This window comes from Desulfosporomusa polytropa, from assembly GCF_055380075.1.
In genome coordinates this window covers 5,380,172-5,495,514 of the sequence record NZ_AP042400.1, presented here as the reverse complement: position 1 = coordinate 5,495,514, position 115,343 = coordinate 5,380,172, and the positions used below count along the sequence as shown (strand labels likewise).

At 43.4% G+C, this 115,343-nt stretch carries 115 protein-coding genes and 2 pseudogenes (1 of these 117 cut by a window edge); 48 read left to right on the top strand and 69 right to left on the bottom strand.

Annotated elements, in window-relative coordinates; all coding sequences use genetic code 11:
• Positions 1-204, bottom strand: the 5' end (the start) of a protein-coding gene (nifH, locus tag ACZ449_RS27620; RefSeq protein ID WP_464259209.1) for a nitrogenase iron protein. The gene continues 672 nt to the left of window position 1, outside the view; the window shows 204 of its 876 coding nt (coding positions 1-204); it begins with the start codon at positions 202-204; the stop codon falls past the left edge of the window.
• Between the two features lie 382 nt (positions 205-586).
• Between nifH and ACZ449_RS27615 the strand changes: the two genes are divergently transcribed.
• Positions 587-1,771 carry a MalY/PatB family protein gene (locus ACZ449_RS27615; protein ID WP_464259208.1) on the top strand — a complete coding sequence of 395 codons (1,185 nt, stop codon included), beginning with the start codon at positions 587-589 and terminating at the stop codon, positions 1,769-1,771.
• Between the two features lie 174 nt (positions 1,772-1,945).
• Positions 1,946-2,746 carry an alpha/beta hydrolase gene (locus ACZ449_RS27610; protein ID WP_464259207.1) on the top strand — a complete coding sequence of 267 codons (801 nt, stop codon included), beginning with the start codon at positions 1,946-1,948 and terminating at the stop codon, positions 2,744-2,746.
• A gap of 67 nt (positions 2,747-2,813) precedes the next feature.
• Here ACZ449_RS27610 and ACZ449_RS27605 read toward each other — a convergent pair whose 3' ends face one another.
• The 4 genes from ACZ449_RS27605 to ACZ449_RS27590 all read right to left on the bottom strand — a co-directional run bounded on the left by ACZ449_RS27605 (position 2,814) and on the right by ACZ449_RS27590 (position 5,466).
• Entirely contained in the window at positions 2,814-3,482 is a 669-nt protein-coding gene (locus ACZ449_RS27605; RefSeq protein WP_464259206.1) for an ABC transporter ATP-binding protein, read from the bottom strand.
• A gap of 15 nt (positions 3,483-3,497) precedes the next feature.
• Complete coding sequence (locus ACZ449_RS27600) at positions 3,498-4,697, bottom strand: ABC transporter permease (protein ID WP_464259205.1); 1,200 nt, start codon at positions 4,695-4,697, stop codon at positions 3,498-3,500.
• A gap of 141 nt (positions 4,698-4,838) precedes the next feature.
• The gene (locus ACZ449_RS27595) at positions 4,839-5,234 is read right to left on the bottom strand and encodes a DUF4418 family protein (RefSeq protein WP_464259204.1); all 396 of its coding nucleotides are present in this window, start codon (positions 5,232-5,234) and stop codon (positions 4,839-4,841) included.
• Positions 5,235-5,265: 31 nt separating this feature from the next.
• On the bottom strand, positions 5,266-5,466 hold the full coding sequence (locus ACZ449_RS27590; protein WP_464259203.1) for a hypothetical protein: 201 nt from the start codon (positions 5,464-5,466) through the stop codon (positions 5,266-5,268).
• Between the two features lie 398 nt (positions 5,467-5,864).
• Between ACZ449_RS27590 and ACZ449_RS27585 the strand changes: the two genes are divergently transcribed.
• Positions 5,865-7,169 carry an aspartate aminotransferase type Ic gene (locus tag ACZ449_RS27585; protein WP_464259202.1) on the top strand — a complete coding sequence of 435 codons (1,305 nt, stop codon included), beginning with the start codon at positions 5,865-5,867 and terminating at the stop codon, positions 7,167-7,169.
• A gap of 154 nt (positions 7,170-7,323) precedes the next feature.
• Here ACZ449_RS27585 and ACZ449_RS27580 read toward each other — a convergent pair whose 3' ends face one another.
• The 31 genes from ACZ449_RS27580 to ACZ449_RS27430 form a co-directional block, all read right to left on the bottom strand.
• Positions 7,324-8,520 (bottom strand): NADH:flavin oxidoreductase, encoded by a 1,197-nt coding sequence (locus ACZ449_RS27580; protein WP_464259201.1) that lies wholly within the window; start codon positions 8,518-8,520, stop codon positions 7,324-7,326.
• A 359-nt stretch (positions 8,521-8,879) separates the two neighbouring features.
• Complete coding sequence (locus ACZ449_RS27575) at positions 8,880-9,422, bottom strand: pyruvate kinase alpha/beta domain-containing protein (protein WP_464259200.1); 543 nt, start codon at positions 9,420-9,422, stop codon at positions 8,880-8,882.
• Between the two features lie 176 nt (positions 9,423-9,598).
• A complete protein-coding gene (locus tag ACZ449_RS27570; protein WP_464259199.1) occupies positions 9,599-10,165 on the bottom strand; it encodes a nitroreductase family protein in 567 nt (188 codons plus the stop codon).
• Positions 10,166-10,182: 17 nt separating this feature from the next.
• A complete protein-coding gene (locus ACZ449_RS27565; protein ID WP_464259198.1) occupies positions 10,183-11,178 on the bottom strand; it encodes an NADH:flavin oxidoreductase in 996 nt (331 codons plus the stop codon).
• Positions 11,179-11,307: 129 nt separating this feature from the next.
• A complete protein-coding gene (locus ACZ449_RS27560; protein ID WP_464259197.1) occupies positions 11,308-12,501 on the bottom strand; it encodes a MalY/PatB family protein in 1,194 nt (397 codons plus the stop codon).
• 72 nt (positions 12,502-12,573) lie between these two features.
• On the bottom strand, positions 12,574-13,326 hold the full coding sequence (locus tag ACZ449_RS27555) for an amino acid ABC transporter ATP-binding protein (RefSeq protein ID WP_464259196.1): 753 nt from the start codon (positions 13,324-13,326) through the stop codon (positions 12,574-12,576).
• Positions 13,323-14,039, bottom strand: coding sequence for an amino acid ABC transporter permease (locus tag ACZ449_RS27550; RefSeq protein WP_464259195.1), 717 nt, complete (start codon positions 14,037-14,039; stop codon positions 13,323-13,325). The genes ACZ449_RS27555 and ACZ449_RS27550 overlap by 4 nt, the downstream gene beginning before the upstream one ends.
• A 4-nt stretch (positions 14,040-14,043) precedes the next feature.
• Positions 14,044-14,781, bottom strand: coding sequence for an amino acid ABC transporter permease (locus tag ACZ449_RS27545; RefSeq protein WP_464259194.1), 738 nt, complete (start codon positions 14,779-14,781; stop codon positions 14,044-14,046).
• Positions 14,782-14,798: 17 nt separating this feature from the next.
• Positions 14,799-15,623: a transporter substrate-binding domain-containing protein gene (locus ACZ449_RS27540; protein WP_464259193.1), complete on the bottom strand. Its 825-nt coding sequence runs from the start codon at positions 15,621-15,623 to the stop codon at positions 14,799-14,801.
• Positions 15,624-15,914: 291 nt separating this feature from the next.
• Complete coding sequence (cysK, locus tag ACZ449_RS27535) at positions 15,915-16,877, bottom strand: cysteine synthase A (RefSeq protein ID WP_464259192.1); 963 nt, start codon at positions 16,875-16,877, stop codon at positions 15,915-15,917.
• 33 nt (positions 16,878-16,910) lie between these two features.
• On the bottom strand, positions 16,911-18,455 hold the full coding sequence (locus ACZ449_RS27530; RefSeq protein ID WP_464259191.1) for a nitrogenase component 1: 1,545 nt from the start codon (positions 18,453-18,455) through the stop codon (positions 16,911-16,913).
• Positions 18,456-18,466: 11 nt separating this feature from the next.
• The gene (locus ACZ449_RS27525) at positions 18,467-19,807 is read right to left on the bottom strand and encodes a nitrogenase component 1 (RefSeq protein ID WP_464259190.1); all 1,341 of its coding nucleotides are present in this window, start codon (positions 19,805-19,807) and stop codon (positions 18,467-18,469) included.
• Positions 19,808-19,847: 40 nt separating this feature from the next.
• Complete coding sequence (locus tag ACZ449_RS27520; RefSeq protein WP_464259189.1) at positions 19,848-21,116, bottom strand: MFS transporter; 1,269 nt, start codon at positions 21,114-21,116, stop codon at positions 19,848-19,850.
• 173 nt (positions 21,117-21,289) lie between these two features.
• Positions 21,290-22,297 carry an ABC transporter substrate-binding protein gene (locus tag ACZ449_RS27515; protein ID WP_464259188.1) on the bottom strand — a complete coding sequence of 336 codons (1,008 nt, stop codon included), beginning with the start codon at positions 22,295-22,297 and terminating at the stop codon, positions 21,290-21,292.
• Positions 22,298-22,310: 13 nt separating this feature from the next.
• Entirely contained in the window at positions 22,311-23,090 is a 780-nt protein-coding gene (locus tag ACZ449_RS27510; protein WP_464259187.1) for an ABC transporter ATP-binding protein, read from the bottom strand.
• Positions 23,084-24,031 (bottom strand): ABC transporter permease, encoded by a 948-nt coding sequence (locus ACZ449_RS27505; RefSeq protein ID WP_464259186.1) that lies wholly within the window; start codon positions 24,029-24,031, stop codon positions 23,084-23,086. Before ACZ449_RS27505 ends, ACZ449_RS27510 begins: the two co-directional genes overlap by 7 nt.
• A gap of 312 nt (positions 24,032-24,343) precedes the next feature.
• Positions 24,344-25,021, bottom strand: coding sequence for a DUF1847 domain-containing protein (locus ACZ449_RS27500; protein WP_464259185.1), 678 nt, complete (start codon positions 25,019-25,021; stop codon positions 24,344-24,346).
• 477 nt (positions 25,022-25,498) lie between these two features.
• Positions 25,499-26,512 carry an ABC transporter substrate-binding protein gene (locus ACZ449_RS27495; RefSeq protein ID WP_464259184.1) on the bottom strand — a complete coding sequence of 338 codons (1,014 nt, stop codon included), beginning with the start codon at positions 26,510-26,512 and terminating at the stop codon, positions 25,499-25,501.
• Between the two features lie 23 nt (positions 26,513-26,535).
• Positions 26,536-27,747, bottom strand: coding sequence for a 2-hydroxyacyl-CoA dehydratase subunit D (locus ACZ449_RS27490; RefSeq protein ID WP_464259183.1), 1,212 nt, complete (start codon positions 27,745-27,747; stop codon positions 26,536-26,538).
• A 317-nt stretch (positions 27,748-28,064) separates the two neighbouring features.
• Entirely contained in the window at positions 28,065-28,934 is an 870-nt protein-coding gene (locus ACZ449_RS27485) for an acyl-CoA dehydratase activase (protein ID WP_464259182.1), read from the bottom strand.
• Between the two features lie 26 nt (positions 28,935-28,960).
• Positions 28,961-30,172 carry a 2-hydroxyacyl-CoA dehydratase subunit D gene (locus ACZ449_RS27480; protein WP_464259181.1) on the bottom strand — a complete coding sequence of 404 codons (1,212 nt, stop codon included), beginning with the start codon at positions 30,170-30,172 and terminating at the stop codon, positions 28,961-28,963.
• On the bottom strand, positions 30,141-32,186 hold the full coding sequence (locus ACZ449_RS27475; protein WP_464259180.1) for a 2-hydroxyacyl-CoA dehydratase: 2,046 nt from the start codon (positions 32,184-32,186) through the stop codon (positions 30,141-30,143). Before ACZ449_RS27475 ends, ACZ449_RS27480 begins: the two co-directional genes overlap by 32 nt.
• Before the next feature lie 60 nt (positions 32,187-32,246).
• The gene (locus ACZ449_RS27470; RefSeq protein ID WP_464259179.1) at positions 32,247-33,029 is read right to left on the bottom strand and encodes an ABC transporter permease; all 783 of its coding nucleotides are present in this window, start codon (positions 33,027-33,029) and stop codon (positions 32,247-32,249) included.
• Positions 33,030-33,063: 34 nt separating this feature from the next.
• The gene (locus ACZ449_RS27465; RefSeq protein ID WP_464259178.1) at positions 33,064-34,404 is read right to left on the bottom strand and encodes a nitrogenase component 1; all 1,341 of its coding nucleotides are present in this window, start codon (positions 34,402-34,404) and stop codon (positions 33,064-33,066) included.
• Entirely contained in the window at positions 34,401-35,960 is a 1,560-nt protein-coding gene (locus tag ACZ449_RS27460; RefSeq protein ID WP_464259177.1) for a nitrogenase component 1, read from the bottom strand. The genes ACZ449_RS27465 and ACZ449_RS27460 overlap by 4 nt, the downstream gene beginning before the upstream one ends.
• Before the next feature lie 18 nt (positions 35,961-35,978).
• Positions 35,979-36,836: an ABC transporter permease gene (locus ACZ449_RS27455; protein ID WP_464259176.1), complete on the bottom strand. Its 858-nt coding sequence runs from the start codon at positions 36,834-36,836 to the stop codon at positions 35,979-35,981.
• Positions 36,837-36,990: 154 nt separating this feature from the next.
• Entirely contained in the window at positions 36,991-37,656 is a 666-nt protein-coding gene (locus ACZ449_RS27450) for a methionine ABC transporter permease (protein WP_464259175.1), read from the bottom strand.
• Positions 37,649-38,656: a methionine ABC transporter ATP-binding protein gene (locus ACZ449_RS27445; protein WP_464259174.1), complete on the bottom strand. Its 1,008-nt coding sequence runs from the start codon at positions 38,654-38,656 to the stop codon at positions 37,649-37,651. Before ACZ449_RS27445 ends, ACZ449_RS27450 begins: the two co-directional genes overlap by 8 nt.
• A gap of 24 nt (positions 38,657-38,680) precedes the next feature.
• The gene (locus ACZ449_RS27440) at positions 38,681-39,547 is read right to left on the bottom strand and encodes a MetQ/NlpA family ABC transporter substrate-binding protein (protein ID WP_464259173.1); all 867 of its coding nucleotides are present in this window, start codon (positions 39,545-39,547) and stop codon (positions 38,681-38,683) included.
• Between the two features lie 22 nt (positions 39,548-39,569).
• Positions 39,570-39,971, bottom strand: coding sequence for a NifB/NifX family molybdenum-iron cluster-binding protein (locus tag ACZ449_RS27435; protein ID WP_464259172.1), 402 nt, complete (start codon positions 39,969-39,971; stop codon positions 39,570-39,572).
• 190 nt (positions 39,972-40,161) lie between these two features.
• Positions 40,162-40,731 (bottom strand): flavodoxin family protein, encoded by a 570-nt coding sequence (locus tag ACZ449_RS27430; RefSeq protein WP_464259171.1) that lies wholly within the window; start codon positions 40,729-40,731, stop codon positions 40,162-40,164.
• A gap of 311 nt (positions 40,732-41,042) precedes the next feature.
• Here ACZ449_RS27430 and ACZ449_RS27425 point away from each other — a divergent pair, with 311 nt between their 5' ends.
• The 6 genes from ACZ449_RS27425 (at position 41,043) to nudC (ending at position 45,736) form a co-directional block, all read left to right on the top strand.
• Positions 41,043-41,486 (top strand): universal stress protein, encoded by a 444-nt coding sequence (locus ACZ449_RS27425; RefSeq protein ID WP_464259170.1) that lies wholly within the window; start codon positions 41,043-41,045, stop codon positions 41,484-41,486.
• A 273-nt stretch (positions 41,487-41,759) separates the two neighbouring features.
• On the top strand, positions 41,760-42,425 hold the full coding sequence (locus tag ACZ449_RS27420) for an amino acid ABC transporter permease (RefSeq protein ID WP_464259169.1): 666 nt from the start codon (positions 41,760-41,762) through the stop codon (positions 42,423-42,425).
• Positions 42,406-43,083 carry an amino acid ABC transporter permease gene (locus tag ACZ449_RS27415; RefSeq protein ID WP_464259168.1) on the top strand — a complete coding sequence of 226 codons (678 nt, stop codon included), beginning with the start codon at positions 42,406-42,408 and terminating at the stop codon, positions 43,081-43,083. The genes ACZ449_RS27420 and ACZ449_RS27415 overlap by 20 nt, the downstream gene beginning before the upstream one ends.
• 37 nt (positions 43,084-43,120) lie before the next feature.
• Positions 43,121-43,846, top strand: coding sequence for an amino acid ABC transporter ATP-binding protein (locus tag ACZ449_RS27410; RefSeq protein WP_464261953.1), 726 nt, complete (start codon positions 43,121-43,123; stop codon positions 43,844-43,846).
• A 25-nt stretch (positions 43,847-43,871) separates the two neighbouring features.
• Positions 43,872-44,747: a cysteine ABC transporter substrate-binding protein gene (locus ACZ449_RS27405; RefSeq protein ID WP_464259167.1), complete on the top strand. Its 876-nt coding sequence runs from the start codon at positions 43,872-43,874 to the stop codon at positions 44,745-44,747.
• Between the two features lie 170 nt (positions 44,748-44,917).
• The gene (nudC, locus tag ACZ449_RS27400; RefSeq protein ID WP_464259166.1) at positions 44,918-45,736 is read left to right on the top strand and encodes an NAD(+) diphosphatase; all 819 of its coding nucleotides are present in this window, start codon (positions 44,918-44,920) and stop codon (positions 45,734-45,736) included.
• A gap of 144 nt (positions 45,737-45,880) precedes the next feature.
• On the opposite strand, the gene ACZ449_RS27395 is transcribed toward nudC, so the two are convergent.
• The 8 genes from ACZ449_RS27395 to ACZ449_RS27360 all read right to left on the bottom strand — a co-directional run bounded on the left by ACZ449_RS27395 (position 45,881) and on the right by ACZ449_RS27360 (position 55,636).
• Positions 45,881-47,854, bottom strand: coding sequence for a methyl-accepting chemotaxis protein (locus ACZ449_RS27395; protein ID WP_464259165.1), 1,974 nt, complete (start codon positions 47,852-47,854; stop codon positions 45,881-45,883).
• 202 nt (positions 47,855-48,056) lie between these two features.
• Positions 48,057-49,247 (bottom strand): chromate efflux transporter, encoded by a 1,191-nt coding sequence (chrA, locus tag ACZ449_RS27390; protein WP_464259164.1) that lies wholly within the window; start codon positions 49,245-49,247, stop codon positions 48,057-48,059.
• 176 nt (positions 49,248-49,423) lie between these two features.
• Positions 49,424-50,500 (bottom strand): uroporphyrinogen decarboxylase family protein, encoded by a 1,077-nt coding sequence (locus tag ACZ449_RS27385; RefSeq protein WP_464259163.1) that lies wholly within the window; start codon positions 50,498-50,500, stop codon positions 49,424-49,426.
• 33 nt (positions 50,501-50,533) lie between these two features.
• Entirely contained in the window at positions 50,534-51,190 is a 657-nt protein-coding gene (locus ACZ449_RS27380) for a corrinoid protein (RefSeq protein ID WP_464259162.1), read from the bottom strand.
• A gap of 37 nt (positions 51,191-51,227) precedes the next feature.
• On the bottom strand, positions 51,228-52,265 hold the full coding sequence (locus tag ACZ449_RS27375) for a uroporphyrinogen decarboxylase family protein (protein ID WP_464259161.1): 1,038 nt from the start codon (positions 52,263-52,265) through the stop codon (positions 51,228-51,230).
• 27 nt (positions 52,266-52,292) lie between these two features.
• Positions 52,293-53,645, bottom strand: a complete 1,353-nt coding sequence (locus ACZ449_RS27370; RefSeq protein ID WP_464259160.1) for a nitrogenase component 1 — start codon at positions 53,643-53,645, stop codon at positions 52,293-52,295.
• The gene (locus ACZ449_RS27365) at positions 53,642-55,132 is read right to left on the bottom strand and encodes a nitrogenase component 1 (protein WP_464259159.1); all 1,491 of its coding nucleotides are present in this window, start codon (positions 55,130-55,132) and stop codon (positions 53,642-53,644) included. Before ACZ449_RS27365 ends, ACZ449_RS27370 begins: the two co-directional genes overlap by 4 nt.
• 216 nt (positions 55,133-55,348) lie before the next feature.
• Entirely contained in the window at positions 55,349-55,636 is a 288-nt protein-coding gene (locus tag ACZ449_RS27360; protein WP_464259158.1) for a DUF2325 domain-containing protein, read from the bottom strand.
• Positions 55,637-56,101: 465 nt separating this feature from the next.
• Between ACZ449_RS27360 and ACZ449_RS27355 the strand changes: the two genes are divergently transcribed.
• The 7 genes from ACZ449_RS27355 to ACZ449_RS27325 are packed head-to-tail and all read left to right on the top strand — an operon-like array spanning position 56,102 to position 63,290.
• On the top strand, positions 56,102-57,184 hold the full coding sequence (locus tag ACZ449_RS27355) for a uroporphyrinogen decarboxylase family protein (RefSeq protein WP_464259157.1): 1,083 nt from the start codon (positions 56,102-56,104) through the stop codon (positions 57,182-57,184).
• Entirely contained in the window at positions 57,181-58,221 is a 1,041-nt protein-coding gene (locus ACZ449_RS27350; protein ID WP_464259156.1) for a uroporphyrinogen decarboxylase family protein, read from the top strand. Before ACZ449_RS27355 ends, ACZ449_RS27350 begins: the two co-directional genes overlap by 4 nt.
• A gap of 5 nt (positions 58,222-58,226) precedes the next feature.
• On the top strand, positions 58,227-59,942 hold the full coding sequence (locus ACZ449_RS27345; protein WP_464259155.1) for an ASKHA domain-containing protein: 1,716 nt from the start codon (positions 58,227-58,229) through the stop codon (positions 59,940-59,942).
• 12 nt (positions 59,943-59,954) lie between these two features.
• Complete coding sequence (locus tag ACZ449_RS27340) at positions 59,955-60,632, top strand: DUF1847 domain-containing protein (protein ID WP_464259154.1); 678 nt, start codon at positions 59,955-59,957, stop codon at positions 60,630-60,632.
• Positions 60,633-60,638: 6 nt separating this feature from the next.
• A complete protein-coding gene (locus tag ACZ449_RS27335; protein ID WP_464259153.1) occupies positions 60,639-61,727 on the top strand; it encodes an ABC transporter substrate-binding protein in 1,089 nt (362 codons plus the stop codon).
• A gap of 19 nt (positions 61,728-61,746) precedes the next feature.
• Positions 61,747-62,550 (top strand): ABC transporter ATP-binding protein, encoded by an 804-nt coding sequence (locus ACZ449_RS27330; protein WP_464259152.1) that lies wholly within the window; start codon positions 61,747-61,749, stop codon positions 62,548-62,550.
• Positions 62,547-63,290 carry an ABC transporter permease gene (locus ACZ449_RS27325; protein WP_464259151.1) on the top strand — a complete coding sequence of 248 codons (744 nt, stop codon included), beginning with the start codon at positions 62,547-62,549 and terminating at the stop codon, positions 63,288-63,290. The genes ACZ449_RS27330 and ACZ449_RS27325 overlap by 4 nt, the downstream gene beginning before the upstream one ends.
• A gap of 23 nt (positions 63,291-63,313) precedes the next feature.
• Here the strand turns inward: ACZ449_RS27325 and ACZ449_RS27320 are convergent, their stop codons facing one another.
• The 4 genes from ACZ449_RS27320 to ACZ449_RS27305 form a co-directional block, all read right to left on the bottom strand.
• The gene (locus tag ACZ449_RS27320; RefSeq protein WP_464259150.1) at positions 63,314-63,577 is read right to left on the bottom strand and encodes a hypothetical protein; all 264 of its coding nucleotides are present in this window, start codon (positions 63,575-63,577) and stop codon (positions 63,314-63,316) included.
• A 220-nt stretch (positions 63,578-63,797) separates the two neighbouring features.
• Positions 63,798-64,871: a hypothetical protein gene (locus ACZ449_RS27315; RefSeq protein ID WP_464259149.1), complete on the bottom strand. Its 1,074-nt coding sequence runs from the start codon at positions 64,869-64,871 to the stop codon at positions 63,798-63,800.
• Complete coding sequence (locus ACZ449_RS27310; RefSeq protein WP_464259148.1) at positions 64,837-65,781, bottom strand: acyl-CoA dehydratase activase-related protein; 945 nt, start codon at positions 65,779-65,781, stop codon at positions 64,837-64,839. Before ACZ449_RS27310 ends, ACZ449_RS27315 begins: the two co-directional genes overlap by 35 nt.
• Before the next feature lie 65 nt (positions 65,782-65,846).
• On the bottom strand, positions 65,847-66,053 hold the full coding sequence (locus ACZ449_RS27305; protein WP_464259147.1) for a DUF1657 domain-containing protein: 207 nt from the start codon (positions 66,051-66,053) through the stop codon (positions 65,847-65,849).
• A gap of 192 nt (positions 66,054-66,245) precedes the next feature.
• On the opposite strand from ACZ449_RS27305, the gene ACZ449_RS27300 reads away from it, so the two are divergent.
• Positions 66,246-66,665 (top strand): EamA family transporter, encoded by a 420-nt coding sequence (locus ACZ449_RS27300; RefSeq protein WP_464259146.1) that lies wholly within the window; start codon positions 66,246-66,248, stop codon positions 66,663-66,665.
• 10 nt (positions 66,666-66,675) lie between these two features.
• Here ACZ449_RS27300 and ACZ449_RS27295 read toward each other — a convergent pair whose 3' ends face one another.
• On the bottom strand, positions 66,676-67,395 hold the full coding sequence (locus ACZ449_RS27295) for a DUF421 domain-containing protein (protein WP_464259145.1): 720 nt from the start codon (positions 67,393-67,395) through the stop codon (positions 66,676-66,678).
• A 175-nt stretch (positions 67,396-67,570) separates the two neighbouring features.
• On the opposite strand from ACZ449_RS27295, the gene ACZ449_RS27290 reads away from it, so the two are divergent.
• The 6 genes from ACZ449_RS27290 to ACZ449_RS27265 are packed head-to-tail and all read left to right on the top strand — an operon-like array spanning position 67,571 to position 70,733.
• Positions 67,571-67,777 carry a DUF1657 domain-containing protein gene (locus tag ACZ449_RS27290; protein WP_464259144.1) on the top strand — a complete coding sequence of 69 codons (207 nt, stop codon included), beginning with the start codon at positions 67,571-67,573 and terminating at the stop codon, positions 67,775-67,777.
• A gap of 15 nt (positions 67,778-67,792) precedes the next feature.
• A complete protein-coding gene (locus ACZ449_RS27285) occupies positions 67,793-68,653 on the top strand; it encodes a DUF421 domain-containing protein (RefSeq protein WP_464259143.1) in 861 nt (286 codons plus the stop codon).
• A gap of 13 nt (positions 68,654-68,666) precedes the next feature.
• Positions 68,667-69,146, top strand: coding sequence for a stage V sporulation protein AC (gene spoVAC / locus ACZ449_RS27280; protein ID WP_464259142.1), 480 nt, complete (start codon positions 68,667-68,669; stop codon positions 69,144-69,146).
• Positions 69,147-70,148, top strand: coding sequence for a stage V sporulation protein AD (spoVAD, locus tag ACZ449_RS27275; protein ID WP_464259141.1), 1,002 nt, complete (start codon positions 69,147-69,149; stop codon positions 70,146-70,148).
• A gap of 16 nt (positions 70,149-70,164) precedes the next feature.
• Positions 70,165-70,518: a stage V sporulation protein AE gene (gene spoVAE / locus ACZ449_RS27270; protein WP_464259140.1), complete on the top strand. Its 354-nt coding sequence runs from the start codon at positions 70,165-70,167 to the stop codon at positions 70,516-70,518.
• 14 nt (positions 70,519-70,532) lie between these two features.
• A complete protein-coding gene (locus ACZ449_RS27265; protein WP_464259139.1) occupies positions 70,533-70,733 on the top strand; it encodes a DUF1657 domain-containing protein in 201 nt (66 codons plus the stop codon).
• 131 nt (positions 70,734-70,864) lie between these two features.
• On the opposite strand, the gene ACZ449_RS27260 is transcribed toward ACZ449_RS27265, so the two are convergent.
• Positions 70,865-71,788: a LysR family transcriptional regulator gene (locus tag ACZ449_RS27260; protein ID WP_464259138.1), complete on the bottom strand. Its 924-nt coding sequence runs from the start codon at positions 71,786-71,788 to the stop codon at positions 70,865-70,867.
• A 144-nt stretch (positions 71,789-71,932) separates the two neighbouring features.
• On the opposite strand from ACZ449_RS27260, the gene ACZ449_RS27255 reads away from it, so the two are divergent.
• Positions 71,933-72,856 (top strand): 4Fe-4S dicluster domain-containing protein, encoded by a 924-nt coding sequence (locus tag ACZ449_RS27255; RefSeq protein WP_464259137.1) that lies wholly within the window; start codon positions 71,933-71,935, stop codon positions 72,854-72,856.
• Positions 72,857-72,938: 82 nt separating this feature from the next.
• Here ACZ449_RS27255 and ACZ449_RS27250 read toward each other — a convergent pair whose 3' ends face one another.
• The 4 genes from ACZ449_RS27250 to ACZ449_RS27235 form a co-directional block, all read right to left on the bottom strand.
• On the bottom strand, positions 72,939-73,430 hold the full coding sequence (locus ACZ449_RS27250) for a DUF6803 family protein (RefSeq protein WP_464259136.1): 492 nt from the start codon (positions 73,428-73,430) through the stop codon (positions 72,939-72,941).
• Positions 73,431-73,585: 155 nt separating this feature from the next.
• Positions 73,586-73,831: a hypothetical protein gene (locus tag ACZ449_RS27245; protein ID WP_464259135.1), complete on the bottom strand. Its 246-nt coding sequence runs from the start codon at positions 73,829-73,831 to the stop codon at positions 73,586-73,588.
• 616 nt (positions 73,832-74,447) lie between these two features.
• Positions 74,448-74,726 carry a hypothetical protein gene (locus ACZ449_RS27240; RefSeq protein WP_464259134.1) on the bottom strand — a complete coding sequence of 93 codons (279 nt, stop codon included), beginning with the start codon at positions 74,724-74,726 and terminating at the stop codon, positions 74,448-74,450.
• Positions 74,727-74,875: 149 nt separating this feature from the next.
• Positions 74,876-75,037, bottom strand: coding sequence for an FmdB family zinc ribbon protein (locus ACZ449_RS27235; RefSeq protein WP_464261952.1), 162 nt, complete (start codon positions 75,035-75,037; stop codon positions 74,876-74,878).
• Positions 75,038-75,341: 304 nt separating this feature from the next.
• Between ACZ449_RS27235 and tnpA the strand changes: the two genes are divergently transcribed.
• From tnpA to tnpC, 3 genes are all read left to right on the top strand, one after another.
• On the top strand, positions 75,342-75,710 hold the full coding sequence (tnpA, locus tag ACZ449_RS27230; protein WP_464256740.1) for an IS66 family insertion sequence element accessory protein TnpA: 369 nt from the start codon (positions 75,342-75,344) through the stop codon (positions 75,708-75,710).
• Positions 75,704-76,060 carry an IS66 family insertion sequence element accessory protein TnpB gene (tnpB, locus tag ACZ449_RS27225; protein ID WP_464256741.1) on the top strand — a complete coding sequence of 119 codons (357 nt, stop codon included), beginning with the start codon at positions 75,704-75,706 and terminating at the stop codon, positions 76,058-76,060. Before tnpA ends, tnpB (ACZ449_RS27225) begins: the two co-directional genes overlap by 7 nt.
• Positions 76,061-76,149: 89 nt before the next feature.
• Positions 76,150-77,733 carry an IS66 family transposase gene (gene tnpC / locus ACZ449_RS27220; RefSeq protein WP_464257899.1) on the top strand — a complete coding sequence of 528 codons (1,584 nt, stop codon included), beginning with the start codon at positions 76,150-76,152 and terminating at the stop codon, positions 77,731-77,733.
• A gap of 78 nt (positions 77,734-77,811) precedes the next feature.
• On the opposite strand, the gene ACZ449_RS27215 is transcribed toward tnpC, so the two are convergent.
• Both ACZ449_RS27215 and ACZ449_RS27210 read right to left on the bottom strand, forming a co-directional pair.
• Positions 77,812-77,973 (bottom strand): hypothetical protein, encoded by a 162-nt coding sequence (locus ACZ449_RS27215; RefSeq protein WP_464259133.1) that lies wholly within the window; start codon positions 77,971-77,973, stop codon positions 77,812-77,814.
• Positions 77,974-78,271: 298 nt separating this feature from the next.
• Entirely contained in the window at positions 78,272-78,478 is a 207-nt protein-coding gene (locus tag ACZ449_RS27210; RefSeq protein ID WP_464259132.1) for a hypothetical protein, read from the bottom strand.
• A gap of 176 nt (positions 78,479-78,654) precedes the next feature.
• Here ACZ449_RS27210 and ACZ449_RS27205 point away from each other — a divergent pair, with 176 nt between their 5' ends.
• Positions 78,655-78,972, top strand: coding sequence for a hypothetical protein (locus tag ACZ449_RS27205; protein WP_464259131.1), 318 nt, complete (start codon positions 78,655-78,657; stop codon positions 78,970-78,972).
• Between the two features lie 292 nt (positions 78,973-79,264).
• Positions 79,265-79,408 carry a hypothetical protein gene (locus ACZ449_RS27200; protein WP_464259130.1) on the top strand — a complete coding sequence of 48 codons (144 nt, stop codon included), beginning with the start codon at positions 79,265-79,267 and terminating at the stop codon, positions 79,406-79,408.
• Between the two features lie 631 nt (positions 79,409-80,039).
• On the opposite strand, the gene ACZ449_RS27195 is transcribed toward ACZ449_RS27200, so the two are convergent.
• Both ACZ449_RS27195 and ACZ449_RS27190 read right to left on the bottom strand, forming a co-directional pair.
• Positions 80,040-80,378 (bottom strand): hypothetical protein, encoded by a 339-nt coding sequence (locus ACZ449_RS27195; protein WP_464259129.1) that lies wholly within the window; start codon positions 80,376-80,378, stop codon positions 80,040-80,042.
• Between the two features lie 97 nt (positions 80,379-80,475).
• Positions 80,476-80,685 carry a hypothetical protein gene (locus tag ACZ449_RS27190; RefSeq protein WP_464259128.1) on the bottom strand — a complete coding sequence of 70 codons (210 nt, stop codon included), beginning with the start codon at positions 80,683-80,685 and terminating at the stop codon, positions 80,476-80,478.
• A 297-nt stretch (positions 80,686-80,982) separates the two neighbouring features.
• On the opposite strand from ACZ449_RS27190, the gene ACZ449_RS27185 reads away from it, so the two are divergent.
• The 4 genes from ACZ449_RS27185 to ACZ449_RS27170 all read left to right on the top strand — a co-directional run bounded on the left by ACZ449_RS27185 (position 80,983) and on the right by ACZ449_RS27170 (position 82,543).
• Positions 80,983-81,303, top strand: a complete 321-nt coding sequence (locus tag ACZ449_RS27185) for a hypothetical protein (protein ID WP_464259127.1) — start codon at positions 80,983-80,985, stop codon at positions 81,301-81,303.
• Between the two features lie 494 nt (positions 81,304-81,797).
• A complete protein-coding gene (locus ACZ449_RS27180) occupies positions 81,798-81,974 on the top strand; it encodes a hypothetical protein (protein ID WP_464259126.1) in 177 nt (58 codons plus the stop codon).
• A 54-nt stretch (positions 81,975-82,028) separates the two neighbouring features.
• Positions 82,029-82,274, top strand: a complete 246-nt coding sequence (locus ACZ449_RS27175) for a hypothetical protein (protein WP_464259125.1) — start codon at positions 82,029-82,031, stop codon at positions 82,272-82,274.
• Between the two features lie 23 nt (positions 82,275-82,297).
• Positions 82,298-82,543 carry a hypothetical protein gene (locus tag ACZ449_RS27170; RefSeq protein WP_464259124.1) on the top strand — a complete coding sequence of 82 codons (246 nt, stop codon included), beginning with the start codon at positions 82,298-82,300 and terminating at the stop codon, positions 82,541-82,543.
• A gap of 53 nt (positions 82,544-82,596) precedes the next feature.
• Here ACZ449_RS27170 and ACZ449_RS27165 read toward each other — a convergent pair whose 3' ends face one another.
• Positions 82,597-83,586 carry an amidohydrolase family protein gene (locus tag ACZ449_RS27165; RefSeq protein WP_464259123.1) on the bottom strand — a complete coding sequence of 330 codons (990 nt, stop codon included), beginning with the start codon at positions 83,584-83,586 and terminating at the stop codon, positions 82,597-82,599.
• Positions 83,587-84,004: 418 nt separating this feature from the next.
• On the opposite strand from ACZ449_RS27165, the gene ACZ449_RS27160 reads away from it, so the two are divergent.
• The 5 genes and pseudogenes from ACZ449_RS27160 (at position 84,005) to ACZ449_RS27140 (ending at position 88,247) form a co-directional block, all read left to right on the top strand.
• Positions 84,005-84,568, top strand: a complete 564-nt coding sequence (locus ACZ449_RS27160; RefSeq protein ID WP_464259122.1) for a TetR/AcrR family transcriptional regulator — start codon at positions 84,005-84,007, stop codon at positions 84,566-84,568.
• Between the two features lie 125 nt (positions 84,569-84,693).
• Entirely contained in the window at positions 84,694-84,921 is a 228-nt protein-coding gene (locus ACZ449_RS27155) for a hypothetical protein (protein WP_464259121.1), read from the top strand.
• A 69-nt stretch (positions 84,922-84,990) separates the two neighbouring features.
• Positions 84,991-85,482 (top strand): efflux RND transporter periplasmic adaptor subunit, encoded by a 492-nt coding sequence (locus ACZ449_RS27150; protein WP_464261951.1) that lies wholly within the window; start codon positions 84,991-84,993, stop codon positions 85,480-85,482.
• Positions 85,434-87,187: pseudogene (locus ACZ449_RS27145) on the top strand (efflux RND transporter permease subunit); the annotation flags it as partial. The gene ACZ449_RS27150 and the pseudogene ACZ449_RS27145, both read left to right, overlap by 49 nt.
• Positions 87,188-87,326: 139 nt before the next feature.
• Positions 87,327-88,247: an alpha/beta hydrolase gene (locus tag ACZ449_RS27140; RefSeq protein WP_464259120.1), complete on the top strand. Its 921-nt coding sequence runs from the start codon at positions 87,327-87,329 to the stop codon at positions 88,245-88,247.
• Between the two features lie 449 nt (positions 88,248-88,696).
• On the opposite strand, the gene ACZ449_RS27135 is transcribed toward ACZ449_RS27140, so the two are convergent.
• A complete protein-coding gene (locus tag ACZ449_RS27135) occupies positions 88,697-88,858 on the bottom strand; it encodes a Spo0E family sporulation regulatory protein-aspartic acid phosphatase (RefSeq protein ID WP_464259119.1) in 162 nt (53 codons plus the stop codon).
• 224 nt (positions 88,859-89,082) lie between these two features.
• Here ACZ449_RS27135 and ACZ449_RS27130 point away from each other — a divergent pair, with 224 nt between their 5' ends.
• Positions 89,083-89,625, top strand: coding sequence for a CBO0543 family protein (locus ACZ449_RS27130; RefSeq protein WP_464259118.1), 543 nt, complete (start codon positions 89,083-89,085; stop codon positions 89,623-89,625).
• A gap of 126 nt (positions 89,626-89,751) precedes the next feature.
• Here the strand turns inward: ACZ449_RS27130 and ACZ449_RS27125 are convergent, their stop codons facing one another.
• The 3 genes from ACZ449_RS27125 to ACZ449_RS27115 form a co-directional block, all read right to left on the bottom strand.
• Positions 89,752-90,513, bottom strand: a complete 762-nt coding sequence (locus ACZ449_RS27125) for a DUF169 domain-containing protein (protein WP_464259117.1) — start codon at positions 90,511-90,513, stop codon at positions 89,752-89,754.
• A 509-nt stretch (positions 90,514-91,022) separates the two neighbouring features.
• Positions 91,023-91,319, bottom strand: coding sequence for a hypothetical protein (locus ACZ449_RS27120; RefSeq protein WP_464259116.1), 297 nt, complete (start codon positions 91,317-91,319; stop codon positions 91,023-91,025).
• Between the two features lie 1,266 nt (positions 91,320-92,585).
• Positions 92,586-94,190, bottom strand: a complete 1,605-nt coding sequence (locus ACZ449_RS27115; RefSeq protein ID WP_464259115.1) for a sigma-54 interaction domain-containing protein — start codon at positions 94,188-94,190, stop codon at positions 92,586-92,588.
• A 939-nt stretch (positions 94,191-95,129) separates the two neighbouring features.
• On the opposite strand from ACZ449_RS27115, the gene ACZ449_RS27110 reads away from it, so the two are divergent.
• The 7 genes from ACZ449_RS27110 (at position 95,130) to ACZ449_RS27080 (ending at position 103,500) form a co-directional block, all read left to right on the top strand.
• Positions 95,130-97,367 (top strand): molybdopterin-containing oxidoreductase family protein, encoded by a 2,238-nt coding sequence (locus ACZ449_RS27110; RefSeq protein WP_464259114.1) that lies wholly within the window; start codon positions 95,130-95,132, stop codon positions 97,365-97,367.
• Between the two features lie 14 nt (positions 97,368-97,381).
• Complete coding sequence (locus ACZ449_RS27105) at positions 97,382-97,711, top strand: 4Fe-4S dicluster domain-containing protein (protein WP_464259113.1); 330 nt, start codon at positions 97,382-97,384, stop codon at positions 97,709-97,711.
• Between the two features lie 129 nt (positions 97,712-97,840).
• Entirely contained in the window at positions 97,841-99,070 is a 1,230-nt protein-coding gene (locus tag ACZ449_RS27100; protein ID WP_464259112.1) for an MFS transporter, read from the top strand.
• Positions 99,071-99,338: 268 nt separating this feature from the next.
• Positions 99,339-100,670: a hypothetical protein gene (locus ACZ449_RS27095; protein WP_464259111.1), complete on the top strand. Its 1,332-nt coding sequence runs from the start codon at positions 99,339-99,341 to the stop codon at positions 100,668-100,670.
• Positions 100,671-100,744: 74 nt separating this feature from the next.
• Positions 100,745-101,197: a hypothetical protein gene (locus ACZ449_RS27090; protein ID WP_464259110.1), complete on the top strand. Its 453-nt coding sequence runs from the start codon at positions 100,745-100,747 to the stop codon at positions 101,195-101,197.
• 507 nt (positions 101,198-101,704) lie between these two features.
• A complete protein-coding gene (locus tag ACZ449_RS27085; RefSeq protein ID WP_464259109.1) occupies positions 101,705-102,823 on the top strand; it encodes a hypothetical protein in 1,119 nt (372 codons plus the stop codon).
• A gap of 173 nt (positions 102,824-102,996) precedes the next feature.
• On the top strand, positions 102,997-103,500 hold the full coding sequence (locus ACZ449_RS27080) for a transposase (protein WP_464259108.1): 504 nt from the start codon (positions 102,997-102,999) through the stop codon (positions 103,498-103,500).
• A 333-nt stretch (positions 103,501-103,833) separates the two neighbouring features.
• Here the strand turns inward: ACZ449_RS27080 and ACZ449_RS27075 are convergent, their stop codons facing one another.
• The gene (locus ACZ449_RS27075; RefSeq protein WP_464259107.1) at positions 103,834-105,210 is read right to left on the bottom strand and encodes a hypothetical protein; all 1,377 of its coding nucleotides are present in this window, start codon (positions 105,208-105,210) and stop codon (positions 103,834-103,836) included.
• Positions 105,211-105,281: 71 nt separating this feature from the next.
• Positions 105,282-107,249 carry an FAD-dependent oxidoreductase gene (locus tag ACZ449_RS27070; RefSeq protein WP_464259106.1) on the bottom strand — a complete coding sequence of 656 codons (1,968 nt, stop codon included), beginning with the start codon at positions 107,247-107,249 and terminating at the stop codon, positions 105,282-105,284.
• A gap of 181 nt (positions 107,250-107,430) precedes the next feature.
• Between ACZ449_RS27070 and ACZ449_RS27065 the strand changes: the two genes are divergently transcribed.
• Positions 107,431-108,963, top strand: a complete 1,533-nt coding sequence (locus ACZ449_RS27065; protein WP_464259105.1) for a PucR family transcriptional regulator — start codon at positions 107,431-107,433, stop codon at positions 108,961-108,963.
• The gene (gene tnpB / locus ACZ449_RS27060) at positions 108,964-109,230 is read left to right on the top strand and encodes an IS66 family insertion sequence element accessory protein TnpB (protein WP_464261950.1); all 267 of its coding nucleotides are present in this window, start codon (positions 108,964-108,966) and stop codon (positions 109,228-109,230) included.
• Positions 109,231-109,247: 17 nt separating this feature from the next.
• Here the strand turns inward: tnpB (ACZ449_RS27060) and ACZ449_RS27055 are convergent.
• The 4 genes and pseudogenes from ACZ449_RS27055 to ACZ449_RS27040 form a co-directional block, all read right to left on the bottom strand.
• Positions 109,248-109,442 (bottom strand): annotated as a pseudogene (locus ACZ449_RS27055) (uroporphyrinogen decarboxylase family protein); the annotation flags it as partial.
• A gap of 310 nt (positions 109,443-109,752) precedes the next feature.
• A complete protein-coding gene (locus ACZ449_RS27050) occupies positions 109,753-109,959 on the bottom strand; it encodes a hypothetical protein (RefSeq protein WP_464259104.1) in 207 nt (68 codons plus the stop codon).
• Between the two features lie 989 nt (positions 109,960-110,948).
• On the bottom strand, positions 110,949-112,853 hold the full coding sequence (locus ACZ449_RS27045) for a UvrD-helicase domain-containing protein (protein ID WP_464259103.1): 1,905 nt from the start codon (positions 112,851-112,853) through the stop codon (positions 110,949-110,951).
• A gap of 6 nt (positions 112,854-112,859) precedes the next feature.
• A complete protein-coding gene (locus ACZ449_RS27040) occupies positions 112,860-114,887 on the bottom strand; it encodes an ATP-dependent nuclease (RefSeq protein ID WP_464259102.1) in 2,028 nt (675 codons plus the stop codon).
• Between the last annotated feature and the right edge of the window lie 456 nt (positions 114,888-115,343).

The window sequence follows — 115,343 nt, the reverse complement described above, 5'->3', positions numbered from 1 at the left end:
GTTTTTTTCTCGCAGTGTATCCAGCACAGTCGGAATATAGGTGCCGCCCCGCAGCGTATTGGTAGAATCAGCTTTCGGGTCACAACCAAACTGCATTACCTTATATCCTAAATTTGATAATGATGCGCTGATGTTAGACGTTGTGGTTGATTTACCAATACCGCCTTTACCGTAAATTGCAATTTGTTTAATTTTTTTACTCATGAGATACCCCTCCCAGATTGTTTAGAAAAACAAGAAAGGTCAGAACGACAGCTCTCTAGAACTGTTATTCTGACCTTCGGTTTATCTACCAATCAGTCTTATTATATTTTTTAAAAATTGACTTGTAATCTATTATACTGATCACTCACAAAAAATACAAGATGCTTGCAAAATGTTTTTCAACAAAGATTTTTTATAGTTTCTTGACAACGTTCTTTATGAATGTTAACCTGTAACTATATATTATTAGCTTTTCTTTTAGCTGATCAGAGTACCTGAAGGCTAAAGTACCGTCTACGTCAGACGTACTTTAGCCTTTTTCTGCATCTTACATACCGACATTTTTTTGATTAATTTACTTTTTATGAATAAGGGTGATATTATGACTAACTCTAACCTTGACAAATTTGATGCCGTGATTGCGCGCCACAACAGCGGCAGTACCAAATGGGATGACGCCGCTGCCCTCTTTGGTTCTGAGGATGTTCTGCCATTCTGGGTAGCTGACATGGATTTCCCTTCTCCTCCAGCGGTAAACGAAGCGCTTACCGCCCGGCTTCAGCATGGCATTTTTGGTTACCCTTCTCCCCATTCCTATGCCTATGATGCCGTAACCGACTGGCTGGATAAACGTCATAACTGGAAAACCAGTCCTGACTGGATGGTAAGCACGCCTGGGGTGGTAACCGCTATAACTTTGGCAGTACAAACCTTTACTAAACCAGGAGATAAGGTGATTATCCAACCCCCGGTTTATCCGCCTTTCTTTTCCAGTGTAAAAAATCAGGATCGCATTGTGCTGGAAAATCCGTTAGTTTATGAAAACGGCAACTATCACATGGATTTTGATGATTTAGCGGAAAAAGCACGCGAAGCCAAAATGCTGATTTTATGCAGCCCACACAATCCTGTTGGCCGCGTTTGGTCACGTGCAGAGCTAACTAGACTGGTAACCATCTGCCTGGAAAATGACGTATTACTTCTGGCAGACGAAATTCATGGTGATCTTGTATATCCCGGACATCAGCATATACCGCTGGCTTCGTTAGAAGCCGGCAGCGAAGATAAAATAATCACGCTTACCGCTCCCAGCAAAACCTTTAACACTGCTGGCCTGTATACCTCGATTGCTATTATTCCAAATGCCAACTTACGTAATCAATTTTCTCAAACTGTCCAGCTATTGGGCATCAACAAAAGTAACGTATTTGGTATCACCGCGTTGGAAGCTGCTTACCGCCATGGTGCACCGTGGCTTGATGAACTCTTAGTCTACCTCGAGGGCAACGCCCAGTATCTGACAGAGTTTATTGCCACCAATATCCCAGCCATTACAGTTGACAAACCACAAGGCACCTATTTAGCCTGGCTTGATTGCCGCAATTTAAAACTTTCTCAACAGGAGCTTGTCCAGTTCTTTGCCAAAAAAGCAAAGGTCGGGCTAAATGACGGCATAACTTTCGGTCATCAGGGTACTGGTTTTATGCGCCTTAATTTTGGCTGCCCGCGCCCACTGTTAGCGGAAGGACTTAAGCGAATTGCCCTGGCAATCAATCTATTAGCTTAAAGGAAAGAAGATATAGAAGAAATGCTGCTGCAATGATGAAGACGAATAAGTTGTTCAAGAATAACTTCCTTGAATTACAATTTTATATTTTTAAGCTGATTAGATAAACTAAAGGCCAAAAAATAACGTATAGTTATTTTTTAGCCTTATCTTATTTTAAAGGAGAGATATGTCATGAAACAACATGAATGGATACTCAGCCAAGGTCGCAAGCTTTCCGCCATGATTCAGGCTCACAGCTTTACCGTAACGCAAACTCCAGTTGTCATCTGCTGCCATGGCTTTACCAGCGAAAAAGTCGGTTCCAATCAGTTAATGCTCCATGTAGCTAATGCCATTGAAGCAGCTGGTCTCATAGCAGTACGTTTTGACTTTACCGGTTCAGGTGAAAGCGAAGGAGAGTTTGCCGATGACACAACCGTAAAAAACTGGCAAGAAGATTTACACAATGTCATCCAATGGGTGAAAAGCCTCCCAGAATTTGAAGGTTTGCCTGTGTACCTGCTAGGCCATAGTCTTGGCGGCCTAATTGTGCTTAGCCATGACGATGACGATATTGCTGGACGGGTAGCATTAGCCCCGGTAACCCAACCTGTTGAAAATTTTCAAAATATCATTTTAGGACCTGAGTTATGGGAGCGATCGATTGCAGGCCAAACCATCGCCAACTTTTTAGGCAAAGGGTTTAGCCTTAGTCCCAACTTTGTTAATGATTTGTTAGAAAACCGTTATGAGCCATTAACACAAATCCAGTCACACCGTTCACCGCTATTCATTGTCCATGGCAAACAAGACATCGTTGTACCACCGTCAGGCTCAGAAACTTTATATGACCGCTATCAAGGCGAAAAAGAAATTGCCCGTATCCAGGCCGACCACGTCTTTACCGGCCAACATGATGAGCTTGCAGCGCTGGTGACTGAATGGCTGATACACCAAAAAAGTCAGTGGATTGCGGTATGCCACGCACATTAACTCTAACGGAAATTATAAGGAGAGCTTTCCTAAACCAATCTAGGAAAGCTCTCCTTTATAATACTATTCATTGACACGCAACCAGACGCAGCATCCCGTCTTCCAGGCGAAAAGTCTGGTCTGCTTGTGCTGCGAGTCCTACATCATGGGTAACAATAACCACACCGGTTCCACTCTGGCGTGCTTGCAGTAGGCATCCGGCAACTTCTTCCGCTAAAGCCGGGTCCAAATCATTGGTTGGTTCATCAGCCAGCAAAATAGCAGGTTTAAGTAAAAGAGCCCGGGCAAGAGAAATCCGCCGCAATTGACCAAGACTAAGCTCCTGTGGCTTATGGTATAGACGATGAGACAAACCAAACTGCTCCAGTAAAGCTTTTGCCTGCGGCTCAACCTTTGCCCTATTTCTAACAAACCAGGCAGGTGCCATCACGTTTTCCAAGGCAGTCAGGGAATTGATTAGTCTGGCTCTTTGGAATACAAAACCCAGACACTGTCCTCGCAGCTTAGCCAGGCGCTCAGTATCCAGCTCGTCAATATCCTGGCCGTCTACCAGCACTTGACCAGAAGTTGGTTTCTGCAATAATCCCATAATAGACAACAGGGTGGTTTTGCCGCCGCCAGAATGTCCGATAATTGCTATTGCCTTTCCTTTAGGCAAAGTGAATGAAATATCTTCTAAAATAACATCCTCATCATATGTTTTATTAATATTTTTCAATTCCAGCAGGTTACTCATAGTTTTCCTTCTCCTTCAGTCAAATTCGCCTCTGGTCATGACAATACTTGGATCAATACGGCTTCCCCGGTAAGCCGGTAACCAAGCAGCCAAAGCACCTAACCCGGTGAATAGTGCCGTAATACCGAGGGCCATAACAGCAATAAAACTCCATGACGGCTGAACAAAAGGAAATGATTGATAAGATTCCAGTAGTTGCAGGCTCCCTTTATACAAAACGCCGCCAAGCAGCAGACCGACAATTGATCCTGTCAAGGATACTGCCGCTGCTTCGCCAACAATAACTGCACTAATGTCCCGCCCGGTAGCACCAAAAGCCAGATAAAGTCCCCATTCGGCCTGCCGTTCCCACGTCAACGTATAAAACCGGGAAAAAAGATGCAACAAGGATGTCAATATTGTCAATAAGCCAACACCACCGATTAGGAATACAAACATGGTAAACTGGTCAGCAATACGTTTTTTAACCTCTGCCGCTACAATTGGCTTCATAAATCCAACATTTTGAATAGCAGTTACCACATTATTAATATCTGCCCCCTCGTCAACCTGCACCAAAATGGTTGAAATGAGTTCAGACGGGGATCCCTGTTTGGCCCAAACTTGTTTGAGCGAAGTATCCTTGGCCACTACCCGTCTAGCCTCATTCATACTGACTAACAAAGAATAATCCAGTGTTGTCCCTGTTTCTTCGGCAACTGTAACAATGTTGTACCACTTGCCTAAAACCGATATTTTATTCTGGGTCCAAGTAGGTACTTTCGCCCCTAAGATAACCTCGTCATCAGTGAGCTCTGTTTTGTGTACTTTCTTTAGCCAGGGCGCGATAATCCAGTCGTTAGTCGAATCATAACCAATCATTCGGTTTTGAGTCCCAATATCATGGCAGTCTGCGGTCAAGGAGTGCGTATAGAACTGTGGTGTAACCGTACGAACTCCCGGAACATTCCGTACACCCTCTACATACGTTTTCGGCATATATGAATTGGCCGTTGCCCCGCCAAATAAGAGCAAACTGGGCTCCAGCGTCACCCCGTAGGGTACAATAACAATATCTGCTCCCATACGCTGTTTAGAAAGCTCCATACCTGACGAAACTCCGTTATACATAGCCCCAACACTAAAGACTATCGCGACTCCAACAGCAATAGAAACAATAATAACAATGCTTTGCAGCCTGCGATGCAGCAGGCTCTTCCAGATAAGAAATGTCATAATACAGTCTCTCCTAACAATACGCAACCTTCATCTTAATCGCTGAGTCAAGACTCCCGCCTCTACAGGCGGCGTCAGTTCAGGTGGAGTAGACTCTCTACCTGAACCCCCGATGTTTCAGTTCTGCTGAAACGAGTTCACTTACTCTGCTTTTCTTCCAGTCAACCACACAATTCCCGCTCCAGACAGAGCTAGCCAACTTCCGCCGATATTGCTAAAAAAAGCAGTCTTCACGCATCCTCCTGCTTGGCAAATGCCACTCGCCCATGGCTGTGGCAAGACAATCACAATAATTCCTAATAATAAGAGTATAAATCCAGTCAATAAACGGGCTTCCTTGGTGCGCAATACAAACAAAGCACTGGCAAGAATTACAGCAAGTAATGCAAAAATAAACTCTGCCTGATAGGTAAAATGGCAACTCATCGGACTGCCATTTTTCATAAGTCCATTGCAGATAGGAATAATTCTGGGCAAAATCAGCAGCACAACACTGACAAGAAGTGCGCTCCAGGATAATAACTTATATTTTGTCATAAAACCAACTCCATTCTGTTTAGTTGCGAACTTAGGCTTTACCACTTAATACCATAGTTAATGGAGACACGTTGCCGCTGTAGGCAGTGATAATAACTGATGACAGCGATGACTTGTGCATTTCGTGAGCTCCCTCCTGCCGAAACGGCACTCGATTGACTCCGGCATATACAGCGCCAATACCCAATACGAATACCAAAAATGCTGCCACTAAAAACCTTTGCAATGTCATGGTTTCCCCCCCTTACTCTTTTTGTAAAATAACCAAAGGCCAGGATTGCCTATAAAGCAATCCTGGCCTTTGGTTATTCCAATCAGCCTGACACTAATAATATATACACTGAGAACCAGTATATAAGATAAGACTTGGCTTGTGCCAAGTCCTTTAGGACGCCGGCAGAAGCCTTAGTCGTTCAATCCAGGAAAGTTATACTTTCCATCTGGATAATAAAAAGGCTATATCCCATATATCGGAATATAGCCTCTGATTCTTACCAGTCAGCAACCTATTTTTATATTTTATATTTTATATTTTATTAATTATATATCCAGAAAAAGCGATTGTCAAATGTATTCCCATCCTTTAGTAAATTTTGTATAATGATAGAGAAAACAAAGGAGCGATGCACAATGACTACATTGAAAGACATGAATGACCAAGTACTACAAGAACACTATTCTGCCTTGATCCACAAATATGAAAAGTTCCAGGCCAAAAAGCTTACCCTAAATATGTCCCGAGGCGTACCCTGTCCTGAACAATTAGACCTTTCTGCCGGACTTTTGGATTGTCTCAAGGAAAACGATTATAAAGCAGCCAATGGTACTGACTGCCGCAATTATGGCGGAGTAGATGGTATCCCGGAAGCCAAAGAGCTTTTTGCTCAGGCCCTGGATGTAAGCCCTAGCGAAATCATAATTGGCGGTAATTCCAGTTTGACACTGATGCATGATCTGATTGCCCGGGCTATGTTGCGCGGGTTACCGGACAGTACCACTTCTTGGGGGAAACTGCCGCAAGTAAAATTTCTCTGTCCCAGCCCCGGCTATGACCGGCATTTCGCTATCTGCGAATATTTAGGAATTGAGATGATTCCTGTTAACTATCTGCCAGACGGCCCGGATATGAATCAGGTAGAACAATTGGTAGCCGCCGATTCATCAATTAAAGGTATCTGGTGTGTGCCCAAATACAGCAATCCCTCCGGCATTACATATTCCAACACAGTTGTGGAACGTCTGGCTGCCCTGCCTGCCAAAGCACCCGATTTCCGGATTTTTTGGGATAACGCTTACGTGATCCACCATCTAACTGACACGCCAGATCACCTGCTCAATATACTTACTGCATGTAAAAAAGCCGGTCACCCTGACAGAGTCTTTATATTCAGTTCCACTTCCAAAGTCAGCTTCCCTGGCGCCGGTATTGGCGTATTAGCCAGTAGTGAAAATAATATCAACTGGTTAAAAAAACAAATTAACATCCAGACCATCGGACCTGATAAAATAAACCAACTGCGCCACATCCGCTTTTTTAAAGATTTGTCTGGAATTGAAGCTCATATGTGCCGCCATGCAGCCATTATCAAGCCTAAATTTGATTTGGTACTGAAAACTTTGGAAGCCGAGCTGGGAAATAAAGAACTGGCTACCTGGAGTAGACCGCAGGGTGGTTACTTCATAAGTCTTGACACTCTGCCCGGGTGTGCCCAAAAGGTAGTAGCTAAAACCGCTGCCGCAGGGGTCATCCTTACCCCTGCTGGCGCCACTTATCCATACGGCAAAGACCCTGAAGATAAAAACATCCGGCTTGCCCCAACATTCCCGCCATTAGCAGATTTAAAACAAGCTATGGAGTTATTGGCACTTTGCATTCAGGTGGTTAGCACCGAAAAAGAATTAGAAAAAAGAGGACTTAATTTAAGCGCCAACTGAATGTGTTAAAATTTTGGTGCTTAGTATGGTTACGTATCGCGGAACCCTGGAAAAGAAATTTCCAGGGTTTCATTTTTTTAGTTTGATTTTTGCCCCACCTCTTTTAAGTTCCGCTTTTCCATACTGATCCCCTTACTGGCAAGTCCTGCTTTACTTATTTAAATGAATTTCGCCAGGCTTTTTCCAGCCTTTCTCCAAAAACTTCTCTTTGCATTCCTAATCTTCGCAGTGCACAACCGTACTCTTCTTTAAAGACCACACAGGCATTACACGAGACACAAGCTGTTGTCTCTTTGCCCACTCCGTCACGCCACCGGTTGGGCAAGCCGGGCTCAGCGATAAGCGGACGACTTAACGCAAAAAAGTCAACCTTTCCTGAGTGCAACAACCTTTCCATTAACTCGATATTCCTGTTACCACCGACCAGAATGAGTGGCAAATCAGTCTTTATTTGTGCAATATAATCATAATAGTAAGATTGCTTATCCGCGGCATCAATTCTAGTTCGGGATTCCGGCAACGGCACAGGTCTAAAGCCCAATTCGTGTTCAGTCCGGGTAAGACAGTCCCACATACCGCCACTCACTTCGATAGCGTCAACGCCAGCCAAAGCAAGCTCCTTTACCAGTCCCGAAAAATTGTCTTTCGTAATTCCTCCCTCGACATGATCATCACAATTTACTTTAATGAGTATGGGAAAACTCCCTACCTCTTTTCTTGCAAGGGATACAATATCTTTGATGATCCGGCTGCAATTTTGTATAGAACCGCCATAGGCATCGGTACGTTTATTGGTATAGGAGGAAAGAAAAGAGCTCAACAAATAACCATGCGCTGCGTGTAACTGCGCTCCGTCAAATCCCGCGCGTTTCACCCGGATAATTGCTTCGACAAAATTATGAATAATTTTCTCAATCTCATGGTTAGTCAGTTCCCGCGCAGTCTTCACCAGTAAAGTCGAAGGGACTGCCGAGGGTCCTACACACTCAGCAACCTGGTTGTCATGAGTCACCTGTCTGCCCGCATGACATAACTGCGCGATAATGGCACAACCAGCATCTGTTTGGTGTACAATAGCAGCAATTTTTGCTATATCATCAATATATTCATCACTATAAATACAAATCTGATCTTTGACGCCTTTGCCGTTGGCTGCAACTGCCATAAGACTGCTGATAATCAGGCCTACGCCACCAGCTGCTAAATTTTTATAGACCGAAAGCACGGTGTCGGTGATTCTTCCCGTTTCTTCCATTTTATATTCACAGGTTGCCGACCGTACCAGCCTGTTTTTCAAAACCAGGTTGGCTATTCTGGCCTCAGAAAATATTTTGTAGTTACTTCTAGTCATTACATCACCCGTTTCTTTTAACTAAAGCCCCGATCCTTCATCCACCTTTACATTCTCTAAGAATAATTTTCAATATTACCCCCTCCCACTTGTACTGTTGAAAAAATTTCCTAGTTCTTCCCGAAATAGGCCAGGCATTAAAAGATTGAAGGCTAAGGTATATTATATAAATGAGTTTTGTAAGCAAGAATCCGCCGTTGTTTACGAGACTTATTTTCTTATTTAGTCCTTAACTGGATATCCTGATGCTAAAATGTTCTTATTGAATTTTACAAAGAAAACAACAGTTTTTAGTTACCTATAGTAATGCTCTAAAATAGTTCTCGTATTGAAAAAATATAAGTAAGTTCTTTTTCATCTTACGGTTTACAAATGATTTCAGCAATATAAGTTTCTAAAATATTAGTTGCATGAGCTGGCCGTATCACTACCGCGGTATCAGCTCCCTTACCCGTGCCTCCAACGGCAATGATATCTTCTCCATAGGGAATTAGCCCTGCGTCCAGAGCCATAACGGCAATCTCTACAGTAACCTTGACCCCCTGTCCAAAAATCCTAAGTGAATTTGCTATAATTTCCACAGGATAAATCCCGCCGAATTTGCGGCTAATGCCCCGCTCAGCCCCGGACAGCACATGAGTAGTTGTCAGTATGTTTACCTTTTTTTCAGTCAATATTTTGCGCTGCTCAAGAGTCAGTTCATTTACTCCCGGTTCCTTAAAGCCATTGGCATGAGTAACACATACCACGTTTTCAACTTTTCCTGCAAACAATTCGGCTGTTTTGCCGCTGTTGGATGCCACTACAATTGACTTAATGCCATACTCTTCAGCTTTGCGCAATGCTAATTCCACCGTTTTCTCAGTATGAACAGCGCCTGCAGATTTCCAATACAACCCCATCATCTCCATATTACAAATTTTTTCAATAATTTTAACTTGTGACAGCAGCGCACAAATATAAATAAGGCCGGAGCAGACTTACCACTACCCGGCCTTCAGTTTGCTTACAGATCAACCAACTACTGTTTCAGCGCACACAATATAGCATTCTCTGTTCCAATATTTCAAGAAACTCACTATTTCACATAATTAATCACGTTTTCATTTCTAGTGGGGGCGTTTACCGCTTCGATTTTCTTATAGCCTAACGCCACTGAGGAAAATGGCTTATACCCTGCCGGTACACCTAGCTGCTGTTTGTATTGCTCAACCTGTTCGCCACCAAACGCAAATAAGGTAAGGTCGACCCAGCAGGAGCCAAGACTGATGGATTCAGCGGCTAATACTATATTTTGTGTGGCAGCCGCGCAATCGGACTCGATCATCAGGCCGTCCTCCTTGCCGGAGACAAGCACAACTGTTGGTGCACCATAAAAGATATTAAACTTTTCATTTTTAGCCATTTGTTGAATATGTTCGTTGTCAATTTGGGCTGCGCCTGCTTTGGCACTAGTATTTAACTGATCCAGTACCTGTTTGTCCTGTATGACCGTAAAATGCCATAGCTGCTGATTCCCGGCGCTTGGGGCATAAATCCCGGCCTCCAAAACAGTCTGCAACTCTTCATCTGTTATTTGGTCAGATTTAAAACTGCGCACACTTCTGCGCCTTTTAATTGTTGCCAAAACCTCGTTTGTTGCCATCTCAGTACCTCCCATTATCATATTATTATACTATTAACAGCTTTTTGCGCCCATAAGGAATCCTTGAAAACGGCCCTGCCGACACCGATAAGATCTGCTTTGCCTGCTGCCAGCAATTGCTCTGCCGCCTGTGCTTCAGTAATACCGCCTGTAAGGATTACCGGGATCGAGACAACTTCCTTAACCGCCGCACTAAGTGGCGCAAAATATCCCTGTTCATTATTTCCCGGGACAATGTAGCCCGAGAAGCCACCGGAAATATCAATGACATTAACGCCGGCTTCGGCAAAAGCCCTGGCGGCAATTTGACTGTCGGCCGCGGTGGTTCCTCCGTCTACATAGTCAGAAGCCCCCAGCCTGAGGAGAATAGGGAAATCCTGCCCTACAGCCTCCCGAACGGCATCAATCACTTGCAGGTGAATCCTGATACGCCCCAACACATCGCCGCCATATTCATCAGTGCGCCGGTTAGTAAGCGGTGAAAAAAACTGATTGAGAAAATAGCCATGCGCTGAATGGATTTCTACCCCGTCAAAGCCTGCTTCCTTTACCCGCCCAGCTGCAGCACCAAAGTCTGCAACAATCTCACCAATCTCCTCCCGGGTAAGCTCGTGGGGTACCCCACCCTTACGGGGATTCTTCACTGCCGATGGCCCAACCGGAGTAACACCAGTTACCGCTTTGGCTGCCGCACTCCCGGCATGATTGATTTGCATTACAGCTTTGGCCCCATTACGGTGGATAACGGCTGCCAGTTCTTTTAAGCCTTCAACTACACTGTCGTCAGCGACAGACAGCTGATTCTCACTGGCTTTCCCTGCCTGCTGTACAAAACTGTGCTCAATGATGACCAGCGAGAGATAACCGCCTGCGGTTTTTTCATTATAATACTCAAGGATGGCAGGGCTGATCTTACCATCCGGTTCAGCCTTGGAAGTAGCCATTGGCGGCATAACCAGACGGTTGGTCAAGGTTAAAGTCCCGATCTGTAATGGTTCCAGTAAATAGGGCATCCAGAAACCTCCTTCGATGTGCTTACTTATGGGAAATAAATCCCTATTATCATCTTATCCTTTCGGATTTCAAGGCACAAGTACGCACTAATTTGTGCCTTAGTATCGGTTTGTATACCACCTGATTGGCTATTTAATTGCCTGAAGCGCTTTTTCTATCCTGGTTAATCCCTCCAGCAGCACACTGCGCTGAGTAGCAAAGTTCAGCCTGGCAAAGCCTTCCCCCTGGTTGCCAAAGTTTTTGCCTGGATTGAGTCCCACCCTTGCTTTATACACAAGAAACTCTTCCAGCTCTTTGGCATTGGTAAAATAGTCGCGAAAATCCAGCCATGCCAGAAAAGTCCCCTCAGGTTTGACTAGTTTGACACCAGGCAGCCGGTTCCGGACAAACTCGACTACAGTGTCAGCGTTGCCCTCAAGATACTGCAGCAGAGAATCCAGCCATGCCTCACCTTCTTTGTAGGCGGTTTCGGTAGCAACTGCCCCAAATAGATTATTGCGATTAATATGCAATTTGGTAAACCAGGAACTGATTAAAGCCCGCCGGCGTTTGCAAGGGATAACGATAAACGAGAAATTAAGCCCGGCAATATTAAACGTTTTGCTGGCTGCCATAAAGGTAACACTCTGTTTAGCGGCCTGCGTGCTGAGCGAGGCAAAAACGGTATGCTTAGGTTCCCCATAAACCAGATCATTGTGGATTTCATCTGACAAAATATCCACCTGATACTTTTGGCAGAGTTCATATATTTTTTCCAGTTCTGCCTTGCTCCATACCCGTCCAACCGGATTATGCGGGCTGCAGAACAGCAATAACTTGTTGTGGGGATCGGCCAGCTTCTGTTCCAGATCATCAAAATCAATCTCATAGTGGCCATTCTTAACAACCAGCGGGTTTTCCACGATCTTCCGGTCATTATCCTTGATGGAAGCAAAAAACGGCGGATATACGGGGGGCTGAATAATAACGCCATCTCCAGCCTCTGACAGGGCTAAAACTGACAGGATAATTGACGGAACAACACCTGGAGCCAGTAGAATCCAGTCTTTTTCTATTTCCCAATTATGCCGGTGTTTAACCCAGTCAATAAATGACTGATAGAGTGGTGCCTCCTGTGTATTATAAGCATAGATAGGATGCTGCGCCCGCTCCAGCAACTTGGTTGTTACAGCAGCGGGTGCAGCAAAATCCATATCGGCGACCCACAGTGGCAGCACATCCCGACTGCCAAATACTTTTTCCACCGCATCCCATTTACTGCTGCCAGTTCCCTGGCGGGGAATGATTGTATCAAAATTAAATATCGTTTTATTATTTACCATACTTGAATTCCTCACTTGATCTATAGTTATATACTTTAATTATACATAATTTATGTCCAATAGGCTCAAAATCTATATCGTATAATCATCAACAGGTAAAATCCTTTTTAGAAACTGTTTGGTTCTTTCTTCGCGGGGATGAAAAAGAATTTCTGCTGGTGGTCCCTGCTCAACAATAACGCCGCCATCAATAAAGATTACCCGGTCGGCAATATCCCTGGCAAAAGATATTTCATGGGTAACGACAATCATTGTCAGTCCTTCCCGGGCCACTTTCTTCATAACCCCCAGAACTTCACCAACAAGCTCAGGGTCTAAGGCCGAAGTTGGTTCATCAAAAAGAATGGCTTCCGGATTCAGGGCAAGCGCCCTGGCGATCCCCACCCGTTGTTGCTGTCCGCCTGACAGTTGACTGGGGTAGGCATCCCATTTCTCTGACAGACCGACTTTTGCCAGGATTTGACGACTGGTTTTTCCTGCTTCCTCCTGGGGAATCTTTCGCGCAACCACCAGCCCTTCCATGATATTTTCCAGCGCTGTTTTGTTTTTAAACAGATTATACAGCTGAAAAACCATGGCTGTATTTCTTCTGATTTCCAGTATCTCTTTCTTGGAGACATGGTTGCATTTAACCCGGGTATTCCCGACGGTAATCTCGCCGTCATCAGGCTGCTCCAAAAAATTCAGGCACCGTAGCAACGTTGTCTTGCCTGAACCGCTAGGGCCAAGAATAACAACAACCTCCCCCTTTTCCACTTTCAAGTCGATGCCTTTCAATACTTCATGGTTACCAAACGATTTATGTAATCCTTTAATCTCTATCATACTACCCCACCCTTGCCGTAAACTCCGACTTTGTATTCCAGAAAGGCCACCAGACGCTCTACCAGGATACACAATAACCAGTAAATAATTGCGGCAGCTACATACGCCTCCAGAAACTTATAATTGCCACTGGCCTCATATAGCGTTGCATTAATAATCTCGACCACTGAAATCAACGATGCGATCGCTGAACCCTTAATGAGGCCGATGAAGTTATTGCCGATTAACGGGATCGCCACAGGCAAGGCTTGCGGAATAATGATCCGCCACAGCATCTGACTGGAGGTCATGCCCACAGAATAGGCGGCTTCGTACTGGCCGACAGGTACTGACTGGAGAGCGGTTCGCATGACCTCGGAAAGATACACGGTGGCATTAATCGACAGCCCGACTACAGCAATCAAGGTATAGGAAAGATCCTTTGATGACATTTGCAGGCCAAAGGTTTTTGCTAGCGAATCAAAGCTCAAACTCACTGCCAGATAAAGAATTGTCAGTTGAAGAACAAGCGGCACTCCCCTTAGGAATATTACAAATACAGTAAAGAATTTATCAAACGGACGTATTTTAAATAACCTGATAATAGCAATTCCTATACCCAGTAATAAGCCGATGATTAGCGGTACGATTGACAATAACAGAACCACAGGAATATATTTTATTGCTACACCGATTTCAAAAATTAAAAAAGATAAATCAAACTGAAACCCCATGCTCTCACCTGCCAACAACTGCAATTTTATTATTTGGTGCCACTTTTGCACCGGGAATCGAATTGTTGATGCCGATTTTTTTCTCCAGCCATTTAAAAAACCGCTCCAGGATAAAACTCAAAACAAAGAAAATGCAGGCAGCAGCGGTGTATGCTTCAAGCGAGCGATGCGTATTGCTGCTGATGGCCTGGATTATGCCGATAACATCAATTATACCCAGCGTATAAGCCAACGAGGTATCCTTAAGCAGTGACACCACTGTATTGCCCAGAGCTGGAATAGCAATCTGTATGGCCTGCGGGGCAATGATGCGGCTAAAAGCCTGCCAACGGGTCATCCCTACCGAGAGCGCGGCTTCCATTTGTCCTTTCTCCACCCCCGCAACAGCAGACCTGACAATCTCTGATAAGAAAGCGGCTGAATTCACAATATAGGTAATCATCACAAATATCAGGGTGTCCCAGCGGTTGATATTGGCGCCAAAAGCCCCTGCAGCCAAGGGTACTCCTATATAAATGATAAACAACAACACCAGTATTGGTATCCCTCTGATAAAAGAAACATACGCGGCAGCCAGTTGTGATAATACTGGTACTTTATACAACCGGGCGACCGCTATGCCAGTTCCCAATAGTAAGCCAAATAACAGGGCAACCACCACAATATAGAGCGTGATGTGCAGCCGGGACAATAATTGTGGAAAACTATCAATAAATAAACTAAAGAGAAATATATTTTCCATCCTGATTTATCCCTTCCTTACTTTTTAGGAATATAGTCTCCCCCAAGCCATTGTTGTGAAAGTTGCACAAGCGTGCCATCTTCTTTCATGGTTTTTAGAACAGCATCTATATCTTTCTTCAACTGCGCCCCAGTGGGATCATCCTTGCGATACAGATAATAAGAGTTAGAAAAACTGATCGGTTCGCCTACAGTTTTAATTGGGGCTTTATAAGTAGTACGATAATCATCGACATTTCTTTGGATATTTACAAAAGCATCCGTCTTACCTGACTCAAGATTTTGCAGAGTAATGGTCGTATCTGATGCTGCAAATACTAAATTCAGCTTATTGCCATGTTCCTTATTCCATTTATCAACAACATATGTTTTGTTTGTCGAGGCCTTGCCTACTTCAATTGTCCCGTTAATCGCCGCCAGATCGTCCAGCGATTTTATGTCATTTCTTTCTTCTTTGACCACCAGTTTCAGGTCGTATATAGTCACACCTTCATCACCAAACAGAAACTTGGTTTTCCTGTCAGGATTAACTTCAAACTGATGGGCGGCCAGATCTATTTTGCCTGTTTCCAGACTGACCAGGATGGCATTAAAGTCAAATGTTTTGAATTCGAATTCATACTGCGGCAGCTTTTCATTTACTTTTTTAAGAACCTCAATCTCAAAACCGGTTAGATTGCCCTTTTCGTCTAAAAAGCAGTATGGCTTATACGCATTTCCTGTACCGATGACGATTTTCTTTTTTGCGGCAGTCGTCGGTGCTGATGATTGGCATCCAACCAGTACCAACGACATCGAAACCATCAAAGCCAGGGCAAGCGCAATAATTTTTGTTTTTTTCACAGTAGAATCCCCCCGTTTTTTATTATATTAAGAAAGTTTTATACTTTCAGTTAGGGTAAGAAAAACAAAAAGATCCGAAGATGCTTACTACATCCCCGGCCTTCAGTTTTCTGATCGACCAAGTCAAGTTTTTCTGCAGTTTTATCGTATTTAAGCAGATTTAGAACTTTTTATATACACCGTGTTACATACTTTTGCAGGCGGGTGGTGTGTTTGCAATATGCCACCCGCCTGCGCCTGCAAACTTCTTTACTGCGGACTATATAGAACTAATAAATCGTTGTTATCTGATTAACGCCAGTATTTGCTGCCCTCATCTGTCAATTCTTTAAAGAGCACTGTTGACAAATACCGTTCACCTGTATCAGGAAGCAGTGCAACCACTGTTTTACCTGCATTTTCAGGCCGTTTGGCAATCTTAGCAGCGGCAAAGGCGGCGGCGCCGGAAGAAATGCCTATAAGCAATCCCTCTGTTCGTGCCAGTACCCTGGAAGTATCAATGGCCTCCTCGTTTTTCACCTTAAAGATTTCATCCACAATCTCATAGTTAAATACCTTGGGGACAAAGCCAGCGCCAATGCCTTGAATCTGATGTGGTCCAGCATTGCCGCCTGATAAAACAGGAGAATCATTAGGCTCAACTGCCACAATTTTAACAGCTGGATTTTTGGCCTTTAGCGCTTCCCCCACACCCGTAACCGTACCGCCGGTCCCCACCCCGGCGACAAATATGTCAACCTTGCCTTCGGTGTCGCGCCAAATTTCTTCAGCTGTTGTCTCCCGGTGAATGGCCGGGTTGGCAGGATTATTAAACTGCTGCAATATTACCGCATCCGGAATTCGTACTGAGAGTTCTTCGGCTTTGCGGATCGCGCCCTTCATTCCATCTGCGCCAGGTGTCAGCACCAATTCGGCACCAAGGGCTTTTAATAAGGTTCGCCGTTCCACACTCATCGTGTCCGGCATAGTAAGAATAATTCGATACCCTCTGGCCGCCGCCACGAAGGCCAGGCCGACACCAGTATTGCCGCTTGTGGGTTCAATAATCACTGAGCCTGGCTTAAGTACGCCTTGTTGCTCTGCATCCACCACCATGGAATTGGCGATTCTGTCTTTCACACTACCTAATGGATTAAAATATTCGAGCTTAAGCAGCAGCTGGGCATTTAGCTTCGCCAGCTTAGCAAACGTATTGGCCCTAAGCAGCGGCGTGTTGCCGATAAGTTCTGTCAGATTATCTACAATAACAGACATTCTTATTCCCCCTCGTATTGTCAGTTTCCTATACTAGCCTTGTTGCGCTTCTTTGATATTGTCAAACGGATTGCTTTCATACCATTCCGGTCGAAACGGCAATGCTACATTTGCTCCTATCTTTTTGGAAAAAGCGGTATTCTGAAGCCTTCTTGCCGCCCTTCTTGCCAGTTCAAACGCCCCCGAATATCCCATATAGTTAAAGGACTGTCCAAAAAGCGGTATTGTGGGCAGACCTAACTTAGTTACCCAGGCGTTAGCTCCCGTATGGCCAACATAAAGGTCAGGTTTGAGGCGCTTAAGTACAACCAGCTCTTCAGCCGGCTGGCCTGGCGCAACGTCAATGACAGCATTTGGATCATCAATATCATCAATCATCGGTACCGCAAAGCGATCAAAATTATGTGGCTTTAGCCCTAAAACCTTCATGCCCAGTGACTGATAAAATTCAGCGGTTGTAAATATCCGAGTTTCGCCGCCGCCCACAAATACACTTTTGCCTGTAAGCGCTTTTTTGAATGGTGCTAACGCTTCTTCAATCTGCGCATTTTCAATGGAAATTAATTTTTCCACTTCATCCTCAAGCTTAAATACTTTAGCAATCGCCCGCAGCCATTGATTGGTATTCTTTATTCCGATCGGCAGAGTATCAATAACATAGTCTGTACCAAAACGTTCTTTCAAGTGACCGATAAGATAATCGTCATGGGTTGCGCAAATGCTGACATTGAGCGCCGCTTCGCCAATACGCGAAATTTCATCAATACTGGCATACAGCGGCAATACCCTTACATTTAGACCAAGTGCCTTGAGCAGCCTTGACAACTCAACTTCATCGCCATAGCTTGTGGAGCCAACATTTAACAGATTGACAGTCTTACTATTAATATACCTTTCCGCTGCATCGGCAGTTGCCTCGCCAACATCATCCGGATTCGTCCTGCCAATCTTTTCGATGGGGTCAACCAATTTTTTTAAGACTCCATGATACGCTGAGTCGTAACCGGTGGCAACAAATTTACTTTTAAACCCTTCGCAGTGAACAGGTACGACTCTGGCAGAAAGCTGCCCGTCAAGCTCGTCAATTACCGAATCAATGTCATCGCCGATAATACCTGGAACACAACTGTTACCAACAATAATGGCGTCTGGACGATATTCGTTTTCTGCATATACTATTGCTTCCCGTAATTTGTCAATACCGCCGGAAATAACATCATTTTCATCCAGGTTGGTATGTAACCAAACATTGTCGGTAACTGGTTTATGCTTCAGCACCCTAAACGTTTTACTGTACCCCGCCACACACAGATTATTAGAAGCGCAGCCAAGTGGTCCATGAATAACAACTACCACATTCTGAAAGGTTCTGATAATGCCTAAAGCCAGGCTTAATTGGCAGCCACCGCCCTGGGCAAACTTGCGGCAATTATACTTGGTGCACCCTTTTCCCATACCATGTTTCAAGCTTGTGCAAGAACCGCCAAAGGCATATGTAGCCTCAATCCGCTCTTCTCTGGTAGGTGCAGCCTCAGCTGCTAAATAGTCATAAGTAAGACCTTCGGTTAAATTAGACATGATTATACCTCCTATCGATTGCTAACAAGCGCCGAGAAAAGATCTTCGGCCAATGATAACCCACCTCTATAGCCGGTGTACCCTTTATTCAAAACAGCCCGGTTTGTGACTGGGAAGGATACAGGCAGGAATGATGCCCCAATCTTCTGCGCCGTAGAGCCCTCCAGGCTGCTGCCGACAAGAAAAGCAGGACTAAGAGCATCATAATATTTGTCATTCGAGTTGTATTTCCAACTTTGACGGATATGCTTGATAAGCTGTCCGGCATGCTGTTCAAAGACTATTTTGGGTTTAGCTTCAGAGGTTAATTGGTCAAATTTGGATTCAAAATTTGCTTTGCTGCTATCATCCAAATCTTCATTGATGACAACAAGATGTGGTACCCAGCCCAAATCGTCAGCCAGATAGCTCGTGAGCGGGAATGCATAATTAATATCGGTGGAGACAATGGCATATCGCTGCAAATCTATATCGCCGTAAATATCCAAAAGTCTTTCAATATAGCTATAATAATAGCGTTTTTCTGCCGCGATAAGTGCTTCAACCGCAGCTGTCTCAATTCCTAACTGCTCCCCAATTTTGCGCAAAAAGGCATCAGTTCTTGTCTCACCAATGGGAAGATCAGCAGTAATATAAGGAATAGCATGTTTTTCTTCAAAAACTTTGGCAGTATCAATACCGTATTTATCGGAAAAAACAACAGTCAGCGCAGCATCCCCATAATTTCTTATTTTTTCAATGGTTTCTCCATCGCCAAAAAAGGTATTGGCCTTAATGCCTAACTTTTTTAACAACCTTTGAATTTCCGCGATATTACCCCGGTAAAAAACATCCTGACCTGGCATAATCCCCAAAATGTTAACAGTCTTTTCAGCCTTTACTGCCTGGGGTTCAATAAACTCGGCTGCCAGAGTGCTTAGCACCACGTCATAGCCTTTAAACCCATTACCCAGGAAACCCGGTGTATTAGCTGCCAATACCGGGAGCTTACCACCTTTAAATTTACGAGCTACACCGACAGCATCATCGCCGATAATCTCAACCTGACATCCAGTCACTACAAAGTACAGGTCACCGTCAATTATTTTGAGGGTGTGGGTAATTTGCTCCTCTAACCGCTCCTCGCCACCAAAAACGATGTCTTTTTCAACAATATTGGAAGTAGGTGTCATATGGCCGCTGCAATAGCCGGAGCCCTTGTAGCCACTGCCTGAGTTATATGTGCCAGACAACATAGTAGCGCAGCCGCCTGATGCATGAACGATGGGAATTGCTCTTGGCAGTGAAGCTATAGTAACAATTGCACCACCCAGAGCGCATGTAGATTTTGCGCGTTCGATAAAAGTACCCATGTAATTACCTCCTAAATATTTACTTCTATATTAATTAAAATTAATTGTAAATTTCGCCCATATGCTCTTTCATTTTGGGCAGGCAATTATAAAATGCGATTGCACCAACTACACAAGCTATACCAAAAACACATTCAGTCGCCGGTGCACCAATACTTTCTGCTAAAAACCCTGCCAACAGACTGCCGAGTGGTGTCAAACCCTGGTGCGCCATTGAGTACATACTCATAATTCGTCCGCGTTTGTCATCATCCACCACCGTTTGCAACAATGTATTTGTTGATATGCTATGCATAATCATCCCAATACCAGCAAAAAACATGATGCCTAACGCCAGCCATACTGAGGTATTTTGCGAAAAGATAGCCAGAGCCAAGCCAAATAACCCTGCGGCTATTGGCGTGATATTTTCCAACCCTGCAACCTGGGCACGTGCTGCCAGAAAAAAGGCTCCGCAAATGGCACCCAGTCCTACGGCCGAAAACAGAAAACCCAATATATAAGAGCCACCACCTAAAATTTGATCAGCAAAAACTGGCATAAGCACAATGTAAGGCATTCCTAAAAAACTGATAATCCACAGCAAAAAGAATAAATACCTGATAGGCGGGAAGTAATAGGCGTAGGTAAATCCCTCGCGCAACTCACGCACAATTGATTTTTGTCCTAGATCAATTGGTTTTTTGCCAATTCGCATAGCTAGTAAGGCCGCGATTACCGCGATAAAACTAACTGCATTTAGTAAAAAACAGATCCCCTCACCAACAATCGCGATTAAAATACCAGCAATAGAGGGACCTATAAGCCGCGACGCATTGATAATAATGGAGTTTAGTGCAATAGCATTGTTCATATCCTCGCGATTATCCACCATATCAAAAATAAAAGCGTGTCGAGCTGGCATATCAAATGCCTGAATACAGCCCAATAACGTACCCAGCGCCATCACATGCCAAACCTCGATCCGGTCAGTCAATACCAGTATCGCTAAAATGAATGCTTGCACCATTGACATCATTTGAGTGAAAATTATTATTTTATGTCTGCTAAACCGATCTACCATTAATCCGGCCAGCGGCCCCAGTATAAAGCCTGGAATTTTGCTGCAAAAATTAACTATTCCCAACATAAAAGGCGACCCGGTAAGCTGGTAGATCAACCAGTTTATTGCAATATCCTGCATCCATGTCCCCATCATCGAAATCGTCTGGCCGGTAAAAAATAGCCGGTAATTGCGGTGTCTTAAAGCACGTACTACTAACTTACTGTTAGTGGTTATCTTTAATTGCATATCCCCCTTAATACCCATAAGATTAAACTATCTCCTCTTGCTGTTACTTTCCATCAGGGATATCCATGACTGTCTGTTAGAGTAAAAAAATACTGAAAGCTAAAGCGTTGTCAACCATTGCTTTAGCCTTCAGTATTTTACTGATCAGCCATTTTTCATTGATTATTTTAACTTGCGGGTAATAAATTCAACTATTGAACCGTATCTTGTACATCGTTAAAAAAGACAAAACTATTTTTATGCAAAGCTTCAACATCCACACCATTATCCAACATACCAACTTGTTGTAATTGCTTTGCCGTTATGCCAAAGGCCTCGTATGCCCCTTTAACTGAGGGGATATAATTATAGGTCTTTAACACTGTTGCATTAAAGGCAGCGTCCCCAGCAACCCACTTTTTCTCAACCTGGATTTTTGCGGTTTCATCTTGGTTTTTCTGTATCCAGGCACTTGCTTTCTGCATAGCCCGAGTATATTTTGCAGCAACCTCAGGATAATCCTGGGCTATATTGTCACGAACATAGGCAGAGCAGCAATATTGATGACTATATGGCTCAGTCACGGCCGAATCCACTAACGTGTTTAGCGAAAATTCTCTTTGCGCTATAGCCGCAGTCGGGTCATTCATCGCCAGCGCATCCACGGCACCATTTTTTAATGCAATCGGCAAATCGCTGAGAGAAAATACAATAAATTCCACTTCCATGTTTTTTTCAGTTACACTAACACCGGCATCAGCAAGCGCACGTTTCGCAAAAATTATGGGACTGCTGGTCATACTGGGAACCCCAATACGTTTACCTCTTAGATCTGCAAGGGTCTTAATTCCAGCATCTTTAGGGACAAGTACCTTATCGCAGCCAGTATGCAAGCCTGTTGTAACCTTAATCGGTAATCCATTGGAAAGTGGCTGCATTAAGCTGGCAAGCAAACCAAAGCCTGCGTCAACCGTGCCTGCGGTAACGGCTTCAAAAGCTGTCCCCGGTGCCAGCTTAATCAAATCAACCTGTAAACCTTCTTCCGCAAAAAAGCCTTTCTCAACAGCCATATGCAGCGGAGCTTCACATAAACTGCCCATATAACCGATTTTCAAAACAAAATCCTCAGCTTTAGTGACTGGCTTCTGCCCGCAGGCTGATAGTAATAATGTGGCTATTACAGTCACTGCAACAATACTCATTTTCTTTTTCAGATTCATACTGTCTCACCCCTTATAAATAATAAGTTGGCTCTTTTTCATTACCCGCAAAGTTCAATATCTTCAAAATTTTGGACCGCATAGCAAGAAATTCAGGATTACTGCGCGCTCGTGGTCGGGAAAGCTTTACCTCAATACAACTTTCAATCTTTGCTGGTCTTGGCGTCATAACAATGACACGATCTGACAAGTAAATCGCTTCATCAACATCATGTGTCACCATAATCATGGTTGTTTGCCGCTCCTGCCAAATGCGAATTAATTCATCCTGCATGTTCATGCGTGTAAAAGCATCAAGCGCCCCAAGCGGCTCATCCAATAATAGTACCTTAGGATGGTTTACCAATGCCCGTGCCAGAGATGCCCGCTGCGCCATCCCGCCAGATAGTTGATGAGGATACGACTTGTGGAAAGTAGCTAATCCCACCAGTTCAATAAATTTATCAACCTCGGTCTTCTTTTGCTTATATATGCTGCGCGCTTTCAGCCCAAAAGCTACATTGTCATGGATATTCAGCCAGGGAAAAAGCATGGGATTTTGAAACACCAAGCCGCGCTCATAGGATGGCTCTCTGATTTCTTCATCATCAACATACAACTTGCCTTCATCAGCGCCGTTTAACCCGGCAATCAGCCGCAGCAGCGTAGATTTACCGCAGCCGGAAGGCCCAATAAGTGATACAAATTCACCCGCCTTAATGGTAAGATTGATCCCGCTAAGGGCAATAACATCTGGGGCATCCTGCTGGGGAAAGCGTTTGACGACTCCTGCTATTTTTATTTCCCCTACCATTTTATGACTCCCTTCTGCCATACTAGCACATGATCGCGTACCTTAAACAACAGCGTAATGAGAATAGAAAACGTAACTGCGATTAGGATAAGTCCTGCATATACATTTGCATAAGCCATCATCTCTTTCTGCCAGTTAATGTACCATCCGATACCATTTTTAACCCCTAGCATTTCTGCTGTCATCAAAGTGATAAATGAGGCACATGTTCCGTTGAAAAGACCAATAAACATGTGTGGCATAGAAGCAGGGACACCGACCTTAAATATTTGATAATACTTTTTCGCTCCCAGGGTGCTGGATACTTCGAAATAGGCATTCTGTACATTTAAAATACCACTGCTTGTCATAACTGTAGTGGGAAACCAAACAGCAAGCGCAATCAGAAAAGCACTGGCTGAAAATGAGGTTGGAAAGCTAATTAGCACTATCGGAATCCACGCGGTAGCAGGAATAGGGCCTAAGACGCGAATTAACGGGTTTATCCAATAACTTGCCGCATTACTGAATCCCACAGCAATACCTGTGGCAAACCCAGCAATGGCGCCAAAGAAATAGCCTGTAAACAGAAGCTTTCCGGAAGAAGCAAGGCAAATAGCAAGAAATGTTCTGTCTTCCACAATGACGCTTATTATTTTATCAAGTGATGGAAAGTATATGACTGGCAATAAGCCGATTTTTTTGGTTACAATGTTCAGTACATTTAAAAATAAAAACGTTGCCGCAAGAAATGAATCTCTTTCTTTCAGCCACCATTTCGCCTTAGCGTTAAAGTAGGACGTTATCGTAATGGTTGTAAAAATTATAAAAAGTCCTGCCAAAAAATATAAAAAATAGGGTTGTTTGGTCGTTGTATGTTTGCCCGCATTCCCCATCATAAGTTCCACCGCAATTGCCAAAATTACTGACAATACCGGCAGCCAAATGATTAGTTTCTTCATAATGATTAACCTTCTTTCCTTGTTATACATAACATGTCTTTTAAAAATACGATAAGACTTGGCTTGTGCCAAGTCCTTTAGGACGCCGGCGGAAGCCTTAGTCGTTCAATCCTGGGAAAGTTAACCTTTCCATCTTGATAATGCAAAAAGGCCGAGAAATTGTTTTTTCTCAAAAACAATTTCCCGGCCTCTAGTATACTAACCAGTCAGCCGCCAACCACTTATTGGTTGACATGAATTATTCCATACCATTCTATTACAGATTATGATTGTATTATAAAGTATATGTCTCTTGTTGTAAAGTATCTCTCCTTATATTTCTTTTTTCTGTAACAGCCGTTTATGATAAGAGTGAGCCGTGTACAACGCTGCTACCGGATTATGACCAGTCACTCTGTCTTTTACAACCAGCGCAGTAACCAGTGCATCCGAGTATTTTATAAACAGCGAATCATGCCCTACACACAAACCGATAATGACATTCAAGTCTGTTTTCTGGTAATTCAATATTCTGGCCTGCAATATCGGATTACACATAGCTTCAAAATTACCAGGCCTTAGTTTGTGCTCCTCCTGTACACCAATTTCTGCTTTATCTACAGCACCGACTTTGCAAATTGCGCTATAGTATTCCAAGCCTTTCGCTTCTAAAATGCTAGCAAAAATTTTAGCTTCCTCAACCAAACCGGCACAAGTGGCAATACCAATTTTTTTGGCGCCAATACGATTGGCAAATTCAATAGTTTCCTCAACCCGAGTCAGTTTACCATAAAAAATTCCTTCGACCTGCGCCGAGGCTCTGGCTACAATTGCATCCTGATCGTCACCTTGTAAATGCTGCTTGATTTCTTCAATATCATCAGCAATCGAATGTCCTTCATTATCCTTTGTGGTTAAACAAAATCCGGGAAACTCCTTACTCTTGCTCCGACAATTGTAAATACTGCAATCAGTGCAGCTTAAATTCTTTACGTCCTTTTTCTTAGCCATAACGACTCCTCCTCATTGTGTTTTCTAATATAGCAAATAAAAAAACCGAAGATGCGTAAACATCCCCGGTCTTCAGTATATCTGATCAACCAAGATAACTTATTTTATTAGATTAATCATACCAGAAGTTTAATAACTAAACATCCAACAGAGATATTTCTATTACAATATCATGCCAACTGGTTGATGTCAAGATTATTTTTAATTAGCTATATGCACGTGTTAAAGATTTTTGCAGGTAGGTGGTGCGTTGGCAATGCATCACCTACCTGCGCCTGCCAAACTTCTTTACGCTACATTCAAACTAGGTTTGCTTCCCGTGCATAACGTTTGGCTTCATCAAGTTCCTGCTGGGTAAGCATTGAATCCCTCAGTCTGTTAACTCTTTTGTTTCCTCCGAACCACCCGAAACCACCAGTGCCGCCTCCATAGCACTATTTGGCAAACCGGGACGCACAGTTCTTGCAGATAATCTTATTACTTTGCATATGGATTAAATTCGTTCGTATAAACTTGTTCCGGCTTAATACCAGCTTTAATTTCATTAAAATCGGTAAGCAGATCAATCCAAACAGTAACTGTTTCATCTAAAATTATAGCATCTTTAGCATAATAACCAGGTTTGACTGTCTTGGGGTCAACCTTGGCTCGTTTAGCAGTAATTTCAACGGCCTTTTCCGAGTTCTCATTACACCAGTTGTTGATTTTAGCCACTGCAGCCACAAAGCGTTTGACTACATCGGGTTTTTCCTTAATAAATTTCTCGGAAAAATAAGCAGGTGTGGCGCCACCAATGGTTCCCCATACATCATAGTCACTGAACAAAACATTAAATTCACCCCGTTGCTTGATGAAATCAGAAGTTTTATGCATCATGGCCAGATCAATATCGCCTTGCCGCAAAGCCTGATCCAGTTGCGTCTCGGGGATAACAATGATCTGCACCTTACTTTTGGGGTCATCTATGCCATTTTTTTTCATGTACGCGTAGGGTGTGTATTCATTGCAGCCGCCGATAAGAGGTATTCCGATTTTTTTCCCAACCATATCCTGCCCACTCTTTATCGGACTGTTTTTGGTAATCACGCCTACCATATGAGGTATGGCTTGACTAGTCTCAGTATTTCCCGCTACCGCCTTAACTTTCGCCCCGGCAGAAATACCGGCAATGGTTCTGTTGACATGGGCGCCGCCTACATCAAGTTTCCCCCCTACAACCGAAGCAACCAACTGGGTAGAAGGAACAACGCCTGCATATTCAATTTTTATCCCTTGTTCTGCAAAAAATCCCAGTTCATCGCCAACATAGTAAATGGATGGGCTTGTAGGAGCGGTAGGAGTAGCTACTCGAATACTATCAAGCTTGTTTGCTCCATTTTCCCCAGCAGCAGTATTTGCCTGCTGCTGCTTTGAGCACCCAGCTATCAATAGCATTAGAACAGCTAGTGTTGAAACGGTTATTATCAAATAACTATTGCGTTTTTTCTCCAAATTCATCACTTCCTTCAACATACTTAAGCAAGCATTTCTACAAAAGCTTTTACTCTGGTCAGTACCTGACCGCTGGGAGCTCCGGTCTGAAATGAGCCTTCCAAATTAATGCTCGGTACACCCTTTTCATGGAAGTATTTTCGCCACATCTCCCGGTCAACACTGGCAAAAGAACAACCAATATACCCATAGAGAATCAGGCCGCGGGCATTTAGCTTGTCAACTTCGTGTTCTAATACATTACGTGCATACACACCAGCACCCGCGCCCGCATTGTCATATACCCATCTGGCTAATGATTCTACCGGTGGAACATCTTCCCGGTACAGCTTAAACGGAACGCTGCGCAATCCGAGTAAAGCACCACCTGCCTGGTCGATGGCTTCATAGATTCCGAATTCTTGACCGGTTCCCCCTGCCCATACTAGCGGAATAACATTCTTTAAATCGGCGACATTAACCGGCTCATTCTTTAGTTCTTCAATCAATAAATCGATCGCTGCCTCATACTCTTCCGGTTTACCAAAATAATTGTTTAAGCCGACATTCAACATTAAAATGGTCGCCAAACTGCGTACATAAAATGGACGCTTCCGCCTTAATTCGAGAACTGTCCTGAGTTTATTCAGCAATCGGTTCTTGCGCTGAATTTCAACTTTAAGCTTATCTTCATCAATTTTCCGGCTGCCAGTAAGCCATTCAGCAATATCATAAATCTGTTCAATAAAAAATTTAACTAAATCCTCCAACCGCTGACCATCCACAGTAGGGCCACGGTAAACAACATCATTGTTGTATACTTCATAGCCTTCCCGCTTCATGATCTCCCAGGCCAAATTGTACGGCTCGCACGCCGAACTATTGCCAATAATGCGTTTTATGGTGTTAGTATCGCGGCGCCGATGCCACTGTCCCACCGTGCATTTCACCATTGAGCAGGTTTCCACCGGAAACTGGTAATAGTCTTCAGCGATCTGCATGGCTTCCTTATCGCTTAAGCGTCCCATCTCACTATATGATACAGGAACAATACCAAAGGAATAAATCAAGGGCACCTGCCAACCAGCTGCATTACTCCAAACGGCATCCCGCTTTCCTTCTTTATAAGCTTTTTCGATATCAGGTATGTACGATTCAGAAAGATCTAATATCCTATTGATTGCCTTGGAATAGTTGTGAACCTGTTTGCAATGTTCAATATAGTCATGCTGACTATATACTTCTTCAATTTCCATTAACACGTCCTCCTCTTTTACGTAGTACTGCAATAATTCTTCTCGCCGAACTTCTTCGTAAAAATATAAGAAAAGAGTTGGCTTGTGCCAAGTCCCTCAGGACGGCCGAATTGCTATGCCATCCATGGCGCAATCGGCACTAGCACCATCCGGGTGCGTCGCCGGCAGAAGCCTTAGTCGTTCTTATGTCAACAGAATTGCGTTATAAATTCTGGTAGACTAAAAGCTAAAGACACCATGGCGTCTCTAGCTTTTACCAGTCAACTCTATGTTTATAATTTAATACTATTAAGTTAGTTAAAGCGCAAAGGGATACATTACGCAGATGCCTCTTCTTTTTCCACCCGCTCAGCAGCAACACTCTTTTGTGCTATTACCGCAGCGCCTAACGCACCGGCATAAATTGCATCCAATTTAACTTCACTGAATTTGTATCCCAATACTTCCTCTAATGCTTTTTTCATACCAACATTGTTAGAAACCCCGCCAGAGAATACCAAATCAGCTTCTAAGCCAATCCGGTTAAACAGATTTTTTACGCGGCGGGCAGTCGCAATATGAATACCTGCCGCTATATCAGCCCGTTTTTCGCCTTTGGCTTTCAGCGAAATAACCTCCGACTCGGCAAAGACCACGCATTGACTACTAATATCTGATGGCTTTGTTGCTTTTAATGCTTCCTGTCCCAGTTCTTCGGTTGTCAGATCTAGTAAGCCGGCTACTTTCTCTAAGAACCGGCCGGTACCAGCGGCGCATTTATCATTCATGATGAACTCTACTACCTTGCCAGTTTTCGGGTCCACCCGGATGGCTTTGGAATCCTGCCCTCCGATATCTACGATAGAACGCACCTTGGCATTCAGGGCATGGGCTCCCATGGCATGGCAGGATATTTCGGTTACAATCTTATGCGTAATTTCGCCAAAATTTAAGGCAATGCGACCATACCCTGTACCAACAATATAAGCAATATCTGACTGCTGCAATCCTGATTTTTTTAGCAATTGCCCAAATAATTTATCAGCTGTCTGCTGGGTAAATACTGCCGAAGGTGTAATTGCCGTAACCAATTTCCCATCGACGAAAAGCACAGCCTTGCCTGTCCGTGAACCGATATCAATGCCAATTACCTTGTCACTGGTTATGGTGGAACCTACTTTTCTATCAAGAACTTCCGTTATTTTCATATTGATTCACTCCTCATTGTCTCACTTTATGCAAGCATCTCTACAAAGGCTTTTATCCTGGTAAGTACCTGACCACTGGGTGCTCCGGTCTGAAACGATCCCTCCAGATTAATACTTGGTACACCCTTTTCATGGAAATATTTGCGCCACATTTCCCTGTCAACACTGGCAAAGGAGCAGCCGATATAACCATAAAGAATCAAACCACGGGCATTTAGCTTATCAACTTCATGCTCTAGTACATTACGCGCATACACACCTGCACCTGCACCCGCATTGTCATATGCCCATCTGGCTAACGCTTCTACTGGCGGAATGTCTTCCCGATACTGTTTAAACGGGACGCTGCGGAGTCCTAAAAGTGCACCACCTGCCTGGTCGATAGCCTCATAGATGCCGAATTCCTGACCTGTTCCCCCTGCCCATACTAACGGAATAACATTCTTTAGATCGGCTTCGTTGACTGGCGTATTTTGCAGTTCCTCGATTAATAAATCAATGGCTGCTTCATATTCTTCTGGTTTACCAAAATAATTGTTTAAGCCGACATTTAGCATCAAGATGGTTGCCAGGCTACGTACATAAAATGGATGCTGCCGCCTTAATTCAAGAACTGTCCTAAGTTTGTTCAGCAGACGGTTCTTTCTCTGAATTTCAACCCTAAGCTTATCTTCATCAATTTTGCGGCTGCCAGTAAGCCACTCAACCACATCATACATCTCATCAATAAAGAACTTAACTAACTCCTCCAGCCGCTTTCCTTCCACGGTAGGCCCACGATAAACAACATCATTGCTGTACACATCATAACCTTCCCGCTCCATGATTTCCCAGGCCAGATTGAACGGTTCGCAGGATGAACTATTGCCAAGAATGCGTTTTATGGTACTAGTATTGCGGCGCAAATGCCATTGACCCACCGTACATTTCACCATCGAGCAGGTCTCCACCGGGAACTGGTAATAGTCTTCGGCAATCAGCATAACCTCTTTGTCACTTAACCGCCCCATCTCGCCATAAGCCACCGGGATGGTATCGCAGGCATAAATCAGCGGTACTTCCCAGCCATACGCATTACTCCAAATTGCTTTCTTCCGGCCCTCCTGGTAAGCCTTCTCGGCATCTGAAACATATGACGCCGATAGATCTAATAGCTTGTTGACAGCTGGTGAATAGCTGTGAACTGTTTTACAATAGTCTACATAATCACGCTGGCTTTGAACTTCCTCGATCTGCATTTGTAATCCCCCCTCTTTCACCCAACACCTCAATAAAGGCTTCCAGTCTGGTTTTCAACTGCCCCTGGTCACTGGCTGAATAGTCTACCGGTACTTCCAAGACTGGTATCCCGAGTTTTTGATAATGCCGGAAAAATTCGTGCTTAATCTGTCCGTAGCACGGGCAGAATTTGAGGTACACATATAAGATTCCGTCTACTTTGTATTCCTGTGCTAAATCACCGGAAATAGTGACACGCTCTTGCAGCGGTTTCATCCGGGTGCAAGGCGATTGATCCAGGTAGCCTTCTGCTAAGGCTTGATAAGGATCTCCCTCTTCGTTAATCTGGAAGCTTACATTCCGTGAACCGGTGCAATGGTCTTCAATTACTACCCGCGCTCCCACAGTATCTTCAATCAGTTCCAGGAGTCGCCGATCACCATCAGCCACTACCCCGCCGGCCATCATTAACCGGATGGGTTTGCGTCCTTGGTCTGGTACTGCCGCCAGGGTGTCATAGATTTCTTGGTACAAAATCAGCAGTTCTTCTGGTGGCAGATAGTAATAACCTTTGATAAGGTCTAAGAAGTCCTTGCCTTTGATTGGCGGGTTTTCCCGTTTCCGTAAGTCAGATATCTGTTTTAATACCGCCCGCACTTTGTTGTAAATTTTGATTTGTTCCCGTACCGCTTCTTCGGTTACGGTATTTCCGGACAAGTTTTCCAGGTCTTCTTTAAAGTTCAGGATTTCTGTCCGGTAGTAATCTCTTGAAGATTCTTTTTGCCGCAAACGAGGCAGGATGTAGATATCGGTGGGGGCAAAGAAGTCGCCAATGGCTTCTCCCACTTTCTTTATGCAGTCGCAAGTATAGAAGGTATAGACTTTATCCAGCGATTTATATAGTGGGTCGCCTTCCTTGAAGGCTCCCAGTATGCTCTTAGTAAAGTCGCAGAAAACGCTTTGGGTGATTTGCTCACCACTGGCAACGACTTCGGTGTTGCCTTTTTTGAACAGTCTCAGTTGGTTCACACCAGCCGCGTTGATAAGTTCCAGTGGCGTATAGGTGCACAGATAACCTACTTTCTTTTTCCCGTCAGCGCCGGTGATGATGGTTTCTTGTTGTTTAGCAATCCGGTTTTCCAGGTCGGTTAAGTCTAGGTTGAACCCACTGTTATCAGCTTGGTCGCTGCGGTATCCTGTTGCCTGGTAGTTCTGCGCATGGACTGCTGCTCCCAATGCGCCGGCATAGATGGCGTCCAGCTTGAATTCACTGATAGGATGCTCCAGCAGGTCTTCGATAGCTTTTTTCATGCCGACGTTGTTGGAAACACCGCCGGAGAACGCCAGACCTGGTTCAAGACCGATACGGCTTATCAGGTTGCGCACCCGCCGGGCAGTAGCCATGTGAATCCCAGCGGCAATGTCTTCCTGGGTAGCTCCTTTCGCTCGCAAGGAGATGACTTCTGATTCGGCAAATACTACGCACTGGCTGCTGATTTCTGAGGGTTTGGTTGCTTTAATCGCCGCTTCTCCCAGCTCGCTTAAATCCAAGTCTAAGAGTTGGGCTACTTTTTCCAAAAACCGTCCAGTACCGGCTGCGCATTTATCATTCATGACAAATTCGACCACTCGGCCTGTTTCCGGATCTACTTTTATGCCCTTGGAATCCTGACCGCCAATATCAATAATGGTTTTAATCCCGGCATTCAGGTAGTGCGCGCCCATCGCGTGGCACGAAATTTCAGTTACTATCTGGTGGGGTATATCGGGAAAGCTCATCGCTACCCGCCCATAACCAGTGCCTACGATATAGCTGATATCTGATCGTTTCAGACCGGATTCTTCTAATAGCTCTGCCAGCAGTTCATCCGATGTTTCCTGCATCTCAATTCCAGTTGGGGTTTGTACGGCATATAGCTCATCGCCGGTAAATAACACTGCTTTTCCTGTTCTTGAACCAATATCTATTCCTACTACCGTTGCTCCGGTAATGTTGGGAATGAGTGTTTGATCGATTACTTCTGCTATTTTCATGCTCTTTCGCTCCTTTGCTTTGTTCGCCTCATACCTAGGCCAGCATTTCTACAAAAGCCTTTAGACACTTTCCGCCGTTCCTTTCCAGCGGGTAAGGTAGTGTTCCAATTTAACAATCAGATAGTTAAGCGACATCCCTAACATAATTAATACCAAAATGCCTGCATACATTTTTTCAGGCTCATATTTGTGTTGGGCATCAAAGATTAAGAAGCCTAACCCGGCACTGGCACCCAACATTTCTGCAGCCACCAAAATAATAAGCGAGCGAGTGGCGCTAATCCTAAGTCCAGTAAGAATGGACGGTGCGGCTGCCGGTAATATGACATTAGTAAACAATTTTAGTCTGGATATGGCCATTGAGCGAGCCGCCTTTACTAGCAGCGGATCAACTGTTTTAACACCCTCGATGGTATTAATCAAAATCGGCCAGATCGAGCCCCAGAATATAATTCCAATTTTAGATACCTCGCCTAATCCAAAAATCAGGATAAATACCGGGTACAGCGCCAGTGTCGCCGTATTCCGGCAGATTTGCATCAACGGATCGACAATTCTTTCTACCCGTTTAAACCATCCCATGAAAATTCCCAAAGGAATGGCAATCAGTACTGCCACTAGAAAACCCACCAAGGAGCGTTGAAAGCTTGCCAGTGCATGTGTAAGCAATTCACCTGACAATATAAGCCCCAGCAGGCCTTTGATAACATCACTGAAGGCAGGTAAGCTGCGAGGGTCAATAAAACCTGCTGACGGCAAAACCTGCCATATCACAATAATGCATCCAATGGCAACTACCTTTTTCAGGACTTTCCAGCTTTTTTCCCAATATGCATTCAACATTCTTTCACCACCTTTATATAACTACCTATATTTTCTATCTATTGCTGATTAATGTACTTAAAATATCAGTAGCTAACCTAAGGCCGCCACGATAGCCCGCATACGCCTGGTCAGTTACTACCCTGTTCGTAATTGGATAGGTTGCACTAAGAAATCCGGCTTTAAATTCCTGCGCCAATGGCCGATCCCAGGTGCTGCCAAGCACAAAGGCCGGACTGATGGGTGAACTATATTCATCTGTTTCGTCAGCCACTTCGGCGCGCAAGGCAGCGGCAATCCGGCTGGTATCTGTTTCAAAAATCAGCTTAGGACGCATTTCTGGCGGCAATATAGAAAACCGCTCAGCTACCTTGGCCTTATTGGCATCGTCGAGGATATCTGTCACAGCGACAAAGTAGGGAATCCAGCCAAAATCATCGGTAATAAACCGTGTTAGTGCATACGTGTAATTGGCATCGCCCACCACAATGGCAAAACGCTGCAAATCCAAATCATTGTACAACTCGGCTACATGCTGCAAATAAGCATAATAGCCTGCCGTTTCCCGCTCCACTACGGTTGCCAGGACGGTCTGATCAATCGCAATATGCTTAGCAAGCTCCTCCAAAAACTCCTTGGTCGCAGTTGGGCCGATCGGCAGCGGTATATTTACAAACGGAATGCCGTGAATTTCCTCAAAGGCTCGTGCAGCTCCCAAGCCGTAGACATCAGATAAAACAATAGTTAAGGCTGCCTGGGAAGATGTTTTCAATGATGCCAAATCATCAAATGGACTAAAAAAGGTATTTACCTGCAAGCCTACATCTTCCAGTATCCGTTTTAGCTCCAGCAGATTTCCCCGCCAAAACACATCCTGTGCTGGAATAAGGCCTAGTAAGTTAATCTGATTGCTAACCTTCTCCAGACCACGCTCCACGACCTGAGCAATCAATGCTGACAGAATCAAATCATAACCACTGGCGGAATTACCTTTAAAACCGCCAGTTTCAGCAACTACCACCGGCTTCCCCTCAGCCTTGAAGCGTCCGGCAATAGAAACAACATCATCTCCGATAATATCTGTCATGCAGCCAGTAATCACCGCATACAGATCGGCATCAACAATTTCCAAAGTGCTTTCAATCTGCTCGGCCAGTCGGCTTTCGCCGCCAAAAATTATCTCTTTTTCTAAGATATTGGTACTTGGCGTAGCCCGCCCATTGCAATAACTGGTTCCCCAATAGCCGCTGCCGGATTTGGCTGCACCATCAGCGGCCGAAGCACAACCAGGAGCCGAATGCACAATCGCGACAGCCCTGTTGAGTGCGTTGATTGTTACCAACGCCCCTCCTAACGCGCATTGATACCGCGGTTTTTCAATAAAGTTACTGCTCATTGTGCTGCCACCCCTTTTGCATTTTGAGTTTCCGTCAGATTTTGCTCTGAAGACGAAGAAACTTCCTGAATCTTAATAAAGGTGAATGGATTTTTTTCATACCAACTCAACTTGTATGGGTTTTTAGTATGTTTAGCCAGATTCTTATTAAAGGAGAAATTTTTGAGAACTCTTGCCGCTTTTTTAGCCACTGCATAAAAGCCCTGGTAGCCAATATAGCTGTCAAAAATTCTAAAAATTGTTACTGTCGGCAGCCCTAGTTTAGCCGCCCAAATATTATCAGTTACATGCCCGATAAACAAATCTGGTTTAATCTTATTTAAGAGGTTGGTAAGCTCAAAGGGCTGGAAATTGGCGATGTCGATACTAAAATTTTTGCCATTTTGATTTTTCACCAGCTTTTCATAATACTCTTCGCCAAAATGATCATGATGATAGGAGCGAACCCCGACAACCTCCATCCCTAGTTCCTGAAACAATGCCCCAGTTACCAACGCCCTGAATTCACCGGCACTTAAAAATACTGTTTTGCCGCTCAAGGCTGGCGTATACTTGGCTACCGCCTGCAAAACCTTCTTTTCTTCCGCGTCGATGAATGCTTTGGCCTGGTTTTCCAGTCCAAAATGGCTGGCAATATCTAAGAGCCAAGCTTTGGTATTTTCCAGACCGATTGGCATATCTTTTAAAACATAGGGCACACCATATTCCTTGTGAAGGTAATCGATGAAATAGTCATCATGGGTGGGGCAAACACTAATCGTCAGGTCAGCCTGCGTCATATTACGGATGGTTTCCCGGGTGGCAAAGTTAGGGCCAATCGTAACGTCAATACCGATGGCATTAAGTAGCCTAGTGATTTCATCCTCATCCGGCTTACCCACTGACGCCAGATTGATCACATTAACCAATGGCCGTTCGCGCTTATTGCCAGGTTCCCGGCGCGGCGGCCGACCTTCTTTGTCACTTTCGATAAAACCATGTACGATAGCGTGGAAAGCCACATCATAGCCTGTTGCCCAAACTTTGGTTTTAAAGCCTTCGCAATAAGCGACAAGCACCGGAATATCTAACTTATCTCGCACCCTATCAATTACACTGGCCACATCATCACCGATAATCGAAGGCGTGCAGGTCTGAAATACTACAATCGATTTGGGAGAATAGCGTTCATAGGTTTCCATAATAGTCTTCTCCAGTTTCTCCTCGCCGCCATGAACAACATCACTTTCAGTCAAATTGGTGGATACCCATACTCCTTCTTTGGCATTAGGATTGCCTTTTTGTACATTTCGCAGCCGAATACCAATAACGGTGCTAATACCATTTGCCGCGCAGCCGATAGCACCATGAACAACAACTGCCGTATCAGGTAAAGTCAGCAGCATGCCCATCGTTGGCAGCAATTGACACAGTCCTGATTGTGAAAAGGCCCGCTCCTGATTTTTCAGGCAACCTTTATTTTCACCCTTTAAACTGCAAGCTGTACCACCATAAGCAATGCAGGCTTCCAGCCTGCTTTCCCGGCCTGGTACTACTTTGTCTTCTAATAAACTCACAATTTGTACCTCCTTTTATCATTCATTAACCATCTTTTCTTTCCAACCTGTCAGGCGTTTTTCCAGTGCAACAAGCAGATAATTGACGGTAACCCCAAGCAGCGACATGGTAATAATACCTGCATACATCTCTGGTACCGCATACCGTTCTTCAAAATAAAAAATCATGAATCCCAGACCGGCATTGGCACCGATCATCTCGGCAGCCACCAATACTAGAATTGAACTGGCCGCACTCAGACGAATACCTGTTAATATTGAGGGCAGCGCCGCCGGTGCAATCACCTTATACAACAGTGTCAGGTTAGAAACACCCATAGAACGGGCCGCCTTGATAAGCAGCGGATCAGTATTCTTTACACCAGATATGGTATTAAGCAAAGCTGGCCAAATCGTTCCCCAAATGATAATCGCCATTTTAGAAACTTCACCGATACCAAAGAGTAATAAAAATACCGGATATAAAGCCAACACGGAAGAATTACGGCAAGCCTGCACCAAAGGATCTACCACTTCCTCCAGCTTGCTATACCATCCCATAAAGACTCCCAACGGTATGGCTATCCCGATACCGATAAAAAAACCAGTAACAGAACGGGTGATACTAATGGAAAAGTGTTTAAATATTTCTCCGGTACTCACCAAAGTAAATAAGCTTTGTAGTACATCACTAAACGGCGGCAAAAGAAACGGATCAATTAATTCTAATCGCGGCGTCAACTCCCATACCAGCAATACAAGCACAATACCAAAAGTCTTTTCCAGTGTACCTGTTAACAGCTCAAAGGGGATTTTATAAGAGAACCCAGGATTAGCTGCAGCCTGCGCTTTTTTCTGGTAAGCCTTGCGGAAATTGCTAACTACATGTTCGATCATTTAAACATCTCCTCTCTTGATTTTTTGGGGAGTCGCTATCTATAAAGGCAAGGTTTCACCTGGAAAATAAATAAGCTGAAGACACATATTGCGTCTCCAGCTTATTTGCCGGTCAACTCGCTGCTATCATTCATATTCTGCTTTCCTAATTAAACTACAACCGATCAAATTTTTTAGCAAAAACATCGCCAAATGTTTGAACCAACTGCACCAAAATCACCAATACCACCACCGTTATCACCATCACGTCTGTCTGATAACGATAGTATCCAAAGCGGATAGCTAAATCCCCAACTCCACCACCGCCGACGATACCCGCCATAGCCGAATAGCCAATTAAGCTCACAGCGGTAATCGTCAGCCCCCGCAAAAGGCCTGGCAGACCTTCTGACAGCAACACGTCGACAATGATCATCCGTGGCGATGCCCCCATGGAAATAGCGGCTTCAATGACCCCTTTATCCACTTCTAAGAGAGAACTTTGCACCAACCGGGCGTAAAAGGCGATGGCGGCAATAGAGAGCGGTACCGAGGCGGCAATAGGTCCAATAGTAGTACCGAGCAACCGTTGAGTGAAAGGCAACACCAGCACCAGCAGTATGACAAAAGGAGTTGATCTGGTAACATTGACAGCCAGACCACTGAGTATATTAACAAACCGATTTTTTGCAAAAAGACCGTTGTCTGTTACATATAATAGCAAACCCAAGGGAACGCCGATGAGTACCGATAGTGTCAAAGATATAGCAATCATGTAAAATGTTTCACCGAATGCCTTAGTTAAGTCGGCGACAATTTCCAATATATATACACTATCCATATACCACCTCGACACTCTCCACACGGGATTTAATATAACGTATCGCTTCCTCCACCATTGCAGGTGCCCCGTTGATATTTACTAACAGGACACCAAGCGGCGAGTCGCTGATATATTCGATTTGACCATGAAGAATATTGACAGCAACAGCATACTTTTGCGCCGTATCCGAAATTACCGGCTCTTCCGCGCCTCCGCCCTGGTACAGGATTTTCAGAACCTTCCCCTTAAGCTGAGCCAGCAATCGTTCCGGTAAACTGAAATTGCTGGAGTGCTGAATTAGCAGTCTGGTAAAGTCAGCTTTGGGATTTGCGAAGATATTGAAAACAGTATCTTCCTCAACAACAACTGCCTGATTCATGACCGCCACCCGGTCACATATCTTCTTGACAACCGTCATTTCATGAGTAATAAGAACCATAGTTATACCGGTCTTACGATTAATATCTTTGAGGAGTTCGAGAATGGAGTTGGTTGTTTCCGAATCAAGCGCTGAGGTTGGTTCGTCGCATAGTAGTATCTTAGGATTATTCGCAAGCGCTCTGGCAATGCCCACTCGCTGTTTTTGGCCGCCGCTTAGCTGACCGGGATAAAATCCTGTTTTATCGGCAAGTCCTACCACTTCCAGGAGCTTCGGAACTCGTTCTTTGATTTCCGGTTTACCTACTCCGGCCGCTTTCAGGGTAAAGGCCACATTGTCAAACACGGTCTTCGTGTGAATCAGGTTGAAATGCTGAAAAATCATACCCATTTGCAACCGCATTTTTCGTAAATTTTCACCGTCATAGTCGGTAATATCTGTTTCTCCAATGATTACACGACCACTGGTCGGTCGCTGCAACAAGTTGATTGTGCGGAGCAGGGTACTTTTTCCTGCTCCGCTGGTGCCTACAATACCGAAGATTTCTCCTGTTTCAATCCTAAGCGAAACATCTTTAACTGCAGAGACGGGATGTAATGAATCAGCAAAATTTACCGTTATGTGTTGTAAATCAATCATACTGCCCACCTCTTGCCCTGTTAACTATTGAACCTTCCATTTTTCTTTATACCAATCAGGCTTCTGGAAACTTTTAAATATGTGTTTCTGATCTTCAATGACTTTTTGGAAGTCCTCTGATTCAACTACTTCTTTAATGTCTTTAGCATATTGTTTATCCAAGTCTTCCGTCCGGACTGCGATAATATTCTTCAGATCCTCTGTCAGTTCTTCAAGAATAATGGCAGATGATAGCGGAATACCGGCGGAGATTGCGTAATTTCCCGGCACGACAGATAAAGCGACACTATCTAACGTGCGGGGTAATTGAGCGGCTTCAACTGGTGATATTTTAAGACCATACGGATTTTGGTCGATGTCTTTTTCTGAGGCTTTGGCAACGTCAATCGTTGATTTTAATGTAATAAGATTATTTTTCGCCAAAAAGCGGAGCGCGCGCGCAATATTAGTAGGATCATTCGGCAGCGTGATTTCATCACCAGATTTAATAGCCGCTTTTAGTTCTTCTGCAGTTTTGGCATTAATTTTTCGAGAATAAACGCCCATGCCTGCGGTCGGAATCTTCACTAACTGTGAAAGTGTAAGACCTTTATCGGCAGAAAATTTTTCTAAATAGATACGATGCTGAAACATATTTGCATCAATTTCTTTGTTATTTAAAGCAAGATTAGGCTGTATCCAATCACTAAACTCTTTTATTTCCACAGAATATCCTTTTTTCTCAAGGCCGGGTTTAATGGCATAACGAATCATATCGCCATAAGGACCAGGGGATACTCCAAAGGTAAGTTTCTTTGAAACCGGTTTTTCTGTCGCACCACCGCAGCCGGATAGCGACAACGTAAAAACGAGCAATAATACCAATGCGATTAAACTACTATATTTTTTCATGAACTTCACTCCTCTTTACTAACTATTTACATCCACCTGAACAACTGCAAGAACCAATACCACAACTAGCTTCTGCTCTTCGGGCAGCGTTACCCCTGATGTACTTGCCCCGTTTACCATAGGCCACTAACGCCTTATCTAGCGAGCTAGTCACTGACAGGGAAAGAATTCCTTTGGCCTGCAATTCCGACTCCGCGTGCCGCCCAATTTGGGCTGCCAATACTACCTCAACATCGGTCAACAGTTCGATGGCTTTGCTGGCCGCGTGTGTATGGGAGCCATTTATATCCTGCGGAATTTCCCGCCGTTCTAGAATCGTATAGGCACCGTTCTCATCAACCTCATAAATCCAAAACTCTTTTGCCTTACCGAAATGCTCATTAATAGTTATGCCATCTGTGCTGGCAACTGCTACTTTAGACATAGTTCTATCACCTCGTTATTATATTTAAGAGCCTTTAGACAAAACAGAGGCAGATTTTCTCGAAAACGAAAAAATCTGCCTCTGGACTATTTGCCAGTCAACAAACGATCTTGTTGCTTATATTAAACTTTTCTATATTCTAGACCACCAAGCAATTTGTGTCAAGCGGCTTAGGGTGTAAAAGTGAAATTTATTCCTTATTTGCTGCCGCCAATTCTTTTCCTAAAGCAAACGCCGTCTGCTGATATTGCTCATTTTGCGAAGCCGCATCAGCAGCTCCCAGTCCGCTTCCCACCAAAGGTTTAGCACCAGCTGCGAAACCTACGCGGCCAAGCACCTGAGCAACACCATCAATGCAACCAGCATAAAGCTTTGGATCTGGTTGATTTTGAGCAAACACCAACCCATATTTTTTGCCAGGAGCAAGACTACTGCTGAAATCCGGTTTCAGATAAGCAAACAACCGATCCATAACCAGTGCCAGCTGCGCTGTAAACCTCCCGAAATATATTGGCGAACCAATGACCACGGCATCTGCCGCGTTAATAGCCTTAAAAATTTCGGCAGTATCATCCTTGACGACACATTGCCCTGTCTTCTTACACGCATAACACGCCTGACAACCGCGTAGGTTAAGGTCATTTAAGTAAAAGGTTTGTGTTTCGCCACCCTGCGACGTAAAGCCCTCAGCCACCTTTTGCAGTAAAGTATCAGTATTTCCGCCTTTTCTCGGACTGCCCACTAATGCAACAAGTTTCAAAATAATCACTCCTTTAGCTTTGATTATATATTTAAATAAAAACAGAGGTAGATTTTATCCACAAGGGAAAAAATCTGCCTCTGGATTATTTCCAGTCAACAAACATTTTTATTACTTCTTAGCATCTTTTCTATATTTTAGACCGTCAACCAATTTGTGTCAAGCCGCCTTTTGTTTATAAATAACCATATTTAAATTTACTAACAACAAATGTCAGTTATGTAGCGCTAGACCAAATTGTCAAAATCAGTTATGATGCTAATGAAGGGGTAATTATACTTAGTATTTATATTGGAAGGGAGTTGTTAAGTATGGAAGTAACGTATAAGAAAATCCTGGTACCTATTGATGGTTCTAAAAGTTCGTTTGACGCATTGTCACACGCAGTCGCAATAGCTCGTTTGTTTGATGCCGAAATCTGCATTCTTTATGTATCCGTTTTGTCGCAGCAATTACCCTTATATGATCAAGTTACAGGATCTACAATTCCAGTATACTCATATAAGGATTCCGAGAACTTTGCTAAAGCGATAATTGCAGAAGCTCTAAAATATGTTCCTGATGGCATTCGAGTTCAAACACACAATGAACTTGGCGAACCACGCATTGCTATTACAGAATTTGCGAAACAGCACAACTTTGATATCATCGTTATCGGTAGTCGGGGGTTAGGAACTATTTCAGGATTACTCCTGGGAAGTGTTAGCACCTACGTCATCCGTAACTCCAAATGTCCTGTTTTCGTTGTCAAATAGTTGAGGTTGAAACAAGTTGCTCTTCATCGGCCGTAAACGTCCGTGATGCTGCAGCGTCTGCACTGAAGAATCAACGTCCGTAATATAAAACTTTACCTCCTTAAAATCCTCTTGACACGTACTTTCACTTAATGTATACTCAAGTAAATTATATAGTGCACGCCGATCAGAAAGACTGAAGGCCAAAGTTTCTTAATAGAAACTTGGCCTTTTTTTTGCATGCATTTACATTATTGGTTAGCTAGTATCTTACACGAAAAGAGTGATATATCTGTGGGTATTAATTGGGAATTTGTAATCACCGCTTTGCCGTTATATGAAAAAGCGGCCTGGCTTACACTAACGCTTGCTCTATGGGGAATATTATCCTCTTTGGTTATCGGCTTACTGTGTAGTATTGTCTTATATTATAAAACAAAAGGCTTAGTACCATTGGTTCGAGGCTACATAGAGCTTTCGCGCAATACACCGCTGCTTATTCAGCTATTCTTTTTATATTATGGTCTTACCAAATTAGGCATAGTCCTGAGTGAACAAACATGCGCCATCGTTGGATTAGCTTTTTTGGGTGGCAGCTATATGGCCGAAGCATTTCGCGGTGGTGTCGAATCGGTAAGCAAATCCCAAATTGAATCAGGCCTTAGCATCGGCCTTTCTAATCTGCAATTAATTCGCTATGTTATTCTACCGCAAGCATTTTCGGTAACACTGCCTTCGTTAGGTGCAAATTGTATCTTTCTATTAAAAGAGACTTCAATTGTAGGTGCCATTGCCATCCCAGACCTTATGCATGTAACACAAGATTTAATCGGAATGTACTATCAAACGTTTGAAGCCTTGTTAATGCTGGTAATAGCCTATCTTATCCTGCTTCTGCCGGTATCGTTCTTTTTGACCTGGCTGGAAAGGAAGGTGCGCTATGCTGAATTCGGGAATTAGCGTTCTTACCGAAGGAAGTAACCTCCTGCGATTGATGGGCGGGTTATTGATAACAGCCCGAATTGCTTTGATAGCAATCATCCTTGGCTCCTTGCTGGGTATTATCGTAGGCTTGGTCAGGACATCCAAATCAAGAGTATTACGTTTTATTTGCCGTTTTTATCTTGAACTATTTCGAATTATCCCCATTCTTGTTTGGCTGTTTTTCGTTTATTTTGGCGTACCCGGTATATTTGACATCCATTTAGAGGGCGAACTAGTTGCTGTCATTGTATTTAGTCTCTGGGGCGCGGCAGAAATGGGTGATATTGTTAGAGGCGCATTAGAGTCTTTACCCAAACATCAAATAGAATCAGGCAAAGCGCTCGGCCTCAACTTTTGGCAGCTTTACCGCTTTGTCTTGCTCCCGCAAGCCACACGCCGTATGCTGCCAGGTGCTATCAATTTGTCAACAAGAATGGTCAAAACCACTTCGCTTGTCGTTATGATTGGTGTCATTGATGTTGTGAAGGTTGGTCAGCAGATTATCGAACGTTCCATTTTGAAAGAGCCTACCTCGTCCTTTTGGATCTATGGGTTTATATTTATCCTCTATTTCATAATCTGTTATCCACTATCAAAATTATCGAAAAAACTTGAAGCTAAATGGGAGAGCTAAGGAGGCGTTTATTATTAGTACAACAAAAGACCAAGTGCTGCTTGAAATACAGGGATTGCGTAAGGACTATGGCACTACAACAGTGCTTAATGATATTAATCTTACCATTCATAAAGGCGAAGTTGTTGTTATTTTAGGCCCCTCAGGCTGCGGCAAAAGCACATTGCTGCGCTGTCTGAATGGTCTTGAAGCCATTCAGGGAGGTGAGATCAGGTTTGCCGGCAAAAATCTTACCGGGAAAAATGTACATTGGCAGGAATATCGTCAGAAAATTGGCATGGTATTCCAAAATTATGACCTGTTTCCTCATATGTCGGTTATAGAAAATATTCTTCTGGGACCTTTACAGGTACAAAAAAGGCCAAAAAAGGAGGTGCTTGAACAGGCACAGCAACTACTGGAACGAGTGGGATTACTTAACCGTAAAGATGCCTACCCCCGAGAGCTTTCCGGTGGACAGAAACAACGAATTGCGATTGTACGCGCCTTATGTATGAATCCCGAAATTATGCTGTTTGATGAGGTTACGGCTGCTCTTGATCCTGAAATGGTACGTGAGGTACTAGATGTTATCTTAGGCCTGGCTAAGCAGGGAATGACCATGGTAATTGTGACCCACGAAATGGGCTTTGCCCAAGCCGTTGCTGATGGAATCGTTTTTATCGACGCCGGAAACATCTGCGAAATTGCCAAACCGGCAGAATTTTTTGCCCATCCCCAGACAGAGCGTGCTCAGCAATTCTTAAATATATTTCAGTTTTAAAAATCAATAAAAGGAGAGATGGATCATGAACAGTAAAAAGATTTTTGCCTTAGTTCTCAGTACCTTATTTTTAGTGGGGGTATTAGCCGGTTGCGGTTCCACAGCTACGAAAACCGATACCAAGCAGGATGCTAAATCCAGCAAGAGCAGCATTCAGGAAATTAAAGACCGCGGCAAAATAAAGATTGGGGTATTCAGCGACAAGCCTCCCTTTGGCTTTGTTGATGCCAACGGTAAAAACCAAGGGTTTGATGTCTATATTGCGAAACGCCTTGCCAAAGATTTGCTAGGTGATGAATCCAAGGTCGAGTTTGTATTGGTTGAAGCTGCCAGCCGGGTTGAGTTTTTGCAGTCAAACAAAGTTGACATCATTTTAGCCAACTTTACCGTAACTGACGAAAGAAAACAAAAAGTTGATTTTGCCAATCCGTATATGAAAGTTGCCCTTGGGGTAGTATCTCCTGCCGGTACTCCGATTACTTCTGTTGACCAGTTAAAAGGTAAAAAGTTAATTGTCAACAAAGGTACCACGGCTGAAACCTATTTCACAAAAAATCATCCTGACATTGAATTATTAAAATTTGACCAAAATACCGAAGCGTTTGAAGCCTTAAAAGATAAGCGCGGCGTAGCATTAGCTCATGACAACACTTTATTATTCGCTTGGGCCAAGGAAAATACAGGCTTTAACGTTGGCGTTCCAACCTTGGGCAGCCTTGATACTATCGCACCTGCAGTCAAAAAAGGAAATAAAGAACTGTTGGACTGGATTAACACTGAGTTAGACACCCTCGGTAAAGAAAACTTCATCCACAAAGCGTATAACGAAACATTAAAGCCAGCATATAGCGAATCTATCAACCCGGAAGAAATCGTCGTCGAAGGTGGCAAATTGAAATAATCTCTAATCAATCTATTGGGCTAATAGTTGTGACTTGTTACACATTCGCAGCTATTGGCTCTTCTTTTTTTATTATCCAACCATCCATTGCCCAAAACTCAATCTATCCTGTATAATTAATGATAGATTGCCTATCGAATGCCAAATTATATAGTAAAGGTGGTTAACCCATGGACTGTGAATTTGGTACTACTACAGCTGATAATAGCTCTGAGCATTCCCTCTTATTATTATTTTATGCTGATGAACTTTTGGTGAAAGAACAGGATAACATTATCCGCATTCCCTCCATGCATGATATTAGCCTACTAAATATTAAACCGACTACTGTACAATATAGCAGTTCATTAAATGGCACTACCTATTATGCCGCAAATTTATGTGACAAAAACCTGTTTACAGGCTTTTCCTTTAAAAAAATACGTCAATTATCTGGCCATTTCTCAGAAGACTGTTTTGAAATGACCTATCGCTCCTTTCACATTATAAACTGGTTGAAAACCAATAAATTTTGCGGTTGCTGCGGCACGGTTACGCAGGCAATGCGTCAACCACAGGAGCTTGCTGTACATTGCCCCGCTTGTGGCCATACCGTCTATCCCCGCATTTCACCTGCTATTATCGTAGCAGTGATTAAGGGAAATGAGATTCTCTTGGCACGTTCCAGCAGATTTCCCCCTGGCCGTTATAGTGTTATCGCCGGTTTTGTTGAACCGGGAGAAACATTGGAAAACTGTGTACGGCGAGAACTGCAGGAAGAGGTTGGCATTGCAGTAGACAACATTGAGTATTTTGGCAATCAACCCTGGCCGTTTCCTGACTCACTGATGATTGCTTTTACCGCTCAGTATGCGGGTGGAGATATAATCATTGATAATGACGAGATCGTAGCTGCCGACTGGTTTTCAGCAGCTACCTTACCCAAAATTCCACCACAAGGAAGCATCGCCAGGCAACTAATAGAATGGTTTCTCGAAAAGCAGCGGTGAAATACGCCACTATTAAGCTGCTAGCTACTCCGCAATCGCAATCAGGGGGACTGTCTCAATAATTAAATTGAGACAGTCCCCCTGATTTATTAAATGTTGCCCTGCCATCCTAGAGTCCACATTTATTAGGTTCGACAGGGTGCTCTATATGCGGAACTTAGCAACAGCCGACTGCAAATCCTGCGCCAGCGTTGCCAGCGCCCGACTGGATGAGGAGATTTCCTCCATCGAAGCCAGTTGTTCTTCCGTTGCAGCTGACACACTCTGCGCCTCGCCAGCGGATTTCTTGCTAAGTTCGTCAATCTTCTTGACTGATCCGACGATTTGCTGACTGCCAGTCGCCATCTGCTGAATGGCTGCCGACATCTGCTTGACCTGATCCGATACTTCCGTTACCAAATTGGCAATTTCCCGGAACGAAATTCCCGCCGCATTGACTACCTCGGCGCCGATTTTCACTTCCCGCGTCCCGTTGTTCATCGCTTCCACTGCTATACCGGTATCTGTCTGGATTTCGCCAATCAAAGAAGCTATCTTCTTGGCCGCTTCCTCTGATTGCTCGGCCAGTCTGCGGACTTCATCTGCTACAACCGCAAAGCCTCGCCCCTGTTCCCCTGCACGCGCTGCTTCAATCGCGGCATTGAGTGCCAACAAATTGGTTTGCCCGGCAATACCGGAAATGGCATCGACAATCTGGCCGATTTCTTTGGATCTTTCACCCAACTTGCCCACCACTTGCGCCGATGTATTAACCGTGTTTTCAATCTGGCTCATCTGATTGACCGCTTTTTCCAACGCTGCGCCGCCGTCTTTGGCTTTCCCTGCCGCTTGTCCAGACTGACCAGCAACCAGATTGGCATTGGCAGCGATTTGCTCAATTCCCGCCGACATCTCTGCCACTACTGCGGATGTGTCAGTCGCTGCCGTCAGTTGATCATTAGCCCCGGCGGCGACCTCAGTCATGGAAATAGCTACCTGATTAGAGGCTTGCGCCGATTGTTCAGCACTGGCGGTGAGTTCTTCGCTGGAAGCCGCCAACTGTTCGGCATCAGAATGAATCTGTTTGATTAATCCCCGTACATTCTGAACCATTTGTTCAAAGCTTTTAGCCAAACGTCCGATTTCATCATTGGAATTGATGCCCAAATTAGCCAAAGACAAATCGCCACCCGCGATTTTATTGGCCGCGCCTTCCAAAACAATAATCGGCTTGGCAATTTGCCGGGCAAACCAGGCGATGATTAATGCAGCAATAACTACTACAATAAGTATTGTCATTAATGAAATCCACTTCAAATCTACTAAATCTCCGGTCGCTTCCGAGAGTGGCACGCTCACAGCCAACGACCACCCGGTACTTTTGACAGGAGCAAATCCCACCATTTTTTCCACACCATTATATTCGTAGGTTGTTATTCCCGCTTCTCCCTTTACCATCCGCTCTGCAGTTTGCCGCAATGCTGGTGGAAGTTTGTCGTTCTTGATAGGATTGTCCTTCATCACAAGTTCTTTATTAGGATTGGCAATAGTTACTCCATCACTTTTGAGCATATAGGCATATCCGGTTTTGCCAATCTTCACTTCCCCTGTCTTTTGGGAGATTTCGTCCAGGCTAATTGCGCCGAAAAATACCCCTGTTACCTTGCCATCTAACTTAACAGGAACAGCAACAATCGCTACAAGTCCACCGGTTGCCGGGGATACCACCGGGTCGGAAACAGCAGCTTCGCCTTTCATTGCTTTTTTAAAATACTCGCGGGCACCGAGATTGACACTTACACCCTTTGAATCAAGTGCGATACCTGTAGGAGCAATATAGCCGAAAGTTTCATAACGGCCGTTATTCTTGGCTGCTTGCATTAGAAAAGGTCCTATGTTTTCCGGAGTCCCAGTCTGAAGAACAGGCGCTAATGCAATTCCTGCCATTTCAAGCTTACGTCCCTCAATCCAATCATTGACATCATTGGCTGAAACAGTCGCCAATGTAGCAATTTCCTTAACAAGACTATCAGAAAGCATTTGTCGCGCCTTCCAATAATTTAGTCCGCCCAAGGTTCCCATGGACACAATAAAAATTAATAGAATGATAACTGTTAATTTGGTCTGGATACTTTTCATATAAAATCAGCCCTCTTTTCTCTACCGTTTTTTCAACCGTTTTTTCAACATATTTAGCTATCTATCACCATTTTATTCTAAAATTTTATACTTGTCCACTAGACAAATGTACTATTTTAGGCTACAAAAATACGCATAATAAAAAAATAGACATAGCTTCATGCGGAAGGAACCGCCTACCTGAAGCTATGTCTCAGAGTTGTCAAATAAACATCCAGTACAGTATCGTTCCTGCAATAATGGCCGTAATAATGTTCAACCTGCCAAACCGCAACACACAAAAAACGAATATTGCCACCACAAAAGAAGGTACATCGGTCAATGCATACCTGCCTAAACCCCAAATCATAACTACCATCATCCCGGTAAAGGAAGCAGCTATGCCTTGGAGCGCGGCTTTTACCCAACTGTTATTTCTGATTCTTTGGTGGATTTCAGCAGTACTCATCACCAAAAGTAGCGAAGGAGAAAATATGCCCAGTGTCGCCGCAATAGCGCCACTGACAGCAGCCACTTTATAGCCAATAAAGGCTGCTATAATCAAGACAGGACCGGGTGTGACCTGGCTGAGCGCAATCCCAACGGCAAATTCATCTAAGTTCAGCCAACCGTAGTAATCAACTATTTCTTGTTGAATTACTGGGATCATGGCTAACCCACCGCCAAATAAAACTGCTCCCATTCGAAAAAAAACCCACCACAATTTTATAAGAACAGGGGGAAGAGGTACCAGCTGCATAATGATTGCCGTTATTGCTCCAAAACCAGCTAATAGCCACACGCGGTTGCCGCAATAACCGTTATCACTTTTTTCCACCTGCTGCGTTTCCGCCAAGAGCTTACTTTGTTTTTGAAAAAAACGATAATACAGCAAGACTCCAACAATGGCGGCGACCAGCAGCACTACAAACGGATTCCTAACGTAAAGCATTAATCCTGCCGCAATCATAGCAATCATACCAGCCGCCTTATCGCGGACTGTAGCACGACTCAATTCAATCACAGCATTCGCAATAACTCCAACAATCACAACAATAGTGCCTTTAAATAAGCTACTAACCATTTCCACCGAATGATAAGAAAAATAGATATGTGCCAAAAGCAACATTAATGTAAACGGCATAAGTAAAATAGCTAAAAAGCTTGTTAACGCGCCAGTCATCCCTCGTAACCTGTAGCCTACATATACAGCAAGATTCACAAACGTCGCACCAGGCAATAGTTGTGCCAAAGACAGACCATTAACAAAATCCTCTTCTTTAAGCCACGGTTCATTTTGAACCAACCGCTTTCTTGTTTCGGCGGCAAGTGTTGCCCCAAAGCCGGTCAAGCCAATGAGCACGTAAAGAAAAAATAACCGTCGCAGCGAAATTCTTCTGTTTGCCTGTTGCACAAACCCACCACCATAATTCGAACTTACTCTTACTAATACTTATATGTTTTTACTATTAGCAGCCAGTTCTCCTGCTTGGAACTGGCTGCATTTCAGGAAAAAAGGAAGGCTAGAGTATCCCAAACCTAGGGATCTCTAGCCTTCAGTTAATACTAATCAGCTGATTTTATTCGTATCTACTTTCCATTGGCCCCATACAGCTTACCGGCATCTACCATAGCCACAGCACTCAGCAAATTGCCGTTTGGCGGAAACTCGCAGCCAGTAGATAAAATAAAGCCAGCACGATTGTTCTGAAAAAGTTCGATTTGGCTGCGGCAGTCTGCTAATATTTCCTCTCTGGTCATGACCAAACCGGTATTCGCGGGGTGCGAGTAGCCAATTGTTACTACTTTCTTACCCCATTTTTTGGCATGTTCTTCCCAGGTCTTGCAGCCGTAGGCCGGATAAGCTACTGAGATGGCAACTGGATTCGCCCACTTGATAACTTCTTCAAAATATACCCCATTACCGCAATTATGTACAGTAACTATACCGCCAGCTTCACGAATGGCGTTGGCAATCCGCTCAATGAATGGTCCCTCAAAGGTTTCCCATTGTTTTTTGCTGAGAATTGTCGGCGAGGAGTACAACGGATCAATGCAGACCGAATGTGCGCCAGCTTCAATTTGGGCCTTGGCATATTCTATAAGTACTTGGGTGATGATTTCCACTGCCTGTAATACTTCTTGCGGGTGGCGAATCAAATCCTTAAACAATTCTTTGTGGCCCCGAATTTGGGACAAAACACCAAGCGGGCCATAAAGAAAGCCAAGAATAGCTACTTCATTCCCTTTGGCTTTGGCAAGCCCGGCGCAGATATCAACAACTGATTTCATGCGTTTGGTTTTGCGAGGATTAACATATTCAATTTTACTATATTCTTTGGCATTAGCAATAAACTGATTGTTAAAATTGGGATAGGCAGTACTGTTCTTAGGATAAATAATTTCCTGACCAAAATCCGCTGCCTCAACAGACAAATCAACTAATGTGACAAAGGCATCAAACCCGATAATTTCCTGTGACGCCAGTAAGCTTTTGGTTGCTAGCTCAGCATCTGTGGACCACTTGTCATAGGTAATTCCCAGTACGCGGTGAGAAGCGCCGCAAAATAGCGGCGTCACCGGAATTCTGTCGGTTTCTTTAGACTGTAGGGCCAAACCTACCCGTTCCAACGAGGTTAACTGTTCCTTTAGTTGAACCACACTCATGTCTAAACCCCCATCTGTCTATTATATTTTGTCTTATCCTGCCACTCCCAAAAGCCGCCGGGAAAGCCGCACTGCATCGGCAGCATTGACAGCATAGCCATCAGCCCCAATTTTATCAGCAAAGCTCTGCGAAATCGGTCCGCCACCAATAATCACTTTATAGCTATCTTTGATATTCTGCTCTTGCAAAATCTGTACAACTGCGGCCATTGCCTCCATGGTGGTAGTCATCAATGTCGCCAAAGCAATGATATCGGCATTAACTTCCTTAGCTTTCTCTACAAAGGCTGCCGGTGGAATATCTCTCCCTAAATCGAAAACCTCAAAGCCTGAAGTCTCCAGCATAATTTTTACCAGATTCTTACCAATATCATGGGTATCGCCTTCTACAACGCCAATAACTACTTTGCGTTTTTCGCCTTCTTCTGCTGCTTTGATATGCCCTTTTAATATCTCAAGTCCAGCATACATAGCATCCGAGCATAAGAGCAGCTCAGGGATAAAATACTCTTCTTCCTCAAACAACTGCCCTGCCCGATCCATGCCATCAGACAAACCTTTTTCAACAGCCTCATAGGCATCCACTTTGTCTGCTACAATCTTGTTTGCCAAACTTACAGTCTCATCCTCATTCATGTCCACAACTGCATCTGATAATTTTTTGAATAATTCTTCCTTGTTTACCGGCATTTTAAGCCCTCCCATAATATTTTAATTTTAACTGTTATTAAACCTTCACAGCATTTTCCCTGCCAACCCCTAAAAAGGCCACTACATTAGCTAATGGTACGCTTGGCGGAATGTCGCAGCCAGGCATGAGAATGTAATTTTCGCCCCGCCCAGCCTGTTGAATGTTCTGCTTGGCGGCTCGTACGACCTCCTCCACTGTTCCGTCTTTTAGCAGCACCGGATTTACGTTGCCGGCCAACGCCGTTTTGCCTGCCAAATTTTGTTGTGCCAGCCCCAAATCCACTTTATAGTCAACTGACAATACATCTACATTAAGATGGGGAGCCAGATGCACGCGGTCTTTGATATTGCCGCAAATATGCAGGGTGGTATACGCTTCTCTTTTTTTCAATTCATCATTAACCTTCTTTATATACGGCGCAACGAATTCTTCAAAATGCGTAAGCGAAATAAGGTCTCCCGATGCGGTAGGTTCTGCAATGGATAGTATACGCGCTCCTGAATCAATGGCCGGTGCCAGGTAGGCTATACAAACTGCAGTCATAACCTCAAGCAACGCATGTATACCTGATTTATCTTTATATAGGCCGGCCATCAGTTTTTCTACGCCGTAAAACTGCCCTGCCAACGTGAATGGTCCCCAACTGGACGTCCCTATCAAAAATTGATTGCCGATTTGCTCATTCACTTGCGAAATAATCAAACGGAGGGCACGAATCCACTGATGATTGTCGATTTGACTCAAATCAATCTGCTCAGCCTCCGTGACGTGGGTAAATGCCGGCTCAATTACATCAATATTTCCCTGCGGCCGAAATTTAATCTTGCCTCCAAAAATATGGACAAGCAGGTTGTGGTAGCCTGACCCTGGCCACACAATATCAGACTGAATTACTTGGTTAATGGCGATAATAGCAGCTGCACCCAGTTCTGGCTTTTCCAATACCTCCTGCAGAGTCAGACCCTTTTGTCGAAATGCCCAGGTCCCGCCGGACAGGAGTGCTGCCGGGATTTGGGACTGACTGGAAGGTTTATTGCTTTTCACCTGTAAAGCATGGAGGATTCTGTCCAACATACTTCTCCTCATCTCCCCTTAAAATCATCACCGACCGATAATAATTGTGCTGATCAAATCCTCGATAAGTGTCAAACCGCCATTATAGCCGGCATAGCCCCTGCTGATCACAGCCCTGTTGGCAACAGGGAAACTTACACTTAAATGCCCGGCACCCAAATCTTTGGCCAGTTCACGATCAAGAGCGCTGCCGATGACAAAGGACGGGTTTAAGGGATTTGTGTATTTGCCGGCCAGCGGCTGCTTTTTGCGCCAATGAGTACGCGCCGCATCAGCAATGACACTGCCATCGGTGTGAAAAATCACTTCTGGAGATAACCCACTTGCTAAACTGCTTAACTGACCGGCAATCTGTTCTTGCTGTTCTTCCTCCAAAATATCGGTAATTCCCACAATCTCAGGCAGCCAGCCTACATCGTCGGCCAAAAACCGGGTAAGACTTACCGCATAATTGGTATCACCAATAATTACGGCATACCGCTGCAAATCTATATCATTAAAGCCATCAGTCAGTGGCTCTAATAAGCTATAATACCGTTTTGTTTCATACTGAATTACAGTTTCTACTAAAGCAGCATCCAAGTGCAAGGCTGCTCCTACCTGACGTAAAAACGCGCTGGCAGCTGTCGGCCCTACTGGCAGAGTCGCAGACAGATAGGGCGTACCATGAAACTCCTTAGCCACCTGAGCCGCACCCTGGCCAACAACTTCTGAGACTACAATATTCAAGGCCGCACTGCCGGCCTCACGGATTTTGGCCACACTGTCATCAACAGTAAAGAAGCTGTTTACCGTCAGTCCCAGCTTTTCTAGTAGCCGCCGAATTTCCGCTATATTTCCGCGCCAGAAAACATCAATGAACGGGGTAAGTCCCCATAAATTTACTGAACGCGGCTGTTTTGCATCCGTTTTCTTTACAAAATCCTTAAATAAGCTTTGCAGCACTAAATCATACCCCTGATAAGAGTTGCCGCGAAAGCCGCCAGTTTCCGCAAAGAAAATGGGAACACCCTGTTCCTGCAAAGGCCTGACAACAGATCCGACATCATCGCCGATGACCTCGGTAACACAACTGGTTATAACAACATATAAATCCCCTTGCATAACGTCGAACATATTCCTAATTTCTTCTTCTAGCCGCTCAACGCCGCCAAAGACAACCTCTCGTTCCTGGACATTAGAGCCAGGCATGCTCAGCCCGCCGCAATAACCACCGACCTGCAGCCCGGAACCGCCAGCCTGTGTCCAGGTAAAGTTACTGGCACAGCCTGGCGGTGCATGCAATATTGGCACCGCTTTCGGTAAAGCGCTTACAGTAGCAATAGCTCCGCCCAGAGCGCAGGTATAACGGGGTCTTTCAATAAATGTATAATTACTCATTCGTTGTCACCGCCTGCCGTTTTAATATACTTAAATGGATTTTGCTGATACCAGGATTCTTTATAGGGCAAAACGGCATGTTGGCTGAGATTGGTGTTAAAGCGGGGATTTCTTAATTGGCGGTATAAGCGTCTGGCCAGCTCATAGGCGCCCTTATAGCCGATATAATGCAAACCGGAATTATAAATAACATGAGTGGAAATACCAAGTTTAGCGGCTGTACTATTGCCATTCATATGACCAAGATAAATATCGGGTTTTAGTTTACGCAGCAAATTGGCTTCTTCAAACGGCTGACAATTGGCAATATTGAGCGGCAAATCCTTGCCGACGAGCCGTACCAGCTTTTCGTACTCTACTTCGGCAAATTCATCATGATGGAATGCCCGGATACCTGCAATCTCAAAGCCCAATTCGGCCAGCAGTATGGCTGTGGAAAGTGCCCGGAACTCGCCAGCACTGCTAAACGCCTTTTTGCCTTTGAACATCGGCTTAAGCGGTACCAGCGCAGCCGCCAAATCGGCTTCTTCCCGCGCAATTAAGGCGCGCGCCTGTTCACCAAGGCCAAAGAAATCAGCCACATCCTGCAGCCACTTGCCGGTATTTTCAATGCCAATCGGCATATGTCTGATGATAAATGGCACTTGGTACTTTTCCTTTAAATAGGTAAGCATATAATCATCATGTGTCGGGCAAGTACTAATGGATAAATCGGCTTCTGTCATCCGCTGCATACCGTCAGGATCTGCAAACACCGGGAAAATATTGACCGAAATTCCCAATTCATTTAACAGACGCTCTAGTTCCAGTTCATCAACGCGCCCCATAGATGACACATTCATCAGATTAACGGTAATTCCGGTTTTTTCTTTTTCGATTGCCGGCTGCTCATTATCTGTCAGTAAATTCCGGCCAATCGCATGATATATAGCATCATAAGAAGTAGCCCAAATTTTTGTCTTAAAGCCTTCGCAATGTACTGGCAATAATTTTGCAACAACTTCTGACTGCGTCTGCTCAACCACACTCTCCACATCGTCACCGATAATACCTGGTACACAACTGGCAACGATAAAAATTACGGCAGGCCGGTAACGCCGGTCGGCCTCGATAATCGCCTGAGCTAGTTTAGGCTCACCGCCGCTGATAACATCAGATTCAGTCAAACCTGTTGACAGCCAGCGACCATCCTTAACCACACCCCAGCGCTGGTTATTACCGCCGCGAACAGCTGCATTACCACAATGACTAGATGAACCGCAGCCCAAACCGCCATGCATGAGTACTACGCTATTGGGGATGCTGTTCATCGTCCCAAGGGCAGGTAATAGCAAACAAATGGAATTTTGCGTAAAGGTGCGTTCGTTGCCTGGCTGACAACACTGCAGGCCACGACCAGCTACCTCACCTAATGCCGCTCCATGGGCAATGCAGGCTTTTAACCTGTCTTCCCGGCGGGGCGGTTCTTTTAGCTCGAAATAACTCATTGTCTCATCCTCTCCCTTATCTCACCACATATCATTGCAAATTGGCAAACAATCGCTTCTTCGTAGAATCTTTCTTTATCCGATGACTAACCCGCTCTAATACTCCCGCTTCTACAAGCGGTGAGTAAAAGAGCGGTTAAGTCCCTGGATAATTTCGACTAGAATTCAGGCGTCGTCAAAACGCCGTCTGAATTAAGTCTCCATTTATATACTCCATTAGCGTAAGCCGAGTCCGGTCAACTGACGTTCAACGGCACACCATGACCGCTTTGCATAAACCAGTGGGACTGACCGGGCCTTGGCATGACTCTTAACCACTTTAGCCATATTGTGATTGACATAGTCAGTAAAGACCAATACGAAATCCGCTGTCTTTGGTATATTCATCTTTTTTACCTCGCCAGGGTTTCGCCCAGTAATATGAGCGATTTCGGTTACACCCATATTCCGCATTTTTTGTTCAATTGCGCCTAAATAATCTGCACCGATAACCAAAGCCGTCATATTCTCATCCCCTTACCAATAATTATTCAAAAAACAAAAAGACAACTAGATTCTCTACAATGTAGATATCAGTTGCCTCCGGTATTTTCCAGTCAGCAATTGTCCATCTTTAATTGATAACTAACTAAAATAAAGAAAAGGCAATCATAGACTGCTCAGCAGCCAATGATTGCCTCCGGTGTTCCGGTCAGCGTCTGTATTCTCAAATATTAGACTTATAGTAGCATACAGCTTAAGAGGTGTCAACCCCTAATGAAATTTCATTATCCAAAAATAACTCTTGACACTTTTTTGCTTCTTATCATATAATTGCTCCAATACATCAATTCAATTTAGGCTGATCAGACATACTGAAGGCCAAAAGAAACGCGACGTTTCTTTTGGCCTTCTTTTTGTTTTTCTACTATAAGTTTGACAACCGAAAGGAGTAATGAAAAATGAAAATAGAAAAGGTGGTGGCGTCAAATGGCTAGAGACCAAATGACACCGATTGAACGATTAACAGCTTACAATCAAGGAAACCCCATTGATCGTCTGCCATGTGTCCCCATTGTGGGCAACACAGCGGCGCGGGTTATTGGCATCAAAGTCAGTGAACTGCCGAAAAATGGGAAATTATTGGCACAAGCACAGATTGCCGCTTACCGGCGATTTGGCTATGATATCATCCGCATATTTACCGACCTCTACGGGCAGGCCGAAGCCATGGGCGCCGTCATTCACTATCCTGAAGATGAAACAGCCTATTTGGACAAACCGGCGATTGCCGATATAAGTCAGATTGATACTCTGAAACCAGCTGACCCCTATAAGGACGGTCATCTCCCCGTTCAACTTGAAGCTATGAAAATCGCGGTCGATGAAGTAGGCAAAGAAGTATCCGTCACTGGAGCGCTTACCGGACCCTTTACCACTGCTTCGTTTCTGATTGGAGCTGAAAATCTGGCCCGCCTTGTTGCCAAAAATCCGGAGGCTGTCCATCAGTTATGCCGCCTGTCGCTGGAAACCTGCCTCAACTATGCCAAAGCAATTATTGATATTGGCTGCACTCCCAGCCTGACTGACGCCATGACCTCTGCGACCATTATCAGCCCCCAGAAAGCTAAAGAGTTTTCCTTCCCCTACCTAAAAGAGCTTATCGACTATATTCACTCTCGCGGCAAAGGAGTAACACTGCACATCTGCGGTAAAACCGCCAAAATATGGGATCAAATGGCTGATGCCGGTGCTGATTGCATCAGTATTGATAATGCCGCTAGTCTCACAGAAGCCAAAGAAAAGGTGGGCAACCGGCTGCGATTGATGGGAAATGTTAAGCCCTCAGAAATCATGCTGCAAGGGTCCTTGACTGATGTTCGTCTGGCTGTTCTTAGCGGTGTTCGCGAAGCTTATAACAATCCTAAAGGCTATATTGTAGCTTCTGGCTGCAGTCTGCCTACTGAAACACCCTTCGCCAACATTGATGCCATGCTTGACGCCGTCCGCGAAATCGGCTATCCCATTACCGAGGAAAAACTCAACCTTTTGGAACAGAGGTGGTCTAAGTGACAGTTGTAAACGAAAAAGACCGCTTACTAGGAGTATTAAATAAACAACAAACAGACCGCCCCCCGGTTATCTGCCCTGGCGGTATGATGAATGCCGCCATTGTCGATGTTATGAAAAGCAGCGGGCAAACCCTGCCTGCCGGCCACTCGGATGCCGCTTTAATGGCTGACCTGGCTTATGCTGTACACAACCTCACTGGGTTTGAAAACTTTGGCCTTCCCTTTTGCATGACTGTAGAAGCTGAAGTTCTGGGAAGCGAAATTGATTTAGGCACCTTGGAATGTGAACCCAAAATAAGTCGTGAGGTATTTGCAACTGCTGCCAAGGTAGAGTATAAAGATATTGCCACCATGCTGAATTCCGGGCGGATACCGGTAGTATGCCAGGCTGTTTCGCTTTTATCCACTAAATACCCTGACATTCCTGTTATTGGCAGTCTGACAGGCCCGGTGAGTACAGCTGCCTCCATCGTTGATCCGATGCAATTCTTTAAGGATTTACGCAAAGATCCGACAAATGCTCATCATGTGTTCGACTATGTAACCGAGCTGCTCATTGGCTTTGCCTATAAGCTGATTGAGCATGGTGCTACAGTCATCGAAATTGGTGATCCAACCGCAACCGGGGAAATCCTTGGTCCCAAGATGTTCGCCGAATATGCTGTAACTTATATTAACAAACTTATCACAGCTGTCCATCAAAAAGGTGTTCCGGTTATTGTTCATATTTGTGGCAATTTAAATAGTGTAAAGCCCTTAATGCCCAAGCTCCAAGCCGATGCCGTCAGTACAGATGCCATTGTCAACTTAAAATTGCTAAAAAACGAATTTCCCCAGCTTACTACTATGGGAAATGTCAGCACCTATCTCTTAGAGCTAGGGCCTGCTGAAAAAGTGGCCGTACAAACCAAAAACCTAATGGCTCACGGTATTAATATTATTGCCCCTGCCTGCGGGTTAAGTACTTCCAGCCCCTTAACCAATATCCAGGCCATGACCCATACGGTCAAGACCAATTTTGTGAAAGAAGGGGTGTAATCGTTGTGACCATACTACGCTTTTGGCAGGACAACAGCCAACCGACAGCTGCTGCCGTTTCCTTTGAAGTACAGGACAATATTACCGTTCTAGCTGCCGCCAGAGCTGCCGGTGTTTTGGTTGAATCCCCTTGCAATGGTGCCGGTACCTGCGGCAAATGCAAGGTTCGTATTCCGACATATCCCCCTGAAGCACTCCTGGTTCTGCCCAGTTGCCACCACACATTGACACCAGAAGAAATCAGTCAAGGCATCTTTCTCGGTTGCACTACTGAAATTCAAAGGCAAGCCGTGGCTACTGATGTGATCGATATCTTCGTCCTTGAACGTCAGGATAAAAGCAATGTACAAATTTTGAGTCAAGGACAACAGTTGGATGTAACCCTTGCTCCCAACATAACCAAACAGTATTTGCCCGACACTAGCCAAACTTTAGTGCTAGCAGGCAAATCAGTACTGGGAACAGAACCGGGAAATACTGCATCTATTGCCCACGGCCTGGTTGTTGATATTGGCACAACTACTTTGGTAACGGCATTATTTGACCTTACTACCGGTCAGGAACTAGCTGCCGTATCTGCGCTCAATCCGCAAAGCCTGCATGCCCAAGACGTTTTATCGCGTATCAAGCTGGGAAATTCTCCTGAAGGCTTAGCAACTCTCTACAATGAGATTATTGGCGCTATCAATAACATGATTAGCGAACTGGCTCAAACAACAGGCATCCAGCCACAAAGCATTTATGAGATCGTGTTCAGCGGCAATACCTGCATGCTGCATCTGGCGATGAACACCAATCCTGCTTCGCTGGGGAAATATCCCTACACGCCCGTTCTTTGGGGTAACAGCTATCATGGAGCAACAGCTGTTGGCCTTACTGCCGCTCCCTTTGCCCAAGTCTACCTACCGCCAGTTATGTCGGCCTATGTAGGAGCAGATATTACTGCCGGAATTTTAGCCGCAGACTTAGCCAATCTCAAGGGCACTACCCTGTTTGTCGATATTGGTACCAACGGTGAAATGGCCTTGGCGGTTAACGGTCGCCTTTCAGTAACCTCAACAGCTGCTGGTCCGGCCTTCGAAGGCATGAATATCGCCTGCGGCATGAGAGCTGCCCCTGGGGCCATAGAAAAATTCAAAGTAGCACACAGCGGGGATGTGGACGTAAAAACCATTTCTGACACTCCAGCTGTCGGTATCTGCGGCAGCGGCCTGCTTGACATTGTTGGTGAGCTTGTCAGAACCAAACTAATCAATAAGACCGGAAAATTTGCTGGAACAGAAACTACTCAGCCACACCCTTTGCAACGACGGTTAAAAAAAGAGAACGGCAAAACCGTATTTGCCATTCATCAAACCGTCTATTTATCCCAAAAGGATATTCGTCAGGTACAGCTGGCCAAAGGAGCCATCCGCGCCGGTATTGAATGCCTGCTTGATGCTAATGGACTTAGCACTTTCGAAGTTGACCGCGTATTTATCGCTGGTTCCTTTGGCTTTCACCTTAACGCCGATAGCCTAATCAACATCGGCATGCTGCCTGAGGCATTTAGAGGTAAAATTGATTTTCTCGGCAACACCGCCAAAACAGGCGGTCAGGCCCTGTTATTAAATCAAGATTCCCGTCAAACGATCGCTGACCTGGTAAAACAGGTGGAAGTGTTAGAGTTAGCCACCTATAGCGATTTTGATAAAACTTTCGTTAACTGCTTGAATTTCTAAGGAGGTATTTTCATGAGTAATCAACAAGCTTCTGAGCGCCTTAGCTGCGCCGACTGCCATCAGTTAAATTGCTATCGCCAAGACAAACGCTTCCCCGACTTTTGTCTGACTGTAACATCACGCGGCGATGCCGACATTGACGCTGAAATTGCAAAAGCCAAGACCATATATACCGAAGAAGGCCCTGACCGCCAGATGGCACTGGCAGCAGCTGAAATCGAAGGCTTGTACTACGGCAAGCTCACACGAGTAGAAGAAATTATAGCATTTGCTAAACGTATTGGCGCCAAAAAAATTGGTATTGCCACCTGCATTGGCCTTATTGAGGAAACGCGGGTATTTTCCAAAATACTTTCTGCTAAAGGTCTTGAAAGCTACAGCGTCATCTGCAAGGTAGGTTCGATTGATAAAACAGAAATCGGTGTACCGGCCGAGTATAAAGTGCAAAAGGGCTGCCATGAATCCCTCTGCAATCCCATTCTGCAGGCCCGCCTCTTGAATCAGGCTAATACTGACCTTAATGTTGTCGTTGGACTCTGCGTTGGCCACGATTCCTTATTTATCAAGCACTCTGATGCCCCAGTCACCACGCTCATAACCAAGGACCGGGTATTAGGACACAATCCGGCAGCAGCACTCTATACCAGTGGTTTCTATTATAAACGCCTCTTACAAGAAGAAAAGGAGTGATACTTAGTGCGCAAGCCTCATCTACTTATCGCCAGCCTCGCCATTGCTCTTGTTTTTAGCCTACTACTTACTGGCTGCGGTCAGCAAAAGGCTGAGCAGTCAATAGCTCCATCGACCGCCCAATCATCTACCCCTACTGATAAAATTAAATTCAAAATGGGTTATCTGCCTGCAGTTGGCGATATATTGACTTTTGTTGCTAAAGAAAAAGGCTTCTATGATCAGGAAGGCCTTGATGTTGAGGTATTTCAGTTTACTAATTCCGGCGAAGGTCTTAATGCTATCAAAGCCGGTAAACTAGATGCTGGCGCCTTTGGTACATCCGCGCCCCAAGTCTTTATCGCGAAAGGCACTCCTTTTGTCGATATCGGCGGTATGCAAAGTGAGGGCCATGCCATAATAGCCAAACCGGAAAACGCCGATCAGTTTTCCAGCCCACAGGGTTTTGTCGGTAAAAAGGTTGCTACTGTGCGCCTGGCAACCGGTGATGCAGTTTGGAGATCAGCCATGTCCAAATCAGGCATTGACTGGAAAACACAAGTAACAATCCAAGAGCTTGACTCTCCTGCTGCCGTACTTGAAGCTGTAAAAAAAGGAGTAGCCGATGTTGGACTTGTATGGGTTCCCTTTTCTGAGATGGCCGAACAACAGGGATTAAAAATTGTTTCTTGGTCGGCAGCATATATGCCAGGACATGTCTGCTGCCGGGTAGTCGCAATGGAAGATAAACTCCAAACTAACAAAGAAGCCTATATCCGCCTCGCCCGCGCCAACATTCTCGCTTATGACTTCTACATCAACAATCAAGAAGAAACTCTTGATATCGCCAGTAAATATGTCAAGCTAGACCGCGAAGTACTCAGAAAAGCCACCTACAGTGGTCACATCCACAGCATCCCTGATCCTGACAAAAAAGGTTTTATCGCCTTTTGGGAAGCTATGAAAGCAGCTGGCTACATTCAAAGTGACATTGATATTTCCAAGCATGTAAACACGGAAATTTACAAAACAGCTCTCGACCAACTACAACAACGCGACCCGCAAAATAGTACCTATCAAAAGCTGGCTAAAGACTATGTAATAAACAATCAGTAATGGAAAAGGAGGATGGCTTGTGGCCTTACTAAATCTTGAATCTGTTTCTCTTACTTATTCGGGCGACGAGCGTCCGGCCGTAGAAAACCTATCACTCAGCATTAACCAAGGCGAACTCTTAGCAGTAGTCGGCCCTAGTGGCTGTGGCAAAAGCTCAACCATCGGCCTGCTGGCCGGCCTGACTCCAGCCACAAGCGGCCTGCTTACATTAAATGATAGCCCGATTCTTGCACCCGGCCCGGACAGAGCCGTAGTCTTTCAAGACTACTCTCTGTTCCCCTGGATGACAGCCCTTGATAACATCATCTTTGCCCTCGAGGAATCAGGACGGGCGGTAGGTAAAACAGCCAGCAAGGAAGCAAAAAATCTACTGGAGATGGTAGGCCTTAGCAGTTACAGCCATAAATATCCGAGTGAACTGTCTGGCGGCATGCGCCAGCGGGTAGCCATCGCCAGAGCCTTTGCCCTTGATGCCCCGGTTTACCTTATGGATGAACCCTTTGGCGCAGTAGACGCCAAAAACCGAGTAAGCTTACAGGATCTGCTGCTCAAGCTTTGGGCCGGCGATGGTAACAAAAAAACTGTGTTTCTGGTCACACATGATATTGACGAAGCCCTGTATCTTGCCGACCGCATTGCGGTGTTTACTCCCGGTCCGGGTCGGGTATTAAAAATCATTGACGTTCCTTTTCCCCGGCCCCGGCGGCGTTTTTTCCTGGTACAAGATCCCCGTTATATTGAACTGCGTAATGAAATCCTATCCTTGCTGCAAAAAGAAATTCTGGCAGAGCTCCAACAAGTGGAAGGAGGCGCCGGCATATGAGTCAAACCAGCCGCGACCGCCTGCTATTAGGCGTTACTGCCCTGCTGCTGTGGCAGCTAAGTACTGCCTGGTTAAAACTGCTCGATCCACAGCTATTCCCTGAGCCGTTGCAAGTTCTTCGCCTGCTTGTCGAAGACCGTCAGGTATTTTTGAAAAGTCTACTCAGTTCCTTTACTCTGTTATTCTGGGGTTGCACCCTGGCAGCACTGCTGGCTATCCCCCTGGGGCTCATGGTCGGCTGGAACCGTCGGCTGCGACTGGCTATCGAACCAGCAACCAATGTCCTGGGGCCCATTCCGCCCATTGTCTATATTCCCTATGCCATTGCCATCTTACCAACTTTTACGCAATCATCCATCTTTATCATTTTTATTGGTGCTTTTTGGCCATTATTCATGAATACGATAGCTGGCGTAGAAGCCCTGGAAAAGGGTATTGTAGATTCTGCCAAAACCATCGGTGTCAGCAAGAAATCCATGCTTACTAAGATTCTCTTGCCAGGAGCTATGCCTCATATCGTCAGCGGCGGTGCTATCAGTATGGTGTTAGCATTTATCCTATTAACAGCAGCCGAGATGATTGGTGCCACCAGCGGCCTGGGCTGGTATGTAAAATACTTCTCCGACTTTGCTGATTATCCAAGAGTCGTTGCCGGGATTATTGTCATCGGTGCAGTCGTGCTGACAATAATGACCTTATATCATCGGTTGACCAGCTACCTGCTGCGCTGGCGGAAGTAATGCAAAATTAATACTTAACCCGTTTAAAGGAAAGAGACCAGTTTGTGGAACACTGGTCTCTTTCCGCTCCTATCGACGAGGATAACACTGCCTTGGGAAACACTGTCTTGGGAAACACTGTCTTGGGAAGCATTGACGTGGGAAGCACTGACGAGGGAAGCATTGACGTGGGAAGCATTGACGGGGGAAGCATTGACGGGGAAAACAAAACCGGCGCGGATTACAAAATCTTGGATAACAACTAAACGGGAAGCATTGACGATAATCATTGAATTCTGATTCTTCATTCTCTTCTGCATCCCATTCTTCAATTTCAGGAGATTCCCATTCATCTCTTGGCACTATATTCATCTCCTTTTTTGAGAATTGCCGCACTTAAGAAATTCACGGCTATTACATAATATGGATGACTGTCTTCAAATGACACTCTTTGATTTTGGTATATGTAAATATATTGGAAACGGCAGCATATCCCTTTACGAGGAATGCGCTGCCGTTTTGTTTACACTATTTTTTCTTTCGCTTGATGCAATCAACAAATGCCTCCAGTCTAGTGAGAACACCAACATCGCTGGCATGTTCATCAACACTTAATGTCAGTAAAGGCAAATTAAAGTCCTGCGCAATATTTTTGAGTGCATATTGCGCTACTATTTCAGGCATACAGCCAAAAGGATATACGTGGATAATCCCGTCATAACCGTGCTGGGCGCACCATAACGTACTTCCTACTGATTTTAGCCCATCACCGCCAACGTGATGATTAAGATAGGGTCTGGCCTGCTTCTGGTACGCGCGCTCTTCACTATATAGCCCTAGAGAACTCAATAACGTGTTGGAAAAGGCCCACTCTCCTATATTAACAAACTTTTTGACTTCTATACCTTGTTTAATCAATACATCTTCCACTCTATAATTGACATATGGTTCAAGTAACAAATAGAATTCTCCAACTAAACCAACTTTCGGCGGCTGCTTATTATTATCTTCACTCATTGACTTTATCAATTGAATAACTCGATTTCGTTTATCCTTAACATCTCTAAAAGCGCAACAATCACGAAAATCTCCAGCTGATTGGTTCGCTATATCAATGATACTATCCGGTGTAGTAGACCGTGATCCATAAAAATTTTTGGCATTGTTTATAGAGTCAAGAGCTTTTAGTGTTTTCATAGCCATCGTAAGTTGTTTTACTATCTCCAGGCGACTGACCTCTGGAGCCACACTTTGTAAAAAGTGATATAACCCGGTGAGGAGATGGTTGGAATCAATGGTGTAAAATCCCACATCTTTAGTCTTGGAAAGCTGAATTTTTTGTACGGCACTGTAAAAACCAAAGCGACATTTCCCCGCACCACACATGGTTACAAATGTATCTGCCCCCTTGTCAATACTCTCCAGAAAATTACCCATGTTCATTTTATAAGGCAAACATACACCTTCCGGCGAATACATTGAACCCAATTCAACCGTCTTCTTGGAAATTGCCGGCGCTTCAACAACTTCAACACCAAGATTTGTCAGCATGTTGTAGACCGGTATACTAAGATAGCCCATCTGCGGGTAACTTACCTTCAAGCTTTAACCTCCTTGCTACCATATCCCAAAAGGCTTCCACTCGCGTAATAAGTCCAGCATTGCCGGTATGTTCGTCAATAGTAAGTACCATATGTGGTTTATTACTTGGCTTGAAAATATGATGCTCCAGATATTCGTTAACAAGCGAGTCCGGACCACAGCCAAAACTTGATACGATAATAACACCTGCAATATCGTCTTGTCCACAGAAATACCGGGCAGCACCGGCGATTTTCATTGATAACTGCCAATAAATATCCTGCTGAAAGGCTTTAGCTTCCTCATAAACTTTTTTGTTTGGCAAATCACTAGAGATAATAATCTCTACCTCCTGGGACTTGAAAAAGTTTTCAATATCGCTATTGAAGAAAACATCTTTTATTATGTAACTATGACCAATAATCGCGATTTTGGCCTTTACCGGATGGCCCGATTGGATTGGGATAGTATTCTTCCACTGTTTAACGGCCTGGCGGTAGGCCTGCTGACCTGTAAAATCAGACAATCCTAGCGGCTGACATATAGTATGAACAGCCTTTGCTATTGTAGCAGCAGAGCTATTTTCAATATTGGGACTAAGTAATTTCTCATTAGCCAGCCTAAACGTATTTTGCACGATATCTGGTAAACCGGCAAGTTTTGCACAAAGATGATTATCCGGATAATACTGAGCGATGCGAGGTACGAAGATATGACTGCATGTGGTTAATAAGGATTCAACATGACCTAAGTAAACCTTCAATGGTATACAAGATTCATCAATGGCAAGCGACATCCCCCGGTCTAAAATTTGTTTATTGGTCTTACCGGAAAGAGCCACTGGGACCCCGCTGTTCTGAAAAAAATCCAACCACAAACTGCCGAACTCATGGTATAGCAAAGCTTCAGGAATTCCAACTTTAACACCCATTTGTCTCACCTTGTCATATCTTAGTTTGGAGTAAAAAGGAGGTAGTTCTACCTACCTCCTTTTTACTATTGTTGCTGATTACTTAATTTAGTTTCTGATGTAGTACTTACACGACTATTGAGTTGGGCAATATGACGATCCATGTCTTGGGACATTTGCTCAAACATTGTCTGGGCACCTTGGTCATCAGTAGATGTGGCAAAGGTTGCATAAGTACCTTTGGCAGATTCAGCAGCAGCTAAAGCCTTTTCTAAGTCTTTTTTTACAGTCATAATGCTAGCCTCCTGATCGGTAATTTAGTGTTCCGTCTACTATTATTTTACTGGCAGCAATTTATTATAAGTGGAATTGTTTTACATCAAGAGGTAACAACTCTCATATCCCAACGGGTACAAATAGAGTTTACACTACTAGTTTGAGTCGGTGGGCATATAATCTAAAAACAGATTAACTGGAGGTACCCTGTGATATTGATATATGCCTTTCTGGCAGTTCTGTGCCTGGGTTCAGCGCCATTATTCGGTAAATCCGCCCTTCACCATATTAATCCTGTCACTACTCTGGTAATCCGAACATTTATCGCCACCGTTCTTGTCAGTATCTGGCTGCTCCTAACGAAAACCCATATTGAATTTACTGCTATATCCTCAGCCAGCTGGTTAATGCTCAGTATGGAAGCAATTTTAGCAGCTGTCTTGGGCGAATTGGCCTATTTCTACGCCCTTGAAGAAGGCGATGTATATGAGATTGCAGTCCTCATGTCCTGCGCTCCGCTAGTAACAATTATTTTAGGCAATTTATTTCTGGGTCAGCCGTTGTCTCTAAAGCAGCTTGTTGGTGCTCTTATTGTAACAATCGGTCTGGTAATTTTATGTGGTGATTAAACCCAGCCAATTATTCTTCACTACTCTTGTTACTATACTGTGAGTCAGTCTTGCGATTAACAAACAATTGCCCTTTAGAGTCAATCCCGGCATAAGTTACCTCAGCTATATCGTGGATGCTTCTCTCAGCTAATTGTTGCTTTAGCCAGCCTTTAGAATGGTTTTGTCTATCTAAATTTCGCTCAATGATTACACCATCCATGATTAATTCCACCGGAAATAAAGGATCAGGCAAGTGAATATTGAAATCACTTTTCGTTAAAGGCTGATAGTCAGCCTTTTTTATTACGCTTAAATCTCCAGTAGTTTCTAAAATAGCGTATTGTACTTCGGCAGGGTCTAAGACGCCTTGTTGACGCAAATGTCCATTCAGCTCATCGATATCGTAGCGCAGACTATGCATGTTTTTTTCAATAACATGTCCATTCTCGATCACAATTGTCGGTGAACCATCAATCAATTTCCGCAGAGGCCGGCTTTTTATTGTAACAAGTGATACCAAGTAGGTAAGGGCCACAAATAGGACAAGGTCATAGTAGTGGTTCCATACTTTATCGGCATCTGCTGCTGCAATGTTGGCTGCAAGCGAACCAATGGTAATACCACTAACATATTCATAAAAAGTTAGTTGTCCGACCTGCGTTTTCCCAAGTATCCGCGTAAAAACCAGTAAACTTACGAACACTAGCGAAGTCTGCCAAGTATCGCGAATAAATTCCTGCAATTCCATTATTCTTCCCCCTCATGAAACTATACATTGTATAGGGTACACCAACCACAAAGAAGATATGTTATTATTCACAGGAATTGATTGAGCCTAATAACCTTCCATAAATTTCAAGGATTATTTTGGAATTAAAATCGAGAATACAATAATAATAATAAGGTAAATGGAGGTACTCTATATGACAGTTGCTTCTCAGATCAAACAAACATTAGCTACTCTAAAAGGCAGTCAGGGTACATTACGCTTATATGCATCGCAGACCAGGGATGAAGAAACCAAGCTTGTTTACAAAGAAGCATTGGAAGCTACCGGAATAATGATCCACGACCTTGAGGGAAGAATGCAGACTTTAGAGTATCAAGAACCACAATACAAAGGAAACTAGTCAGGAGATTGAGAAATGCAGGCATGGATACAGATATTATTTAGTTCAGTTTCATTATTTTTTTTGCTACTGCTCTTGATCAGGCTGATGGGGAAAAAAAACATCGTTCGCATGACGCCATTTAGATTTGTAAGCTATATCGTAACTGCAGTAATTGTCGCTTTAATGTCCCTAAATCTAATTACCAATTTTGCCTTTGGATTTATTGCTCTTGGTGTTTGGGTACTGTTTCCGATAGCATTGGATTATTTGTCCCTTAAGAGCAAGTGGGTTCATGACATTATTAATGGGAAGCAAACCGTATTAATTAAACATGGAAAAATTATGGAAGAGAATCTTCTGCAGACAAGGCTAACAGGTGAGGAATTGCTGCGAGAACTTCGTTCTAAAAATGCTTTTAATCTAGCAGATGTAGAATTTGCGGTAATGGAAGACACCGGCGACATAAATGTATTTTTTAAATCTGACAAAACGCCAATATCCTCCCACGGGTTAGGGCTAAAAGTGGCTCCTCTGGCAGAACCGCAGACGGTTATACTGGATGGCAATATTATTAATGAGCCGCTGGCTTCTTTGGGATTTAACACCGAATGGCTAGGCATTCAGTTGGAAACCATCGGAGTCTCGCTAGATAATGTGTTTATCGGACAAGTAGACTCGTCTGGTGATTTATACCTAGATCTGTTTGATGACTCTGTACAATTACCACAGCCCAAAGTTAAGGAAATGCTGTATGCAAATTTTGAAAAAATCCAGGCTGATCTCACAACTTTTGCACTAGAGACGAACAACGAAGCAGCTAAACAAATGTATTCAGCACATGCAGCAACATTACAACAACTTTTGGAAAAGCTTAAGCCGTATTTATTGCGTTAGAAGGTGAACTTTATTGTCAAGTATTAAACGCAAAAATCTAACCCCTGTACAACAGCAATACCAAGACTTTGCTCGCGCAAGAGAACCGCAGCGTCCAATAGTAACTAATTGTATCCGCGCTTTTATTGTAGGCGGCATTATTTGTACAATAGGTCAGGGAGTACAGTTGTTTTTCATGACCTATTTTAATTTTGACGAGAAGACAGCAGGCGATCCTACTGTTGCAGTTTTGATTTTGATTTCAGTAATCCTTACAAGCCTTGGATTATATGATCATATTGCGCAATGGGGTGGCGCTGGCAGTGCCGTTCCGGTTACCGGGTTTGCAAATACAATTGCCTCAGCTTCTCTTGACCACAAAAGTGAGGGTTTTGTATTAGGAGTCGGAGGAAATATGTTTAAAATTGCCGGACCAGTTATTGTATTTGGCGTCTTTTCCGCTTTTGTTGTTGCTATTATAAAAGTAATCATTACATCGTTAGGTGGAATGTGAATGCTGCAAGGTCATCAAACATGGGTTTTTAAATCGAAGCCAACCATTATTAGTTCTGCAGCTATCGGCGGACCTTTTGAGGCACAAGGTAATCTGGCAGACGATTTCGACCTGCTTCATGGTGATATTTGGCTTGGGCAGGACAGTTACGAACAAGCAGAAAAAAAGTTTTTGGAACAAGCTTGTGAAACTGCAATTAAAAAAGCGGGACTCAAAAAAGAGGACATCCAGTTTTTTCTCAGCGGTGATCTAATTAACCAGATTATGCCCAGCAGCTTTACCGCTCGTACCCTTGCTGTTCCATATTTGGGTATTTATGGAGCTTGTTCCAGTTCAATGGAAGGCCTTTCCTTAGCCTCGCTCATTATCGATTCTGGCTTCGCTCAAAATGCCCTTGTTGGCACATCCAGCCATAACGCTGCCTCTGAAAAACAATACCGATATCCTACCGAATATGGCGCACAAAAGCCCCCTACAGCCCAATGGACTGTTACGGGAGCAGGTGCGGCAGTTGTCGCCATGCAAGGACAAGGGCCACGAGTTGTAGCGTCTACTATCGGACGTGTAATAGACATGGGGCTTTCTGACCCTTTTAATATGGGGGCCGCCATGGCTCCAGCTGCAGTTGACACTATAGAAGCTCACTTCAGGGATTTGAATATTTCGCCGTCACACTATGACCTCATTACGACTGGCGATTTAGGCAGAGTAGGTCACCGAATTGCTGGGGATTTGCTAACAAAACATGGACTTGACATCCCGGTAGAAAAATTGACGGACTGCGGTATTTTAATGTACAAGGAAGACCAACCAGTATTCGCTGGCGGCAGTGGCTGTGCCTGTGTTGCTACAACTACCTTCGGACATCTTTTAAATCGTATGCGTAGAGGTGAACTGAACCGAATTCTAGTTATAGCCACCGGCGCCTTGCTCTCCCCAATGTCTTATCAGCAAAAGGAATCCATTCCATGCATTGCCTATGCAGTATCGATAGAAATGTAACCTAGGGGGCTTACGTTTGGAGAAGTTTATTTTGGCTTTTGTCGTTGGCGGAACTATTTGTGTGATTGGTCAACTCCTGATGGACGGGCTGAAACTAACACCTGCACATACAATGGTAACGTTGGTAGTGTCTGGAGCTGTCTTAGGAGGATTTGGCCTATATGATGATTTGATTAAATTTGCAGGTGCCGGAGCTTCAGTTCCTATCAGCAGCTTTGGCAATCAACTAGTCAAGGGTGCCCTCCAAGAAGCAGAAAAAACCGGCCTTGTCGGTGTATTAACAGGTATTTTTAAAATCACCAGCGCCGGCATTTCAGCCGCAATTATTTTCGGATTTTTGGCATCTGTACTATGTAAACCGAAAGGATAAAGGAGGTAAAATAAATGACCGTAGGTACGCAAATGACGCAGGCCATTGCAACTGTTCAAAACGCGGCCGCCACTATGAAGACATTTTCATTAGAAACTCAGGATCAGCAAGCAAAACAAACCTTCGAGCAATTAGCAACCACCCTAGACTCTGCTGTCGATACATTAAAAAGCAGACAAAAGTACGTTGAGAAGCAGGAACCTCAATACAAATAGCAATAATAAATTAAACCCGCAGCTTTGGGCTGCGGGTTTAATTTATCTCTACATCCCAGACTAGCTGGTTAGGGCTGTCGGTGTAATTTCAATAGAAGCTTTAGCATCAGCAGCTTACTGCCCGACATAAGTCAATCATTTACAAGGGTTCCAGTTAGTATACCTTTTACGATATCGACGGTGTTATATTCCTTAACGATTTCCATTACTGTTTTCATACTTTCACTTATATACTTATTTTTATAATAAACGATATTAAATGATCTGTCCCACGCATTGTCTTTACTCTTTATCACATACATCTGGCCACTTCGTATCTCTTCCTCCACCAATCGTATCGATATCGCTGCCAGGCAATTATTCTCTAATACGGCATTTTTTATTACACCTGGACAAGTTACCTCCCAGCCAATTTTCAATTTTGCGCCATTTTTTTGCATATAATTCTCAAATAACTCCCTTGTACCGCTGCCCTCTTCCCGCATTACAAAATATTCATTTTCCAGTTCTTTTATCGAAATCCGTTTACGTCCCGCAAAGCTGTGGTGTTTAGCACAGACAATAACAAGATAATCCTTTACAGCCGGAGTATTTACCAAGTCATGACTTTTGACCTGTCCTTCCACAATTCCAATATCCAGCTCTGCTTTCAGAATTTTATCTTCGATGGATTTCGTATTATTCATATAGGCAAAGGTTTCCACCTGCGGCATTCGTTTTTTAAAATGATTTAAAATGGATGGTAACATACAGGAACCTACCGTTACTGTGGCGCCAATCTGTATTTTTTCCGAATGGCCTGCTATAAGCATATACTTGTTCAACTCATCAAATTGACTGACTGCTACTCTGGCATAGGTAAGTAGATTTTTTCCAGCTTCTGTTATATATAGCTTCTTTGAGATTCTTTCAAACAACAACACTCCATAATGCGTTTCCAATTCTTTAATTGCCTGACTCACTGTTGGCTGAGAAATAAAGTATTTGGTTGCAGCCAAACTCATTTTACCGGTTTCTGCCACAGCAATAAAAATTTTCAGATGTCTTATCGTCATTTTTTCTCCTTAATTGCTAAAAATCCCATTTACCGTTAATAGGTTTTACCTATCATTATTATAAAATAACATTACTTTAATTATTAATCAATACATGTTATATTGTTGTCATAACAAGAAATAAAAAATTGGAGGATATAAGTCATGGCTACATTAACAATTAGTGCGGAAAATGAAAAGAGAGTAAAAGCACTGGGTTTTCTAAGCAACAGGGGAACCGATAATTTTTCAGCACGGGTTATTACCGTAAATGGTGCTATTACTGCTGCTCAAGCCAAATGTATCGTAGAAGCTGCTGAATTATTCGGTAATGGTGTTATAACTTTTACAACAAGACTTTCCGTTGAATGCCCGGGTATTCCTTATGATAAGATTGAAGACTTCCGTTCCTATATTGCCAAAGAAGGTCTCGTTACCGGTGGTACAGGCGCTAAAGTACGTCCTGTTGTAGCCTGTAAAGGTACCACTTGCCACTATGGCCTCATTGATGCTTCTGGTTTAGCCAAAGAAATTCACGAAAGATTTTACAATGGTTATACTAATGTAAAATTAGCCCATAAATTTAAGATTGCTGTTGGTGGCTGTCCGAATAACTGCGTAAAACCTGACTTAAATGATTTAGGCATTATCGGGCAAATGATTCCTATTTTTAATAAAGACAAATGTAATGGCTGTAAAAAATGCTCTATTGCTGAAGGTTGCCCAGTAAATGCCGCTACTGTTGTTGATGGCATTTTAGAAATTAACCTTGACAACTGTATACATTGTGGACGCTGTATTGGGAAATGCCCTTTTGATACTATTGAAGACGGCAGACAAGGCTATAAGATATACATTGGCGGAAGATGGGGCAAACGTGTAGCTCATGGTAAAACTTTAACCAAAATATTTACCAATAAAAAAGATGCCTTACATACAATTGAAAAGGTTATTCTCATTTACAAAGAACAAGGTAAAACTGGCGAACGTTTTTCTCAAACCATAGAAAGACTTGGGTTTGAAAACGTTGAAGCTCAAATAGTATCAGATGAAATCTTATTAAGGAAGCAAGAAATTTTGGACTGTTAAACTGAATCTGCTTTATTTTTACTCGTTTACGCAACAAGGCGGCGCTTCCTTTCAGAAAACGCCGCCTTCGCCTACTTGGTTTCTAGTGTTGCATATGACCTCCACCTGCAGTAGAATTCCACCCCATAATCGTTGGATCAACCATCCCAAAAACCATGGCGACATGAGCCACAACGAGAAAAACTGTTAAGAGAATAAAATGAAACTTCATCTTCTCAGCCTCTGATTTATCTTTGCCGATTACACCAAGCTCTAGTAAGGCAATGCTAAATAGGGGAATAACACCGCTCAGGTATGCTCCCACGGCGAGTATATCTGCAATCCCGCGCCACTGAATGTTGGGAACAACTGTGATCATTAGATTGAGAAATACGCCTACGAAATAGAACCCTAAAACAATTCCTATCCATTTATTCCAGGTTCTCCAACCACCCGCATTAGAACCACGAAGAAATACAGTGAAGAATTCCGTTGTGACAAGTGCTTCCGCTAAAGCCACCGGAATGACCATGTATATAATTAGATTCCACGGTTGGTTGACGGCCAACAATTCCATATAGTGTGTCATTGTCATAATACTAACACCATCCTTAAATTAAATTCTAGATTCATTATAGACAAACAATATGAAGAAGTTGTGAATAAGCAATCAAGCCGGAACAACTAGCATAAAATAAAACAGGGCTGTTGAAAAGGTTCAAAATTGCCTTTTCAACAGCCCTGTTTTACTTAATTCCTTGGCTCCCAACTAAATTCCAAAGTAACGACTAACTCATCGGCTTCCGGTCTTACATTATAATAAGAACAATAAGAAAGTACTTTTCGTACAGAGCGGAACTGTTTAGGAGAATCCCCTGTTATTTCAGGAACTCGCACAGTTACAAGTGCCTTATTATTAAAGTTTTCTACAACACTTACATTATTCGAAAGCAGCTTTATAGCAGTTAAAATACGTATAAATGTCGCCCTTCTCATAATCAGTCCCCCTTAGACTTACTTTATGTTAATTATATCATACTGCTGAATTCCATGATATGGGTAAATCTTTCCCATATATAGAATTTGCTATGATAATCAAAAGAAATATTCACCAGTAGGGAAAAATGAAATAAGCACTAACAATTACAATCAGCGCGTAATTTTTAATCACAAGTTTCAGGATTGTGCAATAATTCAAGGGCTTGCATCTCTGCAAACCCTTGAATTTCCAGGTGATCCACCGCGAAATCAAATGGCGAATCTACTGCTTAAGCATCCGAACTTGGCGCCATTTGCTTGTAATTCTTCAGCCCGCCTGGCAAGCGCATTACAAGGATTGTTGTGTTTATTATAGCATATTTGTCCAGGGGAAAAGGTAATGGTTGCATAAAGAGAGCGAGAGTAAAAAAGCCCCCAGCACACATGCCAGGGACCTTGGTATTTATGTTGATTGTTGCACAACCGCACTCATCGGAGCAGCCAAAATCCCAGTATGGGTAAAATTACCGCAAAAATTTTAATGTAATATCCGGCAGATACCTAACAAAAGCAGTAATTAATTCAGTAGTAAATTCTTCATCGTCAAGAATACGCTCAATGGCATTTATCTCCATTACGCCGTACGGCTTAACCAACCTAGGAACGGGTGATGTATCCCTGAATCCAATTGACCAATATCTACGTTTTCTATATGTAGTCCCTCAAGATGAAATGTGTATTCACCAATTACTTTCCCAGCCTGGGTAACCTGAAGGCCAACCTTGTTTTTACGGCCAGCCAGGGCGCTATTCACTATTGAATAAAAATAGGGATGTTTTGCTTTCACGATAGCGAGTACTTTTTCCCTAAACGGCACAACTTTTTCTTTGATGAGTATATCTGTTTCCGTCATATATATACCTCCCTTAATAAACTCCATATAGTTTTCATATGTAGTATGCCCGCTTACATGATTTTGATTATGATGGTCGTAAGCTAAAAACTCTGCGGCCCCCCCCCCGAATGATACGACTTATACATTGGATAACATGCGATAAATTCTTAATCAAGCATATCAATATTGCCTTTTGTCAGCTCGCTTTGGCATTTTGGACATTTCACATTAGATTTCCTTTGATCAAATAACCTATTAAAATGTTCAAATTTATGTCCGCATTCTTCGCACTGGTACCAAATACGTTCCCTGAATATATTATTATCCATAACTCTTGTTATAACGATACTGTGAACCATTATATCCTGACCCCCTGTTTCAATAAACCATTTACCATCCAATTCATCATAGAATAGGTTAACCTTGCCAGTGCAATAAGAAAAGCGCCCATAGGGACGCTTTCCCGATATCAAACTTATACACCACGTTTAAACTTGATAGCTTTCTCGTAAGCGTCAAATAAATCGTCACATGTACAACCAGGCCTCCGGATGAGACAATAGGTCTAAGAGAATCACATAGAGTTTGTTGGAGTCATTTGGATTCTTAGAAACTCGCAGGAGGTCTACTTTTATGAGCGTACAGAAAGTGACGCATGAAGTTCGATTGGAGAAATGGCGCAATATTGTTACGGCTTGCCGCAACAGTGGCAAAACCATTAAAACGTGGTGCAGCGAAAATAACATTAACGTGAAAACATACTATCATTGGCAGAAGCTTGTATGTCAGGAGACTTGCCGGGCAATTTCGGTAAGTCTCCCTGCCTCCAGCGAGGCTGTTCCCGTACAGGGTTCGGTATTTGCAGAAATGAAGATGCCTAAGCATCGTGCGGAAACATTGGCTGTTACGATTGAGCGTAACGATATGCAAATCCATGTTTATCAAGGCGCTGATATGGTAACCGTGGAGGCTACGCTTCTGGCACTGAAACATTTATGTTAGGTGATATATCTAAAATCGAACATATCTTTCTCGCCTGCGGCCACACCGATATGAGAAGATCTATTGATGGTCTGGCAGCGACCATACAGCAATGCTTTCATCTAGATCCGTTCTCCAACAGTCTGTTCCTGTTTTGCGGCCGTCGGCGTGATCGAATCAAAGCGCTCTTTTGGGATGGAGATGGCTTTGTACTTTTGTATAAACGGCTGGAGAACGGTGGCTTTCAGTGGCCCAAAGATGAAAAAGAGGTCAAACACATTACGCCACAACAGTTTCGTTGGCTAATGGAAGGGTTAAGCATTCAACAGCCGAGGGCGCATAAAAAAGTCGATAAAATACAAATCGTCTAATTTGCTAAAAGTCCTAAATATCCTGCAAAATCAATGGATTTAACGGAATTTCCATGGAAAAAAGCCATAAAATATGGTATAATTATTACATGAAAATTCTAGTGAACGGTACTAATACACAAGAAGAAATGATCTTTGTTTCTCGTACTGAATATGAGGCACTAAAAATACAAAATGAGGAACTGACTCAACAGGTCAAGTGGCTGATGGAGCAAATGCGTCTTTCCAAACAAAAACAGTTCGGCTCCTCCAGTGAAAAAAGCAAATACGATCAGTTTAATCTTTTTAACGAGGCGGAGGCAACAGCAGATGAACGGGTGCCCGAGCCTGAATTGACTGAAGTTCAGAAGCATTATCGTAAGAATGTCAAAGAAAGAAAAGAGACCATTCCTGCCGATTTACCAATAGAGGTTGTAGAACATTTTTTACCGGAACATGAGCAGGAATGCCCGGAATGTGGTTCAAAACTGCATATTATGGGTAAAAATGTCCGCCGCGAATTGAAGATCATCCCGGCCAAGGCAGTTATCGTAGAACATATTGACTATGTATATGCCTGCCGCGACTGTGAAGTCAATGCATGCAGCGTGCCTATTATCAAGGCACCAATGGACAAGCCGGTAATCAAAGGAAGCTTTGCTTCTCCAGAAGCAGTTGCTCATATTATGACACAGAAATTTGCAAATGGAATGCCACTGCATCGCCAGGAGCAAGATTTGAGCCGTATGGGCATAGCTCTTTCCAAACAAACTATGTCTAACTGGCTGATTCGGTGTTCTGAAGATTGGCTGGAGCCAATCTATGATGCCTTTAAAGAGCTACTTTCCATACAGCCAGTGCTCCATGCAGATGAAACCATTTTACAGGTACTTCACGAGCCGGGCAAATCTGCGCAAAGCAAAAGCTACATGTGGCTGTATAGAACTGGCGGGTGTGCTAGTATGCCTATTGTGCTGTGTGATTATCAGCCAGATCGGAAGGCGAAGCACCCATTAGAATTTTTGCAGGAGTTTAGCGGCTACCTTCATACGGATGGTTATGCCGGGTATCATAGCTTGCCGGAGCGAATCATCATTGTAGGTTGCTGGGCGCACGCCAGAAGAAAATTTGACGAGGCGCTAAAAGGCCTTTTGGAAAAAGACCGGGAAGGCTCTGGGGCGCAACGTAGCAAACAATATTGCGATAAGCTATTTACTATTGAGCGCCAACTAGCTGATTGTACACCGGAAGAACGCTATAAAAAGCGTCAGGAACTGGCAAAACCAGTGCTTGACGAGTTTTTGTCGTACCTTCATACAGTAAAGGCATCTACCAAGAGCGGATTTGGCAGAGCCGTGCACTATACGTTGGAGCAATGGAAATATCTCGAACGATATCTACTGGACGGAAGGCTGGAAATCAGTAACAATCGCGCCGAACGCAGCATTAAGCCGTTTGTGATTGACCGCAAAAATTATCTCTTTGCCAACACACCGCGAGGAGCTAAAGCCAGCGCAGTTGTGTTCAGCATAATAGAAACCGCAAAGGAAAATGGGCTCAATCCATATGCCTACCTGACTTATATTTTTAAAAACGCGCCCAACTGGGATATACGAAATGATGTTGAGGCACTACAACGACTAATGCCCAGTTTTGTTCCAGATTACTGTAATACTAATGCCGTTACCAAATGACTTGTTGTCAAGGTGACGACATTTTTGACGCTTACGCTTTCTCGATATTGCTTCGGTAAAAAGGATTAATTTTCCCCTCTATTTATCTACATCTATACCAAGTTTTGTTTTCGAAAATTCTTTGAAAATTTCTTCTGAACTAGAAATTTGTTTGGCATCCCTAACAAGCTGAATGCGTTTCCCCATATCAAGACATGTACAATCAAAAGGTATATCTTTATTACAGACCAAACATTTCATTAAGCAAACCCCCTTTGGGTTAATTTTCAACAAAAGGTAATATTATCCTCTATTGCAACTATGCTTTTCCTTAATCAAATCCCGCGCAATTTTTTTTTACTTGAATAACCTCTCAATATTTGAGCTCTTACTCTATCGTGCCATAATATTGCTGGGAGTAAGCTAACGATTATTTAAAGAAATAAAGTCGCCGTTATATTTTGTCATGAAAAAAACACTCCTCTGTTAGATTTACTATATCATAGTGTCTAACTTTTGGGGTGCAGTTCATTGCAGATGGCTTAAATCGGTGCAATGGTTAATTCGTTCTTGTCACGTTTGAATTAACTTGAACAACCGATTTATCTTTAGTATCATTTTGAGGTATTGTATATGTCGATTTTTTTAACAACCCCTTTTTTTCTAAGTCAGCCATCAATTGTTGCATTTTAATAAATTCATTATCATTTGCGTGTCTTTTGGTTTCGTTATCCATTACAACTTTGAACTCATCAGCAATCGACAACCGTTCCACCCCTTAATTAAAAAAAGTTACGTGAGTGTAGAAAAAATTGAATACCAGCCCTACCAATATGTGCAATTATTATGTCATTTATTTTACCTATCCTATTCTTCAGTAGTTGGTTAGTTTTACAGGACATAATTGGTCTTTGTCGAATTTTTGCTTTAAAGGTGGTGAAAATGTTGGCCGAATATGCTAAAGAACTTTATCTTCAAATTATCACGATAATTAAAATCAAAGAGATACAACTAAAAGAAAATCAGGGTCTGCGAGTTACTCTTCTTCACTATCCTGAATTTGAGATAACTGAGATAGGTCGCCTAGGTAACGAATACCTTTTCTTTTCTGGGAATTACCCTGAGTCTTTTGAAACCACTCTTCTCCTCCCTGCCGAACCGACTCCGATAAAGATTGATGTAGTTGACTTAGGAATGGCGTTACCATCAAAAATAAAAAAGAAAATCGGATTTTGTGGAGACATTTCATGTAGTCAATGATAGTGTCTCGTTTTGATTGATTTCTTGGATTCCGTCACTAGCGATATTTTCTTAGAGTACGTCATCATTCCCCTGCATTGCGGTAGGTATTACCGTCTCATCCCTCGGACGGCGGCGGCCAACAATGCAGAATCCTTTTAAGGTGTGGTCAATGCCCGCAGCAATGCACTGACCAGCTTTAACGTATTTTCACCCGAATCTGAACAGGTTGCCTGTTGTACCATTGATATCACCTCCAGCGATAATTATCATGAATATGTGGCAAGCTAAACATATAAGGAGGTGATTAATAATGCTCTGTCATCGTCATCATCATCATCATTCGCAACGCGACTGTTGTGGCGGCTCACCATTATTAAAAGTCCTGGCTATAGGTGCTGTAGTGTACGTTGGTATAAAAGCTTTACATCACTATCAAATCTATCATCGAGACTAACCTCTTTAAACCTGGGTTTATTACCCAGGTTTAATTATGCTTACGTTTACTCTCAGTTTCCTATTACTACTTACTCTAAGTCATCCAGACTCATCCAAAAATATTGAGACTCCATATCATTATCCCCTTTACATTTTTTAAGTTATTAGGCAAAAAGGAATACAATGGCAGCATAAATATTATTTCCAAGTCCAATAACCATGCTTAGTTCGTTTAAGTTCTTCAGGGTGGTTTTTACGAATCTTTAAATATTCACGCCTATTTATGTGCGTCATAGATACCCTCCTTTATTGATTCTCTATGACAGCATGTGCTTGTATTCATTAAAATATTCGAGAGTCTTCAATCTTCTGAATACCCACTCTTAATGGCTGCCTGAGTTGCACCTAACACCATTTAACGGCAATATCCTTATATTTCAGGCCAAGCATATAATCTTTTTCTACTAATTCATAATTAGTCAAATCACCACCTCGTTATCACTGCGAATATACCCATTATTTAGCATCCCCCCATGGTCTGCGCTAACCCACGCTGTTCGGCCGACAGCCAGGCTTAAACTTAATAAAAAAATAGCCGCTCGGTTGTGAGCGGCTGATGTTTGGGTAAAAGAAAAACGTAGCAATGGACGCTATCGACCAAAATAACCCTTCAATATATAAAATGATTCCTCTGATAATCTAAAATTCTCGCCAAGAAGGCGATTCAAATCATAAGCTAAATCAAATTCACCTTTACGAATTAATTCTTGAACCATTCTTCTTATTTTATCTCTGTCTTTGGTTCTAAGGTCGTCAAGCATTTTACAGGCAAGTTCCTGTGTAGATATCTTCATATAATCACGGATTTCGTTCATATATTCCATAGATTCGTAAATATAACTTTTGGTTTCTTCTAAACGCTCTTGATTTTTCTGCTCTTGAAAATAATCACATACTGCTTTAATAACCGTATAAATGAATTCAATCATATAAGTACCCTCCTCCACTCTGCCGTTAACAAATACTATGCTTGGCAACTATTGTTTATGACGTAGAGGATGTAATAAGAAAAGAGCCCAGGTGGGCTCAAGCATTACTCAGTATTTGTGATTGCTTTGCTTTTATTGCAAACAAAATATAGCTATTCAGGTAATCAATCAGTTCAACACAGTCTTGATCATTTAACTGCGCAATTGGTATATCTCCCATTACATGATGTATCCATGCGTTTATTTCTCCAGTTGTATAGCCTAAGTGTACCATTTGATCTATTAATGAATAAATTTCGTCAACCATCCAATCACCCTATACAGTTATTTTAGTCTTAATTCGTCATTTCTTAACAGATATCCTTAAGATAAAAGAACTATTTTTTATGGGTAAAAAGTCCTGTTTTTGTGGTGCACCGCCTATCAACCAAGTAAGCTTCCGGCTAGCAGAAAAGCTTTGATTCATCGCAAAAGCTGTTAGCCATCTCTCTGCTTGGCTTGGTCGGTGTCAGTATTTCCATTTACTTTTGTTCATAACGTAGAAAATAGATACACTGGTATTAAAACACCCTGCATTAGAAACACTATTTTAGAGGTGATACTTTTGAATGATAATATAAACGCGCTCAGTGGTTCAATGAATGATCAAGCCGCGCCCAGTGAAGCCGACATGGCACAACGCTTACAATCGTCTACCCAAACTAATTCCAAAAATAATAGCTCTAAAACTTACATTGACGCATTAATTAATGGATTCGACAATACTTCAGGTGAAAAACAGGGGCAGAGTAATATTGAATCGGCTCACACCGAAGCTAAATTTATTACTGGAAGTACGGGTCTCCAAATAAATCCCAACGCACCACCTGAAAAGAAAGAAAACCACACTATTGAACCACCCAAAGTTTCTACTCAGCATTATTAATTAGGTCGGCCAATGTGCTGGCCTTTTTATTTTTCTTATTTGTGTTGGCTTGCTTAGGTTTGCTTAATACCCCTAAAATCTATCTGTACTCAATATAATTCACCTCTCCTAAAATACTTCTCTTGGATTTGATCTCACAGTAAAACATCTAAATTACTGCAATTAACTTAAAGTGGTCCAAGGGTAGCTTACAGAATACTACACATTAATTTATGCGTTGTTAACGAAAGACTCCGCAAGGAATATGTTGAATAATATAGAACGTATTCTCCAGGAACATGATTTTTATACTATTCATGACAGTATATAACCTTTGGGTTATACATTCCCTGGGCACGGTCACGCCTGAGACACGAATCTACAAGTTGTTAGTCAAGGCTGGTGACACGAATGATACGACCGCTTTAGCTGCGATAAGCTTGACGGCCAGGGTGCGTAGTCGATGGGTTTGAGTGCCAGGAAAGTAAAAAACATTTGCATAGAGGTGATATCCTGTGCCACTTACACGAAAGGAGAAACAAAGAATCTATGAGGAAGAACTCGAACGTATAAAAGCCCGAGAGCGCATCCAGGCTGCACGTACTCGACAGCCGAAGTCTTCGGGGTTTATGAATTGGGTTATTATCTTAGGTTTTTCTCTTATGCTCTATATTGTGTTGGGTGGTAAGTAGTCCTTAGGGATCGCCCCAATAGAAATTTACTATTCCACATAGGAGGTCGTATACATGAAAGTTTCAGTCAACAAAAACTTTTTCTTAGACCAGGCTCTCCCTATCATCGACTTTGATCGCATTTCATTAGCGGCATATGGAGGCATGCTTGCTGTTGCCAGCTTTGGTAATACTGTGAACTTTAGGGTGCCTGCTTATGTTATGGACCCCGGACAGGCTTTTCTGTCATACGCTGAATGGCGTGACCTTGTCAGCAAAATTCAGAAAGAACCGGGTAGCATGGTTGAAATCGAATTGTAAAAAAAGAAAATGAGGAGTGCTTCATGAGAGCTATTGTAAGCAAAGACTTTTTCTTAAGTCAAACTCTACCTATCAAGAAAATTGATCGTATAGCAATTTCCGCCTATGGTGGTGATTTGTCAGGAACGAGCCTAGGTAGTTCTGAAAACTTCCGTATACCCTCTACTGTGTTGGAACCTGGCCAAGTTATTCTATCAACTGCTGAATGGATTAGCCTACTTAATAGAGTTCAAAACTGGCCTGCTGGTATAGGTATAATTCAGTTGTAGGTATCCAACAATATGACATCTTTAGGCAAATGGTCTTTTCACCATCATGTTGCCTACCTTAGCCGGGGAAATAATCTTACCGCATTATCCCGGTATATAGCACGCCGTTGATCATTCGTAAGCAGATCCGTTTTGTCCAATGCGTCTGCTAAGTAAATACAACCAACCGTTGGTGTATAGGGATAATCACTTCCATATAAGAAGTGGTCAGTCTCTACCAATTGCATCATAGCAGCCAATTGTCTGGGTAGACAAAGTCCTGCCACATCAAAGTACAATCCTCGTAAAGCGGCATACACATCGATACTGTCTTTCCCGCTTTTTAACACTTGCAGACCGATGTGAATTCGATCAGCAAGTATCGGCAAAAATGCACCGACATGTGGCACAATAAATTTGACATCAGGGAAGCGCTTCAAGGTTCCTTTTAAGATCATATTGACAATAGTACGTGTTGTGTCAAAGAAAAATTCCATGAGTGGCATGGGTAAATCTTCAAGGATATTTTCCGGAACAGTGCTGGGGGTAGTGGGATGAAGGGCAACCACTGCTTTCCGTTTATTTAATTCTGCAAAAATGGGATCCAAACAAGGATTCCCCAGGTAAACTCCTTGCGTGTTAGTGGGTAATGTAAATCCATCGACATGCAAAAAATCCATTGCATACTGTATTTCCTCTATACTGGCCGCTGCATCAGGTAATGGCAAAGAGGCGAGCAAACCAAACTGGTCCGGATATTTCTGCACAAGTTCTGCTCCATCTTCATTCACTTTTCGTGCCAGGATTGCAGCAGCATGATTATCACCAAAATTTATATGCGGCGAAGTAATCGATAGCATCGTTGTAGAAACACCTAATTGGTTGGCTACATCCAGATGCGTCTCTACATTCCAATCTGGAGTTGGAAATTTATCGCGATTTTTTTCACCGCAATTCAATAACGCTTCCCGATAAGCTTGCGGCACATAATGCACATGCATATCGATTTTGGGAATGCCGATTCCTTTATAGTTTTTTATTATGCTTTCCATTTGTCTGTCCATACTTTTTCTCTCCTTTGTTAATATAAATTAATCTATTGCTGATACTGGCCTGAAATCGTACCACGTTATTATTTTGTACTGAAACGACAAATATGGTACATATATTACAAGGCCATGTTATGCCTTTTTTTAGCATCTGTCAATACAAAATTGCTTAGATAAAACAAATTAAGTTGACTTACACCCCTTTGGCTCCTTGACCCACCGTATCACAACCGTCCATAGCCATCAGCATTACATTCTTCTCAACTGCAGCCGCCCTGTTTCCTATCCAATTGAATATCCCTATGAATTGCTTGTTATTTTTCTTTTATATCAAAATGATTATTGACACATACGAAAAAGTGGTATATCCTGAATTTAAAATGCAATACTCATTTTGTCATTTCGGTACAAAACTGATTGAGGTGATATCCTTTTGCGTAATCGAATTCTCCTGGCCGCTGCCGACGAGATGAAAACCCGCGGCGTAAAATTTACAATGAGCGACCTGGCAAGACGTCTTAGTCTCAGCAAAACTTCTTTATATGAGCACTTTGCCTCCAAAAATGAACTTGTGCATGACATTATAGCTACAGCCACCCAGGATGTTCAAAACCAGGAACAGGAAATCTACAATAACTCCGGATTATCCGTTGTGGAAAAAGTCCAGGCCTTGCTTAAGGCCGCGCCAAAAGTATTTGGCTCCATTAACAACCATAGCCTTTATGATGATCTTCGCCACTATTATCCTGATGAATGGCAGCTGGTATCAGATTTCCGCCAGGATCAACTGAATCATCTAACATCCCTTATCGTTCAGAGCATCGAAAATAACTCGCTTCGCCCCATCAATGTATCTGTACTCAGACAAATCGTGACCAGTGCTATGAATGATTTATTTAACTACCGGTTTCTTGAAGAAAGTAATATGACACATGCAGATGCATTATCGGCAATGGCAGATATCATCGTATTCGGCTTACTCCCATCTAAAGAATAAAAAACTTTTCCTCTATTAAATTTTAAATCGCACCTTTGTGCGATTTAAAATTGCATTCTTGTACCATAAATACTATTTTGGTACAAAGAATTATTAAGTCATTCAACTGCTGATCAGGAGGATTTATGGAACTGTGTACTATCATTCACGGCATACCCGTCGTGGCTGACCCAGCCTTGTCACGTGAAGAAATCAACCGCATTGTTTACGAACTTGTCCAAACATGGGCCTGGGACGGCAGGCAACTAGGAAAAATCGAGCTGATTCGCGATGGACAATTGATCCATATCTGCTCCTATGAAAAACCTTCTATTAAACTTGTCCCTTTAAAAAATAGTAAAAGTGAGGAGTGAACGGATGCGACATTGGAACTGGTTAACAAAAATACCAAAAAACAATTATATTACGGGTTAACGGCAACAGTGGTAGTGTTATGTATCATTGGCGGCGTTCTATGGCAAGAAAAGCACCAGTCAAAAGCAATTGTAGACGATATACCTGCGGTCCGGACGGCCGTGATCGGCGTTGAAGAAGCCACTCAAGAATATACTTATTCCGGCGAAGTCCGCGGGCGATATGAAAGTCAATTGGCGTTCCAGGTCAGCGGAAAAATAATAAAACGAAATGTGGAACTGGGCAGTGTAATAAACGCTGGCGATGTGCTGATGCAGATCGATCCCAAAGATATTCAGCAAGCCGTCAATAGCAATTCCGCCCAGGTATCCTCCACCGAATCACAACTCCGCCTGGCGGAAAGCAATTTGAACCGCTACCGGCAGCTCTACGAACAGGGCGCTGTCGGCCGCATGGCCTATGATCAATATGTCAGTGCCTATGAGGTAGCCGTGGCCGCGGTACGGCTAGTTTTTCTCAGGGAACCGCTTCCGAGTACTGTTTTACTATTTTTTCCGTAATAACCATCGCCTTACTTACTTCATGGTTAGTTGCCGGCACAGCAACACCATTGCTAGGTTACCTGTTCATAAAAATCAAACCGCAGGCAGAAAAAGAAAGCAGTCACGATGTATATGACACCAAATTCTACCGCTGGTTTAAGCAGATTTTATCGTGGTGCTTACAAAACCGAAAAAAAGTACTGATTGCCACCATAGCAAGCTTTATCGGCTCGATTGGCCTGCTCGGCTTTGTTAAACAGGAATTCTTCCCTCCTTCCACCCGTCCGGAACTAATTGTTCAACTCAAACTGCCGGATGGGGCTTCCCTGCAATCGTCAGAAGAAGTTGCCCGCCAGTTTGCTGAACGCATACAAAACGATCCTGATATTGCTTACTACACCTACCATGTTGGCGAAGGGGCGCCGCGGTTTGTCCTAAGTTTTGAACCGGTCTTTCCGAAAACAAATTTTACCGAATTTGTTATTGTAGCCAAAGACCTTCATGCACGCAGCGCTCTGTCTGAAAAGATCAACACCCTGCTCTCTGAAGAATTCAGCAGTGTCCAGGGCCATATCAAGGTGATCGCCAGCGGTATGCCGTCAGACTACCCGGTCATGCTGAGGGTTAAGGGATATGACCATGATAAAGTCCGGGAAATCGCCAACAAGGTACGGGACACTATGGCGACCCACCCCGGCGTAGGAAATGTAAGTTTTAACTGGGATGAAAAGAGCAAAGTCATGCATTTGGAAATTGATCAGGACAAGGCGAGAATGTTAGGAATGAGTACCCAGGCGCTGGCCGCTTCTCTCCAATCCCAGTTATCCGGGGCAACGATTGCCGAGTTCCGTGAAAGTGACAAAACCGTGAGCATGCTGTTTCGCTTTGACGCTCAGGACAGAAGCAATCCTGCCCTTCTTAAAGATTTGAATATTCATATTGGCAACGGAAAATATGTTCCGCTTGATCAAATCGCCAAAATCCGCTACGACGCAGAAGAAGGCCGCGCATTTGGCGGCGTGATTTAAAACCGATGATTTTGGTACAAGCGGAGATCCGACCCGGAATTACAGGAAACGACATTGCACAGCAAGTGTATGAAAATGATCTTAAAGAACTGCGTGACAGTCTGCCTTTGGGATACAGCATTGAATATGACGGGGCAATAGAAAATAGCATAAAAGCCACCGGATTCCTCAAATCTCCAGTACCGGCGATGATGATTACCATTATGATTCTCTTAATGATTCAACTGCAAAATATAGCAAAAATGGTACTGACCCTGTTAACTGCGCCGCTTGGCATCATTGGCGTGGCCATTGGCCTTATCCTCACAGGAAGTCCGATGGGCTTCGTTGTCCAACTGGGAATCCTGGCTTTGGTCGGCATCATTATGCGTAATTCGATCATATTGATGGATCAGATTGATCAACTGCTTGCGGCTGGAGAACCCATGTGGGACGCGATTATAGACGCGACAATCATCCGGTTGCGGCCTATTCTGCTAACAGCGGCAGCAGCCATACTGGGAATGATTCCTTTAGTATCAAGTGTTTTCTGGGGATCCATGGCTATTGCCATTGCCGGAGGCTTACTGGGTGCCACCGTATTAACGCTGCTGGTTTTGCCAACAATGTACGCAGCCTGGTACAAAGTACAGCCCAGCCATACGCCGCATGCTCCGGCAGTATCTGACAAACAAGCTGCTACTCCTTTAGCATAACTCTCCACAACCGTCCTAAGACGAAAGCATAACTAAACTAGCCAACTAGAAAGGAGATGATACGAAATTAAGCGGCCCCTCAAAATACAGCTGCGTATTTCCCTGTTTATAAAAAATAGTAAGAAAGAAGGAATGAATCATGCCGTTAAATCCAAAATTTGAAAATTTACTAAAAACCGATTTTGAAAGTTTATATTCTTTGGGGGTTGAAAAGTTACGAGAGTACTACAGCAAAAGCTGGGATGACTTTAAAGGAATTCCGGAGGAAGTGGGTTCTGTAGTAAACCGTGTTGTAAAAACCTCCGTACGGGATACACCAATCAGGGTGTATTATCCTAAAACAACAGGCGTTCATCCTGCTTTGATTTTTATTCATGGCGGTGGATTTGTGCTTGGAAATATTGATGTCTATGATCCTATATGCCGAAAAATAACAAACAATGTGAACTGCGCTGTAATATCCATCGATTATGGCCTGGCACCCGAGCACAAATTCCCGAAACCTCTAGAAGAATGCTACCAGGTTACAAAATGGGTGTTTGAAAATGTGGAAGAATTACAGGTCAAGCCTGATAAGATTGCCATTGGCGGTGACAGTGTCGGGGGAACTCTTAGTGCTGTCATTAGTCAGCTTTCCAGAGACAAGGGAGAATTCTCACTTGTTTATCAAGTAATTATTAATTCGATTCTCGATTTGGACGGACAAACCCCATCAAGAATCGAAAATGGTGAGGGATACCGATTAACAGCAAAAGGAATTGCCTGGTTTAATCAGCAGCATTTAAACGATATAAGCGAAGCCAAGAACCCATTGGCCTCTCCCTTGCTTGCAGACAACTTTGCCGGTCTTCCACCCGCATGTATTATTACATCAGAATATGACCCTCTACGTGATGAAGGCGAAAATTATGCAAAACGGTTATCCGCTGCCGGGGTCAAAGTATGCCTCAAGAGATATGATGGGATAATTCATGGCTTTTTCAATATGCAGAGTACACTGGAGGAAGCGCGGGATGCTCTGGCGTTAGTATGTACTAAACTCAAGGAAGCTTTTAGTTAATCAATGGATTTGCATTTCAGCTTATTACTTATCCTGCTGATTGTATATACCCGGCAGGCGGCAAAATAAGAAACCCCCTCGGTTCCCGAGGGCAATGTCACGATTGCCTATAATACATATAAGCTAATGAACACAAAGTAATAACCCCAACGGCTATCATGCCGTATACAAAATCTAAAAGCATTTTATCCCTCCGCAAAATGAAATGTAATACAGTATATGCCAATATCATTTTTTGGCCCAAAATAAAAATGCCCACCCCCAACCGTCAGGCTGAGAGTGGGTTTCTGTTTATGTTTATGTTTATGTTTATGTTTATGTTTATACTCTTCTACTACCGTGATGCAATGTGTTGGCTTAAACGATAATATGTCATTTGTAAAGCGTGTGCGCATATTATCCGTGGTACAGAGTAAAGACACCGCCCCTTCGGACGATGTCTTTATCTCTTACCTTGTCTTAAAAATTTTGTGGTACTTATTGAGAACTTCGTCAAGTTGCTTACTAAGTTGCATTACTTCTAAATCTGAAATGCCTTTTTCAATAGCCAACTTATTTAGGCTTTGGCGAAGATACTCAATTTGGCGTAAAATTTCGTCATATTCTCCCATATTTTCCCCTCCTTTCCTGATAAGGAATAATCTATCAGAAAAAGATTAAGAAAATTGGTGAAAAAAGAGGCCTCAAGTATGCATACTTTGCATGCATAAGAAAAGCGCCCCTAAGGACGCTTATATTAACGTTATAACTACTTAGCTAAATCCACTACTTCCACCCCCATAAAGATGGTTCCCTCTCCCCCCACATAAACTCTATCATTCTACATACACTAAAAATGGCAAAGAATTGCCTCTTATTTGTATGCTTTGATAGGAGATATTTAATGAATCTTACTCTTGACCAAATCATTATGATAATATCGGCCATAATCACTTTGTTATTAATGTTTTATGTAATTGATTGGCGATATTTCCGAGATTGGGTTGTCGTTTTCTTTTTTAAATGCACCATTGATTTTTTTTGGGGAAGTGCGGTTGTAAGCCTTAAACTCCTGGAATACCCCGTTCGTCTACTACCACGATATTATGACACAAGCCTACTTTTTGAAGTGTGGGTATTTCCAGTATTATGTATTCTATATAACCAAACTACCCGTACACGGGGTCTAGGTGGGATAATCGGGTATGCTCTATTGTTCAGTGCCATCATAACCGCAATAGAATATCCACTTGAACTCTACACCAACCTTATTAAATACAAAAGCTGGAGCTGGTTTACTACCTTTTACACGCTTACACTGACATTTTTAGTTTCAAGAGCTTTTATTGCCTTCTACCGCTGGGGATGTGAATACTTTAGTAAAGAAATTCACCAGTAAATTTGACTCCTACTTCGTTGTTCTTAACTCGTACCTGTTTATCCACAACCGGCAGTAATGCTTGCAGAAATAGGGGAACATTATACCTATAGGACAAATTGGAGAAAATGCCAAAATTCTATTCAACTATTTTTTCAAAACAAAATCCGGAGACATTTCCTGCCATTTCAACATTTTGGCAGCTAAAACTGCCTTACTTTCCTCATCCTCTTTCATAGCAATCAGTTCCCAATCCATTTCATCTAGTGCAGAAACTACTTCGAGTAGTTTCTGATATGGTATTGCAATGATATGCATACCTACCGGATAAACTTTACGACGTTTCATCCCATGATGCATTCCGGTTACACAGAAATTAACTTTCCCACTAACATAAGGATAGGCATAAGTCCATGCACAACTAAGAACATTAGAAGTTTTAGATTCCCACAAATCCCCTGAAATATAGCTCGTAGCACGCATGACTATATCTGCCTGCTCCGTATTGGCCACAACGATCACCAGATCGGGATCAAAATCACAGCTCGAAACAGGGCAAAATACTACAAAATTATGCGCACCTCGAACCAGTGTAGGAATCATATTGTACAATCTGGCATTAGCTGCCGGTGTTTTAAAAACACCGAAATCGTATCCTGCTTGCCCACTCGCTCCTAAAGAAGGCTTATCAATCATACCCAAAACCATTTTACCAAAACAATTATCATCGTCCTTAGTTATAAAAAATTTTTTACCTGTATCCTGTGCTTCACGAACAAATTGACAAAAAGGTAAACTTTTGTCTATTTGTTCTACATTTTCTGGTTGACTGTAATAGAACTTAATTGCAACAGCAGGAAATTGCAATCCCAGTTTTTCAAAAACTCCTTTTGCTACTTCGTTTAACATATCAACATCACCTCTTACTGATTTTTTTATAATCTTTATTTATTATAAACTTTTACCTATCCATTTTCATGTATATTCTACTAACTTCTTTTGAAAAGAGGGACATTATAAATATAAATTTCGCCAAAAATAAAAGGCGTACCAAAGATTATAAATCCTTGATACACCTGTTTTTTTCTGGTGACACACCGGGGAATCGAACCCCGAACCTACTGATTAAGAGTCAAAAACGAGCTCAATTTTTCATTTCCAAAACGCCACAAACCATTGATATTGCTGTATTTTCATTACAAGCCGTCACAGACTTTTTTCGCCGCATTGTTGTACGGTTGTTGTAGTACAACAACCGCCGGGTAAAAGATTTTATCGCGTTTATAGCTGCCATTCCATTATGTGGGTAGAATCTTCCCATATATAAAACACGAGTAATTTTTATCTATATACCTTTTCATCTCTTGTCCATATTTATGGCTTACTATTCATGAATATCAAACCTTACTTATGACCAATCAATCTATTAGACCTAAGGGAACTTCCCAGTTATTTTCCTGAATATTTTCAAACGTCTTTAGTTGCCTTCTTTTAAAATTCATACCGGAAGCTTGACCCAAAACCGCATTGATTTTCTCATATTTATTGCTCGCCGTTTCTTGATCCATATGTCCGAAATGTACATTTAAAGCCAGAATATCATAATAAGTTAGCATCACATTTTCACTCAACCACTTAAACTCATTGCAATTGTCCGAAATGATGATACCGATACCCAATGCCGCCGCATATCCCGCGCACTCACTCTCCGCCACATACTCTTTAATGCGTTATATATAGTTAAAGTTAATAATTCAAATAGGTATGCTTTGGCACAATAGATATAGTATGAGTATTTTCATAAAGTCGCAGAAACAAGAAATGAATAGCAAAGTAAGCGACTAAAAAGTGAATCAATCTGAAGAAAAAGAAAAGGATTAATATATTGAGTAAAAAAAGGCAAAGCAAAGCTACCTATAATAAAATGGAAATTAAAGGGTTTTAAGGATGAGTTGGTTTGTAAAATATCAAATTATGCAACTACTCCATCTGGAGTAAATATCATATCCCAAACATCAAAGCCACTTTTAGTATGAAAGTGAACCCAAGCATCCAAGTGAATGGATATGGCGCAAAATGTCCGCGACAGAACCAGTGTTTATTACTGCGGACGCGGCAACGTTCAAGCTGATAATCGACCATGAGACGTTTGTTTACTCTCTCGGATGCGGATCTACCTTTAAAATACTCTTTCCATGCACAAGAATTACGAGGAGTTTTGGTAAATAAGCGAAGATCATCTGCAGGTTTAGTATAAACCGTTCGACCATAGGGAGACGGTGAGCAATCATGAAGGCAAGAAGTTGCAGCTAAAGCACGGGCTTTTCGATTACCTGCCTTTTTGGGGCAACGCCATTTAAGGCGAGAACGCGTCTTATCATAACTGTCAAAAACCATACAGAGTCCAGCCGGGCAGCAAGGGATGCCGAATTCATTGATGGAAAGAGGTTGTGGAAGACAGCCTTTGCCTTTACAGCGATTATTTAAAGCAGTAAAAGGCTCAATATCCCAATGATGATGCAAATCATAAAAAGCATAGACAGCCTGAGCAGAATCCCATAAAGTCTTTAGAATCTTTAAATTAGGGTGAGGTCATGGAAAATAGTCAAAGCAACAACAGCTTGGACAGAGTCATGTCGACTCGCTTGACCAATCGTTAGAAATAAAGGTAGATCATATAAAGCGTGGGTGGAAGTTAATGGAAAAAGTACGACCGTAAAAATAGACTTCATTGTGACTATCCCAGCCTCATCAATGACGTTTTATTGGCACTATTGTTTTCTTACATTGCTACTGGATTTATTTCAGCAGCAATGTTTTTTCGGTATTGGAATATGTTCTGCGTTTGCTCGTTGTTACTATCTCCATAATGATTCTCCCCTGAGATCATTATCTCAGGGGAGAGATTGACGCTTACTGAAATTAAAACATTTTTCGATGCGGCCATTTTTTTTGATCAGTCAATACTTGATTTAGAGGGTTTACTGTTCTTGAATATCATTTTCGAAATCAATATCGAATTCTTTTAATCTTCGATATAGGGTAGACCTGCTTATTTCCAAAACTTCTGCAGCATGCTGAATGTTATTTTTTGTATAGAGCATTGCGTTTTTTATTGCTTCTTTCTGTATGTCTGCCATGGGTCTGGGCATGTTGTTCCTGTTGCCGAAATATAGATCATTTGTTATTTCCTCGGGAAGGTCTGAAAGCTTAATGACACCGTCTTCAGCCATGGTTACTGCGTAGGAAATGACATTTTTAAGTTGTCTCACATTTCCCGGCCAATTATACTGTCTAATTAGTCCTTTTACATAAGGGTCCATTTTGAGGCAGGGGATACCCAAGTAATGGCACTCATTTCTAATAAAATGTTTGGCAAGATTGATAATGTCATTATCTCTATCTCGTAAAGGCGGTATTAATATTTTAAATACTGCTAAACGGAAATAGAGGTCTTCACGAAATTCTTTGTTTTTAACTGATTCCAACAGGTTTTTATTCGTTGCGGCGATTACTCTGAAATTAACAGATATGGGATAATTCCCGCCCACGCGTGTGACTTGTTGATCCTCAAGTACTCTTAATAATACAGGTTGTACTTCCAATGGGATATCACCAATCTCGTCTAAAAACAATGTCCCGTTATTAGCCAATTCTAACTTTCCAATTCGGCCGCTTCGTTCAGCACCTGTGAAGCTCCCTCTTTCGTAGCCAAATAATTCACTTTCAACTAAGCTTCTTGGAATTGAAGAACAATTAATTGCAACAAAAGGGCCATCAGGACGCGACTCATGGTGAATAGCTTGAGCAAAGAGGTCTTTCCCAGTTCCGTTTTCACCGATGAGTAAAACATTGTTTCGATTACAGGCAATTTTACTGGTTATTTCTTTTGCTCTGATCATTCCGGAGCTTTCCCCAAAAATACTGTCAATCGTTCTAATTACAGGTGTTTTTAATGGGACTTTTAGAGCCGGATTTTTTGACATTGCAACATCCAGTGGATTCTTGTCCAATCTAAATTGATGATTGAGATTAATAGCTCTTAGATTATCCTCAATTCTTTTTGCTATGGTGAATTGAAGTGCAAGCAGGCATTGAATAAAATTTTTGTTGTTTTCAATCGGGTTAATGTCATGCCGCGTTGCAATGGCAAGGGCTGCAATAACTTTATCCTCGGGATCATGGATTGGCACAGAAATTGCGTGAGTTATATGCAGATTTCTGTTATAATGTTCAGTCGAAATTAGATAAGCAGGATTTCCGTATTGTAAACAGAGTGAGTGTGAAGTTGTTCCAACCGATTGCTCTGAGAGGTCTGTGCCAGGTTCACACACCTCGTAAGGTTTATAAACGTGCAATAAAATTCCCTGATGGTTTATAATAGCAATTCCATATTTACTGTCGTGCTTTAGAAATGAGAAAGCCTGATCAAGTATAGGGGCTGAAGTTTCGATGAGTAATCTGTTGTCTCTTAAAATTCTTTTATAATCAGAAGCAGCAATTTTCCTCGTTTTTACTGAAATCGCAGGAGATAATCCGTAATTTTTCGAACGAATCCAGGATTCAGCTACGATATCCCGAACCACATCTGCTCCCTGTGGATTGGCGGCACCGCTTTGGAAAAGATCAAAGAATCGGTTAACCTTATTACATTGTTCCGGAGTTGAATTTAATGAAAAAAGGTCACTTATTGAATTTATAATCTGATTGTTTTCTTGATAAATCTGTTTATTAATCTTAATTAGTTTTCACACCCCTCATAATATGTTTTGATACATATTATCAGCCGAATAAAGAAGAGTAGTATTTATAAACCTTTGATTAGAAAACTATTGATTACATATATTTTGAATCATTAAAACAGGATTGTCAACATTGCTGGTACATAAACTTCAATGGATATGTGTCAATAAAATACACTATTTATATCGATTGTTTTCAATAATAAATATACATAATTTCAAAACAATGAGCTGTAAATGAGTAATTCGACATAACCATAGCGGCCATAGTTAGTTTGCCAATTCGATAATCCGACTTGTTAATGGCTTCTCGTCAGAGAGCCGTTTTACTTTATAGCGTTGAGTTGTTTTCTGCCTCCTCATTTTGATTATGCTTTTTCGAACTCTTCATTAAAAGTCGGAGTCGCTCTCGGGGGGCAGGTCAATTTGATTTACTTTCAATAGCAAATTCAATGGATGTGCTTCAATAAGACACACAATTAAGTAGGTTATTTTCATTAACACACATATATTCAGAAATTAAGGGCTCCATGTGCTGTTGATGGCTCTTCACAGGGGTAATTCTCAACTATTAGGTGACAAAAAGTAAATTTATATTAATGCAATAATGTCTTGAAAATAAAGAATTCTCAGCTTTTATCTAATCAGAATTAATTGTCTTGGCACAAAAATTGCAATAACTGTTTATAGTCGAAGTGCACTTAGGCTTTTACCAGTGGAGGTGAATTCCATAACCGCTATTGTCATTGTTCAGTTTTCTAAAAAATCATGGGAGGTTAAAGAATGACAAGCAAAATACAGGATAATCCTGAAAATCGCAAATGGACATGGGAAGAAGACGGCTATACTGTAATTCGCAGTAATGCGCGTACCGGACCTGGCTGTCACGATAATTGTGGTATTTTAATGTATGTCAAAGACGGCATATTGGCGAAAGTGGAAGGAGACCCCGAGAATCCGTATAACCAGGGGCGTTTGTGTCCTCGCTGCCTGGCGGTTAAAGAAATGCTGTACCATCCCGACCGCTTAACCCATCCGTTAAAAAGAGTCGGAAAACGCGGGGAAAATAAATGGGAAAAAATTACCTGGGATGAGGCCTATGACTATATCGAGCAGAATTATAGAGCCGTCATCGAAAAATACGGGCCCGAATCCATTTATGTCATGCAGGGAACCGGCCGCGATATTATTGGATATGGAATTCTTCTCTCCAGAGCACTCGGGACGCCCAACTATGGCATGGGCTTCTTAAGCGGCAACTCCTGCTATGCGCCCAGGATGTTCAGCACGGCGTTAAAAGTAGGCGATTTATTTATTGCTGATTATTCCCAGTTCTTCCCTGAACGTTATGACCACCCCGATTATCAACCGCCTGAATATCTTCTGATTTGGGGTAATAATCCGGTTATTGCCAATTCCGACGGTACGTTGGGGCACTGGGTCGTGGAAGTGATGAAACGCGGGACAAAACTGATTACCATTGACCCCAAGCTGATCTGGCTGGCTTCCCGTTCGGAATACTGGCTGCAGGTCAGGCCAGGAACTGATGCGGCTCTCGCCTTGGGTATAGCCAATGTCATTTGCGCGGAAGAACTGTATGATAAAGAGTTTGTAGAAAAATGGACCTACGGCTTTGAAGAATACAGAGAACATGTTAAGCAATACACACCGGAAAAGGTAGCCGGGATTTGCGGCGTAGACGCACAAACAATCATCGATGTGGCACGCGCCCTGGGCAAAGCGAAATCAGTGGCTTTGCAGTGGGGCGTTGCCATGGACCATAATTCTGAAGGGTTAGTTACCGGTATGGCTTGTTATGATCTGATGGCGCTTACCGGCAGCTTTGAAAAACCCGGCGGGATGGTGGCTGGGCGGCCTTGTTTCGGCGTTTTGTATACCTGGATGCCGGATAACATGATTGGGGATGGCATCGGCACCAATGAAGACAAAATGATGAATAGTGATTATCCGCCCTTGCAGGCTATGGGCGCCATCAGTCCGGATATGCTCCTGAAGGCAATGGAGACCGGAGAACCTTATCCGATCAAGGCAACCTGGATCCAGGCAAATAACACGATTGCTAACATGGGAGCCGAGCCCCAGCGGATTCTTCCGGCGCTGCAAAGTATGGACTTCAATGTGGCTGTCGATATGTTTATGACGCCGACTGTTTTGGCGGCAGCGGATGTCGTCCTGCCGGCCGCCGTTTTTGCAGAACGCAAGGGACTTACAGGACACCAACCCTACTATTTGGGCGCGATCGTCAAAGCGATAGAGCCGCGGGGCGAATGCAAATCGGATCAGCAGATTATCTATGAACTGGGAAGCCGCTTTAATAAAGAGGTCACTCCGTTTAAAAATGATGATGAATTATATGCGCACATCCTGAGAAATTCTCCGTTCACTTACGAGGATATGAAGAAACGGACCTGGGCTTATCCGGAATTTTCCTATTACAGGCATGAGAAAGGCTTATTAAGAGAGGACGGACAGCCAGGATTCAAGACGCCTACCGGGAAGTACGAATTCAAGTGCGAGACGTTGACTTACTTTGGCTTGGATCCGTTGCCGGTTTACAATGAGCCGATCGAGAGCCCGGTTAGTACGCCGGACTTAGCTAAGGAATACCCGTTGGTGCTCACTACCGGAGCGCGGAGTTGGGGGTATTTCCATTCCGAGCATCGCCAGAGCCCGTCCATGAGGCGCATCCATCCGGATCCGACGGTCACCATCCATCCTGAAACCGCCGCTCAATATGGTATCCAAGAAGGCGACATGGTATTAATCGAAAATATGTTTGGTGAATGCCGGCAGAAAGCCAAATTGGACACCGGGATCCGCAAGGATACCGTAGCCGCAGACCATGGCTGGTGGTTCCCGGAGAGAGGGGCGGAAGACGGGACGTTATTCGGCGTCATGGAATCCAATATTAACCAGCTGCTGCCGATGAGGCCGGGAAAAACAGGTCTAGGTTGCTCGTATAAATCCCAATTATGCAAGATTTCCAAATTTAATCAATAGAAAGGAGTAAAAAAATGGCATATGGACTTTTGATCGACTATGAATATTGCAGCGGGTGTCATACCTGTGAAGTGGCTTGCCAACAAGAGCATGGCTTTGAAGCCACCAAATTAGGAATTGAGATCAAGACTTTGGGGCCAACGTCTTTGGGAACGGGAAAATGGCAGTATGATAACATTCCCACCCCTACGGCTTTTTGTGATCACTGTGCAGAAAGAATAACAAAAGGACAGAAACCGAGCTGTGTGAAACACTGCCAAGCAGGATGTATGGAGTTTGGCGATATTAAGGAACTGGCTGAAAAGATGACTCGGGAAAAGATGGTTTTATTTACATTAGCATAATCGATACAGACAGTCACTTGGGCTATTTTAGTCCAAGTGACTAAAAGGTAAAATTCTTATCTGAGCGTTAAGGAATGATATTTTCATACTCGACTTGATTTCTATTGAAATGAAAGGTAGGGATGTTTTATGAAAAATCAAGCATGGCTGGTAACGATCATCGTGTTTTTAGTCGGCGTACTATTTGGCTGCGGGAACTTTAAAGTGCCGCCGACGATGATTGTACTGCTGCAGGATTTGAATGCCGGGCTGGCACAGGGCGGCTGGCTGATGTCGATGGGGACTTTAGCCGGAATTATACTGGCATTACCGGCAGGGGGGATTATGATCAAGACAGGTCCTAAAAAATTAGGAATCTTTTCTTTGATCTGTTTCATCGTTGGTAATATCATAGGGGCATTAGCCTCAAGTTTCAACCTTCTACTCATAGGCAGATTAATTGAAGGAATAGGTTTCGGATTAATAGGTGTCATAGGACCTGCCATAATCGCTACCTGGTTTCCCCCGGAAAAACTCGGTTTACCCATGGGGATATGGGCCAGCTGGGCAGGTCTTGGCGCACTGCTAATCTTCAATATAACGAATGCGATTGTGCCTGCCTTTGGGTGGCGTGGCGACTGGTGGTTTTTGGCTATTGTGGGTATTATCCTGCTAATTCTGTTTGCAGTGTTTGTCAAAGTTCCGGATTCAGAGACAGAGTCAGCAAAGATAGAAAATGCTGAAAGCAAGCCATCCGTTGTTGAAGGCTTAAAATCACCCGGAGCCTGGCTCCTCGGGATTATATTTTTCTGTTTTAATGTCGGTATCGCCGCACTTAATACTTTTCTTCCAACTTTCTATGTTCAAACTTTAAACATGGATATGGCGAAAGCCAATATGATTAGTAGTTTGCCTGTTTTTGGTCTGATCGTCGGTTGTATTGTTATGGGTTTTGTGCTGAACAAAGTTCGGAACCGTTCACTGATTTTAGTAATCGCTGCGATAGTTTCGGCAATATGTTTTTATTTGAATTTTAATATAACCGCACCGAATATAATTGTGCCCTATCTGTTTATAGCAGGCTTGGTCACCTCCATGATTCCTTCTACCGTTTTTACAGTGATACCGGATACGGCTGTTTCAAAGGCTACAGTTGGTATATCCCTGGGAATTGCCATAATCGGTTCAAATCTTGGCATGTTTGTTGGACCAATTGTGCTGGCAGCAATTGTGGAAAGCAGCGGCGGGCAATGGGCATCTCTTAACATGCCTTTAGTGGTAGTCGGCATAATCGAAATTCTTGCAGCTATATTTTATACTGTCGTTATGAAGAAAAAAGCGTCCGGCGGGATGTCGATGGAGCAAACCATCAAAGCGTGACTTATTCTGCAATGATTGATAATTTGTCTACAGCTTTATCAGAATATTCTATGCAATGTCATTTCCATAGTGATTAAAAATACTAATTATTAATTGCAATTCACGTGATTAAAAAGGAGGTGATAGTATGTGTTTTCGACCACCAACGGCTGGGAAACCTATAAAATGTCCTAAATGTGGAGCTATGAATCCACCAACCAGCAAAACATGCAGACAGTGCCAAGAGCCTTTGAAAAAAGAAGAGTAAATTATTTTGGAGGGAAGTTACATGTCTAACAATAAATATGGAATCGTCACTTCACCATTCATGCCCATTGATCTTGTTAAATATGCTGTGCATGTTGGTCCTGAAGGTTGCTGGCGGCCAATTTCCGGCAATACATTCCCCATCTATCCGATTGTTTTCACAGACTGGGTAAATGAAGAATTGAGCTGGTATGATAACTGCTATATCCACGCTGGTCTCAATCCGTTTCTTTTCTTTGCTGTCCAAGGAAAAGACTTTCTCAGAATGTACTCTGATATCAGCGTGAACGCATTCCATAATTTTCCAGTCGGTAAGGCGAGACATGCCATCCTGTGCAATGAAAAAGGAAAAATCGTGATTGACGGCATAATCGTGAGAAAATCTGAAGATGAATTTATAACAATGTGCCTTCCCGACCCCAATATGTTCAACCAGATGAGCGGAAACAAATATGACTTTACCTCTGAGGACGTTAGCAGCAAGCGGTTCTTCTTCCAGCTTTGCGGACCGCGTTCGTTGGAGATTGTTGAGGCGGCCGCCCGTGAGGATTTGCATGACATTAAGTTTATGTATTCAAGAGACACCATGATTGCTGGAAAGAAGGTTTTTATCCTGAGAACAGGCATGGCCGGTACTTTGGGTTATGAGGTTCATGGAATGACAGAAGACGCAATCGATGTCTATAACGCACTGATGGAAGCTGGAAAGGCCTATGGGATTACCGAACTTGGTCGCCATGCCTATCGCAACGCTCATACTGAAGGAAGCATTCCGCAAATAGGAACTCACTTTGCGAGCACTAATCCGCCTTTCCCCGTAAAAATTACTGGCAGCCTTGATCCGAATTCGGAACTTGTCTTCCGCAGTCCAATCGACTTGGGATGGGAAAAAATGATCAGTTTCAAGCATGATTTCCCCGGAAAAACAGCTCTCAAAGCAGAAATTGAAGGGCATCACAATACCATGGTAACTCTGATTTGGGATACTGATGATGTCATGGCAGTTATACGAACTGCTTTCGAAAAGGGAAATAGCTGTGACATTATGGATATGGTCGAAGATTATGATTACGTTGAAGGCAATAACGGAATCCAAATCGACGCTGTATATGACGGGAACAAGATGATCGGTGCATCTTCTGGGCGAATGCTCTCTCCGAAAACGCGTGAGATGATTTCGCTTTGTACTCTCGACCAAGATTACGCAGTAGAAGGTAAAATTGTTGAAGTACTCTGGGGAAATCCCGGAACGAGACAGATGCGCATCAAGGCGAGGGTCGCGCTGTTCCCCTACATCAAGGAATGCAGAAACGACAGTTTTGATGTCGAGAACATTCCGCACTCCACTTTTTAACATTAACGTTCATTGATAAACTAAGCATTGAATTTGCCATCGAACTCAACAAAATTGATACCCGGATCAAAGAATTGAAAAAAGACCAAAGTCGTCTGAAAATTGACGGTTTTGCGCAGTACAGCTATGAATATATCAAGAATCCGCGTCTAATCGCTGAAGACGTTGGTGCCGTACCGCCATCGGCGGCCGGCAGGGGGACCGACAAATCGACCAGCCGGACCATGTTTTGGCTAAATGTCAACAACAAGTTTGACGGTAACACCTACTTCAACGGGGTCTTGGCTTCCAAGACGCTGGGCGGTCGGACTATCACCACCGCCCTTGAAGTCTGGGAAGCTAACTTTAATAAGAAAATCGGCAAAGATGTCGAGATGGGACTCGGCCGGTTCTTTGTCAGCACCGGCGTCGGAACCGTTGGCGGCTCGCCCTTCATGGACGGCACCAAACTCTCCTTCGGCCGCGACGTCAAAGTCAATGTCTATGCCACCCAATTCGGCAATAAATACCAGCCGACTCCAGCGTAGTTGTCGGCTTAAAAATGATAGGACGTAATTTTCAGCAAGCCATGCATTGTTTAAAATGCCAAGCAAAACTAGACCAATGGGTATGTCTGCCTTGTTAGCAATTTAACAAAGAAAATCGGGAGTAACATGGCATAAAAAACAGCTCATACATTGAAATGTGGCTTCTCGGGAAAAACAAGATCAAAAAGAATGTAATATGGAATCAATAAATTTCAGCATAGTGTATGGTCAATCGGGGAGAGATATGGTAGATTAATTATTGTAACTCTTTCGCGATTGGATCTCCTTTCTTGGTGTGGAAACCTTAGGATATCACATTATCGCTGAAAGGGTTACTTTTTTTGAAAACTTTTCACTGACCAGTAATAAGTGATTTCTGGTCAAATAGATTTGGACAAACCTTTGCCGAAGAAGAAATGATCGTAATGAGAGATGCAGGATAAATTGATTTAGGGCTCTATGGATGCTAATTTCAGAAAATTTAAAAAAGTTAAGGAGGGAAATTACATGAAAAAATCTATGATTATTGCGGCATTTATGGTAACTTTTATGATCGGTGTTACGACTAACGCTTTCGCTGGCCCTTTTGCAAATGTTCCGGCTAATAACTGGGCATATGACTCAGTAAACCAGTTGGCTAATGCCGGTCTTATTGACGATTATTCTGATCGTGGTGGCAAGACGATAACTCGTTACGAAATGGCTATTCTTGTTGGTAAGGCTTTGGAACATGAAGATAAAGCGAATGCAGCAAACAAAGCATTGCTTAACAAGTTGACTACGGAATATGCACAAGAACTCAAGGCTCTTGGTGTTTGTGTGCCAACGCAAACTAAAAAAACTAAAGAAAAAAATGACGACAGAATAAAAATCAGCGGTATGGAACGAATTCTGATTCGGTCTGTTCATGATAGTGCCACTCCAAACAATACTTTTGCAGATAAAACCACCTACGGTAATAACCTGATTTTACTTGAACTTAACATGAAGATAGATGACACTAACTCAGTCTTTGCCCGACTTGGTGAACTCAGCTTCTTTGGAGCTAAAGCCAGTAATAACAATAAATATAGTAATGGTGATAATGGTAGCTCTACTGCCAATATTGACCAATTTGGAGTTAAGGTGAAAGCTGGTGCTTGGGATCTATCTCTTGGTAGACAAGCTGTAAAGCTTGGGCAAGGATCTATTATTAATACTGGTTATGATTTCGGTTATAACCCATATTTTGAAGGGCTGGTTGCTAGCACTACGTTTGACAATGTCACTGTGCATGCTATTGGTGGTCATACTAATCCTAATGCCACTACTAACTACCTTACCTCTTATGCCTACGAGGGGGCTAATTGGTTGGGTGCAGACGCTTCCTTTAAGGTAGATAAAAATATTAGATTAGGCGTTGCATATAGTCATGAAAAATATCTTGATAACTACCTACCATCAAGTGATTGTGTCGCACTCAATGCCAGCATCAACTTTGGCGGCGGTCCATTTACATTGATCGCTGAAACAGTTAAATCAAGTGCTTCTACCCTAAATAAAGCTTGGCAATTGACAGGAGTCTACCATAAGGATAAAGATACCTTCACCCTGAGGGCATGTTCATACCCAAAAGAACGCTATTGATCAATTTACGAATATTCAACAGGGGGGTTATCAAATCGCGTTCGGAGCAAGCCTGCATAATGAATCAGAATGGAACTCCAACGTATTAATGTGGTTGCATGATATAACACCATCTATCCAATCCATAGTTTTGGTAGAATCGTTTGATGTTAAAGGAGCTTCTGGACATAACAATGAAGGGATCGCAGGATTCCAATACAAATTCTAAGTTGGATTTAGAATTTGATATTGAAAACAGGCAAATCATACTCGCCTGCCCAGAGGGGCAAAAACCATGCCGAACCGCATTTAATGAACAAGACCAAACATTAAGTGCCCATTTTGATGTAGAAGTATGTAAACAGTGTCCTCGCCAGGAACAATGTCCGGCTAAACCGCAAAAGAAAACAGCCGTGGTAAGAGTCAATCAAAAACGATTGTTAAGTGATGAAACACGGCAAAAACTAGCAAATGGTGGTCAACAAGCGGCGACCAGTCAGCGTGCTGCTATTGAGGGAACCAATTCTGCCCTGAAACGCAGCCAAGGTATGGGCAAGTTGCGAATTCGTGGGATGAACAAGTCAAGAGTAGTTGTCGGCTTAAAAATGATAGGACGTAATTTCCAGCAAGCCATGCATTGTTTAAAACGCCAAGCAAAGAAAGCAGCTGAAGCATTGTTGCAGCTACTGCTGCAGTAACGGCAAAACTAGACCAAGGGGTATGTCTGCCTTGTTAGCAATTTAACAAAGAAAATCGGGAGTAACATGGCATAAAAAACAGCTCATAATATCCTGTATATGGAAAAATACGACTTTGTGGTCTAACGATAAGTTTGATAGCACAAAGATGGTTATCGCATTAAAGTTTTGGCAGTAGAATCATAGTTAAATATTCATATGAACAACGTATGGAAGCAGTACTAAAGGTAACTAAAAAACACATGAAAACTATTCGTCATAAAAGCTCCATCAAATATAACAAGAACCGTCTGTGCAAAATCATGCCGCAGGCGGTTCTTGCAAATATTGCGCTTACTTTTGGGGCTGGGCCTTGGGCAGCATTGCCACATCCGTGCTTTCGTTGCGCAGGATGTTGTTGTACGGGAAACGTGCGACTTTGGCTCGGATATTCTTCTGACGGGTGCCGGGCTCTCCCCAGACGACCGTGACTACAGTGCCGAACTCTGTATATGCAGTATCAAGACAGCAAATCGAAATCATGCGGTGGAAGTAGGCGGAATTCTGGCGGCCGAAGGTTGTACCGATCATTTCGCCTTTTCCATTGATTACCTTGTGATGGGTAAAACAGAAGCTAAAGTCAGGCCAAAAGTTCAGATCAGTAGGGTCTTCAATGTATTTATAAGGTTCTTCATCGCGGAACTGGGAAGCGTATACGTCAGCTATGTCCTCGGCATTCCATTCGAGAGTAACCATTCCGCGTTTATCCTCCGCAGCGATTTTCTCCAGTGCCGCTCTGCCGACAAAGTCATGGTCAAACTTGATCATTTTTCCCCAGCCAAATTCAAAGGGATCGTGATAGAAATGATTGATATCGTCGGCTGCGCTGCCGCGAAGCTGCAGCGTCACTTTGCCGAACAATGCCCAGAATTCCATCCCGGGAGTGCTCTCTATATAGTTCATGATATCCTTGTCTCTCGGTTCCATGAAGTGAACCCCATACTGCGGGAATCCGTTTTCAGCATGATTCATCGGATAACAGTGAGAGCCCAAACGGCGGATTCCAAACGGCAAACCGGCCTCATAAATTGCATTGTAGACAGCATGGGCATCCTCAATTACGCCATGCACTTCATAGGCAAGGGTTCCTGCCATGCCGATACGGCAGATGCGTACAGGCTTGCCGGCAATGGTTGCTTCCATGGACCGGAGGAACTTAAGCTCTCTCAGACTTTGACCGCAGGCAGCTTCTACGACATCAATCGAAACAGGACCACCGATCTGGAATATAAAAACCTTTCCGGTAAGTAATTCCTGTTCGACGTTGTATTTTCCATATTTTCCCGTGTCAAGCGCATAATTCAGAACCGGAACCATCCAATAGGTGATGACTTCATCTTCGCCGGTGCGCATCAGAACGCCATCTTGAATAATCTTGCCTTGTTCATCGCAACAGACGCCGTGTTTAATCATACCGATCGGAAATTTGTTAAAATTGGTGACGCAGACCTTGGAAAGAAACTCGATGACGTCCGGGCCTTTGAGCTTCAACGTATCTGTCGGGTTTAACCCGGCATGGAGATAGCAGGTTTTTTTCCAAGAAACCGTTTCATCACGCCAGTTGGTAAACTCATAGGGTGAAATACCGATAAAAGCGGGTGCATAGAGAGAGGCAAAGTCGGGAATAGGTGCAAAAGGGGTGTGGTTCAGGGTTTGGAGTTCTTTGTTCATAAAAGTTTTCCTCCTAAATTTTTATTTTTATTTTAATTTGATTGGGACACCATTCAGATCAACAGAGCCGTTTAAATAATATCCATGGCCGCATAGTAGCCGCCATGCACAGCGTCTTTTACCCGGGAAGGCTTCTGGCAGTCGCCGATGGCGATAAAACGCTTAACGCATAAAGGCTTTTGCAGTTCTATAACCAAATCCTGCTTGGGTCTCATCCCAATTGCGGTGACTACACAGGTGGCGGTCAACAGTTCTTCCTTACCTTGACGTATAATCCTAACACCCTGAGATGTGATCTCCTCGCAACGAGCAGATGTGAGAATGTTATATTGATCACCGAATTCACGGAGGGCTTCCTGCATGGAACTCAGATGGAAAACATTAGCATCGGACGCGTAATCCTCCTGCATTTCCACCACCGTCACATTCTTGCCTTGTGCGGCCAAGAAGAGGCCCACCTCGCAGCCCACCAGACCGCCGCCGATTACCACAACCTCGTTCCCTTTTATGAGGGAGGGATCATTGTACGCGTCTACTGCCTGGACACAGGGAAGGCAGTCCATCCCCTTGAACCCGGGCACGATAGGCTCAGCCCCTACGGCGCAGATAACCGCATAAGGATGTTCCTTCTCAATGTACACGGGAGTGACCTCGGTATTTAGGCGGACATCAATAGCGTGCTTAGCCACCTGCCTCTTGAGGTAGTCGGTGTAACCCGCCAAGTCAGATTTGTGGTCATCTTTGAATGAGAAATTAAGCATACCGCCCAGTTCGTCGGTTTTCTCCGCCAGTATAACCTGGTGTCCGCGCTCCGCCGCGGTAATAGCCGCCTGCATACCGCCGGGCCCCCCGCCGATCACCAGCACTTTGCGCTTGGTTTGAACTCCGGGTGTGCGTAAAGTCCACATCTCTGCACCAGCGGTTGGGTTGACATCGCAATTGTTCAAGCCGACGTACTTGCGGCCTAGACAATTGTTGCACCGGATACAGGGGCGCGAGTCATCACGGCGGTCGTCCTCAACTTTGTGTATCCACTCAGGGTCCGCGAGGAAGCCGCGGCCAACACCGATAAAGTCAGCCTTACCCTCCTGCAGGATTTGCTCCATGATAACGGGATCCATGTGGGCACCAACGGTAGCGACGGCAACCTTGACCTTCTTTTTTATCGCTGCGGCATGACGGGTATGGATGTCTTTCGGCTGATAAGTGCCGGCGATCATGTACTCCCGAGTAGCGCTGTAAGAACCTCCCGATACGTGGATGATATCCACATAGTCCTGAATCATGGTGGCAAACTCCACTGCCTCTTCAAGCACAATGCCGCCTTTCAGGTGTTCGTCCGCGCTCATACGGTATTCCACCACAAAGTCAGGTCCCACCTTATCCCGTATGGCCTTACAGACCATCAGGGGAAAGCGTGCGCGGTTTTCCACACTGCCGCCGTATTTGTCTTTCCGCCAGTTGGTGGCGCCGGACTGGAACTGACCCAGCAGCCAGCCGTGAGCCCCGTGAATCATCACCATACCAAATCCGTAGGCCTTGGCTGCTGCCGCCGCTGCAGCAAAATCCTCAGCGATCATGTGCATCGCATCCTCGTCCATGGCCCGGATATGCACCCCGTCGGGCCGAGTCCATTCATTAGGTCCCCATGGATCCTGCCCGCCAATGAATAAGGGCCAGGTCATATCTCCCGCATGACCGAGCTGGATAGAGGGAACCGACCCATGTCGCCAGAGAGCCTCGGCAATCTTGGTAAGCTGTTGACCTGGGTGACCTGGGGTGTCCGGTGCGCCAATGATATAATGCCCAACGCCCCGGGGGGCGCCGTTGGTACGACTAATGGCGGTTTCGGAAAGAGTGACGGAAGCGGCCCCGCCCCTGGCCTTATCCTCGTAATGAAACAGAGTGTTGTCATTGGGTTCTCCGGTAAACGCATCCGCCCAGGCTAAACCGGTGGGAGTGGCCATAATCCGGTTTCGGAACACTGTGTTTTTAATGCGGATAGGACTGAACAGCATGGGATATTTTGCAGTTGACATTTCGGATACTCCTTTCTTAAAACGATATAATGCCCATATTTGTTTGTAGCAATTGACTAAAAATTCATTTTACAGCTTCACTATATCACAATTGCTGTCCAGTGTAATCGGTGATATAATCACGATATAGATGTAATTTTTCGGCGATAATAACGAACCTTTTTTTGTCGGGAGATATAGCATGAAATTGAATATACACATCCTTTTTGATGAATTAAAAGACTTTTCCCCACAGATTGCCACGTTCAGAGATATTGATCTTATACTGCGTCAAATACGTCTTCCTGAGTTTCCAGACGGCAATCTGCAGCAGGATTGCATTTATCTATTGGAAGCTTCGGTTGTTGAGGAGCATGCACAATTATTACATGGCATCGACCTCATTTCCATTGGCTCCATCGATTCGCAAAACGCAAAGTTTTCAAATCTTTCGGTGATTTCGCTGCCAGAAGATTGCAATAAGGCTACCATTTTCAATAAGATTCAGGATATTTTTGAAAAATACGAACAATGGGACTACGGCTTGATGCGGAGTATTGCTGCCCATGAATCACTGCAAGCCATTTCTGACCAAGCAGCCTCCATTCTCGACAATCCTTTTGCTCTTTTAGACATCACCTTGAAAAGAATCCTTAAAGGCGGCCCGTTATCGGAGGACTATAAAGGGAGCGTATGGGAAGTGGTGATGGAACAAGAATATACCCCCAGTGAAACATTTTCACTTTCCACTGATAACCTGTACTTTTTCCTTCCCTATAATTGTAAACCCTATTTTGTCCATGGCGCGCCCTATAAATATTCCCACCTCATTTCTAATTTGTATCTTGATGGTAAGCTTTTCGCCTTTCTCGCTACTACCGATATCAATGCTCCCCTTACCCAAGGACAAGTATCCTTGAACCAGCATATACGTGACGTGTTGGAACTGGCTATAGCTTCCAGCATTGAATTTAAAGGTTCGACGGAGATTGTTACTTATTATCTGGAAAAGCTGATCAAAGGCTTTCCGGTAGACGACAAAATTATCAGTTATCACCTGACTGAGCGTGGCTGGAGTATCTGCGACAATTTCTGCGTTTACACTATTGCTAACCCTGATGGAAAGGAGCTTAGCGACAGTCAGGCGGCTTTTTGCATCTTCCGCATCAAAAAGCTTCAGGAAGATGTGATCCTCTTTTCTTATGAAAATTCCATCATCGTCATAACAAGGCAATCAAAAAGCGAAGCGAATAAAGAGTATCAAAAAGGTCTGACCGACCTGCTGCCCAAGCTTGGACTTCATTGTGGATGCAGCCACATTTTCGACCGTTTCAGTGATCTGAAATATTATTATATTCAAAGCAAAGCAGCACTCTATGAAGGAGAAAAGATCAAACCGGAGAACATCCTTTGGAATTTCGGCGATTACTATTTTCCACATATGGTCAGATTGCTGAACAATTCGACCAGTCTGAAAAGCATGTGCCATCCCAATATCCTGCGCCTTCGCGAGCATGATAACACTTATGGCACCGACTTCGTCCAATGCCTGCGAATCTATTTATTCAATGGATGCAATATCGCGCAAACAGGAAAAGAGCTTTTTATGCACCGCAACACACTCACATACAGGCTGGAGAAAATTGCAGAAATCATAGAAATGGATGTCCATCAATTAAGTGAAAACGACAGAATGCAGCTTTGGTTTTCCTGCCGGATATGCTGCTATCTGTAAATTAGCAATAGAAAAGCGCTGTTTGTGTTTTGTAACAAGCAGCGCAACCGAATTAAGATTCTAACATGGGAAGACAATGGGTTTTGGCTACACCTAAAACGTCTGGAGCGCAGGCATTTCAAATTTATGTTTAGGCAGATCCAAAAACAGGATGCTATACAGATTGAAAAACTGCTTCCGTGGGCTTTTTCTATGTCTGCCATGGGTCTGGGCTTGCTGTTCCTGTTGCCGAAATACAGATCATTTGTTATTTCCTCGGGAAGGTGAAAGTTTAAAAAATATCCCTAACTATCAAGAGCTGCGGAAATCATAGCTTTAACATTTTCTATTTTGGCGTTATAAGGAATATCGCAGCCCTGGCCTAAAATAAAACCACTTGGTCCAATCTCATTAATTAGTTTACGTGAATACTTATATACCTCTTCCGGCGTGCCGATTGCCAATAGAGCAGGAGGAACATCACCGTTGATACACATATGATCACCTAATACTTCAAAGAATTCTCTGGTAAATTTTTATTTTGGTAAACCAGAGCGTACTAAGAATGTTGGGGTCAAGGCAGATTATCTGGAGTCCATCCGCTTGAAGCTCTACAGCAGAATCAATGATAGTTTTGTTACATAACGCAAAATCTTTTACATAATCACTTAGTTTGACCCCCATATGCGCAGGCGCAAACATGTCATTCGAGATTACTACAGGTATTCGGTCAGGCGTTCCCAAAGCCACCGCCGTCTGTATCGAAAGATGAAATAAGTCCAACTTCTTACTAAAAAAAAGCCCCCGGAATCACCGGCAGCCTCCCTGCAAAAACTGGATGATTGCCCCAAAGGCCATCAAGCCACCCAGTAGCGCCACTAGCCAAAAGGCCGATATCAGCAAGCTATGGTCGGCACAATACCGGATACTCGGCCGGTCATCCCGGTCCAGCGCGTTCCAGTAACATACCCACAGTGCGATTTCTACCCGCCACCACCGAACCAAGCTGTCCCACATATCCCGCACCTCCCGTTATCGTCAGCGGCTCCCCGCCGCCGTCACCCTCAACAAGAGCGCGGGCACAAAGTTTTCTTATTATATATAAGACATTGGCGCGGCACACCGTGTCACCCGCAGGGGCGCAGCAGAGCGGAGCAGGCACCGCCTTGACCGGTGTGATACAATAATTTGACCGGCGGCGGGGCGATATTGCCACACAGTGATGAACTCAGAGCGAACCATTCCCTATCCCAGCTTCTTTATCGCCGCAAAAAAAGGGTCGAAGCCCTAATCCGGGATGAAACCGTAGCAGGTTACCCGCGCCTGATAGTATCTCAATACATCCCGCGTTAGCTGAACCCGTATCCATTCGGAGCCGTCTGGTCTGGTCACAAGCCGACCACACAACTCCCTGCTCCTCCGTAGCCTCTTCTGCAGCTGCTCGAGTGTCAGCATGGTTACCGCCTCCTGCTTGTTAGTCAGCGGCTCCCCGCCGCCGTCACCTTCAAACAGAGCGCGGGCAGAAAGCTTTCTTATTATATATAAGACATTGGCGCGGCACACTGTGTCACCCGCAGGGGCGCAGCGCAGTGGAGCAGGCATCGCCTTGACCGGTGTGATACAATAGCCAGACCGGCGGCGAGGTGGCGTATTTGCCGCGCAGTTCGCGGCTCCCTTGCTGCCGCAGGCTCGTTGCACGGGACGCGGCGGCGCGGGTTTGGCCGCCGTGGCCGGTGCATGCCCCCTAACTGATAACTATAGCAACCCGATAGGCTTACGATGTGCGGCCACACGGTTTTGGTGGGGCTGCTCATGGTAGGCCGTCTAATCAATTTCTGAACCTGATCTTCACCGGTTCAGAAATAAATTTCCAATAAAAAATAGATCCGTATCGCACAAATGATACGGATCTAACCTCGCCAACCTATTTTTTTCGATTAGATGTTATTACATAAGTATTCCAGTAACCTCAAACAGGCAGCTTTTATCCAATATAATACAGCAATTTAATTACATTCACTATGATCGATTACGCCAACCCCAGCATCTGTTAATATTTCATATAGTGTTCCTATGTTTTGACGCCCCTGACGACTATTCCCTCGTTGTGTCCTTCTAAGATCACAAAACGTAAAATATATTCTCCGTTTCGCTCTTGATAAAGCAACAAAGAATGCACATGTATCTTCATGAGGTTGATTACGGAAATTCCAGAAAGCGCCATCCTCCAGGCCAATGAATATGACTACGTCATATTCAAGTCCTTTGCTTTTATGGATTGTCATAATTGGAATGGTATTTTTCCCAACAAAATTATCTAATGAATTCGACCAGTTCCCCGAAATTTTATAATCAGTTGCGAGAATTCTAGATGCTGCATCCAGAAGACTTGTGAACCAGCTAGCTCTTTTATATTGCGGGAATTGATTTTTAAATGAACTCTCGTCAATAAAGTAAACTATTTGACTTAAGGTGTACCGTATGATCTCAGGGGAGCAGTTAGTGATAGTGATAGTATTCAGCTCACCTTTTAATTTTTGAATAAATTCCGCTAATTGGCGTTCAATTTGAATACTTTTTTCCGGCCTATCCTCATTATGGCAGCCACGTAGGTCTATTAATAGATCAACAGTTGCCTGCCAGTCCTCAGGTACTCGGTCATTGGTTGCCAGCCTTAAAAACCGCAAAATTACCTGAATTAATGGCTCTGTTAATAAGTCCTGCATTTCAGATTCTACACGCGCTTTTTGGCCAATAAGGCCTAATTGGATAATTAATTCTCGTGCATAAATATCTACCTGCTGTTTAGCCAAAATTACTATTTTTCTTGGGTCAAGTTTGTCACGACCTATCCATTCATTAATTTGCTTAGCTATCATTTCTGCTTCTTGCGTATAGCTATCAAATAGATGAATTTCACATAAACCTTCATTCCCTTCCCAGTTTTCTGCAGGTACTGCCTGAACTGCTGCAGGGTCAAGCTGTACGGAAAGAGCTGCTTGTATATTTACTAACATCGGGGCCGACCTATGATTTTGTGCTAAATCAAGCCTTTGGGCTTGAAAGTCCGTACAATAGATTGTAAATATATTGGGTACAGCACCTGCCCAACCCATAATTCTTTGTTTGGTATCACCAACCGCAGTAAAAATAGCCCGGGAATTATGCAATGCACTTTTTAATAGGTCATATTGGAGATAAGTAGTATCCTGAAATTCATCAAGAAATACATGACTATATGTTGTTTGCAGTGCTTTAACAAGCAAGGGATTTTGACAAAGTAGATATTCTGCTAAGCGGCTGATCATCTGAAAAGTCAATTGTGATGTGTTTGGACTATGGAGCCATTTTTTCCAGATCTCGCTTACTGCCCATTCCTCTAACGTATTATTATGGTTTAGTGGTAACCTCCTACCGCAAAAATTGGACAATATTCTACGGGCATTTATCTCATAAATGGTATGTCCAAACCATTCTGTTGGTAAAGTTAATTCATGGATTAGTTCCTGTACCTGATCAGGCCCGGGAAAAATAATTTCATAATTTCTTGAAGGCTTATATTCTGCAGGCAATGCATTCATGAACTTGTCTAAGAGTGACTTTGCAAAAGCATCAAAGGTATAAGAGTCAAAACGCTGAGCCAGAACCTTGCCACACCGCTTTTCAACGCGTTCTGCCAGATTGGTTGAGGCGTCTTTTTTAAAACTTATGGCAAGGATTCGCTTGGGTGATTGGCAACTTCCCGTTTGAAGTAAGAAGCATGCTCGTTGGGCAAGTAACTCAGTCTTTCCCGCCCCGGGCCCCGCGACTACCACCGCATTAAAATTGCTACGGACGGCGATGTCAGCAGTAGGTTCAAGTATAATTTCAGAAGAGGGCACCCACTTTTCCGGACTAATCGGCATCACCATCTTGTTCTAATGCCTCCTAAGCTTAGTCACAACTGCGTTCATTAATGACATAATTGGCTCCGGCAAGTTGCCTAATAAAGTTTGACTGTCCAGTTCCTTCAAAGCAAGCAAATGTGTCACTGGTTTCCCCCGGCCAAGAAATAGATAGCTGTACCAAATAAATAATTCCCTATCTGACGCACTGTAAGTGCTACCATTACCGCCTGCATCCTTTAGAGTAACTGCAGTCGCTGCAGTTACTCGCTGTTGAAATGCACCTGCATCTGCCCGCTCTGGTATCCTTAGACCAGTACCTTCTGTTGCTCGCTGATAAATCTCTGGAAATGCCTTCAACATCATAAAATCAATATCTAATGGCGCTGAAAAAGCCACCCCATACTTCCGCAGCCAAATGATCCATTTATCCATAACATCTATATCCTCTGGCCGCATTGACCATGTATGCATTTGTTCCAGTTGTTCTTCAGAAATTTCTATTCGTCTTCCGTCTGATAACTCAATATTAAAAAGCTCAGCCTTAGGAATACCAATAGCAATAAGCTGTTTAATTACATACTTAATCCGCCCCCATCCGCCACCGTCTCTTTCCCTATCCAAGTCGAGAATTGTGTAATACGGGATATCAAGCTGACTTAAAAGACGCCAGAAATGGTTTACATGCCGCCCTCCCAGAGGTACTATCGAAATAAAGCTACGATCAATAGGAACATTCATAGCCTGGAGAGTTTTTGCCAAAATTAATTCTTCGCTGTCCCCTTCCCCTAAAATTACGAGTTTAGCAAAATACAACTCCGGATAGGCTTTAACTGCTTCTTTAATATACTTAAATGCCTCAGAAGTAGAAGGTGGTAATTCAATAGACTTAATACATGTTCGCAATTCTGGGGTCAGCATTCTAAAATAGAGGATGTTCTCAGGCTCCACTCTTTGTAAAACTGCCGGAGTATGTGACGAGATAATCACTTGGGCATTAGGCTGATTTGAAACATTTTGCAGCAGACTAATCACCCGTCCGAGAAGATGAGGCGACAGATGGTTTTCAGGCTCCTCAAGAGCCATAATCGTTAAAGCAGGTATAGACGAACAATCAATTTCAATCCCTGCTTCCGCTGTCATCGTTGCATAATCAGCTTCCAGTTTCAGCATGGCTGATACCAGTGCAATATAAAACAGTGAGCGAAGCCCATCCCCGAGTTGCTCCACCGTATAACTTCTTTCCTCAGGTGTAGGCCTAAAATAAACTTCTACCCGCTTTAAGACTTTATCCAACTCCGTTGCCGAAAATCCAAGCCCTGTATCAGAATACTTGATATCATCGTGAAAGTCTTTCCACTGATTTTTTATAAATGTTTCAACGGTTTGGACCCCAGGTTCATTAATAAAAAGTGAATTAACTTCTTCGCCTTTTGCTTTTAAGTTGTCAGTAAGCCCCGGAGTCCATTTTACTGCTTTAAAAAACCGGTATAAAATTGTACCGGCATCGTTTTTTAACTGGGTCCGAGGATCACGCATAGCAGGAACGTAAAAGGCTTGAATTAAGGAGCGCTGATGTGACTTTACTGGTATCATAGACTGTTCAGTAATGACTTCACTTTCAGCAACAGTAATAAACTCAAGTCTCGTATCAATATCGCCGTCAGGCGTACTTCCCCGTTGCCATGTTGCCGATAACCTAACTCTGACATACGGTTTTTCCCCTTGCCCATTTACAACCATTTGATGGAATAGTTCCGGTATACATCCCGCTTCTGCATTACCAGTAGCTTGTAATTCCTCAAATTCTATGACGGCTTCAATATAGAGACTAGAATCATTAATTTCTTCCGGATTTAGGCCCGGCGGAACATGAAAATCCGCACGTGCTAGTTCACGGTCCTTGGAATAAACGCCGAAAAGTTTTATTAACGCCTGCATAGCTGTTGTTTTTCCTGTACTATTACTACCAATAAAGACAGACATATCCTTAAGCGTAATAACTGTTTCAACCGGCCCAAAGGACCGGAAGTTAAACACCTTGAGTTTTGTAATTTGCATTATACTCTCCCCCTAATTGCCTCTTTTCCGTTGACTTATACACTATCCCATCTTGTAGCAAAAGATAACACTAAAAATAGTTTTATCTCCATATTACTTACTTTTTTAGTAAGTAATGGATACTTTCTCGGTTTGTAATACTATGTCCTGCCACTTTTACATTTCAATCAAACACTACCGCGTAGCGGACCGGAAAAAAGTTATGCTGCCTTCTTAATTGAAGACAGCATTTTTATTATCTTCCAACCGCGCAGTTCGCGGCTCCCTTGCTGCCGGCAGGCCCGTCCGCACGGGCCGCGGCGGAGCGGGTTTGGCCGCCGTGGCCCGTGCGCTCCCTACCCGATAACGAATAGCAACCCGGCAGGCTTACGATGCGCGGCCACACGGTTTTGGTGGCTGCTCATGGTAAGCCGTTTCATTGGCAGCCAATATGGTAGCGCCGACTTCCCCCTCCCG

What these genes read in the sequence shown, in the direction of transcription:
- ACZ449_RS27615 (WP_464259208.1), top strand. Translation starts at nt 587, where the DNA reads ATGACTAACTCTAACCTTGACAAATTTGATGCCGTGATTGCGCGCCAC.
- ACZ449_RS27610 (WP_464259207.1), top strand. Translation starts at nt 1,946, where the DNA reads ATGAAACAACATGAATGGATACTCAGCCAAGGTCGCAAGCTTTCCGCC.
- ACZ449_RS27605 (WP_464259206.1), bottom strand. Translation starts at nt 3,482, where the DNA reads ATGAGTAACCTGCTGGAATTGAAAAATATTAATAAAACATATGATGAG.
- ACZ449_RS27600 (WP_464259205.1), bottom strand. Translation starts at nt 4,697, where the DNA reads ATGACATTTCTTATCTGGAAGAGCCTGCTGCATCGCAGGCTGCAAAGC.
- ACZ449_RS27595 (WP_464259204.1), bottom strand. Translation starts at nt 5,234, where the DNA reads ATGACAAAATATAAGTTATTATCCTGGAGCGCACTTCTTGTCAGTGTT.
- ACZ449_RS27590 (WP_464259203.1), bottom strand. Translation starts at nt 5,466, where the DNA reads ATGACATTGCAAAGGTTTTTAGTGGCAGCATTTTTGGTATTCGTATTG.
- ACZ449_RS27585 (WP_464259202.1), top strand. Translation starts at nt 5,865, where the DNA reads ATGACTACATTGAAAGACATGAATGACCAAGTACTACAAGAACACTAT.
- ACZ449_RS27580 (WP_464259201.1), bottom strand. Translation starts at nt 8,520, where the DNA reads ATGACTAGAAGTAACTACAAAATATTTTCTGAGGCCAGAATAGCCAAC.
- ACZ449_RS27575 (WP_464259200.1), bottom strand. Translation starts at nt 9,422, where the DNA reads ATGGGGTTGTATTGGAAATCTGCAGGCGCTGTTCATACTGAGAAAACG.
- ACZ449_RS27570 (WP_464259199.1), bottom strand. Translation starts at nt 10,165, where the DNA reads ATGGCAACAAACGAGGTTTTGGCAACAATTAAAAGGCGCAGAAGTGTG.
- ACZ449_RS27565 (WP_464259198.1), bottom strand. Translation starts at nt 11,178, where the DNA reads ATGCCCTATTTACTGGAACCATTACAGATCGGGACTTTAACCTTGACC.
- ACZ449_RS27560 (WP_464259197.1), bottom strand. Translation starts at nt 12,501, where the DNA reads ATGGTAAATAATAAAACGATATTTAATTTTGATACAATCATTCCCCGC.
- ACZ449_RS27555 (WP_464259196.1), bottom strand. Translation starts at nt 13,326, where the DNA reads ATGATAGAGATTAAAGGATTACATAAATCGTTTGGTAACCATGAAGTA.
- ACZ449_RS27550 (WP_464259195.1), bottom strand. Translation starts at nt 14,039, where the DNA reads ATGGGGTTTCAGTTTGATTTATCTTTTTTAATTTTTGAAATCGGTGTA.
- ACZ449_RS27545 (WP_464259194.1), bottom strand. Translation starts at nt 14,781, where the DNA reads ATGGAAAATATATTTCTCTTTAGTTTATTTATTGATAGTTTTCCACAA.
- cysK (WP_464259192.1), bottom strand. Translation starts at nt 16,877, where the DNA reads ATGTCTGTTATTGTAGATAATCTGACAGAACTTATCGGCAACACGCCG.
- ACZ449_RS27530 (WP_464259191.1), bottom strand. Translation starts at nt 18,455, where the DNA reads ATGTCTAATTTAACCGAAGGTCTTACTTATGACTATTTAGCAGCTGAG.
- ACZ449_RS27525 (WP_464259190.1), bottom strand. Translation starts at nt 19,807, where the DNA reads ATGGGTACTTTTATCGAACGCGCAAAATCTACATGCGCTCTGGGTGGT.
- ACZ449_RS27520 (WP_464259189.1), bottom strand. Translation starts at nt 21,116, where the DNA reads ATGGGTATTAAGGGGGATATGCAATTAAAGATAACCACTAACAGTAAG.
- ACZ449_RS27515 (WP_464259188.1), bottom strand. Translation starts at nt 22,297, where the DNA reads ATGAATCTGAAAAAGAAAATGAGTATTGTTGCAGTGACTGTAATAGCC.
- ACZ449_RS27510 (WP_464259187.1), bottom strand. Translation starts at nt 23,090, where the DNA reads ATGGTAGGGGAAATAAAAATAGCAGGAGTCGTCAAACGCTTTCCCCAG.
- ACZ449_RS27505 (WP_464259186.1), bottom strand. Translation starts at nt 24,031, where the DNA reads ATGAAGAAACTAATCATTTGGCTGCCGGTATTGTCAGTAATTTTGGCA.
- ACZ449_RS27500 (WP_464259185.1), bottom strand. Translation starts at nt 25,021, where the DNA reads ATGGCTAAGAAAAAGGACGTAAAGAATTTAAGCTGCACTGATTGCAGT.
- ACZ449_RS27490 (WP_464259183.1), bottom strand. Translation starts at nt 27,747, where the DNA reads ATGGAAATTGAAGAAGTATATAGTCAGCATGACTATATTGAACATTGC.
- ACZ449_RS27485 (WP_464259182.1), bottom strand. Translation starts at nt 28,934, where the DNA reads ATGAAAATAACGGAAGTTCTTGATAGAAAAGTAGGTTCCACCATAACC.
- ACZ449_RS27480 (WP_464259181.1), bottom strand. Translation starts at nt 30,172, where the DNA reads ATGCAGATCGAGGAAGTTCAAAGCCAGCGTGATTATGTAGACTATTGT.
- ACZ449_RS27475 (WP_464259180.1), bottom strand. Translation starts at nt 32,186, where the DNA reads ATGAAAATAGCAGAAGTAATCGATCAAACACTCATTCCCAACATTACC.
- ACZ449_RS27470 (WP_464259179.1), bottom strand. Translation starts at nt 33,029, where the DNA reads ATGTTGAATGCATATTGGGAAAAAAGCTGGAAAGTCCTGAAAAAGGTA.
- ACZ449_RS27465 (WP_464259178.1), bottom strand. Translation starts at nt 34,404, where the DNA reads ATGAGCAGTAACTTTATTGAAAAACCGCGGTATCAATGCGCGTTAGGA.
- ACZ449_RS27455 (WP_464259176.1), bottom strand. Translation starts at nt 36,836, where the DNA reads ATGATCGAACATGTAGTTAGCAATTTCCGCAAGGCTTACCAGAAAAAA.
- ACZ449_RS27450 (WP_464259175.1), bottom strand. Translation starts at nt 37,656, where the DNA reads ATGGATAGTGTATATATATTGGAAATTGTCGCCGACTTAACTAAGGCA.
- ACZ449_RS27445 (WP_464259174.1), bottom strand. Translation starts at nt 38,656, where the DNA reads ATGATTGATTTACAACACATAACGGTAAATTTTGCTGATTCATTACAT.
- ACZ449_RS27440 (WP_464259173.1), bottom strand. Translation starts at nt 39,547, where the DNA reads ATGAAAAAATATAGTAGTTTAATCGCATTGGTATTATTGCTCGTTTTT.
- ACZ449_RS27435 (WP_464259172.1), bottom strand. Translation starts at nt 39,971, where the DNA reads ATGTCTAAAGTAGCAGTTGCCAGCACAGATGGCATAACTATTAATGAG.
- ACZ449_RS27425 (WP_464259170.1), top strand. Translation starts at nt 41,043, where the DNA reads ATGGAAGTAACGTATAAGAAAATCCTGGTACCTATTGATGGTTCTAAA.
- ACZ449_RS27415 (WP_464259168.1), top strand. Translation starts at nt 42,406, where the DNA reads ATGCTGAATTCGGGAATTAGCGTTCTTACCGAAGGAAGTAACCTCCTG.
- ACZ449_RS27405 (WP_464259167.1), top strand. Translation starts at nt 43,872, where the DNA reads ATGAACAGTAAAAAGATTTTTGCCTTAGTTCTCAGTACCTTATTTTTA.
- nudC (WP_464259166.1), top strand. Translation starts at nt 44,918, where the DNA reads ATGGACTGTGAATTTGGTACTACTACAGCTGATAATAGCTCTGAGCAT.
- ACZ449_RS27395 (WP_464259165.1), bottom strand. Translation starts at nt 47,854, where the DNA reads ATGAAAAGTATCCAGACCAAATTAACAGTTATCATTCTATTAATTTTT.
- ACZ449_RS27385 (WP_464259163.1), bottom strand. Translation starts at nt 50,500, where the DNA reads ATGAGTGTGGTTCAACTAAAGGAACAGTTAACCTCGTTGGAACGGGTA.
- ACZ449_RS27380 (WP_464259162.1), bottom strand. Translation starts at nt 51,190, where the DNA reads ATGCCGGTAAACAAGGAAGAATTATTCAAAAAATTATCAGATGCAGTT.
- ACZ449_RS27375 (WP_464259161.1), bottom strand. Translation starts at nt 52,265, where the DNA reads ATGTTGGACAGAATCCTCCATGCTTTACAGGTGAAAAGCAATAAACCT.
- ACZ449_RS27370 (WP_464259160.1), bottom strand. Translation starts at nt 53,645, where the DNA reads ATGAGTAATTATACATTTATTGAAAGACCCCGTTATACCTGCGCTCTG.
- ACZ449_RS27365 (WP_464259159.1), bottom strand. Translation starts at nt 55,132, where the DNA reads ATGAGTTATTTCGAGCTAAAAGAACCGCCCCGCCGGGAAGACAGGTTA.
- ACZ449_RS27360 (WP_464259158.1), bottom strand. Translation starts at nt 55,636, where the DNA reads ATGACGGCTTTGGTTATCGGTGCAGATTATTTAGGCGCAATTGAACAA.
- ACZ449_RS27355 (WP_464259157.1), top strand. Translation starts at nt 56,102, where the DNA reads ATGGCTAGAGACCAAATGACACCGATTGAACGATTAACAGCTTACAAT.
- ACZ449_RS27340 (WP_464259154.1), top strand. Translation starts at nt 59,955, where the DNA reads ATGAGTAATCAACAAGCTTCTGAGCGCCTTAGCTGCGCCGACTGCCAT.
- ACZ449_RS27325 (WP_464259151.1), top strand. Translation starts at nt 62,547, where the DNA reads ATGAGTCAAACCAGCCGCGACCGCCTGCTATTAGGCGTTACTGCCCTG.
- ACZ449_RS27320 (WP_464259150.1), bottom strand. Translation starts at nt 63,577, where the DNA reads ATGAAGAATCAGAATTCAATGATTATCGTCAATGCTTCCCGTTTAGTT.
- ACZ449_RS27310 (WP_464259148.1), bottom strand. Translation starts at nt 65,781, where the DNA reads ATGGGTGTTAAAGTTGGAATTCCTGAAGCTTTGCTATACCATGAGTTC.
- ACZ449_RS27305 (WP_464259147.1), bottom strand. Translation starts at nt 66,053, where the DNA reads ATGACTGTAAAAAAAGACTTAGAAAAGGCTTTAGCTGCTGCTGAATCT.
- ACZ449_RS27295 (WP_464259145.1), bottom strand. Translation starts at nt 67,395, where the DNA reads ATGGAATTGCAGGAATTTATTCGCGATACTTGGCAGACTTCGCTAGTG.
- ACZ449_RS27290 (WP_464259144.1), top strand. Translation starts at nt 67,571, where the DNA reads ATGACAGTTGCTTCTCAGATCAAACAAACATTAGCTACTCTAAAAGGC.
- ACZ449_RS27285 (WP_464259143.1), top strand. Translation starts at nt 67,793, where the DNA reads ATGCAGGCATGGATACAGATATTATTTAGTTCAGTTTCATTATTTTTT.
- spoVAD (WP_464259141.1), top strand. Translation starts at nt 69,147, where the DNA reads ATGCTGCAAGGTCATCAAACATGGGTTTTTAAATCGAAGCCAACCATT.
- ACZ449_RS27265 (WP_464259139.1), top strand. Translation starts at nt 70,533, where the DNA reads ATGACCGTAGGTACGCAAATGACGCAGGCCATTGCAACTGTTCAAAAC.
- ACZ449_RS27260 (WP_464259138.1), bottom strand. Translation starts at nt 71,788, where the DNA reads ATGACGATAAGACATCTGAAAATTTTTATTGCTGTGGCAGAAACCGGT.
- ACZ449_RS27255 (WP_464259137.1), top strand. Translation starts at nt 71,933, where the DNA reads ATGGCTACATTAACAATTAGTGCGGAAAATGAAAAGAGAGTAAAAGCA.
- ACZ449_RS27250 (WP_464259136.1), bottom strand. Translation starts at nt 73,430, where the DNA reads ATGACAATGACACACTATATGGAATTGTTGGCCGTCAACCAACCGTGG.
- ACZ449_RS27245 (WP_464259135.1), bottom strand. Translation starts at nt 73,831, where the DNA reads ATGAGAAGGGCGACATTTATACGTATTTTAACTGCTATAAAGCTGCTT.
- ACZ449_RS27240 (WP_464259134.1), bottom strand. Translation starts at nt 74,726, where the DNA reads ATGACGGAAACAGATATACTCATCAAAGAAAAAGTTGTGCCGTTTAGG.
- ACZ449_RS27235 (WP_464261952.1), bottom strand. Translation starts at nt 75,037, where the DNA reads ATGGATAATAATATATTCAGGGAACGTATTTGGTACCAGTGCGAAGAA.
- tnpA (WP_464256740.1), top strand. Translation starts at nt 75,342, where the DNA reads ATGAGCGTACAGAAAGTGACGCATGAAGTTCGATTGGAGAAATGGCGC.
- tnpB (WP_464256741.1), top strand. Translation starts at nt 75,704, where the DNA reads ATGTTAGGTGATATATCTAAAATCGAACATATCTTTCTCGCCTGCGGC.
- tnpC (WP_464257899.1), top strand. Translation starts at nt 76,150, where the DNA reads ATGAAAATTCTAGTGAACGGTACTAATACACAAGAAGAAATGATCTTT.
- ACZ449_RS27215 (WP_464259133.1), bottom strand. Translation starts at nt 77,973, where the DNA reads ATGAAATGTTTGGTCTGTAATAAAGATATACCTTTTGATTGTACATGT.
- ACZ449_RS27205 (WP_464259131.1), top strand. Translation starts at nt 78,655, where the DNA reads ATGTTGGCCGAATATGCTAAAGAACTTTATCTTCAAATTATCACGATA.
- ACZ449_RS27200 (WP_464259130.1), top strand. Translation starts at nt 79,265, where the DNA reads ATGCTCTGTCATCGTCATCATCATCATCATTCGCAACGCGACTGTTGT.
- ACZ449_RS27195 (WP_464259129.1), bottom strand. Translation starts at nt 80,378, where the DNA reads ATGATTGAATTCATTTATACGGTTATTAAAGCAGTATGTGATTATTTT.
- ACZ449_RS27190 (WP_464259128.1), bottom strand. Translation starts at nt 80,685, where the DNA reads ATGGTTGACGAAATTTATTCATTAATAGATCAAATGGTACACTTAGGC.
- ACZ449_RS27175 (WP_464259125.1), top strand. Translation starts at nt 82,029, where the DNA reads ATGAAAGTTTCAGTCAACAAAAACTTTTTCTTAGACCAGGCTCTCCCT.
- ACZ449_RS27170 (WP_464259124.1), top strand. Translation starts at nt 82,298, where the DNA reads ATGAGAGCTATTGTAAGCAAAGACTTTTTCTTAAGTCAAACTCTACCT.
- ACZ449_RS27165 (WP_464259123.1), bottom strand. Translation starts at nt 83,586, where the DNA reads ATGGACAGACAAATGGAAAGCATAATAAAAAACTATAAAGGAATCGGC.
- ACZ449_RS27155 (WP_464259121.1), top strand. Translation starts at nt 84,694, where the DNA reads ATGGAACTGTGTACTATCATTCACGGCATACCCGTCGTGGCTGACCCA.
- ACZ449_RS27140 (WP_464259120.1), top strand. Translation starts at nt 87,327, where the DNA reads ATGCCGTTAAATCCAAAATTTGAAAATTTACTAAAAACCGATTTTGAA.
- ACZ449_RS27135 (WP_464259119.1), bottom strand. Translation starts at nt 88,858, where the DNA reads ATGGGAGAATATGACGAAATTTTACGCCAAATTGAGTATCTTCGCCAA.
- ACZ449_RS27130 (WP_464259118.1), top strand. Translation starts at nt 89,083, where the DNA reads ATGGCAAAGAATTGCCTCTTATTTGTATGCTTTGATAGGAGATATTTA.
- ACZ449_RS27125 (WP_464259117.1), bottom strand. Translation starts at nt 90,513, where the DNA reads ATGTTAAACGAAGTAGCAAAAGGAGTTTTTGAAAAACTGGGATTGCAA.
- ACZ449_RS27110 (WP_464259114.1), top strand. Translation starts at nt 95,130, where the DNA reads ATGACAAGCAAAATACAGGATAATCCTGAAAATCGCAAATGGACATGG.
- ACZ449_RS27105 (WP_464259113.1), top strand. Translation starts at nt 97,382, where the DNA reads ATGGCATATGGACTTTTGATCGACTATGAATATTGCAGCGGGTGTCAT.
- ACZ449_RS27100 (WP_464259112.1), top strand. Translation starts at nt 97,841, where the DNA reads ATGAAAAATCAAGCATGGCTGGTAACGATCATCGTGTTTTTAGTCGGC.
- ACZ449_RS27095 (WP_464259111.1), top strand. Translation starts at nt 99,339, where the DNA reads ATGTCTAACAATAAATATGGAATCGTCACTTCACCATTCATGCCCATT.
- ACZ449_RS27085 (WP_464259109.1), top strand. Translation starts at nt 101,705, where the DNA reads ATGAAAAAATCTATGATTATTGCGGCATTTATGGTAACTTTTATGATC.
- ACZ449_RS27080 (WP_464259108.1), top strand. Translation starts at nt 102,997, where the DNA reads ATGAAGGGATCGCAGGATTCCAATACAAATTCTAAGTTGGATTTAGAA.
- ACZ449_RS27075 (WP_464259107.1), bottom strand. Translation starts at nt 105,210, where the DNA reads ATGAACAAAGAACTCCAAACCCTGAACCACACCCCTTTTGCACCTATT.
- ACZ449_RS27070 (WP_464259106.1), bottom strand. Translation starts at nt 107,249, where the DNA reads ATGTCAACTGCAAAATATCCCATGCTGTTCAGTCCTATCCGCATTAAA.
- ACZ449_RS27065 (WP_464259105.1), top strand. Translation starts at nt 107,431, where the DNA reads ATGAAATTGAATATACACATCCTTTTTGATGAATTAAAAGACTTTTCC.
- ACZ449_RS27050 (WP_464259104.1), bottom strand. Translation starts at nt 109,959, where the DNA reads ATGTGGGACAGCTTGGTTCGGTGGTGGCGGGTAGAAATCGCACTGTGG.
- ACZ449_RS27045 (WP_464259103.1), bottom strand. Translation starts at nt 112,853, where the DNA reads ATGGTGATGCCGATTAGTCCGGAAAAGTGGGTGCCCTCTTCTGAAATT.
- ACZ449_RS27040 (WP_464259102.1), bottom strand. Translation starts at nt 114,887, where the DNA reads ATGCAAATTACAAAACTCAAGGTGTTTAACTTCCGGTCCTTTGGGCCG.